Here is a 95,553-nt window from a genome sequence, read left to right as displayed (position 1 = left end):
TGGTGCCATCCGGCATCAGGCCTTTGCCTTGGGTCGAACGGATCGCCTGACACAGGTTGGTCTTCCCCGACCGGCAGAATTTGCACTGACGGCATTCCGGGGTGTACAGCGGAATGACGTGATCACCGACCGCCACAGAGGTCACGCCCTCGCCGATGGCTTCGACAATCGCGCCGCCTTCATGGCCGAGAATCGACGGGAAGATCCCCTCAGGGTCGGCGCCGGAAAGCGTGTACGCATCGGTATGGCAGACGCCGGATGCCACTACTTTGAGCAGCACTTCTCCCGCTTTGGGCATGGCGACATCGACTTCAACGATCTCCAGTGGCTTTTTGGCTTCAAAGGCGACAGCGGCGCGTGACTTGATCATCAATCTTCTCCGACGAGTAAAAACAAGGTTTGCAGTGTAGTACAGTGCCAATTGACGAGTAATACGACCAAAAGCAAAACATTAATGCTGTACAGGGATAATCGATGTACACCAATCGTTGGGAAGGTCTGGACGAGTTTGTCGCGGTCGCTGAATGCGGGCAGTTCACGGCCGCAGCGCTACGGCTGGGCGTTTCTTCGTCGCACGTCAGCCGCCAGATCGTGCGTCTTGAAGAACGCTTGCAGACTCGCCTGCTGTATCGCAGCACACGCAAGGTGGCACTGACCGAGGCGGGCCAGACCTTTCTGCATCACTGTCAGCGCCTGCAGGACGGTCGCGAAGAAGCCCTGCGCGCGGTCGGTGATCTGGCCAGCGAGCCGAAAGGCCTGTTACGCATGACCTGCGCAGTGGCGTATGGCGAGCGCTTTATCACGCCCTTGGTGACCCGCTTCATGGAGCTGTATCCGCAGCTGCGCGTGGATATCGAACTGAGCAATGACACGCTGGATCTGGTTCATGAGGGCATGGACCTGGCGATTCGTCTGGGCCGACTGCAGGATTCGCGTATGGTCGCGACGCGCCTTGCGCCACGGCAAATGTACCTGTGCGCATCGCCTTCCTATCTCGAACGCTATGGACGACCGCACAGCCTGTCGGAACTGAGCCGCCATAATTGCCTGATCGGGGGCAGCGATACCTGGCAGTTGCAACAGAACGGCCGCGAGTTTTCCCAACGAGTACAAGGCAACTGGCGCTGCAACAGCGGGCAGGCCGTGCTGGATGCCGCATTGCAAGGGGTCGGGCTGTGTCAACTGCCCGATTATTACGTGCAAAAGCACCTCAAAGAAGGAGCGTTGGTGTCATTGCTGGAAGCGCATCAACCACCCAACACGGCCGTGTGGGCGCTTTACCCGCAACAACGTCACCTGTCGCCCAAAGTGCGCAAGCTGGTGGATTATCTGAAAGAAGGGCTGGCGATGCAGGATGAATATCGCCAGTAGCGGTCGCTAACGGCCGAATTCGCTGCGACGCTGGCGCAGCCATTCCAGGTCTTCGGGGCGAGTGACCTTGATATTGTCCGAACGCCCTTCGATCAAACGTGGCGACTGCCCTGCCCACTCGATGGCCGACGCCTCGTCGGTGATGCTGACATTCGACACCAGGCTGTCAGCCAAGGCTCGGTGCAAGGCACCCAGACGAAACATCTGCGGCGTGAACGCCTGCCAGATCAGGCTTCGGTCAACGGTCTCAACCACCCGGCCATCGCTGTCGGCACGCTTGAGGGTGTCGCGCGCCGGCACGGCCAACAGCCCTCCGACCGGGTCGTCTGCCAACTGACCGAGCAGGTTGTCCAGGTCACTGCGCGCCAGATTCGGGCGCGCAGCGTCATGCACCAGCACCCAGTCGTCATCACTTGCCCCCTGCGCATGCAGGTGCAGCAGCGCGTTGAGCACCGAGCCGGAACGCTCGCGCCCGCCGTCTACCCGCTGGATACGCGAATCATGCGCGCAGGGCAATGCAGCCCAGTATGGATCGTCCACAGCCAGGCTGATCACCAGGCCCTTGAGCCTTGGATGATCGAGAAAGCAAAGCAGGCTGTGTTCAAGAATTGTCAGGCCGCCCAGTTGCAGGTATTGCTTGGGACGGTCAGCTGCCATGCGAGCACCGATGCCCGCCGCAGGTATCACTGCCCAGAAGGCAGGAAGAAAGTCAGTCATCGCACCCACTTGATCATTGCGCGAGCTGGTAAAGGGTTTCGCCCTCTTTAACCATGCCCAGTTCGTGCCGGGCGCGCTCTTCGACGGTTTCCAGGCCTTTTTTCAATTCCATGACCTCGGCATCGAGCACACGGTTGCGCTCCAGCAGCACCTGATTTTCAGCATGCTGGTCGGCAATCTGCTGAGTCAGGCTGGCCACTTGCGCAAGGCTTCCGTTACCAACCCAAAGGCGGTACTGCAAGCCAGCCAGCAACAAGAGCAGGATAAGGAACAACCAGTTAGGACTGCGCATTGAAATATCAGGTACCCAGTAAAAAAGACAGCAGAGCCAACGTGAAGAACAAATGACCGAGGGCATTGAGCCTGATATAAGCCAGGCTCAATCACTCCAGATTACCGCGGAGCGTCAGCATCGCAGCTGCAAGGGCGAACCATGAAGCCCGACCTGGTGCAGCACTCTGCGTCTTTTACCATCTATGGCTCAGCCGCGAAACTCGGCACGACCACGATACACAGCTTTGGAGCCCAATTGCTCCTCGATGCGCAGCAGTTGGTTGTACTTGGAAACACGGTCGGAACGGCACAGCGACCCGGTCTTGATCTGACCGGCAGAGGTGCCCACAGCCAGGTCGGCGATGGTCGAATCTTCGGTTTCACCGGAGCGGTGGGAGATGATGGCCGTGTAACCGGCAGCCTTGGCCATTTGAATGGCTTCCAGCGTTTCGGTCAAGGTGCCGATCTGGTTGAACTTGATCAGGATCGAGTTGGCAATGTTCTTGTCTATGCCCTCTTTCAGGATCTTGGTGTTGGTCACGAACAGGTCGTCGCCGACCAGCTGGATCTTCTCGCCGATCTTCTCGGTGAGGACTTTCCAGCCGTCCCAATCGGACTCGTCCAGACCGTCTTCGATGGAGATGATCGGGTGCTTGCGCGTCAGTTCGGCAAGGTATTCGGCAAACTCGGCAGAGCTGTACTCGCCTTCTTCGCTGAGTGTGTACTTGCCGTTCTTGTAGAACTCGCTCGCCGCGCAGTCCAGCGCCAGGGTCACGTCAGTGCCCAGCGTGTAACCTGCATTGGCAACGGCCTCGGCGATAGCGTCGAGTGCTTCTTTGTTGGATGCCAGGTTCGGGGCGAAACCACCTTCATCACCGACCGCGGTGTTCAGGCCACGCGCCTTGAGCACGGCCTTGAGGTGATGGAAAATCTCGGTGCCCCAACGCAGCGCTTCAGCGAAGCTTTCGGCGCCGACCGGCTGGATCATGAATTCCTGGATGTCGATGTTGTTATCGGCATGCTCGCCACCGTTGATGATGTTCATCATCGGAACCGGCATGGAATAAACGCCCGGGGTGCCATTGAGGTTGGCGATGTGCGCATACAGCGGCAGGTCCTGATCCTGTGCAGCCGCCTTGGCCGCCGCCAGGGAGACGGCGAGGATCGCGTTGGCGCCCAGGCTTGCCTTGTTCTCGGTAGCGTCCAGCGCGATCATCGCGTGATCCAGCGCTTTCTGGTCAACCGGGTCTTTGCCCAGCAGCAGATCACGGATAGGACCGTTGATATTCGCAACAGCCTTCAGAACACCCTTGCCCATGTAACGGCTCTTGTCGCCATCACGCAGCTCCAGCGCTTCGCGCGAGCCGGTTGAAGCACCGGACGGCGCGCAGGCGCTGCCGATGATGCCATTATCGAGGAGCACATCTGCTTCCACGGTGGGATTGCCACGGGAGTCGAGAACTTCACGACCTTTGATGTCGACGATTTTTGCCATTGTTGTAAACACTCCAAGATTGACGAAAACGACGCAGCTGGGGAAACAATACTCGCAGTCAGGCGCAGAAAAAGGCAGGCCCGAATGCGACAACCCCGTCACGGATGACGGGGAACGCACTTTACCGGAGAACCCTGATCAAGCGGTCTCTACGATCGGAAAACTTTTCACAAGTTCATCCAGTGACTTGAGTTGGGCCAGGAACGGCTCCAGCTTGTCCAGACGCAAGGCACATGGGCCATCGCACTTGGCGTTGTCAGGATCGGGATGCGCTTCAAGGAACAAACCGGCCAGGTTCTGGCTGATGCCGGCCTTGGCCAGATCCAGCACCTGGGCACGACGACCACCGGCAGAATCGGAGCGACCACCCGGCATCTGCAGGGCGTGGGTCACGTCGAACAGCACCGGGTACTCGAACTGCTTCATGATGCCGAAGCCGAGCATGTCCACCACCAGGTTGTTGTAACCAAAGCTGGAACCACGCTCGCAGAGAATCAACTGATCGTTACCCGCCTCTTCACACTTGGTCAGGATATGTTTCATTTCCTGCGGTGCGAGAAACTGGGCTTTCTTGATATTGATGATTGCGCCGGTCTTGGCCATCGCAACGACTAGGTCGGTCTGACGCGACAGAAACGCCGGCAGCTGGATGATGTCGCACACTTCGGCCACCACGGCGGCCTGATGAGGCTCGTGCACATCGGTGATCAGCGGCACGTTGAAGGTGCGCCTGATCTCTTCGAAAATACGCATGCCTTCTTCAAGGCCCGGCCCGCGGTAGGAATTAACCGAAGAGCGGTTGGCCTTGTCGAAGCTGGCCTTGAACACGTAAGGGATACCGAGCTTTTCGGTCACCCTTACGTACTCTTCACAGACCTGCATGGCCATATCCCGGGATTCGAGTACGTTCATGCCGCCGAACACCACCATCGGCTTGTCGTTGGCGATCTCGATCGAACCTGTGCGGATGATTTTCTGAGCCATGTGTGAAGTCCCTGTCAGGAATTTTTCTGATGTTGAGCCAGCGCCGCCTTGACGAAGCCGCTGAACAGCGGATGTCCGTCACGTGGCGTGGAGGTGAATTCCGGGTGGAACTGGCACGCGACGAACCACGGATGATCCGGCGCTTCGACCACTTCAACCAGCGCGCCGTCGCCGGAGCGACCGGAAATCTTCAGGCCAGCCTCGATCAGTTGCGGCAACAGGTTGTTGTTCACTTCGTAGCGATGACGATGACGCTCGACAATCACGTCCTTGCGGTAGCAATCGTGCACCAGCGAACCGGCTTCAAGCTGGCAATCCTGTGCACCCAGACGCATGGTGCCGCCCAGATCAGAGCTTTCGGTACGGGTTTCGACTGCGCCGGTGGCATCTTCCCACTCGGTGATCAGGCCAACCACGGCGTGCGCGCTGGTGCGGTCGAATTCAGTGGAGTTGGCGTCTTTCCAGCCCAGCACGTTACGGGCGAACTCGATGACCGCCACTTGCATGCCCAGGCAGATGCCCAGGTACGGAACCTTGTTTTCACGTGCAAACTGTACAGCGGTGATCTTGCCTTCAACGCCGCGCAGACCGAAGCCGCCTGGAACCAGAATCGCATCCACGCCTTCAAGCAGGCCGGTGCCCTGGTTTTCGATGTCTTCGGAGTCGATGTAACGCAGGTTCACCTTGGTGCGATTGGTGATACCGGCGTGGCTCATGGCTTCGATCAACGACTTGTAGGCGTCGAGCAGTTCCATGTACTTGCCGACCATCGCGATGGTGACTTCGTGTTCCGGGTTGAGCTTGGCGTCGACCACCTTGTCCCACTCGGACAGGTCGGCACCGCCGCACTGCAGGCCGAAGCGCTCGACGACAAAATCGTCCAGCCCCTGCGAATGCAGAATGCCCGGGATCTTGTAGATGGTGTCGGCGTCTTCAAGGGCAATGACTGCGCGCTCTTCGACGTTAGTGAACTGAGCGATCTTGCGGCGCGAGGAAATGTCGATCGGGTGATCGGAGCGGCAGACCAGTACATCCGGCTGCAGACCGATGGAACGCAATTCCTTGACCGAATGCTGAGTCGGCTTGGTCTTGGTCTCGCCGGCCGTAGCGATGTACGGCACCAGTGTCAGATGCATGAGCATCGCGCGGCGTGCGCCGACTTCAAAACGCAACTGGCGGATGGCTTCAAGAAACGGCTGCGACTCGATGTCACCGACCGTACCGCCGATTTCGACCAGGGCCACATCGGCATCGCCAGCACCCTTGATGATGCGGCGCTTGATTTCGTCGGTGATGTGCGGAATGACCTGAATGGTCGCGCCCAGATAATCACCGCGGCGCTCTTTGCGCAGGACGTGTTCGTACACACGGCCAGTGGTGAAATTGTTGTTCTGGGTCATGGTGGTGCGGATAAACCGCTCGTAGTGACCAAGGTCGAGGTCGGTTTCAGCGCCGTCGTGGGTGACAAACACCTCACCGTGCTGGAACGGACTCATGGTGCCTGGGTCCACGTTGATATAGGGGTCCAGTTTCAGCATGGTGACCTTGAGTCCCCGCGCCTCCAGGATGGCCGCCAGTGAAGCCGAGGCAATGCCTTTCCCCAATGAAGAAACAACACCGCCCGTGACGAAGATGTAGCGCGTCATGAAAAACCCTAGAAGTCTGCGTTAAAGCGGTCAGAGCCGCCGGGGAAAGCGAAGGAAGGCCGAAGCCCCCGATTACCGACAAAATTCACGGTGCACTCCCGAAACTGCTGCGTTGAAACCGACCGGCCGAAGCCAGCGAGGTGTGCGCTACATTTTAAGAATTACCCAGTAAACACTGGTTGGTAATCGGCAACTTGCGTTGTTTCAAAAGAACCAACAGAAGTTGTATCAAGAAGGGAGCGTAGTCTACCGGAAAGGGGCTTTCAGCTCAAACTTTGGTCGCCGGTCGGTGCAACCCAGCGCAAACGCCAGCGTTCATTGGGCGAACCGTCCAGTCCAGGCAGGTTGGCGACAGCCAGCAGCTCGTCATCGCGGTACAGCAGCGGCAATCTGCCGCGCAGAAATGCCGGCACCGCCTGCTCGTTGAGCAGCCGCTTGAGATCACGACGGCCACGCCCGCTGAGATGCATCACCTCAGCGCCCTGACGATAGCGAACACTCAGGTCGCCCAACGGCGCTTCACCTTCCAGGCTCACCTGACCGTTTTCGGGAAGGTCCAGCGGCGCACGCGGGTCGGCCCAGTTCACTGCCTCGCTGCACGTCCGCTCCCAGCCAGCGGGCAGCCACCAGATACACCCCTGCGCCCGGTGCAGCGCACCATCGGCCAGCCGCCACAATGGACGAGCATCCTGAGCAGCGTCGCGCAATGCCTCCCAGCCGGCCCAGTGATCGCTGTCCGGCAGGCGGGTCAGCGGCGCGAGCCAGTGACGCATGACGTTGCGTTGCCGCGCGCCAGACAACCAGGCAATCGGCCCCAGGTTCAGCACTGGCAAACCAAGCCAGGCAAACGGCGTCGTCGCCTGAGCATTGGCAACGTCCTGCGCCGCGAGTTCGTCCAGCAGTTGCTGTGCCTCTCCGAGATGGCCAGCGGTGCGCGCCAGACTGGCAGTCGCATGCGGCCATCTGGACGTCAGCAGTGGCAGCACCTGGCTGCGCAGAAAATTGCGCGAGAACTGCTGATCGTCATTGCTGGGGTCTTCAACCCATCTCAGGCCCTGCCGGCGGGCGTAGCTTTCCAGCTCGACTCGCGACACCCCCAGCAGCGGCCTTGCCAGATGCCCACGACCAAGCCTGCGCTGCTCGGGCATGGCCGCCAGACCGCGCACCCCGGCACCGCGCAGCAGGCGGAACAACAGGGTTTCAGCCTGATCGTCACGGTGCTGGCCGGTCAGCAATACATCGCCCTCGCCCAGCCTCTCGGTAAACGCGGCGTAACGCGCCTGTCGGGCGGCCTGCTCGACGCTTGCACCGGGCTCGACCTTCACCCGAACCGATTCAAACGCCACACCCAGCGCCTGACAAACCTGGCGACAATGCTCCGGCCACGCGTCGGCAATGGCCTGCAGGCCGTGATGAACGTGGATGGCGTGTAAGGCAGGGAGGTTTGCGCGCTTGGCGAGTTCAGCCAGAAGATGCAGCAGCACGGTGGAATCCAGGCCGCCAGAGAAACCGACGTACCAGGTTGACGCAGTGCGCCAAGGCGCCAAGGCTTGCAGAAGCCTGGCGGGAAGGTCATGACCGTTGGGTGTGGAGGTGGTCATTGGTGTTTTCACCGGGCTTCGCTGATTCACACACTGAATGCTCCAGTGCTCAAGCCGGCCCTTTCGCGAAAAAACGAAGCGTCGCGCGGTTCGCTCCCACGTCCTACGGGCAGAAGCCCGCAACGCGTGGGAACAATCGGAGCGATGCGGCTTAGAGCCCGTAGCTCATCAGGCGATCATAACGGCGGGCCAGCAGCGCGTCGTTATCAAATGCCTTGAGCATCGCCAGCTGACTGCTCAGCTCTTCACGAATCAACGCAGCGGCGGCAACCGGGTCGCGATGCGCGCCGCCCAGTGGCTCGGCGATGACCTTGTCGACAATGCCCAGGCCTTTCAGGCGGTCCGCCGTGATGCCCATGGCTTCAGCAGCATCGGGCGCCTTTTCGGCGGTTTTCCACAGAATCGACGCGCAGCCTTCAGGGGAGATCACGGCGTAAGTCGAGTACTGCAGCATGTTCAACTGGTCGCAGACGCCAATGGCCAATGCACCACCGGAACCGCCCTCACCGATAACGGTGGCGATGATCGGGGTTTTCAGTCGCGCCATGACGCGCAGGTTCCAGGCAATCGCCTCGCTCTGGTTGCGCTCTTCCGCGTCGATACCCGGATAAGCGCCCGGGGTGTCGATGAACGTCAGGATCGGCATCTTGAAGCGCTCTGCCATCTCCATCAGACGGCAGGCCTTGCGGTAGCCTTCAGGGCGCGGCATGCCGAAATTGCGGCGAACCTTTTCGCGTACTTCACGGCCTTTCTGGTGGCCGATGATCATCACCGGCTGGTTATCCAGACGGGCAATGCCGCCGACGATGGCAGCGTCATCGGAGAAGTGACGGTCGCCGTGCAACTCATCGAACTCGGTAAAGATGTTTTCGATGTAGTCCAGCGTGTACGGACGACGCGGATGACGCGCCATGCGCGCGATCTGCCAACTGGTCAGGTTGCCGAAAATGCTTTCGGTAAGCGTCTTGCTCTTGTCTTGCAGCCGGGAGATCTCGTCGCCGATGTTCAGCGAGTTGTCATTGCCCACCAAGCGCAGTTCTTCGATTTTGGCCTGCAAGTCAGCGATAGGCTGTTCGAAATCAAGAAAATTCGGGTTCATAGGCATCCGTCTTGGGTCGACGGCCAAGAGGCCGGCCGGTTGATCCGTCTGCGCCTTTCCTGTTCGGAACAGGCGCGGTCAGGTCGAAATTAAAATTCAGGGTTGAGCGCAGATCAAGCCTGCGGCGTTCAACGATACTGGAGAAAGACGTTCTCACGTCCGAACTGGTCACGCAGAGCTTGAATCAAGCTGTCTGCGGGATCAATACGCCAGGCTTCTCCCAATTGCAGCAATGCCCGGGCGTCCTGCCCGGTGTAATCCACGGTGATCGGACAGGCACCGCGATGGCGCTTGCACAGATCGCCGAGCCAGCGCAGTCGATCGCCCTTGAGCGCATCGGTATGCACCGTCACGCGCAGGCTCTCGGCCAGATTGGTGCGTGCATCTTCGATGCTCATCACCCGTTTGGCACGCAACCGCAGGCCACCGGAAAAGTCATCGTTACTGACTTCGCCCTCGACCACAACCATAGCATCGGTCTGCAACAGTGACTGAGCCGAGTGGAACGCTTCGGCAAACAAGGACGCTTCGATACGCGCCGAGCGGTCATCCAGGGTGATGAACCCCATCTTGTCGCCCTTCTTGTTTTTCATCACGCGCAGGGCAATGATCAGACCCGCAACCGTCTGGGTGTCCCTGGCGGGCTTGAGGTCGATGATTCGCTGCCGGGCAAAGCGGCGGATCTCGCCTTCGTATTCATCGATCGGGTGCCCGGTCAGGTAAAGCCCCAGGGTTTCCTTCTCGCCGCGCAGACGATCCTTGAGGCTCAGCTCGCGGGTCTTGCGATGATTGGCGTAAACGTCGGCATCCGCTTCGACGAACAGGCCGCCAAACAGGTCCGAATGGCCGCTGTCGTGGCTTCGGGCAGTCTGCTCGGCCGCTTGAATGGCCTCTTCCAGCGCGGCCAGCAATACCGAACGGTTACGGTCGATACTGGCCTGATAGGCCTTGGGCTCCAGTTCGAAGTACGGGCCGAGACGGTCCAGCGCGCCACTGCGAATCAGGCCGTCCAGCGTTCGTTTGTTGATTCTTTTGAGGTCGACACGCGCACAAAAATCGAACAGGTCCTTGAACGGCCCCTTTTGACGCGCATCGGTAATGGCTTCGACCGGCCCCTCACCCACCCCCTTGATTGCACCCAGCCCGTAGAGAATACGGCCGTCGTCGCTTACGGTGAACTTGAACTCCGAGGTGTTCACGTCCGGTGCGTCGAGGCGCAGCTTCATCGTGCGCACTTCTTCGATCAAGGTCACGACCTTGTCGGTGTTGTGCATGTCCGCCGACAACACGGCGGCCATGAACGGCGCCGGGTAGTGGGTTTTCAGCCAGGCCGTCTGGTACGACACCAGCCCGTAGGCTGCCGAGTGAGACTTGTTGAAACCGTAACCGGCGAATTTTTCCACCAGGTCGAAAATGTTACCGGCCAGATCAGGCTCGATGTTGTTCGACTTGCAGCCGTCAATGAAACCGCCACGCTGCTTGGCCATTTCCTCGGGCTTTTTCTTGCCCATCGCACGGCGCAGCATGTCCGCACCACCGAGGGTGTAACCGGCCATGACCTGAGCGATCTGCATCACCTGTTCCTGATACAGAATGATGCCGTAGGTCGGCGCCAGTACTGGCTTGAGGCCTTCGTACTGGTAGTCGACGTGCGGGTAGGACAACTCGGCGCGACCGTGTTTGCGGTTGATGAAGTCGTCTACCATGCCCGATTGCAGCGGGCCGGGGCGAAACAGCGCCACCAGTGCGATAAGGTCTTCCAGGCAGTCGGGCTTGAGCTTTTTGATCAGCTCTTTCATGCCGCGCGACTCAAGCTGGAACACCGCCGTGGTTTCGGCGCGCTGCAACAACTGGTAGGTCGGCAGGTCGTCGAGCGGGATAAACGCGATGTCCAGCGGCGCTTCGTCGACCTTGGCGCGATCGCGATTGATAGTCTTGAGTGCCCAGTCGATGATGGTCAGGGTGCGCAGACCGAGGAAGTCGAACTTCACCAGCCCCGCTGCCTCGACATCGTCCTTGTCGAACTGGGTTACCAGACCGTCACCGGCCTCGTCGCAATAGATCGGCGAGAAGTCGGTCAGCTTGGTCGGGGCGATTACCACGCCCCCGGCGTGCTTGCCCACGTTACGCACAATGCCTTCAAGCTTGCGCGCCATTTCCCAGATTTCGGCGGCCTCTTCATCGACCTTGAGAAAGTCGCGAAGAATCTCTTCCTGCTCGTACGCCTTTTCGAGGGTCATACCGACCTCGAACGGGATCATCTTCGACAGACGATCCGCCAGCCCATAGGACTTGCCCTGCACCCGCGCCACGTCGCGCACCACCGCCTTGGCCGCCATGGAACCGAACGTGATGATCTGGCTGACCGCATTGCGCCCGTACTTTTCGGCCACGTATTCGATGACCCGATCACGACCGTCCATGCAGAAGTCGACGTCGAAGTCGGGCATGGAAACCCGTTCCGGGTTCAGGAAACGTTCGAACAGCAGGTCGTATTCCAGTGGATCAAGGTCGGTGATCTTCTGCACATAAGCCACCAGCGACCCGGCACCCGATCCACGGCCTGGCCCCACCGGGACGCCGTTGCTCTTGGCCCACTGAATGAAGTCCATCACGATCAGGAAGTAACCGGGAAACCCCATCTGGATGATGATATCCAGCTCGAAATTCAGCCGATCGACATACACCTGACGTTTGGTTTCGTAATCTTCAGTGGTGTCCCTGGGCATCAGGACGGCAAGCCGCTCCTCCAGACCGTCGAAAGACACCTTGCGGAAATACTCATCGATGGTCATGCCATCGGGGATCGGAAAGTTGGGCAGGAAGTGAGTGCCCAGCTTGACGTCGATGTTGCAACGCTTGGCAATCTCGACGGAGTTTTCCAGCGCCTCGGGCAGATCGCTGAACAGTTCGGCCATTTCTTCCGGGCTTTTCAGGTACTGCTGGTCGCTGTAGTTGTGCGAGCGCCGAGGATCGTCCAGCGCCCGGCCTTCGCCGATGCACACGCGGGTCTCGTGCGCCTCGAAATCAGCCTGGTTGATAAAGCGCACATCGTTGGTCGCGACCAGCGGTGCACCGTGGCGCTCGGCCAGGGCAACCGCGGCGTGCAGATGCTCTTCATCATTGGCGCGATTGGTACGCTGCACTTCTATGTAGAAGCGGTCAGGAAACACGGCCAGCCATTCGCGCAGCAACTCGTCCGCTTCTCCTGGATTGCCACCGAGCAGCGCCATGCCGATCTCGCCTTCCTTGGCTGCGGACAGCGCAATCACGCCCTCGCTGGCTTGCGCGACCCACTGGCGCTGAATGACGATCTGGCCATTACGCTGACCCTCGATGAAACCACGGGAAATCAGCTCGGTGAGGTTGCGATAGCCTTGGGCGTTCATGGCCAGCAGGCTGATGCGACTGAGCGCGGCGTCTTCATCGCGGCCGGCCAGCCACAGATCGACGCCACAGATCGGCTTGATCCCGGAGCCCTGAGCGGCTTTGTAGAACTTGACCAGCGAACACATGTTGTTCTGATCGGTCACCGCCACGGCAGGCATGTTCATGCTGGTCAGCGACTTGATCAACGGTTTGACCCGGACCAGACCGTCAACCAGCGAGTACTCGGTGTGCAGGCGTAGATGAACGAAAGAAGCCGGCATGGTGATCCTATAAAACGCGAAAATACAAAAACGAAGGGCAGGATTGTAGCTGGCCCGGGATGAAACGTCAGTCTTGCAACAGACCGACCGGTAACGGGATCGAACCGCCGAGCATGATGGCCGCACGCGCTTCATGGGCCGTACGCACTGGCCCGAAAGAACGCCGATGAATAGGCGTAGGCCCGAGCCGGGCCAGTGCCTCAAGGTGCACCGGCGTAGGATACCCCTTGTGCCCAGCGATGCCATAACCCGGATAAATCAGCTCGAGCGCAGCCATTTCACGATCACGGCTCACTTTGGCGAGAATCGATGCGGCGGCAATCGCCGGCACTTTGGAGTCACCCTTGACCACCGGTGCAGAGGGCACCGACAGTTGCGGGCAGCGATTGCCGTCAATCAGGGCCAGTTTCGGGGTGATGCTCAACCCTTCTACGGCGCGCTTCATGGCCAGCATTGTGGCGTGCAAGATGTTCAACTGGTCGATTTCTTCAACTTCAGCCCGGGCGATGAACCAGCACAGGGCCTTTTCCTGAATTTCGACAAACAACTTTTCGCGTTTGGCTTCGGTCAGTTTCTTCGAGTCATTGAGCCCGAGAATGGGCTTGGCGGGGTCAAGAATGACTGCAGCGGTCACCACTGCGCCACACAACGGGCCGCGGCCGACTTCGTCAACGCCTGCGACCAGGTCCTCGACAAGGGTGAAATCCAGACCTGTTTGCATGTTTGGCGAACTCACAGTGAAAGTGGCAGGCCGAGCAGGCTCAATACTGCATCGGCGGCCTGATTGGAGGCATCACGGCGCAGGATGCGGTGAATGGCATCAAAACCTTCAGTCTGCGCGTGGCCGTCTTCGATCAGCGGCAACAGCGTCCGTGCAAGCGCTTCGGGGGTTGCATCATCCTGCAGCAGTTCAGGCACCAGCAAGCGTTGGGCCAGCAGATTGGGCAGAGACACGTAAGGGCTTTTGACCAGCCGCTTGAGCACCCAGAACGTCAACGGTGCCATGCGGTAGGCGACTACCATCGGACGCTTGTAAAGCAGGGCTTCCAGCGTGGCAGTGCCAGAGGCGATCAGCACCGCATCGCAGGCGGCCAGCGCCACATGCGAGCGCCCCTCGAGCAAAGTGATCGGCAGATCGCGACCTTGCAGCAGTTGCTCCACCTGAGCCCGGCGCTGCGGGCTGGCGCATGGCAGCACGAAGCGCAAGCCAGGACGCTCGACCAGAAGGCGCTCGGCGGCATCAAAAAACAATGCGCCCAGACGACCGACCTCGCCTCCCCGGCTGCCCGGCATCAACGCAACAACCGGACCGTCGACCGACAGGCCCAGCTCGGCGCGGGCGGCGCCACGATCGGATTCAAGGGGAATGGTATCTGCCAGCGGATGGCCGACAAAACGCACCGGCACGCCCTTCTCTTCGTAAAAACGCGCCTCGAAAGGTAGTAGCGTGAGCATCAGGTCGCAGCCTTCGCGGATCTTCAGCACGCGCTTTTGACGCCAGGCCCAGACCGACGGGCTGACGTAATGCACGGTCTTGATACCGGCGCGACGTAGCTGTAGCTCGATGTTGAGCGTGAAATCCGGTGCATCGATGCCGATGAACACATCGGGCTTTTCATCGATCAGGGTCTGAACCAGCAACTTGCGTCGGGCCAGCAGCTCGCGTAGCCGCCCCAGCACCTCCACCAACCCCATCACCGACAGACGCTCCATCGGGAAATAGGACTGCATGCCCTCGGCTTCCATCAGCGGGCCGCCCACACCGATGAAACGAACATCGGGATGACGTGCTTTCAGGGCACGCATCAGGCCGGATCCGAGGATATCGCCAGAGGCCTCGCCAGCGACCAGTGCGATACGTAAGGGACTGGTCATGGTTAGCGAATGATGCCGCGAGTCGACGTCTGAATGGACTGCAGAAACACTGCGACTTCAGGAAACTGCGCCGCAGGCTCAGCCAGATCAGACAGTGCCTGAGCGATGGTCAGCCCCTGACGATAGACGGTCTTGTAGGCCCGGCGCAGGGCATGAATGGCTTCTTCGGAGAAACCACGACGGCGCATGCCTTCGAAATTCATGCTGCGCGCCTCGGCCGGGTTACCGAACACCGTCACGAACGCCGGAACGTCCTTACCGATGGCCGTGCCCATGCCGGAGAAACTGTGCGCGCCGATGTGGCAGAACTGATGCACCAGGGTAAAACCGGACAGAATGGCCCAGTCATCCACGTGGACATGGCCTGCCAGCGCGGTGTTGTTGACCAATATCACGTGGTTGCCGATCACACTGTCGTGGCCGATGTGCGCATAGGCCATGATCAGGTTGTGATCGCCCAGCGTCGTCTCGGCACGGTCCTGAACGGTCCCGCGGTGAATGGTCACGCCTTCGCGAATCACATTGTGATCGCCGATGACAAGACGGGTTTCCTCACCCTTGTACTTGAGATCAGGCGTGTCCTCGCCCACCGATGAAAACTGGTAGATGCGATTATGCTTGCCGATCTTCGTTGGCCCCCTGAGGACAACATGAGGACCGACAACTGTACCCTCGCCAATTTCCACACCGGGTCCGATGATCGACCAAGGGCCGACCTCAACGTTGTCGGCCAGAATGGCCGTCGGATCGATGATTGCGCGAGGGTCAATCAAACTCATAGCTTGCGTTCCGCACAGATGATTTCGGCAGAGCATACCGCTTTACCATCAACGGTGGCCTTGCACTCAAACTTCCAGATCTGGCGTTTGCTGCTCAGAAACGTTGCTTCAAGAACCAGTTTGTCACCCGGAAAAACCGGTTGGCGGAAGCGCAGCTTGTCCGAACCTACGAAATAATAGAGCGTGCCGTCGGATGGCTTGGAGTCGAGCATCTTGAACGCAAGAATACCCGCAGCCTGAGCCATGGCCTCAATGATCAGAACGCCCGGCATGATTGGATGCTGGGGGAAGTGACCGTTGAAGAAAGGCTCGTTGACGCTGACATTCTTGTAGGCGCGAATGTTCTTGTTCTCGATATCCAGCTCGGTCACGCGGTCCACCAGCAGGAACGGGTAACGATGAGGCAGATATTCGCGAATTTCGTTGATGTCCATCATTTCGAGAGGAAGCCTGTAGTAAAGATTAGGAGTGCGTCGCGACTGCGCAACACCCCTCTACATCAAGGAGGCAGTTTATCGACTGTGCACGCTTGATATTAAAAAGGTATCAGCCATCAGATGAGCGATTATCGGCGCAGGTCACCGTCTCGACAGCCTTTTCGAGCTTTTGCAGACGTCGCGCCATGTCATCGATCTTGCGCAGACGAGCTGCACTCTTGCGCCATTCTGCAGATGGCTGCATTGCCGTACCCGACGAGTAGGAACCCGGCTCGGTGATGGAATGGGTCACCATGGTCATGCCGGTGATGTAAACGCCATCACAGATGTCGATATGCCCCACCAGCCCGACACCGCCGGCCAGCATACAGTGCTTGCCGATTTTGGCGCTTCCGGAGATGCCCACACACGCAGCCATTGCCGTGTGATCGCCGATCTGCACGTTGTGGGCAATGTGAATCTGGTTATCCAGTTTCACGCCATTGCCAATTCGCGTATCAGACAGCGCGCCACGATCAATCGCGGTATTGACGCCTATCTCGACGTCGTCACCCAGGGTGACGCCACCAATTTGTGCAAACTTCTGCCAGACACCCTTGTCGTTGACAAAGCCAAAGCCTTCGCCGCCCAGCACCGCACCCGACTGAATGACCACACGTTTGCCAATGCGCACGTCGTGGTAAAGCGTCACACGCGGAGCCAGCCAGCCACCTTCACCGATCTCGCTACGGGCGCCGATGAAGCAATGCGCACCGATGGTGACATTGGCCGCGATACGGGCACCGCTCTCGATCACAGCAAACGCGCCGATGCTGGCCGCAGGATCAACCTGCGCATCCTCGGCAATCACGGCTGTCGGATGAACACCTGCACTGCTTTTAGGCTTGGGGTCAAAAAAATGCGAAATGCGCGCGTAGGCCAGATAAGGATCCGGGACCAATAGCGCATCACCGGTGTAACCGTCGGCATCTGCAGGCTTGAGCAGCACAGCAGCGGCCTGGGTATCGACCAGGTATTTACGGTATTGAGGTTTTGCCAGGAAACTGATTTGACCAGGGCCGGCCTCTTCCAGAGTGGCCAGCCCGGTAATGTCCTTGTCCTTGTCGCCACGTAGCGTAGCGCCAAGGAACTCGGCCAACTGGCCGAGCTTGATGGTTATGCTCATGGTTACTTCAGCTGGTTCATGCGCTCGATGACCTGGCGAGTAACGTCATACTGAGGTTTGACGTCAATCACAGCACCGCGCTCGAAGACCAGATCGAAACCACCTTTCTTGATGACTTCTTCAACAGCCTGATCCAGTTTCGGCTTCAGCTGCTTGAGCATTTCACGGTCAGCAACGGCTTTAGCTTCGTTCAGTTCCTTGGACTGGAACTGGAAGTCACGAGCCTTTTGCTTGAATTCAAGCTCCAGACGCTCACGCTCAGGCTGAGCCATCTTGTCGCCACCACTGACCAGACGGTCCTGAATACCTTTGGCGCTGCTTTCCAGGCTTTTCAGCTTGGTCAGTTGCGGGCCGAATTTCTTTTCGGCATCCACAGCGTATTTTTTGGCAGCGTCAGATTCCAGCAAGGCCATCTGATAGTTCAGTACCGCAATTTTCATGTCGGCAAATGCAGGGCTTGCGACCAGAACGGTGGCCAGCAGTACCAATTGAGTCAACTTACGCACAATACAACTCCTACAAAATTCGTTGCGTTATCAAAGGTCAGACGCTTAGAAAGTCTGACCCAGGGAGAATTGGAAGACCTGGGTTTCTGCTTCGTCGTCCGGCTTCTTGATCGGCATCGCCAAGGCGAAGCTCAGAGGGCCGAGCGCAGTGATCCAGGTGACGCCGATACCCACAGAGCTGGCCATGCCGGACAGGTCGATGTTGTTGCACTCGACTTTCTTGCCGCTGGCCGTCGTCCGGGTGGAGTCACAGTTGGTATCAAATACGTTACCGACATCCCAGAACACGGAGGTGCGCAGGGAACGCTGGTCCTTGATGAACGGCAGCGGGAACATGACTTCTACGCCACCTTGTACCAGGGCGTTGCCGCCGAACGGCAGTGGATCCTGATCAGGGTCCGGATCAGTGCCTTGATTCCCCGTTACAGCCACACCACGGCTTGGCGTACTACGTGGACCAAGCGTGCTGTCCTTGAAACCACGAACCGAGTTGAAACCACCGGCATAGTAGTTCTCGTAGAACGGCAGACCCGAGGTCGAACCGTATCCGTCGCCATAACCCAGCTCGGTGTGCAGACGCAGGGTGTAGTTATCGGTGATCGGGTGGAAGTACTGAGCACGGTAATCCAGCTTGAAGAACGACAGGTCGCTGCCCGGCAAGGTGGATTCGAACACCAGGCTTTGCGAGTGACCACGGGTGGCCAATACGCCTTTGTTCAGAGTCGATTCAGACCAGCCAATCGAGCCTTTGAAGTTCAGGTACTTGTCGCCTTCTTTTTGTACGAAATCAAAGATTTCATCGACAGTGTAACGGCCGGTCTTGATCTCATCCTGCTGCACGGTCAGGCCGTAGGTCAGGCGAGAGGTTTCGCTGATCGGGTAGCCGAGGTTGATACCGGCACCCAGGCTGTCTACTGCGTAGCTTGCGACATCAACGTCGAGGTCATCGTAGTTGGTGGTGCGGTAGAACGCGCTATAACCAAGGCTGACACCGTCCGGCGTGTAGTACGGATCGACGTAGCTGAAGTTGTAACGGCTCTGGTATTCACTGCGGGTCAGGCCGATGCTGACCTTGTTACCGGTGCCGAGGAAGTTGTTCTGGCTGATCGAACCTCCCAGGATCAGACCGGCGCTTTGCGCGAAGCCGACGCTGGCAGTGATCGAGCCGGAAGCCTGCTCTTCTACTGCGTAATTCACGTCAACCTGGTCGTCGGTGCCTGGTACAGGTGGCGTTTCGACGTTGACTTCCTTGAAGAAGCCCAGACGGTCCAGACGGGTTTTCGACTGGTCGATCAGGTAGGTAGAGGCCCAGCCGCCTTCCATCTGACGCATTTCGCGGCGCAGCACTTCGTCTTCCGACTTGGTGTTGCCACGGTAGTTGATGCGGTTGACGTAAGCACGCTTGCCGGGATCGACCACGAAGGTGATATCGACAGTGTGATCTTCGTTGTTCGGGGTCGGCACGCCGTTGACGTTGGCGAAGGTATAGCCTTCGTTACCCAGACGACGGGTGATCAGCTCGGAAGTCGTGGTCATGACCTTGCGCGAGAACACCTGGCCCGGCTGCACCAGCAACAGGGATTTGACCTGATCTTCCGGCACCTTGAGGTCGCCGCTCAGCTTGACCGACTTGACGCTGTATTTTTCGCCTTCGTTGACGTTGACCGTGATGTACACGTTCTTCTTGTCAGGCGTGATCGACACCTGGGTCGAGGCGATATCCATGTTGATATAGCCGCGATCAAGGTAGTACGAACGCAGACGCTCAAGGTCACCCGAGAGTTTCTCGCGGGCGTACTTGTCGTCGTTCTTGAAGAACGACAGCCAGTTGCTGGTCTTCAGCTCGAACAGGTCGGTCAGGTCTTCATCGGAAAAGACCGTGTTGCCCACCACATTGATATGCTGGATGGAGGCAACGGTGCCTTCATTGATGTTGATCTTCAGGCCCACACGGTTGCGTGGCTGAGGAACAACCTCGGCGTCGACCTCGGCGGAGTAACGACCCTGGGCAACGTATTGACGTTGCAGCTCGTTACGCACGCCTTCGAGGGTCGCACGCTGGAAAATTTCACCCTCAGCCAGACCGGACTGTTTCAGCCCTTTCATCAGGTCTTCAGTGGAGATGGCCTTGTTGCCCTCGATTTCGATACTCGCAACCGACGGGCGTTCGACGACGTTGATGACGAGTACGTTGCCATCGCGACCCAGCTGGATATCTTGAAAGAAACCGGTTTTGAACAACGAACGGGTAGCATCGACCAGACGACCGTCATCCGCCTGCTCGCCTACGTTCAGCGGCAACGCACCAAAGACACTGCCGGCGGAAACCCGCTGCAGGCCGTTGACGCGGATATCGGAGATGGTGAAGGACTCGGCGTGAACTTCAGCGATCATCAGTGCGGAAAGAACCGCAGTTAGCAGCAGACGTTTCATGAAGTCCTTTCTTATTCCAACTGGCAATAAACAAACTGCCGCAAAATGCGGCAGATTCGCAACTCGGTAAGGCTTTTCGGCAAAGCGTTACAGTCGGCCCAGATCGTTGACCAGCGCGAGCAACATTACGCCCACCACCAGACTGATACCGATCTGTGCCCCCCAACCTTGAACCTTTTCCGAAAGGGGACGACCACGCGCCCACTCGATCAGATAAAACAACAAATGCCCCCCGTCCAGGACAGGAATGGGCAACAAATTCAGAACACCCAGGCTTATGCTCAGGTAGGCGAGGAAATTCAGAAAATCTCCAAGGCCTGACTGGGCCGAAGCGCCCGCCACTTTAGCAATGGTTATCGGTCCACTCAAGTTTTTTACCGAGAGCTCGCCGAACAACATTTTCTTGAGCGAGTCCAGGGTCAGCACGCTCATGGTCCAGGTGCGCTTTACACCCTCGACCATCGCGGCGAAAGGCCCGTAACTGACCTCGCGCAGCATTTCAGGTGGCCAATCGACAGCCTTGACACCGGCACCCAGGTAACCTGCGGCAGCCTTGCCTTCGCCTCGGGCTGCAAGGGTAACAGGTACGTCCATCTGCACGGCGTCACGCTCGATGCGTAGTGAAACTTTGGCTTCGGGACGCTCGCGCACCCGATCGACAACCTGCTGCCACTCGTTAAGGGGCTGACCGTCCATCGAAATCAGGCGATCACCTGTTTTAAGCCCCGCGCTCTGAGCCGGCCCCTTGGGGTCGATCTCTGCCAGCACCGGCAGCAAGGCCGGACGCCACGGACGGATGCCCAGGGATTTGATCGGATCAGGCTCTTCAGCGCCTTTGAGCCAGTCACTGAGCACCAGTTCGCGAGAAGTATCGACCGTCGAGCCCTGATCCCTGACCTTGAGCGCGATGGTGCCGCTTTCGCCAAGGCGGCGGACCAGTTGCAGATTGACCCCGGCCCAGCCCGATGTCGGCTCGCCATCGACAGCGACGATCTCCTGCCCGGCAGTCAGACCGGCCTGCTGAGCAATACTGCCGGACTCAACGGCACCGATGACCGGGCGAACCTGCTCGCTGCCCATCATCGCCAGCACCCAGAAGAATGCGATGGCCAGCAGGAAGTTGGCGGTAGGGCCTGCGATCACGATCGCAATGCGCTGCCCTACCGTCTTGCGGTTGAAAGACTGATCAGCCAGTTCCGGCGGAACATTGCCTTCGCGCTCGTCGAGCATCTTCACGTAACCGCCCAGAGGAATCGCAGCGACGACGTACTCAGTCCCCTGACGATCACTCCAGCGCAGCAACGGCGTGCCGAAGCCTACCGAAAAACGCAGCACCTTGACGCCACAGCGCCTGGCCACCCAAAAGTGGCCAAACTCGTGAAAGGTCACCAGCACGCCCAGCGCAACAAGGGTGCCGAGAATCATATATAAAGCGCTCATCAGCCTTCTCCGGGTACCGACTGCTCGGCCAGTGTGTTAATCATCGCAGGCCGCGAGGCCCACCCTTGACGCACCACATCAACCCTTTCATTCATATTCTGGCGTGTTGTCTGGCGCTTATCGCTCGTTTCTTTCGAGCCATTGGCCTGCCAGCAAACGCGCCTTCGCATCCGCTGCAAATACCGCATCGAGCCCTACGACCGCAGTCACAGGCTCACGATTCAGAACCTCCTCGATGATACCGGCGATTTCCAGGTAACGGATACGCCCATCGAGAAATGCCGCCACAGCCACTTCATTGGCGGCATTGAGCATGGCGGGCGCACTGCCACCAGCTTCGGCAGCCTGACGCGCCAGCCTCAGGCAAGGAAAACGCTCCTCGTCGGGCTCTTGGAAATCCAGCTGACCAATGCGAAACAGATCCAGTGGCGCGACGCCAGAGTCTACACGTGCAGGCCATGCCAGTGCATTGGCAATAGGCGTACGCATGTCGGGATTACCCAACTGGGCCAGTACCGAGCCATCAACGTAATCGACCAGCGAGTGGATCACGCTTTGAGGGTGAATCACCACCTCGACCTGATCAGGGCGTGCGTCGAACAGCCAGCAGGCTTCGATCAGCTCCAGCCCCTTGTTCATCATGGTCGCCGAATCAACCGAAATCTTGCGCCCCATTGACCAGACCGGATGAGCACAGGCCTGTTCCGGGGTCACATCCTGCAACTGCTCCAGCGGTGTTTCGCGAAACGGCCCGCCTGAGGCAGTCAACATGATGCGCCGCACACCGACAGCGCCCAGACCGCGAGCAAAATCGCCGGGCAGGCACTGGAAAATCGCATTGTGTTCGCTGTCGATCGGCAGCAGCACCGCACCGCTCTGGCGCACAGCCTGCATGAACAGGGCGCCGGACATGACCAGCGCTTCCTTGTTGGCCAGCAACACCTTCTTGCCCGCCTCGACCGCAGCCAGTGTCGGACGCAAGCCAGCCGCGCCGACGATGGCCGCCATAACCGCATCGACCATAGGATGCGCCGCCACTTCGCACAGACCGCCCTCGCCCACCAGCACTCGGGTATCGAGCCCGGCCGCCGCCAGGTCATCCTGCAGTTTTCGAGCGGCAACCTGCTCGGGCACTACCGCGTATTGCGGCGTGTGCTTGATGCACAGGGCCAGCAACTCGTCCAGACGACTGAAGCCGGTGAGCGCAAACACCTGATAAAGCGTCGGATGACGTGCAACGACATCCAGCGTGCTCAGACCAATCGAGCCGGTTGCACCCAGAATGGTAATGTGTTGCGGCCCACTCACATGACACCCCAGTCAGCGGCCCACAACAGCACGGCAAATACCGGAATGGCGGCCGTCAGGCTGTCGATGCGGTCCAGAACGCCGCCGTGCCCAGGCAGCAGATTACTGCTGTCCTTGACCCCGGACTGGCGCTTGAACATGCTTTCGGTGAGGTCACCGATCACGGAAATGAACACGATCACAGCGGCGCCCAACAGTGCGGCGATGAACTGAACGACAGTCCAGTCACGCGAAACACCGACTGCCGCGGTGATACCCAGACTGACCACCAGACCGCCGTATACGCCCTCCCAGCTTTTACCGGGACTGACCTTGGGAGCCAGCTTGCGCCTGCCGAAAGCCTTGCCGGAGAAATACGCGCCGATGTCAGCCGCCCACACCAGCACCATCACCGACAGGATCAGCCAGTTGCCCAGCGGCCATTGCTTGATGAGCACCAGCCCCTGCCACGCGGGCAGCAGGATCAGCAGACCGATCACCAGCTTGCAGGCAGCACTGGCCCAGTGACTGCTGGAATCGGGATAAGTCAGAACAAGGAAGGTCGCAACGCTCCACCAGATGACCGCCGCGACCAGTACCCAGGGTTCAAGACCCGGCAGCAGGTACATGAAAAACAGCAGCACAGCGACCAGGGCCGCGTACCCCACACGCATCGACTGGGCAGCAAAGCCCGCCAACCGCGCCCATTCCCAGGCACCCAGTACGACCACTACGCCGATAAAAAGAGCAAAGTACATGCCGGTCAGCAGGAAAAAGCCACACAGGGCGATCGGCAACAGAATGAGTGCCGTGATGATCCGTTGTTTCAGCATTAAGCCCGGGCTCCAGCTTCTACCTGTTCGCTGGTCTTACCGAAGCGACGTTGGCGAGAAGCGAAATCTGCCAGCGCGGCGCGCATGGCATCGTGTTTGAAGTCCGGCCAGAACAGGTCGGAGAAGTACAGCTCGGCGTAAGCCAGCTGCCAAAGCAGAAAATTGCTGATGCGGTGCTCGCCACCGGTGCGAATGCATAGGTCAGGCAACGGCAGATCGCCCGTTGCCAGACAGGTCTGCAGCAACTGGGGAGTGATGTCCTCCGGCTGCAGATGCCCTGCCTGAACCTCGCGCGCCAGCCGCTGGGCCGCTTGCGCGATGTCCCACTGCCCGCCGTAGTTGGCAGCGATCTGTAGCACAAAGCGGCTGTTGCCGGACGTCCGCACTTCCGCTTCACGCATCGCAGCCTGAAGCTCAGGGTGAAAGCGCGAACGGTCACCGATAATCCGCAGGCTGATGTCGTTCTCGTTCAGGCGCTTGGTTTCACGGCGCAATGCCGTGAAAAAAAGCTCCATCAACGCACCAACCTCTTCGGCCGGGCGCTGCCAGTTCTCGCTGGAGAACGCGAACAATGTCAGCACTTCAACCTTGGCTTCGGCGCAGACCTCGATAACAGCCCGCACAGCGTCGACACCCGCCTTGTGGCCAGCCACACCCGGTAACAGGCGTTTTCTGGCCCAGCGATTATTGCCATCCATGATAATCGCGACGTGGCGCGGTACCGAGGACGGTCCGGCCGATTTTATTTTTTCCATGAAAGCGTCCGAAACCTTAAACAGCCATCAGATCAGCTTCTTTCTGCTTGACCGCAACTTCGATATCCGCCACGAATTTGTCGGTCAGCTTCTGCACGTCGTCGGCAGCACGGCGCTCTTCGTCTTCGCTGATTTCCTTGTCCTTGACGAGGTCTTTCAACTGACTCAACGCGTCACGACGAATGTTACGTACGGCAACACGGGCGTCTTCGGCAGCATCACGCGCCTGCTTGGTGAAGCCCTTGCGGGTTTCCTCGGTCAGCGCAGGCATGGAGATCAACAGCAGCTCACCCAGGTTGGTGGGGTTGAAGCCCAGACCGGAGCTCTGGATAGCCTTGTCGACCGCCGCGAGCATATTGCGCTCGAAGGCCACAACCTGAAGGGTGCGCGAGTCCTTGACGGTCACGTTGGCAACCTGGCTCAGCGGGGTGTCGGCACCGTAGTAAGGGACCATGACGCCACCCAGAATGCTTGGGTGAGCCTTGCCGGTACGGATGCGGGTGAACGCGTGAGTCAGCGACTCGAGGCTCTTCTGCATGCGCGTCTGAGCGTCTTTCTTGATTTCGTTGATCATTGTTGGGCTTCCTCGATCAGGGTTCCTTCAGCGCCGCCATGGACGATATTCAGAAGGGCACCCGGCTTGTTCATGTTGAAGACGCGCAATGGCATCTTGTGATCGCGACACAGGCAGATTGCAGTCAGATCCATCACACCCAGCTTGCGATCCAGCACTTCATCGTACGTCAGATGATCGAACTTCTCGGCATTCGGGTCCTTGAACGGATCTGCGGTATACACACCATCTACCTTGGTGGCCTTGAGCACGACATCGGCGTCGATTTCAATCGCGCGCAGGCAGGCAGCCGAATCGGTGGTGAAAAACGGGTTGCCAGTACCGGCAGCAAAGATCACCACTTCTTTGGCACTGAGGTGGCGCATGGCCTTGCGACGATCATAATGATCCGTCACACCCAGCATCGAAATGGCCGACATCACGATAGCGGTGATATTAGCGCGCTCCAGCGCATCGCGCATTGCCAGGGCGTTCATCACAGTGGCCAGCATGCCCATGTGATCGCCCGTTACCCGATCCATGCCCGCAGCACTCAGTGCCGCACCACGGAACAGGTTACCGCCGCCGATGACCAGACCGACCTGAACACCGATACCGACCAGTTGGCCGACTTCCAGCGCCATGCGGTCCAGCACCTTGGGATCAATGCCGAACTCTTCCGAGCCCATCAGGGCCTCACCGCTGAGCTTGAGTAGAATGCGTTTATAGCGAGCCTGATAACCACTGCCCTGCTGAGCCATTGCGAATCTCTCCTGCGGCGTTTTCTGAAAAAAATCTGTGCTGGCTATCTCAAGCCTGCGCTTACTTTAGCTTGACGCTCGACGAGCGTCGGGAGAATGCAGCCTTGTGAGCCCAATCTCCAGGGAAAATTTCCCTTTCTCTTTCGACAAAGAGGCCGCACGCGTGAGCGGGCAGCCTCTTCGGGGCGACAGTTGAAAAACCGTCTTACTGCTTGGCAGCAGCCAGTTGAGCAGCAACTTCGTCAGCGAAGTTGTCAACTGGCTTCTCGATGCCTTCGCCTACTTTGAAGTAGGTGAAAGAAACGATTTCAGCGCCGGCTTTCTTGGCCAGATCACCGACCTTGATTTCCGGGTTCTTGACGAACGCTTGCTCGACAAGGCTGGCTTCAGCCAGGAACTTGGTGATACGGCCGCCAACCATCTTCTCGACGATTTCAGCTGGCTTGCCTTTGATCTTGTCTTCGTTCAGTTGCAGGAAGACACTCTTCTCGCGCTCGATCGCTTCGGCCGAAACTTCCGAAGGGAACAGGAACTCAGGGTTGCTTGCCGCGACGTGCATGGCGATATCTTTAGCCAGCTCGACGTTGCCGCCTTTGAGGGTAACAACCACACCGATCTTGTTGCCATGCAGGTAGCTGCCGACAACATCACCCTCGATGCGCTTCAGGCGACGAATGTTGACGTTTTCGCCAACCTTGCCGACCAGTACCAGACGTGCAGTTTCCTGAGCTTCGATCAACGGAGCCACATCAGTCAGCTTGTCAGCGAAAGCTTTTTCGACGCTTGCAGCAACGAAATTCTTGAAATCGTCCTGCAGGGCCAGGAAGTCGGTCTGCGAGTTGACTTCGATGATGACAGCAGCTTTGCCGTCGTCCTTGATGGCGATCGCGCCTTCAGCAGCAACGTTGCCTGCTTTTTTAGCGGCCTTGATCGCGCCGGAAGCACGCATGTCGTCGATTGCTTTTTCGATGTCGCCGCCAGCCTTGGTCAAGGCCTTTTTGCAATCCATCATGCCTTCGCCGGTACGCTCGCGCAGTTCTTTGACCAACGCTGCAGTAATCTCTGCCATTTCAAAATCCTCTTGGATAGGTCTTCAACCATTCCACCCGGCTCGCCGGGCGTGCAATTCTGGAAAAATCAGGGTGGCAGCAACACATGACAGCAAGGTCATGGCTACAGACCGACAAATCATTTCCTAGGTGGCAAAAAGGGGGCTAAGCCCCCTTTTCGCGTACTGAGTAAACGCCAGGCGTTTGTACTCAGCCTTCTACAGCAGCTGCAGCTGGAGCTTCTTCGACGAATACGTCGGTGCCGCCAGCAACATTGTTACGACCACGGATAACAGCGTCAGCCATCGAGCCCATGTACAGCTGGATGGCGCGGATTGCGTCATCGTTGCCCGGGATGATGTAGTCAACGCCTTCCGGGCTGCTGTTGGTATCGACAACGCCGATAACCGGGATGCCCAGCTTGTTGGCTTCGGTGATCGCGATGCGCTCGTGATCAACGTCAATAACGAACAGTGCGTCTGGCAGACCGCCCATGTCCTTGATACCACCCAGGCTGCGATCCAGTTTTTCCAGATCACGGGTGCGCATCAGGGCTTCTTTCTTGGTCAGCTTGGCGAAAGTACCGTCTTCAGCTTGTACTTCCAGCTCGCGCAGACGTTTGATCGACTGACGGATGGTCTTGAAGTTGGTCAGCATGCCGCCCAACCAGCGATGATCGACGTACGGCGAACCGCAACGTGCTGCTTCTTCAGCAACGATCTTGCCAGCGGAACGCTTGGTGCCGACGAACAGAATCTTGTTTTTGCCCGACGCCAAGCGCTCAACGAAAGTCAGAGCTTCGTTGAACATAGGCAGGGTTTTTTCAAGGTTGATGATGTGAATCTTGTTACGCGCGCCGAAAATGTATTTACCCATTTTCGGGTTCCAGTAACGGGTTTGGTGACCGAAGTGCACACCGGCCTTCAGCATATCGCGCATATTGACTTGGGACATGATAGTTCCTTGATAAGTCGGGTTAGGCCTCCACGTATCCCAATGACCAACCAGTGGCATCTGCCAAGGGCACCCAGGTCATCGTGTCGACACGTGTGTGGGTTTGTGCTTCAAGGACGGACCTTGGAAAGCGGCGCATTTTATATCACAAAAGGGAAGAGAACGGAACTCCCATCAAGTTCTTGTTTTGTCGCGCTTTTAGAGGGGCATCGATTGCCTATAGAAGGACGCGATGATCACCCGGCGCAGGCGGTCTGATAGAATCGCGCTTTTGCGCACCAGCCGCGTGCCGGACACGTCGAGAGATCCAGTATGACCATCACCCTCAAAACCCCGGAAGACATTGAAAAGATGCGCATCGCCGGCCGTCTGGCCGCCGAAGTTCTGGAAATGATCGCCCCCCATGTCAAGCCGGGCGTCACAACCGAAGAGCTGGACCGCATCTGCCACGACTACATCGTCAACGAGCAGCAGGCGATCCCGGCTCCGCTGAACTACAAAGGCTTTCCCAAGTCGATCTGCACCTCGATCAATCAGGTGGTCTGCCACGGCATCCCCGGCGACAGGAAGCTCAAGGACGGTGACTCGCTGAACATTGACGTCACAGTCATCAAGGACGGTTACCACGGCGACACCAGCAAAATGTTTCACGTCGGCACCGTCCCGGTGTGGGCCGAACGCCTGTCGAAAGTGACCCAGGAATGCCTGTACAAGGCCATCGAGATCGTCAAACCCGGCACCCATCTGGGCGACATCGGTGCGGTCATTCAGAAACACGCTGAAAAGAATGGTTTCTCTGTGGTTCGCGAGTTCTGCGGGCACGGCATCGGCAAAGTGTTTCACGAAGAGCCGCAAGTCATGCATTTCGGCGAGGCGGGCACCGGCCTTCAGCTCAAGGAAGGCATGACCTTCACCATCGAGCCGATGATCAACCAAGGCCGCGCGGAAACCAAGATCCTGGGTGACGGCTGGACCGCGATCACCAAGGACCGCAAGCTCTCGGCGCAGTGGGAACACACGCTGCTGGTGACGGCCGACGGTTACGAAATCTTCACTTTACGCAGCGACGATACCATTGCACAAAAGGCTCCCTGACCCCAGCCTGCGTGGCCGAACGCTCGATATCACTCTCGCACAGCTCGACACGAGGAATGCCGTTCCATGCCGCAAGTAGATCCAGACCTGTTCGATCGCGGCCAGTTTCAGGCCGAACTGGCCTTGAAGGCCAGCCCCATCGCTGCGTTCAAGAAAGCGATCCGCAGAGCAAGAGACGTCCTCGATAACCGGTTCAGGTCGGGCCGTGATATCCGCCGCCTGATCGAGGATCGTGCCTGGTTCGTGGACAACATCCTGCAACAGGCCTGGGATCAGTTCGAATGGAGCGAAGACGCCGACATCGCCCTGCTGGCAGTCGGCGGCTACGGTCGCGGCGAGCTGCACCCGTACTCGGACATCGACCTGCTGATTTTGCTGGAAAGCGATGATCACGAAGTTTTCCGCGAACCTATCGAGCGTTTTCTGACGCTGCTGTGGGATATAGGCCTGGAAGTGGGACAAAGCGTACGCTCCGTCGATGAGTGCGCGCAGGAAGGCCGAGCCGATCTGACGGTGATCACCAACCTGATGGAAAGCCGCACCATCGCCGGCCCCGAGCATCTGCGTCAGCGCATGCTGGAAGTCACCAGCACGCAGCACATGTGGCCGAGCAAGGAATTTTTCCTGGCCAAGCACGCAGAGCAGAAAAAGCGTCACCACAAGTACAACGACACCGAGTACAACCTCGAACCCAACGTCAAAGGCTCGCCCGGTGGCCTGCGCGATATTCAGACCATTCTCTGGGTGGCGCGGCGCCAGTACGGCACCCTCAACCTGCACGCGCTGGCAGGCGAAGGCTTTCTGCTGGGCAGCGAAAACGCACTGCTGGCCTCCTCTCAGGAGTTTCTCTGGAAAGTGCGCTACGCCCTGCACATGCTGGCCGGACGATCCGAAGACCGGTTGTTGTTCGATTATCAGGTTCGCATCGCCGGGCTGCTGGGCTATGAAGACAACGATGCCAAACTGGCCATCGAGCGCTTCATGCAGAAGTACTACCGCGTGGTCATGAGCATCGCGGAGCTGAGCGATCTGATCATTCAGCATTTTGAAGAAGTGATTCTCTCCGACGACGACGGCACCCCCCAGCCGATCAACTCGCGCTTCCAGTTGCACGACGGCTATATAGAAGCAACGAACCCGAACGTCTTCAGGCGCACGCCGTTCGCCATGCTCGAGATCTTCGTGCTGATGGCCCAGCACCCGGAGATAAAGGGCGTGCGTGCCGACACGATTCGGCTGCTGCGTGAGCACCGGCACCTGATCAACGATGACTTTCGCAACGATATTCGCAACACCAGCCTGTTCATCGAGCTGTTCAAGTGCGAAATCGGTATCCATCGCAACCTGCGCCGCATGAACCGCTATGGCATTCTCGGCCTGTACCTGCCGGAGTTCGGCCACATCGTCGGGCAGATGCAGCATGACCTGTTCCACATCTATACCGTCGATGCGCACACGCTGAATCTCATCAAGCACCTGCGCAAGCTGCAGTACACCGAGGTCTCCGAGAAATTCCCACTGGCCAGCAAAATCATGGCCCGCCTGCCGAAACCGGAATTAATCTATCTGGCCGGGCTGTACCACGACATCGGCAAGGGCCGTGGCGGCGACCACTCGGAGCTTGGTGCCGTCGACGCACAGGCCTTTGGCACGCGCCATCACCTGCCAGCCTGGGACAACCGGCTTATCGTCTGGCTGGTGAGCAACCACCTGGTGATGTCCACGACCGCGCAGCGCAAGGACCTTTCCGATCCGCAGGTCATCCACGATTTCGCCCAGTTCGTGGGCGATGAAGTACATCTGGACTACCTGTATGTGCTGACCGTCGCCGACATCAACGCGACCAACCCGACCCTCTGGAATTCATGGCGCGCCAGCCTGTTGCGCCAGTTGTACACCGAGACCAAGCGCGCCTTGCGTCGCGGCCTCGAAAACCCGGTTGACCGTGAAGAGCAGATTCGCCGTACCCAGACTGCCGCGCTGGACATTCTGGTGCGCAGCGGTACCGACCCTGATGACGTCGAGCAACTCTGGTCAGCGTTGGGCGATGACTACTTTCTGCGCCACACCGCCGGCGATGTGGCCTGGCACAGTGACGCGATCCTGCAGCAGCCTGCCGATGGCGGCCCGCTGGTGCTGATCAAGGAAACCACGCAGCGTGAATTCGAGGGCGGCACCCAGATATTCATCTATGCGCCGGACCAGCACGACTTCTTCGCCGTGACCGTGGCCGCGATGGACCAACTGAACCTGAACATTCATGACGCGCGCATCATCACGTCCAGCAGCCAGTTCACACTCGACACCTACATCGTACTGGATCACGAGGGCGGCTCGATCGGCAACAATCCGGAACGCATTCAGGACATCCGCGACGGCCTGACCGAAGCGCTGCGCAACCCGGACGATTACCCGACGATCATCAAGCGTCGCGTGCCCCGCCAGCTCAAGCACTTTGCCTTCGCTCCGCAGGTCACCATTCACAACGACGCCCAGCGCCCGGTAACGGTGCTCGAACTGCTGGCACCCGACCGGCCGGGCCTGCTGGCACGCATTGGCAAGATTTTCCTGGAGTTCGACCTGTCATTGCAGAACGCCAAGATTGCAACCCTGGGCGAACGTGTGGAAGACGTTTTCTTCATCACCGACGCCAACAATCAGCCGCTGTCCGATCCGCAATTGTGCAGCCAGCTGCAGGAGGCCATCGTCAAGCAACTGAGCGTCAACTCAGAGCCCGGCGGCGACCTGCGGATCAGCATATGAACACTGGGGTCTGCTCCCGTTTCATCGCGAGCCGCGATGAAACGGGAGCAGACCCCAGGCCAACCGAATCGACTCAACGCAGCTCATTGAGGAACACGTTCCATGAATAACGCCATGCAACTGCTTCAGCCCTACCCTTTCGAGAAGCTGCGCGCTTTGCTGGGAAGCGTAACGCCCAACCCCGAAAAACGCCCGGTGGCGCTGTCCATTGGCGAGCCGAAGCATCGCTCACCCGATTTCGTTGCCAAGGCTCTGGCAGACAACCTTGATCAGATGGCGGTTTACCCCACCACACTGGGCATACCCGCGCTGCGCGAGGCCATTGCCGGCTGGTGCAACCGTCGATTCGGCGTGCCGCAGGGCTGGATCGATCCGGCGCGCAACGTATTACCGGTCAACGGGACACGCGAAGCCCTGTTCGCCTTTACCCAGACAGTCGTCAATCGTAGCGATGACGGCCTAGTGGTCAGCCCGAACCCGTTCTATCAGATCTACGAAGGCGCGGCTTTTCTGGCAGGTGCTCAACCGCACTATCTGCCATGCCTGAGCGACAATGGCTTCAACCCTGATTTCGATGCAGTCGACGCGGACATCTGGAAGCGCTGCCAGATCCTGTTTCTGTGCTCGCCGGGCAACCCGACCGGCGCGCTGATCCCGGTTGAAACCCTGAAAAAACTCATCGCGCTGGCTGACGAACACGACTTCGTCATTGCCGCAGACGAGTGCTACAGCGAACTGTACTTCGACGAACAGACCCCGCCGCCGGGCCTGCTCAGCGCCTGCGTCGAACTGGGTCGCCAGGACTTCAAGCGCTGCGTGGTGTTCCACAGCCTGTCCAAGCGCTCCAACCTGCCGGGCCTGCGTTCGGGGTTTGTGGCGGGCGACGCAGAGATCCTCAAGGCCTTCCTGCTGTATCGCACTTACCACGGCTGCGCAATGCCGGTGCAAACCCAACTGGCCAGCATCGCCGCCTGGAATGACGAAGAGCATGTTCGCGCCAATCGTGACCTGTATCGCGAGAAATTCGATGCCGTGCTCGACATCCTCGCCCCGGTGCTGGATGTACAACGCCCGGACGGAGGCTTCTACCTGTGGCCGAATGTCGGCACCGATGACGCTGCATTCTGTCGCGACCTGTTCGTCGATCAGCATGTCACCGCAGTGCCGGGCTCGTACCTTTCGCGGGAAGTGGACGGCGTCAACCCGGGCGCTGGCCGAGTGCGTCTGGCGCTGGTAGCGCCGCTGGCCGAGTGTATCGAGGCTGCCGAACGCATCCGCGCATTCGTGCTCAAGTAAAACACTCGCCTCGCCGCATGCAATGTGCGGCGGGGTAACAATGTGCGGCGGAGTAATTAGTTACCACCTGCTACGCCCTGCCTGACAGTACCTTCAACCTTCATTTATCACGCTTCCTGACAGGAGGCGAACCACCATGAAGGTCAATCATATGTCCGCACAATCCGCCCTCCAGAGCATAAAGCTGCCTGCATCCTGCGCCATGCGCAGCGCAGAGAATCATCAGGCATCGTACGAAGCCGCCATTGGCGAAACGCTGGCCAATGCAGCAATCACCCCGACCTACGAATCAGAAACGGGCTACGACACCGACGACTCAAAGCATCTGGCCCGACTCCTGGTTTCGTTCACCAAATACTGGGCACGCGGGCGAACCCTGAAAATTCTCTTTCAGAAAAATCCGCCAGCCATCCTGACAGCCCCTATCGTCGAAGCTGCAAAAAAATGGCTGCCTCATATAAACCTGAAATTCGAGTTCGTCACAGACGGAACGAGCGATATCCGAATCGGCTTCAATGAACATCTGAACTGGAGCGCCATAGGGACAGACGCCCTGCTGGCCGGGCAAAACGAGCCCACCATGGAATTCAACGTCAAGGAGCTGTACACGGCAGAGCTAAGCCCCCTGCCAGAATTGACACGCATTGTGCTCCATGAATTCGGGCACGCTCTGGGCGCTGTCCACGAGCATCAGCATCCCCAGGCGAATATTCCCTGGAACGAGCCGCTTTTGCGCCCATTGCTTTTGCAAACCGGGTTGAGTGACGAAGAGATCAATACCAACTTTTTCGACAGGTACGAAGCCGCGGACTTTCACTATTCCGCTTACGACCGCGACTCCGTCATGCATTTCGATATCCCCAACGGCCTGACCCTGGGCGACTTCGAGATCATCAACGTCGGCAAGACGCTCAGCCCCAAAGACATCGAAGTGATGAGCGCTATCTACCCGGATCGCGCCAATTCGAAATTCGACACGCCATAAAAAAGCCTGCGAGGCTGGCATCCACAGCCGGCAAGCAATGGAGCGCCACGTACTTCCATCAGTGAAGTGTGGCGCGACAGCTTCTGTAACTCCAGGTTACTGGCGGGTTCGCATCCTTTCTGCCACCCACCCAACCGCCCAGCTCACAGGGTCGTGGGACTGCATGGGCATCAGCGGTTTGCCTTCGCGCGCCGCCAGCCTGCCCTCTGCCTCGGCCTGGGCGTGAATCCAGATGGTGCTCTGTTTGAAGCCCTCGGCACGCTGACGTTCCCTGTAATAGCGCTGCCGGACAAGTGCCTCCTGACGCTTCTTATCTTGTTCAGACATAACGCGACCCAGTATTAAAGTTGAACGTCATCATTATCCGGCGCGGCTTATCACTCAAGCTGATGACGGTGAAATTTTCTTAATGATAGTCATTGATGTTACCTATCCTCATTCAGTCGCCAGATCTACGCGGCGCAGCGTCGAGTTGAATGACGTGGCATAATGTGCGGCTAAATTGCAAGGAGAAGCAGTGGGGAGTATCGAGCAAGATCAGCCACCCCACCCTAAAACAATGACTTACACTCTGTTTGGCATCAAAGCCTGCGACACGATGAAAAAGGCCCGTACCTGGCTTGACGAGCATTCCGTGAGCTACGAATTTCATGATTACAAGACACAGGCCATTGATCGCGAACACCTGTCGCAATGGTGCGATGAACATGGATGGCAGGTCGTACTGAACCGCGCCGGCACCACGTTTCGCAAGCTCGATGACGGACAAAAGGCCGATCTCGACCAGGCGAAAGCCATCGAACTGATGCTCGCGCAGCCGTCCATGATCAAGCGCCCGGTGCTTGATCTGGGCAATAAAACCCTGATCGGCTTCAAACCTGACCTGTATGCAGCGGCTTTACAGTAAGCCCAAGCGCTACTGAAAGCCCCTTGATAAAGTTAAGAGGTATTTGCATGTCCACTACTCTGTTCAGCCTGGCCTTCGGCGTCGGCACTCAAAATCGTCAAGGCGCGTGGCTGGAAGTGTTCTACGCCCAGCCATTGATCAACCCGTCGGCAGCGCTGGTCGCGGCCATCGCACCTGTTCTGGGTTACACAGACGGCAACAAGGCGATCACCTTCAACGTCGATATGGCTTACAAGCTGGCCGAAGCGGTAAAACCGGTAGACGCGACCCAGGCTGCACTGCTGACTCGTCTGGCTGAAAGCCAGAAGCCACTGGTTGCAACGCTGCTGGCTGAAGACGCAACGCTGACGTCGACCCCCGAGGCATACCTCAAGCTGCACCTGCTGTCGCATCGCCTGGTCAAGCCGCACGGCCTGAATCTGGCGGGTATCTTCCCGCTGCTGCCTAACGTTGCCTGGACCAGTCAGGGCGCGGTCGATCTGGCCGAACTGGCCGAACGCCAACTTGAAGCACGCCTCAAGGGCGAGCTGCTGGAAGTGTTCTCGGTCGATAAATTCCCGAAAATGACCGACTACGTCGTGCCAAGTGGCGTGCGTATCGCCGACAGCGCTCGGGTGCGCCTGGGCGCCTACATCGGCGAAGGCACCACCGTGATGCACGAAGGCTTCGTCAACTTCAATGGCGGCACCGAAGGCCCGGGCATGATCGAAGGCCGCGTTTCCGCAGGCGTATTCGTCGGCAAGGGTTCGGACCTGGGCGGCGGTTGCTCGACCATGGGTACGTTGTCCGGTGGTGGCAACATCATCATCAAGGTCGGCGAAGGCTGCCTGATCGGTGCCAACGCCGGTATCGGCATCCCGTTGGGCGATCGCAACACCGTTGAATCGGGCCTGTACGTGACCGCAGGCACCAAGGTTGCGCTGCTCGATGAAAACAACGCGCTGGTCAAGATCGTCAAGGCCCGCGAGCTGGCGGGTCAAAACGATCTGCTGTTCCGTCGCAACTCGCAGACCGGCGCCGTGGAATGCAAAACCCACAAGTCGGCCATTGAGCTGAACGAAGCACTGCACGCTCATAACTGATGCTGTGCGCGGACTCAACGCTATCCAGCATTGAGTCCGCCCCCACAGTCTGGACGAACAATGCCCCTCCTCTCTCCTTGGCGCGCCGATTTTCCGGCCATCGCCGCACTGCAACGGCAAGGCCAGACGTATCTGGACAACGCCGCCACCACGCAAAAACCGCAGGCGCTGATTGATGCCCTGACTCATTACTACACCAACGGTGCCGCCAATGTGCATCGCGCCCAGCATTTGCCCGGCGCGCACGCTACCCAGGCGTTCGAGGCCAGCCGCCTCAAAGCCGCCCACTGGCTGAATGCCGGCGAAAGCGGGCAGATCATCTTCACCCACGGTGCCACTTCTGCGCTTAACCTGCTCGCCTACGGGCTGGAGCATGAATTTACTGCGGGCGACGAGATCGCCCTCAGTGCCCTGGAACACCACGCCAACCTGTTGCCATGGCAGCAACTGGCTCAGCGCCGCGACCTGAAACTGGTGATTCTGCCGCTTGATCGCGACGGCGTGATCGACCTGGACGCTGCGACCAGCCTGATCGGACCACGCACGCGCCTGCTGGCGGTCAGCCAGCTTTCCAACGTGCTCGGCACCTGGCAACCGCTGGCGCGCCTGATCGCCCTGGCTAAGGCACAAGGTGCACTGACGGTGGTCGACGGTTCGCAAGGCGTGGTGCACGGTCGCCACGACGTTCAGGCATTGGGCTGCGACTTCTATGTATTTTCCAGCCACAAGCTTTATGGCCCGGAAGGACTCGGCGTGCTGTACGGGCGCAACGACGCACTGCCAAGCCTGACGCACTGGCAGTTCGGCGGCGAAATGGTGCTGACTGCCGACTATCAGCACGCGAAATTTCGTCCTGCACCGCTGGGCTTCGAGGCGGGCACGCCGCCCATCGCCAGCGTGATCGGCCTCGGCGCCACGCTGGACTATCTGGACAGCCTCGACCATCAGGCGGTTGCTGAACACGAAGCCAGGCTGCACCGCCGCCTGCTGGAAGGCTTGCAACAGCGCGATGGCATACAAGTGCTGGGCGCACCAGACCTGGCATTGGTCAGCTTTGTCGTGGACGGCGTGCACAATGCCGATCTTGCGCATTTACTGACCGAACAGGGCGTCGCTGTGCGTGCCGGTCATCATTGCGCGATGCCGCTGCTCAAGACGCTTGGCTTGCCTGGCGCAATTCGGGTTTCGTTGGCGCTGTACAACGATTCGGATGACCTGCTGCGGTTCTTCAGCGCACTGGATCAGGCGCTGGAGCTGCTTCGATGAGTCTTCCTGCGCAGGCCCAAACCGCTCTGGAAACCTTCGTGCAAGCGCAGAGTTGGGAACAGCGCGCGCGCCTGCTCATGCAATGGGGTGATCGTCTGCCGCCCCTGGGCGACGCCGAGAAATCCGACGAGCATCTGGTTCACGGCTGCGAAAGCAAGGTCTGGCTGACTGGCGAGGTCGGCACCGATGGCTGGCGCTTTCGTGCCAGCAGCGACGCAAGGCTGATTCGCGGGCTGGTGGCGCTGCTGCTCGCGCGCGTCAACGGGCTGTCAGCCCAGGAGGTGCAAGCCGTGGACTTGCCTGACTGGTTCAATCAACTGGGCCTCGGACGCCAGCTTTCACCTTCGCGCAGCAACGGCCTGAATGCCGTGCTGCAGAAGATGCGTGAATTGACTCAAGCCTGATTGGCCGTCACAGCCGCCGGTTTTGCACGTTCGGACGGCCGCCGTGTGCCGGCAACCAGTTTGTCGACGGCGCGAGTGGCGGCGATCATGCCGAAGGTGGCGGTCACCATCATCACAGCACCAAAGCCACCGGCACAGTCCAGCTTGACGCCATCACCAATGAACTTCTTTTCCAGACAAATGCTGCCGTCAGGCTTGGGATAGCGCAGTTGCTCGGTGGAAAACACGCAAGGCACGCTGTAATGGCGGTTCGGGGTGCGTGAAAAGCCGTAATCGCGACGCAAGGTGGAACGCACCTTGGAAGCCAGCGGGTCATTGAACGTGCGGTTCAGGTCAGCGATCTGGATCAGCGTCGGGTCGATCTGCCCGCCCGCCCCGCCGGTAGTGACCATTTGAATCTTGCGTCGTTTGCACCAGGAGATCAGCGCAGCCTTGGCATTGACGCTGTCGATGCAGTCGATCACAAAGTCCATGTCCGGGGTAATGCACTCGGCCATCGTGTCGCGCGTCACGAAATCAGACACCGCATGCACGACGCAATCAGGGTTGATCGCCCGGATGCGCTCGGCCATCACCTCGACCTTGGGCCGCCCCACGGTCGTGTCCAGCGCGTGTAGCTGGCGGTTGCTGTTGCTGACACAGACGTCGTCCATGTCGAACAGCGAAATCTCGCCAACGCCACTGCGCGCCATGGCTTCCGCCGCCCACGAGCCCACGCCGCCGATGCCAACGATCGCTACATGAGCCGCGCGCAGGCGTGCCAGCCCCTCAATGCCGTATAAACGGGCGATGCCTGCGAAACGTGGATCGTCTGTGCTCATGATCAATACCCCGAAAACCGGCGCGCATTATAGGGGGTTGTCGAGGGTTAGGACACCCGGCTTGTTACCCGGTCGCGATCAGCGCTGAGGGTGCAAAAAACCTTTGTTTAGCAGCGAAAACGCAGAAAAGAGTCTAAGTGCCGACCACACCTGGTACCTCGATGCCGCTAGGGTTAATAGACGCGACAGGAAGTCGCGATGTCGATATACCGCATGGAGCACAGTTTAGACATGAATAAAAAAATATCAGACGCTCCAATCTGGCCGGTCAACTCATTCAAATCCGTCGTGACCAAAGTCCCGGACTGGCCTGACAGCATCTCGGGCCTTGCCTATAACCCCTTTCGTCCCGGACAAAGTCCCTACAAGCACATCTATCCGACCCGCGAGCAAATCAAAGAAGACTTGCTGCTGATCCGCCCGTTGACTCGACATGTAAGAACCTACTCGGTCGAGCAGACGCTGGCCTGTATTCCCGAAATAGCCGAAGAACTCGGCATGAGTGTCACACTCGGCATATGGATAGGCTGGGACGAAAAACGCAATGATCGGGAACTGATCGAGGGCGTGAAGCTTGCCAATCAGTATCCCAGCGTCCGGCGTCTGATCATCGGAAATGAAACATTACTGCGCAATGACGTCACCGTCAGCCAACTGATCGATTACATGCAAACGGCACGACAAAGTGTCAACGTTCCGATTTCAACCTCAGAGGGATGGCAACAGTGGCACGATACGCCGGAACTGGCTGATCACGCAGACTTCATCGCGGCGCATGTCTTGCCATTCAGGGAGTTCGTTCCAGTCACCCAGGCAGGCTCTGCAGTTCTCGCACGGGCGAACGAATTGAGGCTGATGTTTCCCGAAAAACCGCTGATACTTTCCGAGATTGGCTGGCCAGACAAAGGCAACTTCAGAAGACGCACCACCGCCTACGTCGCCGAACAGTCAATTTACCTGCGCAGCCAGCTCGCGCTGTTGAACCAGAGTGGCCTCGACTACTTTGTCAGAGAGGCATTTGATCAACAATGGAAAACTGAGGAAGGGTTGCCGGGGCCTCACTGGGGCCTGTTCGATGCCCAGCGAAAGATAAAGTTACCACTGCAAGGCCCAGTGAAAATACGGGCCAGCTGGCGATCAGAAGTTCCGAGATTGGTCGCCGATTGGCAGCCCGACAACTGGCGAACAACCGTATTGATTTTTGCTGCGTTGTACACATTATTGGTAGGCGTTGGCATAAGTTACGCACAGCCCTTATCGATGTGGGTGGCTTTGCCCATCGCCTTGGTGTGGGTGACCAGCTTACTGATCGGCACGGGGATACAGGGTTACGAGTTCCTCGAATCATGCTGGGGACCGGAGAAACCGCGATCTTTTCCTCCGTTAAGAGCTTACCCGGGGCCGTTACCCAAAGTGTCCATACACGTACCGTGCTACAACGAACCTCCCGACATGGTGAAGCTGACGCTCGACGCATTACAACGCCTGGACTATCCGAACTTTGAGGTTCTGATCATCGACAACAACACTCAAGACCCGGAAGTCTGGGAGCCCATTGAGCAGTACTGCAGGCAACTGGGACCTCGCTTCCGGTTCTTTCATGTCAATCCACTTAGCGGGTTCAAGTCGGGCGCACTGAACTACCTGCTGGACTACACCGCCAAGGATGCCGAAATAGTAGCGGCGATCGATGCTGATTATTGCGTGCACCGGCATTGGCTCAAGCATATGGCCCCCTATTTTGCGTGCCCGGATATAGCGGTTATCCAAGTACCGCAAGACTACCGTGATGGCGACGACAGCCTGTTCAAACGTTGCTGCCAGGCCGAGTATCGCGTTTTTTTCAATATTGGCATGGTCATCCGCAACGACCACGACGCAATCATTCAGCACGGCACCATGACCCTGATTCGCAATTCGGTGTTGCAGCGACTGCGCTGGGCAGAATGGAGCATCTGCGAAGATGCCGAGCTCGGACTGCGGATACTGGAGAACGGTTTTTCCACCGGCTATGTCGCCATCAGCTATGGCAAGGGACTGATCCCGGATACATTCATGGACTTCAAGAAACAACGGTATCGCTGGGCTTACGGTGTCATCCAGATACTCAAACGACATACTGGAAGCCTGATCGCAGGTACGTGCGAGGCCTTGACGCCAATACAGCGCTATCACTTCATTGCCGGCTGGATGCCTTGGATTGCAGGGGGAATAAATTACTTTCTGGCTATCGCTGTGCTTCTCTGGTCAATGGCAATGATCATTCAACCCGACACACTCGAACCTGTGCCGTGGATATTTTCATCCTCATTACTGTTGATGTTTGTTCTGGGCGTTTGCAAAGCGATCAGCCTTTATCAACGATTGGCCAGCACCGACATCAAAGACGCCTTCGCAGCCATAATTGCGAGCATGGCGCTGTACTCGGTTGTAGGCAAGGCCGTGCTTTCATCGGCATTCACCTCAGGATTGCCGTTCTTTCGCACTCCCAAGCAGACCTCTGGCAGCGGGCTCGGCAAGGCCCTGCTGGACGTCCGGGAAGATCTGTACATGGCCGTGGTCTGGTGGGTCATGACGGTATCGCTGTGCTTCCGAAAAGAGGCTATCGGTCCGGACCTTGGATTCTGGGTGGCGATAATGTTCGCCCAGTCATTGCCTTACGTAGCCGCCATGATCATGGCAATACTGTCGGCTCTCGCAAACCGCCCTTCACGCTCCACAACCTGACATATCCACAGGGCACGATAAACGACGGCCCCAGGTCATCGTTTTGCTTTAAGATATCCGCCTTTTCGCGCCCAAAGTCTTGCTACCGGAGTTCTGTACATGACGGCCCCCGCCGACCTCTCGCCTACCCTCCAACTTGCCTGCGACCTGATCCGCCGACCATCGGTCACGCCGGTCGATGCCGATTGCCAGACGGTGATGATGCAGCGCCTGGGCGATGCCGGCTTCAAGCTTGAGCCGATGCGCATCGAAGACGTCGATAATTTCTGGGCCACTCACGGCACCCGCGAAGGGCCGGTACTGTGTTTCGCCGGTCACACCGATGTGGTGCCGACCGGACCGGTGCAGGACTGGCAGAATGATCCGTTCGATGCCCTGATCGACGAGCACGGCATGCTCTGCGGACGTGGCGCTGCAGATATGAAAGGCAGCCTGGCGGCAATGCTGGTCGCAGCCGAGCGCTTCGTGGCAGACCACCCGGACCACAAGGGTTCGGTGGCATTTCTGATCACCAGCGACGAAGAAGGTCCGGCGCATCACGGCACCAAGGCCGTTGTTGAGCGCCTGGCCGCGCGCAATGAACGTCTGGACTGGTGCATCGTCGGCGAGCCTTCCAGCACCACGCTGGTGGGCGATGTGGTCAAAAACGGCCGTCGCGGCTCGCTGGGTGCCAAGCTGACAGTGCGCGGCAAGCAGGGCCATGTGGCTTACCCGCATCTGGCGAAGAACCCGATTCACCTCGCCACGCCTGCGCTGGCCGAACTGGCCGCCGAGCATTGGGACAACGGCAATGATTTCTTCCCGCCGACCAGCTTCCAGGTCTCCAACCTGAACTCCGGCACTGGCGCGACCAACGTTATCCCCGGCGATCTGGTGGCGGTCTTCAACTTCCGTTTTTCGACCGAATCGACAGTCGAAGGCTTGCAGCAACGCGTCGCCGCCATCCTCGACAAGCACGAACTGGACTGGCATGTGGACTGGGCATTGTCCGGCCTGCCGTTTCTGACCGAGCCGGGCGCGCTGCTGGACGCGGTGTCGTCCAGCATCAAGAGTGTTACCGGTCGCGACACTAAAGCCTCGACCAGCGGCGGGACGTCCGATGGCCGCTTCATCGCCACCCTGGGCACTCAGGTGGTTGAGCTGGGCCCGGTCAACGCGACGATTCACCAGGTCAACGAACGCATTCTGGCCAGCGACCTCGACGTGCTGACCGAGATCTACTACCAGACCCTGGTCAAGTTGCTCGCCTGATGCTGACTTGCCCGATCTGCTCTGCGCCGCTCAGTGCGGCTGACAACGGCGTGGTGTGCCCTGCCGGTCACCGTTTCGACCGTGCGCGCCAGGGTTATCTGAACCTGTTGCCGGTGCAGCACAAGAACAGCCGTGACCCCGGCGACAACCAGGCGATGGTCGAAGCGCGCCGCGACTTTCTCAACGCCGGCCACTACGCCCCGGTGGCCCGACGGCTGGCGGAGCTGGCAGCCGAGCGCGCCCCGGCACGCTGGCTGGACATCGGCTGCGGCGAAGGTTATTACACCGCGCAGCTTGCCCAAGCGCTGCCCCGTGCCGATGGCTACGCGCTGGACATCTCCCGCGAGGCGGTCAAACGCGCCTGCCGGCGTGACCCGAACCTGACCTGGATGGTTGCCAGCATGGCTCGCATCCCGTTGCCGGATGCCAGCTGTCAGTTTCTCGCCAGTGTGTTCAGCCCGCTGGACTGGCAGGAAGCCAAACGGCTGCTGACGCCCGGTGGCGGGTTGATGCGGGTCGGCCCGACCAGCGAGCACTTGATGGAGCTGCGTCAGCGTCTTTACGATGAAGTTCGCGATTATGCCGACGACAAGCATCTGTCGCTGGTGCCGGAAGGCATGCAGTTGCAACACAGCGAAACCCTGCGCTATACGCTCAAGCTGATCGACGGTCAGTCGCGTGCCGACCTGCTGGCCATGACGCCGCACGGCTGGCGTGCCAGTGCCGAACGCCGCACTGCGGTCATCGAACAACCAGGACCTTTCAAGGTCACCGTTTCCATGCGCTACGATTACTTCGTGCTGCAATAAGCATTCAACAGAGGCACCCATGCGCCAACCCGATATCGAGATTTACCTCAAAGACGCAGACGTCGACCACAAGGCAATCGCCCAGTGGCTGGGCGCCGCGCTGGGCACGTGCAGCGACTGGACCCAGAAGGGCCAGACCTGGAAGTGCCAGGCTGGCAACGTGTCCGTGACCTGGCTGCCCAAAGCAGTCGGCAAGTGGAACAGCTTGCACCTGGACAGCGACCAGACCCCGTGGGACGACGACATCGCCTGCGCCCGCGCAGCTTTCGCGGCGCTCAACGTCGAAGTGCGCTGCGCACCGGGCACTTGGGTCGAAGAAGAAAGCGACGAAACTGCTGACCGCTGGATGCGCATCAGTGCCGACGGAGAAGAAGAGATCACCTGGCACACCGCGTAAGGTTTTTCGCTCAAGCGGTGCGAATGCGTACCGCCGCGGCAATGAAGGCGCTCGTGGCGGGGGGCCTGCGGACTTCCTCTCCTCAACAGGCGTTCGAGCAGGCCTGTCAGGGCTTTTGCCGATCGTCTCGGGATACGTCACACTGACGCCCATCTCGGGCAACCGCTCGTTCCTCACTCAGCAGAAGCCGTATGACCCGTTCTCCGTTCCGTCGTCTTGTGTTCGGCACCCTGCGCCGATTGTTGTACCTCTGGGTTCGCTCGGAAACCATCAATCAATCGTCTTTCACGCTCAACCTCGACCGCAGCCGGCCGGTTTTTTATGCCCTGCAGTCGCCGTCGATCAGCGATCTGGCCGTGATCGATACCGAGTGCCGCAAAGCCGGCCTGCCCAGGCCTGTGCTTTCAGTGGCGGTCGGCAACCTGATCGAGCCGTCTGCGTACTTTTACCTCACGCCTGCACCTGACTGGCTGGGGCGTCAGGACAAGCGCGGCGCGCCGCCGACACTCGAACGTCTGGTGGCTGCGGTCAGCCAGAACCCCGGTGAAGACGCGCAGATCATTCCGGTCAGTGTGTTCTGGGGCCAATCGCCCGATCACGAGTCCAGCGCCTGGAAGCTGCTCTTCGCCGACAGTTGGGCGGTGACCGGTCGCTTGCGCCGCCTGGTGAGTATTCTGATTCTGGGCCGCAAGACCCGTGTACAGTTTTCTGCACCGATTCACATGCGCGAGCTGGTTGACCAGAACAAGGGCCATGAGCTGACGCTGCGCATGAGCCAGCGCCTTCTGCGTACGCATTTTCGCAACCTGAAAAGCGCCGTGATCGGCCCGGACGTGTCGCACCGCCGCACGGTGGTCAAAGGTCTGCTGGACGAGCCGCTGGTCAAGCAGGCGATCATCGAAGAAGCCGAGCGGGAAAACATCACTCAGGAAAAGGCGCGGGAACGCGCACTGAGTTACGGCAACGAGATCGCCTCGGACTACACCTACTCCGTCATCCGCTTCATGGAAGTGGTGCTCAGCTGGTTCTGGAACAAGATCTACGACGGCATCAAGGTCAGCCATATCGAAGGCGTGCAGGAAATCGCGCCGGGGCATGAAGTGATTTATGTTCCGTGCCATCGCAGCCACATCGACTACCTGCTGCTGTCATATCTGCTGTTTCGCAACGGCCTCACGCCGCCGCACATTGCTGCGGGCATCAACCTGAACATGCCGGTAGTCGGCAGCCTGTTGCGGCGCGGTGGCGCGTTTTTCATGCGTCGGACCTTCAAGGGCAGCCCGCTGTACACCGCTGTTTTTACTGAATACCTGCACACGCTGTTCACCAAAGGGTTTCCGGTCGAGTACTTTGTCGAAGGCGGTCGCTCGCGCACCGGGCGCATGCTGCAACCGAAGACCGGCATGCTCGCCATTACCTTGCGCAGTTTTTTGCGCAACTCGCGAATGCCGATTGTGTTCATCCCCGTGTACATCGGTTACGAGCGCGTGCTGGAGGGCCGTACGTACCTGGGCGAGCTGCGCGGCGCGACCAAGAAGAAAGAGTCGATCTTCGATATTTTCAAAGTCATAGGCGCGCTGAAACAGCGCTTTGGCCAGGTCTCGGTAAACTTCGGTAAACCCATCAGGCTGGCCGAGTTTCTGGATGGCGAACAACCGGACTGGCGCGAGCAGGAGCTGGCACCGCAATTTCGCCCCGACTGGCTGAGTGAAACCACGCACCGGCTTGGCGAGCGTGTGGCCCAGCATTTGAATGAAGCTGCAGCGGTCAACCCGATGAATCTGGTGGCCATCACCTTGCTGTCGACGCAAAAACTGGCGCTGGATGATCAGGCCATGGAGCGTGTGCTTGACCTGTACCTCACCCTGCTGCGCGCCGTGCCGTACTCGCCGCACACCACATTGCCGGAAGGCAACGGCCGCTCGCTGATCGAACACGTCAAAGGCATGGACCTGCTCGCCGAGCAAAAGGATGCGCTGGGCAAGATTCTGTACCTGAACGAACAGAATGCGGTCCTGATGACGTACTACCGCAACAACGTTCTGCACATCTTTGCCCTGCCCTCGCTGCTGGCCAGCTTTTTCCAGAGCTCGTCACGCATGAGCCGCGAGCAGATCCTGCGTTACACGCATGCGTTGTACCCGTACCTGCAATCGGAACTGTTCATCCGCTGGCCGCTGAGCGAGCTGGACGAGGTCGTCGACCAATGGCTGGCGGCGTTCGTCGAACAGGGCCTGCTGCGTTTCAGAAACGATGCCTATGTGCGCCCGGAGCCCAGCTCCCGCGAATTTGTGTTGCTGACGCTGTTGTCGCGGGCCATCGCGCAGACCCTGCAGCGCTTCTACATGGCTATTGCCTTGTTGCTCAACAGCGGCCCCAACACCCTGAACCCCGAAGAGCTGGAAGACCTGTGCACGGTCATGGCCCAGCGCCTGTCCATTCTGCATGGCCTCAATGCGCCGGAATTCTTCGACAAGAGCCTGTTCCGCCACTTCATCCAGACCTTGCTGGACCTGCGCGTGCTGCGCAAGGACCGTGCTGGCAAACTGAGCTATCACCCGATGCTGGGCGAATTGGCAGAAGGCGCAGCCAAGCGCGTATTGCCTGCCGAGATACGCCTGTCCATTCGCCAGGTCGCCCTGCACAGCAATGAAGAAGAGCAAAATGCAGGAAACGAATCGGGGGCCGCGTAGGGCTTTTCGGCAATTTGACCAGGATATTTAGACGGGGGTTTTCTGCGCGCGGGTATGGGCTAGGGTGTGGTGTGTACCAACGAATGGTGCCTATCAAATAAGGAAATTGAGATGTCCAGCGAACCCCTAGTACGCCTTCAGGGTGAAGTTTATTACCTGCCACGCATCGCGCTGCCGACAGGCTGCGAGTTGACCGTCACCTTGAGCGACATCAGCCTGGCTGATGCACTGGCGATTGAAATTGACACCTGCAAAAAAACGATCACCCACCAGGTGCCGTTGCCGTTTGAACTGGGCTATGCCTTTGACCGCTATCCTGTACCGGGTCACAGCTATGCCTTGTCGGCGCGAATCGAGCATGAGGGTCGGTTGATCTGGATCAACGACACCGTGCACCCGATTGAACTGACCAACGAAAATCAAAGCGGTCTGAAGATCAAGGTCATTCAGGTCGCCGGCTGAATGGTTTCACCTTACAAAGCTCTCTTCGACGGCGCGTTTTCAACGCGCCGTCGTCGTTTCGCGTGGCTTCATCCTCTTCGGCATCGATCGACGCTTTTCGCTCCCGGGTTTCGAGTGCCTGTCACCACTTCCTGATACGCTTGTTCGCGTACCGCACCATTATCAACTCGGGTCCGGATTGAAACCCACTTTTACAAGGACGCTCTCATGCCTCGTTTTTCGTTTACCTTCGCTGCCCTGTGCGCCGGCCTTTTGCTGTCGGCCAACGTTTTCGCGCTGTCGCTGAGCGACCTTTCGCAATCAGACGCTACCGGCGGGCTCAAGGATGCCCTGACCCAGGGCGCGCAGGTTGCAGTCAAGCAACTGGGCGTTCCCGGCGGTTTCAGCAAAAATGACGAGGTGCGCATCGAGCTGCCAGGGAAGCTTGGCCAGGTGGCGAAAAAAATGAAAATGCTGGGCATGGGCACCCAGGTCGATCAACTCGAAACCAGCATGAACCAGGCGGCAGAAGCGGCCGTTCCGCAAGCGCAGGCGCTGCTGGTAGATGCAGTGAAAAAGATGAGCGTGACTGACGCCAAAGCCATTCTGGGCGGCGGCAAGGATTCGGCCACCCAATACCTGAACAGCACCAGCCGCGAGCAGATTCGCGCCAAATTCCTGCCGATCGTCAAGAAGTCTACGGATCAGGTCGGTCTGGCGCAGAAGTACAACGCATTTGCGGGCAAGGCAGCGGCACTTGGCGCGCTGGACAGCAAAAGCGCCAATCTCGAAAGCTACGTGACCGAGCAAGCGCTCAACGGGCTGTTTGAAATGATCGCCAAACAGGAAGAAAGCATCCGCGCCAACCCGGCAGCTGCCGCCACCGGCCTGGCGAAGAAGGTCTTCGGGGCACTTTGAGCGAACCTGCCGCAGCGGGTGGGGTACGCTCTATTCATCCACCCGTTTCACCCTGAACCACGCGGCAGCAACCGGTTGCGGTGCCAGATAACGCCCTCTTCAAAACCGTAATCGAGGGTTGCCACCTGCGAAATCGCCACGCTGGTGCCGTTTTGCGTCGGGATCGCCAGACTGGACAGCGCATCCAGTTGATCACGCTCGTTGCGGGTACCACGCAGCAGAATGTCAATCAGCTCGTCATCATCGCGGCAGCCTGCGCATCGAACACCCGACACGCGCCGCCGAGCACTTTCTGAACATTATCAAGGGTGTGCACAACTTCCGTCTGCTGGTCGGCTGTGCAGCACCGGCCGATCAGGACACGGTCGAGGAGCATGTCCGGGAAGTTGTGATGTTGTTCATGCGCGCCTACCGCCCGGACGCTTGAGCTAGAGGCCCGGCGCTGGCTCGACAGCCTTGGGCTTCAGGGCTTTTCTGGGATAGATGTCATAACGGCTGGACTTGCCGTCTAGCGCGTAACCCGGCTTGGGGCCGTCGATACACGGCGCCTTGCGCGGTCGTTTGACCACCACGCGATGGGTGGCAAGCGCCAGCGCTGCCGCAAGCAACGCTGGCGCGTCCATGTCATCGCCCACCAACGGCCGGAACAGGCGCATTTCCTTCTTCACCAGTGCGGTCTTTTCCCGATGCGGAAACATCGGGTCAAGGTAGATGACCTGCGGCGGTTCTTCTGCCCAGCTTCGAATGATCTCGATGGAGTTGCCGGTCAACAGGCGCATCCGGGCGATGATAGGGCCGATATCACGGTCGCCGCGCCCACGCGCCAGGCCATCCTCAAGCAGCGCGGCGATGATCGGCTGGCGCTCGATCAGGCTCATCTCGCAGCCAAGGCTCGCCAGCACGAAGGCATCCTTGCCCAGACCTGCCGTGGCATCCAGCACGCTGGGGCGAATACCTGGCTGAATGCCGACCGCCTTGGCAATCATCTGCCCGGTGCCGCCGCCAAACAACCGCCGATGGGCGACCGCGCCTTCGACAAAGTCGACCCGCACCGCGCCCGGCACGTCGTCGCCCAATTGCTGCAATTGCAGGCCATCGTCGGTCAATTGCAGCGCAAAATCCGCGTCGGCATCATGCAACGGCAAGCCCAGACGCTGTGCCCATTGCGCGGCGTGTTCCTGCCCGTCGATTGCCAGCGCTTCAACCCGGATACGACTGCCTGCTTGCTGCTCGATCATTACGTCTACACACTCAAAAATTGTTAATGATCGGCAAAATCTGCCGATAACCAAGTATCCGGCATTTTGCCAGACCCAAGGCCAGTACTGATCGCTATGTCAGACATTGTTCAATCATCCATCGGCTATTTGTCGCACTCAGGCGACTTTAGCGTTCGCAACAGCCGCACACTCGGTGGTGTGACGCAGCTGTGGTCGGATGCATTTGCCCGGGCGATGGCGGATCAGGTCAGCGAAAGCACTACCGTACCCGTGCACCCAACGGCTGTGGAAGTGGATGTTGAAACAGGCGAACCGGTCGCTGGCGCAAAAACCCTGAGCAAGATTGTCGAGCAACGTACCTGCCCGGTGACTGATACCGAGGTCAAACCACCTGAGCCTCTGTTTCTGCCAATCGCCGAATTTGACCTCGACCTGCTGCCGCCGCCTGCCGAGCCTTTCAGCATGGCAGAAATGATCGAACAGCAACGTAGCCTGGAATTCGAGAACCACTGGGTGCGCCCGACCGTTCTGAGCCCTTACGACGACAGCGTCAAACCAGGCCCCGGCCCGCAACCACGCCCATTGCACATGCCGATTGCCGAACTTGAATGGAACCTGGCCGACAAGCCCGCCCTGCCACTGGACGAGCAGACCATTGCTGCCCAACAACGCCAGTTTGACTACGAAAACGGCTGGGCCCGCCCACTGATCCTGCAAAACCTGCGGATGGCGGCTTGAAGCTGCAAGTCTCAAGCCTCAAGCCTCAAGCTGTTAGCTGCAAGCTAGAAGCGACTTGGATCAAAGCTTGAGACTTGCAGCTTGCAGCTAAAGCCGCCCTACCTACATACCCGCCACTTCCCCATGTCCATATGAAAATGATCGCGATGCGCGGCGTTGTACTGTGGTCCGAGCACGGTGCTGAAGTTCTTGCACGCGCCGTCGCGGACCAGCGTCAGAAAACGCCCTTTGTCGCCGCTGTCGCCCCAGTCCCTGAGCAGGTTGATCCGCTGGCCGTCAGCAAGGCGGAAAACCGCGATATCCAGCGCATTGGCGGTCGCGTGCTGACTGAGGCGGCTGTTGGCGCGGTTGTAGATGTTGCGGCAGGCGAAGCTGCCCAGATGATCGATTCGCACGACCCGCTGGCCGAAAACTGCCTGCGCGGCGGGCTGCAAGGTATGAATATCGAACAGCGCATAGGCCACTGCCAGCGGGCAACTGGCCAGAAAGCTGCTGCTCAGCGCCACGTCACCCCCCTGGATACGCAACGTGTTCTCCAGCGGGCACTGTACAGACGGGGCGCTGTCGGCCTGGCGACTGAAACGCAGCTCCGAAGTGCTCAGCACCTGATCGCACAGCGCCGGGTCGTCGCGCAATCGTGACAATTTGTAAGAGGTCAGGAAGTTGGGCTCGGCTCGCACATCCAGCGGTGCCCAAGGGTTCCAGCGCGCCGGCACATCGACCCAGCCGCGCCAGACAGCCAACACCCCGCCCGCACAGAGCAGCAGTAAGATCAGCAGCACGCGCATGCTTGCTCCCTGACCTGATCATCAGAGGCAAATTGCAAGGCATGCTTGAAAGTGCCGGTGTAACCCTCAAAACGGCGCAATTGTGAGTCCATCTGCACGCTCTCCACAGAGTCAGGCGCTATCAGCCTGTATCTGCAGACCTCAGAGCAAGCCCAACTGTTCCACCTGCGGCCCGCGATCCAGTTCGGGCAATGCCGGCAACCCAGGCAAGCGCAGCATCAATTGCTCGTGAAAACGTCTGGCCTGCTCGGGCGCCTTGAGGTTATCGGGGGTGTGCAGAAACACATAGGGCGTACGGCCCTCTTCAATCCACACGGCGACCTTCTCCACCCATTGCACAAGAAACTCGTTATTGGCCTCCAGGTCCGGGCCGCCGATGAAGCGAACCTGAGGGAATGAGGTCAGCGCCGCTGGGCGTGGCGGCACCTTGGGTTTCTTGGACTGGGCGTGAAGCACGGCGGGGTCGCTGGACACGCAGTTGAACAGTGCGCGCGAATCGAGACAGATGCGCTCGACACCTCGATCCAGCAACAGGCGATTGAGCATGCGCTCCTCGTCACCCTTCATGAAAAACGCCATGTTGCGCACTTCTACTGCCAGCGGGACGTTCAGCTCGTCGATAAAACCGACCAGTTCGGCAAGCCGCTGCGGGGTGAAGCTGGCGGGCAATTGCAGCCAGAACGGCGCGATCCGGCCACCCAATGGTGCGAGCAGGCGAATGAATGCTTCTGCCGCGCCGACCTGTTGACGAAGGTCGCCGTTGTGGCTGATGTCTTTATGGAATTTGGCCGTGAAGCGAAAGTCTTCGGGCATTGTTTCTGCCCAACGCTGAACAGTAGTCGCAGCGGGCCGTGCATAGAAGGTGGTGTTGCCTTCAACGACGTTGAACACTTGCGTGTAGAGGCTCAGAAAATCAGTGGGACGGGCATCTTCGGGGTACAACGAGTCGCGCCAGGCGTTTTCACTCCATGACGGACAACCGAGGTAGTAAGGCAGGCGAGTCACAATCAAACGTGAAGGTCGAGCCCGGATACTTCAAGGTCCCAATCTACAAAGCTGGCAGTGGTCAGGTAGCTGGCCAGCGCATGGGCGACACGAGAGCTCATGGAGCGCGGGAAGATGATGTCTTGCGGACGCGCAGGCACGTTGGCGGTGCTGCCAACAGGCGAATCACCCGATTCACGGCGAGCTTGCGCCGCAGGTGGCGGCAACTCGGCATCAACCACGACTTCCTCAAAAGTACCCTCAACGGTAGAAGGCGTTTTCTGCGGCTTTCGCTTGATCGGGTAAGAGCGTTGTGAGGGTCCGTCTATGCGCATCGATTATATACTCGGTGTCGATAGTGGCAATTTAGCGTCACTGCACGGCAGTTCGCAAATTACTTAACGATAACTAGACCACATATATTGCAAATTGTTTTCTCGAAATGAGATTTAAGAGCATTCAGACGACAAGCGGTAGATGGCTAATTGATAGTTTTCTGTTGAGGGCACTCATTGCGCAAGTTGCGTCAGCCACTGGACAGTAGCGTGCCTGCACTTATTAACGCGCCTTCGGCGTGGCGACCTTGTCGCGCAGGTAAACCGGCTGTGCATCGTCTGCCGACAAGGCTTCGCCACGGTTCCAGGCAAAGGTGGCGAGGGTCAGCAGATCCTGTGCATGGGGCAGCATGCTTGCATCATGACCTGCCAGGCTGACCGGAATACGCTCGGCGTAGCCCCAGCCGGTACCCGAACCGAACCATTGCCCGCTGGCGTCCACCGGCAGCGTCGCCAGTTCGGGAGCCATGACGGCTTCGTTGCCGAGCAGACGCATTTCGCCGGCAGTCTCGCAGTAACAACCCCAGTAAACTTCATCCATGCGCGCATCAATGGCCGATGCAACCTGGGAAACGCCATGCTCGCGAAACGCGCGCTGGGCCAGTACGGCAAGATTGGAGACGGGCAATACCGGACGTTCCAGCGCGAAGGCCAGGCCTTGCACGACGCCGATGGCAATGCGCACGCCAGTAAAAGCACCCGGGCCGCGCCCGAAGGCGATGGCGTCCAGCGCTGACATCGCAATGCCAGCCTCGCCCAGCAGGTCCTTGATCATGGGCAATAGCCGCTGTGCGTGCAGGCGCGGGATCACCTCGTAGTGGCTCAGCACCTTGCCGTCATGCAGCAAAGCGACCGAGCAGGCTTCAGTGGCGGTGTCCAGGGCCAGCAAGGTGGTCATCGGTGTTTCCGTCTTGGTGAAAAAGTGGCGAAGTATAAATGACAAATGGCCCGCAAGCGGGCCATTTTATCAAGCAGGCTTTACACCTCAGCTCAGCGCTACCAGCACCTTGGCCGTAATCTCTTCAACCGAACCAACGCCTGGAATGTGGCTGCACTTGGGCTTGCCATTCTGCGCTTCAAGCTTGCTGTAGAACTCAACCAGCGGCTTGGTCTGGTCGTGATAGACCTTCAGGCGCAGGCGCACGGTTTCTTCGACATCGTCCTTGCGCTGCACCAGCGGTTCGCCAGTCACGTCATCGACACCTTCGACCTTCGGCGGGTTGAAGATCGTGTGATAGATGCGGCCGGAACCTTCGTGAACGCGACGGCCCGACATGCGCTTGACGATTTCTTCGTCATCCACGGCGATTTCGAGCACGTGGTCGATTTCCAGACCGGCCTTCAACAGGGCTTCTGCCTGAGGAATGGTGCGCGGGAAGCCGTCGAACAGTACGCCGTTCGCGCAATCGGGCTCGGCCAGGCGGTCCTTGATCAGGCCGATGATCAGGTCATCGGAAACCAGATTACCTGCGTCCATGACGCTTTTGGCTTTCAGGCCCAGCTCAGTGCCGGCCTTGACCGCAGCGCGCAGCATGTCGCCAGTCGAAATCTGCGGAATGCCGAACTTTTCAGTGATGAATTTTGCCTGAGTACCTTTACCGGCCCCGGGAGCTCCTAGCAGAATCACGCGCATCGTCATGCTCCTCAAAATTTTTATAGTGAAATCAACGGATTCGCCTCGGGGGCCAATCTAAAAATAATCAGGCCAACAGGCCGAAAGGCTGATCAAGATACACAGCCGACAGGGGCCGCACAAGCCGCCAAAAGTCGCATTAACCGCCTGCGCACCGGCTTGCGTGCCTTGATTGTCGAGCTGGGTGATCTGTATCAACGTTTCCGGCAGGCTGGCCTGCAAACCCGGTCTTGCCACCGCCGGACCGAAACGACCCGACGACAGCAGCGGTGCGGTTGCTTAACCGGTGTTGCGCAGGCCGGCAGCAATACCTGCCACAGACACCAGCAGCGCCAGTTCCAGAGGGCTGTCCAGACTCGCTTCGCGATTGCGCGAGCGCGAAAGCAACTCGGCCTGAAGCAAATGCAGCGGGTCGAGGTAGGCGTTGCGCAGGCTGATGAACTCAAGCGTTTCAGGGCTGTGGGCCAGCAGTTGCGTCTGGCCGGTCAACCCCAGCACAACATTGCAGGCCTGCGACAATAGGTCGCGTAAATGTGCGCCCAAATGTTGCAGCTCAGCGGTCACCAGACGTTCGTCGTAGAGCCGGGCGATGTCTGCGTCGGCTTTGGCGAGGACCATTTCCAGCATGTCGATACGGGTTCTGAAGAACGGCCACTGCTCACGCATCTGCGCCAGCACCTCGCCTTCGCCGCGCTCCAGCGCCTTGCTCAACGAAGCCTCCCAGCCCAGCCATGCGGGCAGCATCAGGCGCGTCTGGGTCCAGGCGAAGATCCACGGAATGGCGCGCAGGCTTTCTACGCCCCCCTCGCGACGCTTGGCCGGCCGACTGCCCAACGGCAAGCGGCCCAGTTCCTGCTCGGGTGTCGCCTGGCGGAAGTATTCGACGAACTCGGGGTTCTCGCGCACCACCGCCCGGTAGGCACTGACCCCGTCGCTGGCCATCTGGTCCATCATCGTGCGCCAGGCTGGCTGCGGGGGTGGCGGCGGCAATAGCGTGGCTTCCAGCACGGCAGCCAGATAGAGATTGAGGTTCTGCTCGGCGATGTCTGGCAGGCCGAATTTGAAACGAATCATTTCGCCCTGCTCGGTGGTCCGGAATCGCCCGGCAACCGACCCCGGTGGCTGCGACAGGATTGCCGCATGCGCCGGACCGCCGCCACGCCCGACGGTACCGCCGCGACCATGGAACAGCAGCAATTCGACCTGTTGCTCGCGACAGATCTCCACCAGTTTTTCCTGCGCCCGGTATTGCGCCCAGGCGGCCGCAGTGGTGCCAGCGTCCTTGGCCGAGTCCGAGTAGCCAATCATGACTTCCTGCGGCCCCTGCAAACGTGAGCGATAACCAGGCAGCCCCAGCAGCGTCTCGATCACCGGCCCGGCGTTATCCAGGTCGGCGAGGGTCTCGAACAGCGGGACCACACGCATCGGCCGTTGCAGCCCGGACTCCTTGAGCAGCAATTGCACGGCCAACACGTCGGAGGCGGAACCGGCCATCGAGATCACGTAGGAACCCAAGGACGCTGCCGGCGCTGCCGCCACCTCTCTACAAGTGGCCAGCACTTCGGCGGTATCGGCTGCCGGTTTGAAGTAGCGCGGCAGCAACGGCCTGCGGTTATTCAATTCGCGCAGCAGGAAATCGATCCGGGTCTGCTCATCCCACTCTTCGTAGCGACCCAGCCCCAGATAGTCGGTGATTTCGGTCATGGCCGCGCAATGCCGCGTGGAGTCCTGACGCACATCCAGACGCACCAGAAACAGGCCGAATGTGACCGCACGACGCAGGCAGTCGAGCAGCGGCCCGTCGGCGATCACGCCCATGCCGCACTCGTGCAGTGACTGGAAGCACAGCAGCAGCGGGTCCAGCAGTTCGCGGTTGTCGCGCAGCACCTCTTCCGGCGCAGGCAAGGTCTCGGTCAGCGAAGCGTTGGCCCAATTACGTGTTGCACGTAGACGTTCGCGCAGGCGTTTGAGCTCGGCACGATAAGGCTCGGCGCTGTCGCCGACACTGGCGCGCAGTGCGTCACTGGCCTGCTGCATCGACAGCTCGGCGGCAAGGTTGTCCACGTCGCGCAAATACAGGTCAGCGGCCATCCAGCGGGCCAGCAGCAGAACTTCACGGGTCACGGCGGCGGTGACGTTCGGGTTGCCGTCGCGGTCGCCGCCCATCCAGGAGGCGAAACGGATCGGCGCAGCTTCCAGCGGCAAATGCAGGCCGGTGGCGGCGTGCAGCACGTGGTCAGCCTTGCGCAGGTAATTCGGGATGGCGTGCCAGAGGGAATGCTCGATGACCGCAAAGCCCCATTTGGCCTCGTCGACCGGTGTCGGCCGGATACGCCGAATCTCTTCGGTGTGCCAGGCCTCGGCGATCAGACGCTGCAAGCGTGAGGTAATCTGCGCGCGCTCGGCGCTGTTGAGGTCACGATGGTCCAGCGCCGCCAGTTGCGTGGCAATGGCGTCGTACTTCTGGATCAGCGTGCGACGAGCAACTTCGGTGGGGTGCGCGGTCAGCACCAGCTCGATTTCCAGTTTGCTCAACTGGCGCGCCAAGGTTTCAGGCTGGTGTCCTTCTGCTTTCAGACGATCAAGCAATTCGGACAGCACACGCGACTCGAACGGCAGCGGCTGCGCATCGTCACGCCGATGCATGAGCTGATATTGCTCGGCAATGTTGGCCAGGTTGAGGAACTGGTTGAAGGCCCGGGCTACCGGCAGCAGTTCGTCATCCTCAAGCCCGTCGACGCTTGAACTGAGCTGCTCTGCACCTTCTGCAGAGCCACGCCTGCCCGCCTTGGCGCCCTTGCGAATGCGTTCGATCTTGTCGAGAAATTCAGCCCCGCGCTGCTCACGGATGGTATTGCCCAGCAGTTCACCCAGCAGGTGAACGTCTTCGCGCAGACGCGCATCGATATCGGCCATCGTTCCCTCTCCCGGTTATTGTTTGGGCTCAGTTGCGTATCCGTTCAACAAAACGAGCTACGTGAATTCAAATCCGCGTTGCCAACAGTGCACCAAAAGGCGGTAGTTCGCCAAATGCTTAGCGCAAAAAGCTGTGTTGGCGTGCACCGCCTGTTCGCCAACAGAACCTTTTGAGATGTCGCCCGACTACAGGCAGTTGGTCGAGCGCCGTTGAAAATTCCTGACCACTCGAAAAATATTAATATGAACTATTCAAAAACCCCGCAGGTCGGAGCCATTAACCATTACAGGAAAGCCCGAAAGGTAGCAGGCGTTGTACGACCTCATGCCCGGACTTGATGCACAACTGTCATGGATAACCACGTTCGGAGTCATACAATGGAGTTGATCACCATGAACACCCTTACTGCCAAAACCAAGTTCCAAGGCCTGCGCGGGCTCAAGCTGGCTGCGCTGGCAATCGGTAGCACGTTCATCCTGGCCGGTTGCGCAGGGAACCCGCCATCCGAGCAGTACGCGGTTTCTCAATCTGCCGTAAACAGCGCCGTCAGCGCCGGTGGCACCGAGTTCGCAGCCGTAGAGATGAAATCGGCTCAAGACAAACTCAAAGCTGCTGACCTGGCCATGCAGGATCACAAGTACGACGAAGCCCGCAAGCTGGCTGAACAAGCAGAGTGGGACGCTCGTGTAGCGGAACGCAAATCTCAGGCTGCCAAAGCCAACAAGGCTGTGCAGGATGCCCGTCAGGGCGTGAACGAACTCCGTGATGAAGGCCTGCGTCAGGTGCAGTAAGCACCTCGCCACCCTTCTGCTTTCATGAATTCGTAACTGATTAAAGGACGACCTTATTATGCGTAAACAATTGATGATCCCTGCTCTGCTGGCCATGAGCGTTGCGTTGGCAGCCTGTGCAACCAAGCCTAACCCTAACCTGGAACAGGCACGCAGCAACTTCACCGCGCTGCAGACCAACCCTGAGTCCACCAAAGTCGCCGCCCTGGAAACCAAGGACGCGAGCGAATGGCTGGCCAAGGCAGAGCAGGCGTTCCGTAATGATGACGACGTCAAGAAAGTCGATCAGCTTTCTTACCTGACCAACCAGCGCGTCGAGCTGGCCAAGCAGACCATCGCCCTGCGCACCTCCGAAGCCGCTCTGCAGAACGCTTCTGCCGACCGTGCCAAGGCTCGCCTGGAAGCGCGTGATGCTCAAATCGCTGCGCTGAAAAACAGCCTGAACGCCAAGCAGACCGAACGCGGTACGCTGGTGACTTTTGGTGACGTGCTGTTCGACTACAACAAGGCCGAGCTGAAGCCAACCGCCCAGGGCGACATCGGCAAGCTGGCTGCGTTCCTGCAGGAAAACACTGACCGCAAAGTGATTGTCGAAGGCTACACCGACAGCACCGGTTCGGCTGCCTACAACCAGTCGCTGTCCGAGCGTCGCGCCAATTCGGTTCGTATGGCACTGGTCCGCATGGGTGTAGACCCGGCGCGCGTTGTGACCATGGGTTATGGCAAGGAATATCCGGTTGCTGACAATTCCAGCAACTCGGGCCGCGCCATGAATCGTCGTGTGGAAGTGACCATTTCCAACGACAACCAGCCTGTTGCCCCACGCTCGTCGATGAAATAAGCGACCGAGCGGCTGTACCCAAGCCCCGTCTGCGCATGCAGGCGGGGCTTTTTAATGGGTGGGCACTTATGCGGGTTTATTGCTGTGGTGTCTGCTGGCCGATACAGCGCACCGCCTGCCTGCGGTCGTCGATCAGCACGCCGGACAAGCCCTTGCGTGACGTATCGAACAGCACCAGCACGCCGTCGATGCACTGCGCAACTTCAGCGGCGGGCGTCGCAGCAATCTTGTAGTCCTCGCCCGGCACAGTCTTGAGCAGGGTGAATTGACTGAGCAACAAGGCGTCTTCAGGTTTGGCGAAGTGCAGGTAGCCGTAGAACCACAGGCAGCCGACCGTACCGATGACTGCGCCAACGCCGGCCAGGATCATGCCGTTCACATTACGATCATCACTCATTGCGCAGGATGTTTGTCAGAAGCGGGAAAATTGGGCACTTCGGCCAGACGACGCAGGCCATTGAAGTGCTCGGGGTCTTCGAGGTAGCGCAGCATGACCTGACGCCACAGAGGGTCGCCAAAGGTTTGCGCGTGCTCGCCGCGGGTCAGTTGCAGCACGCGCGGGGGCGGCGCAGCCTTGTACAGCTCGATGCCATTGGCGAGCGGCACCAGTGTATCGTCCATGCTGTGGAAGATCAGCATCGGGGTACCCGCCAGTTGCGGCAGGCCGTTCACCGCACTGTCGGCGTCCGGGATCAGCCATGACAATGGCGTTTTCAACGGCCAGGTCAGCCAGGATTTGCTCAGCGAGTTTTGCGCAACACTGCGGTAGCTGGCCGGCACGCTGTCCAGCACCAGTGCTTTGACTCTGGAGCGTTCTTGCGGGTGCTGCGACAGGTAGTGCACTGCCAGCGCGCCGCCAATGCTCTGTCCCAGCACCACGAGCGGCCTGCCTTGTACCTGCGGCGTGGTGTTCAGCCAGTCGAAAGCCGCCTGAACATCCTGATAGATCGCCGGCAGGCTGGGCTCGCCCTGCGACTGGCCGTAACCGCGATAGTCGACCATCAACACCTGATAACCCTGCTCGGGCAGCCACCAGCTGCCCCCCAGGTGCCACGAAAGATTGCCGCCGTTGCCATGCAGGTGCAACACCGTGCCTTTGACCGGCACACCTTCTTTGACCGGCAACCACCAGCCATGCAACTGCGTGCCATCGGCAGCGGTGAGGTTCACGTCCTGATACTGCAGACGCGCCTTGTCGGGCGTGAACGGCAGGCCATGTTCCGGATAGAACAGCATTGAGCTGCAACCGGTGAGGCTCAGGATCAGGACGATGATGCCGATCAGTTTCAAATGGGGGGTTCCTTGAAGTCTCAGTGCTATCCAGCCCCAGAGTGTAGGAGCTTCAGAAGGTTACGACGGCTGCGATGGGCTGCGAAGCGGCCCTGAAACCGGTGACCTTGGTTGTGACTGATACACATTGTGCACAGGTTTTGCTGCCGGTTCCCGGCAGATCGCGGACAAGTCCGCTCCTACAAAAAATGGAGTTCCCGGCAGGCAGCCAAGCGTCGCCCGGTCCGCTCCTGCAAACAATGATCAACGGCTACAAAATATTCGAATAATCCGCTTCGATACGGTCCAGGCTCAGGTGGTTGAGGAAGTTGGAGAAGCACATCCAGGCCGATAATGCGTTCATGTCACGAAACTGCTCTGGCAGGTACTTGGGTGCAACCACCAGCCCTTCATCCACCAGTTGGCGCAGGGTGCGCATGTCTTCCAGCGTGGTCTTGCCGCAGAACAGCAGCGGCACCTGCTCAAGTTTGCCTTTGCGCACCGCCAGCTGAATGTAGTTATAGACCATGATGAAACCCTTCAAGTACGAAAGGTCTTTGGTGAACGGCAAGCCGTCAGGCACCGAGCCGCGGAACACCCGGCTGGCGTTGCCGTAGCTCTCCGACATGCCGAAACCCTGCTCGCGATAGAACTCGAACACCTGCAGAAAATCAGCGCCCTGCTCGGCCATGTGAATGGCGCGCGTGCGGTTGGTCAGCTTGCGTAGGCGGCTGGGGTAGGAGGCAAAGGCAATGACTTCCATGAGAATCGCCAGCCCTTCCTGCGTCACCGTCGAGGACGGCGGGCCTTTGGACAGGAAGGTGCAGATCGGCTGGTTTTGCCCGTTCAGTGTGGTGCCGACGTGCACCAGACCTTCGTGAACCTCCAGCGCTCGTACATCCCGCTCGTTGAACATTGCGTCGGTACGGATCTTGATGTAGTCAGCACCGGCCGCCGCATCGGCGACGATACCGTCAGACTCGAACACCCGTATGGTTTCTTCAGCCTCGCCAAAAACCCGATTCAGGCGCGATTGCAGCAGCGAAACAGCGTCTTTGGCCGTAAGGATTTTCGGCTCGTCTTTCAGGTCACCGCGCCCGGCAATGTTATTCAGGTAATCCGAAAGCATCAGCCCCAGATCGGCCAGGGTCGGGTCACCGGCGTGAAAGGCATCGGACGCCGCGCCGTAAAGCTCCTGAGAGATCAGCCCGAAATCGGGAGTGCCACGCGCTTCAAGCATGCGCACCACCATGCGGTACTCGCGGCACATGCGCCGCATGATCTGCCCGACCGGGTTGAACTGTCCCAGTTGACGTGTGACGTCCCGCTCGATGTTCTGAAACTCTTGTTTCAGGGCCACCGAATCGAACCCCAACGGACGGTTTTCGTAATAGGCACGATCTACAGCAGGGAGCGCCTTGCCCTTGGCGGCGAGAAAGTTCTTGCGAACCGTGTCATCCCATTTCACTGCATCCAGAATGCGAATCGGCGTCTGTGCAACGACGATCCGATCCGATAAAGCACGAATAGTCTGTTGATACTCGTCCACCGGTACTCCTTGGCTGGCGGGCTTTTTGCCCTGCTGCGGGGTGGCGCATGAATAACGTGCCACCTGTAGAAAAATATCGGATCTGGCAAGATCGTCAAGCCGCGGGAACACTTGATCCAGAGCACGCCAGAAAAGGTGCCGCTACCCTCGAAGCGGTTGCGGCGTACCCAGTACCAGACGCAACTGGCGAGTGAGGATATCAAGCATTTCGTCCCCCGCTTGACGCTGCGGACCATGAAGCAGGCCTTGATACTCCATGCGACGGATCAATCCCGTCAACACCTGAGCGTCCTGATAAGGCTGCAGCGAGCCGATCACCTGAAAGAACTGACAGCTGCCCTGCAACAAAATTTCCTGATGGGCCATGACCAGCGGGGTCAGACGCGGGTTGATCAGTGCTTCATGGTAGAACGCCTGCTCGGCAATCAAGTATTCGCGGCGGGTCAGCAACTGATGGCGAATATGCTCCATCGCCATGCGTGCGATGTCGTCGGCCAGCCGAAAACGGTCGGTCGGGCTGCCGGAGCTGCGGCTCATCATCTCGCGCAGGATGATTTCGGTGGTCTGCCACAGCCGCGCAAGGTAGTCGGCACTGCGTTGCACGTATTGGGCGAAGGCATCGGTCAGCAGATCATCGATGTCCTTGAAATAATAGGTGGTCGCAGACAGCGGCACACCGGCCTCGGCGGCCACGGCACGATGACGCACGGCACGTACACCGTCACGCACCACAATGCGCATGGCGGCATCGAGAATCACCTGCCTGCGTTGTTCACTGCCCTCCCGAGCAGCCTTGCGGCCTTGATACTTGACACTTTTGGCCACCGCACTCGCTACTCCGGCAGCCCCTTCTCTTGCAATTGTCACGACAGCTTCCTTTTTGAGAACGTCCTGAAAACGCTTAAAAAAAAGCCGCCCATTGAAGGCGGCTTTTTTTCCACTGCTTACGCCTGGGGGCGCATGTGCGGGAACAGGATCACGTCCCGGATCGACGGCGAGTCGGTGAGCAGCATCACCAACCGGTCGATACCGATCCCCTCACCCGCCGTGGGCGGCATGCCGTATTCCAGCGCACGAACAAAGTCGGCGTCGTAGTGCATGGCTTCGTCGTCACCGGCGTCCTTGTCGGCCACCTGGGCCTGGAAGCGTTCGGCCTGATCTTCAGCGTCATTGAGCTCGGAGTAGGCGTTGGCAATCTCGCGGCCGCCGATGAACAGCTCGAAACGGTCAGTGACGTTCGGGTTGTCATCGTTGCGACGGGCCAGCGGCGACACTTCGAACGGGTACTGGGTGATGAAGTGGGGCTGTTCCAGCTTGTGCTCGACCAGTTCTTCGAAAATCATCACCTGCAGTTTGCCCAATCCTTCGAAGCCGAGCACTTTCGCACCCGCCTTCTTGGCGATGGCGCGCGCCTTGTCCACATCCTGCAGATCGGCAGCGGTCAGCTCAGGGTTGTACTTGAGGATCGAATCGAACACCGACAGGCGCACGAAAGGTTCGCCGAAGTGAAACACCTTGTCGCCGTAAGGCACGTCGGTGCTGCCCAGCACCAGCTGCGCCAGCTCGCGGAACAGTTCTTCGGTGAGGTCCATGTTGTCTTCGTAGTCAGCGTAGGCCTGGTAGAACTCGAGCATGGTGAACTCGGGGTTATGCCGGGTCGAAACACCTTCGTTACGGAAGTTGCGGTTGATCTCGAAGACTTTCTCGAAACCGCCGACCACCAGCCGCTTGAGGTACAGCTCCGGTGCAATACGCAGGAACATTTCCAGGTCCAGTGCATTGTGGTGGGTTTCAAACGGCTTGGCTGCCGCACCGCCAGGAATGGTCTGCAACATCGGCGTTTCAACTTCAAGGAAGTCACGCTGCATCAGGAAGCTGCGGATGTGAGCGATGACCTGCGAGCGCACACGGAAGGTTTCGCGCACGTCTTCGTTGACGATCAGGTCAACGTAACGCTGGCGGTAGCGCTGCTCGGTATCGGTCAGGCCGTGGTGCTTGTCGGGCAGCGGGCGCAGCGACTTGGTCAGCAGGCGCACGCTGGTCATTTCGACGTACAGGTCGCCCTTGCCGGAGCGTGCCAGCGTACCTTCGGCCGCGATGATGTCGCCCAGGTCCCAGGTTTTCACCTCGGCCAGGGTTTCTTCAGGCAGGGTTTTGCGATTGACATAGACCTGGATGCGCCCGGTCATGTCCTGGATGACCATGAACGAACCACGGTTAAGCATGATGCGACCGGCAACCTTGACCGGGATCGCTGCCTCTGCCAGTTCTTCCTTGGTCTTGTCGACGTACTGTTTCTGCAGGTCATTGCAGTAGCTGTCGCGGCGGAAGTCGTTGGGGAAGGCCTGACCCTTGGCACGGCCGGCAGCAAGCTTTTCCTTGCGCAGGGCGATCAGGGTGTTTTCTTCCTGTTGCAGGGCTTGCGGGTCGAGTTGTTGGTCGCTCATGTCTTTAGATATTCCATCACAGGTTCGCCCTCGCCTTGCAGCGAGGGGCTTGAGGTGTCGGCTGACGGTTTACAGCCCTTGCTTGAGGCTCGCGATCAGGTATTCGTCGATATCGCCATCAAGCACCTTGTCGCAGTCGCTGCGTTCGATGTTGGTTCGCAGATCCTTGATACGCGAGGCGTCCAGAACATAAGAGCGAATCTGATGACCCCAGCCGATATCCGACTTGGTGTCTTCGAGCGCCTGGGACGCTGCGTTGCGCTTCTGCACTTCCTGCTCATACAAACGGGCCCGCAGCATTTTCATGGCGGTGTCCTTGTTCGCATGCTGGGAACGTTCGTTCTGGCAACTGACCACAGTGTTGGTCGGAACGTGGGTAATACGTACCGCCGAGTCGGTGGTGTTTACGTGCTGACCACCGGCACCCGAGGAGCGGTAGGTGTCGATACGCAGATCCGACGGGTTGATGTCGATTTCGATGTTGTCATCGATTTCCGGCGACACGAACACGGCCGAGAACGAGGTGTGACGGCGGTTGCCGGAGTCGAACGGGCTCTTGCGCACCAGACGGTGCACGCCGATTTCGGTGCGCAACCAGCCAAAGGCATATTCACCCTTGATGTGCACGGTAGCGCCCTTGATACCGGCGACTTCACCGGCGGACAGCTCCATGATGGTGGCGTCGAAGCCGCGCTTGTCGGCCCAGCGCAGGTACATACGCAGCAGGATGTTGGCCCAGTCCTGGGCTTCGGTGCCGCCGGAACCGGCCTGGATGTCCAGATAGGCGTTGTTGGGGTCCATCTCGCCACTGAACATGCGGCGGAATTCGAGCTTTTCCAGCGAGGCACGCAGGCGCTCGACTTCGGCAGCCACGTCGTCGACGGCAGCCTGGTCTTCTTCTTCGGCGGACATCAGCAGCAGGTCTTTGGCGTCGACCAGCCCGGAGGACATTTCGTCCAGGGTTTCGACGATCTGCGCCAGCAAAGAGCGCTCGCGCCCCAGCTCCTGAGCGTAGGCCGGGTTGTTCCAGACATTGGGATCTTCGAGCTCGCGGTTTACTTCGGTCAGACGATCATGTTTGTGATCGTAGTCAAAGATACCCCCGAATGGTTTCGGAGCGCTCGGACAAATCCTTGATGCTGTTTAGGATCGGGTTGATTTCCATGGTAGGCAGCACTCGCAGGCGAAATTTTCAAAGCCGACGAGTATACCCCAAGGCGCGCCGCGAAAGCAGCCCGCGCGGGCTGCCTATTTTATCTGCCGCGGGTGATATCAGCCGGCAGCCACCTGATTGCGCCCATTGTTCTTGGCCAGATACAGCCCTTTGTCGGCGTCGAGGATCAGTTGCCTGCTGTGCTGGCCCACCTGCGGCGTCACGGTGGCGACGCCGATACTCACGGTCAGGCTGGAACCCGGCACCGGGGCGATGTGCGGGATGTTCATGCCGGCCACGCTCTGGCGCAGTTTTTCAGCAAGCAGACGCGCACCACCCGGCGACGTGTTGGGCAGGACCATGGCGAATTCCTCGCCGCCGTAGCGCGCCGGCAAGTCCGACGGGCGACTGCAACTGTTGCGGATTGCCTTGGCCACCTGACGCAGGGCTTCGTCGCCCTCCAGATGCCCGAAGTTATCGTTGTAGGCCTTGAAGTAGTCCACATCGATCATCAGCAGCGACAACTGCGCCTGATCGCGGGTCGCTCGACGCCACTCCAGCTCCAGGTATTCGTCGAAGTGGCGACGGTTCGACAGCCCGGTCAGGCCATCGGAGTTCATCAGGCGCTGCAGCACCAGATTGGTGTCGAGCAACTGTTGCTGGCTGACGCGCAGGGCGCGATAGGCTTCATCACGCTGCAACAGGGTCATGTAGGAGCGCGAGTGATAGCGAATGCGCGCCACCAGCTCGATGTTGTCCGGCAGTTTGACCAGATAGTCGTTGGCCCCGGCCGCGAACGCTGCGCTTTTGATCAGCGGGTCTTCCTTGGTGGAGAGCACGATGATCGGAATGTCACGGGTCAGCGGGTTGCTGCGGTATTCGCGAACCAGCGTCAGGCCGTCAAGGCCGGGCATGACCAGATCCTGCAGAATCACCGTCGGCTTGATCTGCACAGCCTGGGCAATCGCCTGGTGCGGGTCGGCGCAAAAATGGAAGTCGATCGATTCATGGCCGGCCAGACCACGCCGTACCGCTTCGCCAATCATGGCCTGATCATCGACCAGCAGCACCATTGCGCTGTTTTCATCCGAGGTTTTGATGTCGTCCGCCTGCAGGTCATCCATGAATCGTCTCCTGTTCGCCGACAGCCGGTGGTTTCACCTGAGCAATCATTGAGTAAATACCTCCATCAAGCGCGGCGCAATCGTGTGCAGCGGGCGGATTTCGACGGCCGCATCAATGGCGGCGGCAGCCTTGGGCATGCCATACACCGCAGAACTGGCCTGATCCTGAGCGATGGTCAGAAAGCCCCGCTCACGCATGGCCTTGAGCCCCTGCGCGCCATCGCGCCCCATGCCAGTCAATAAAACGCCCACAGCCTCACCAGTCCAATAACGAGTCACGCTCTCGAAAAACACATCGATTGAGGGCCTGTAAACTTCGTTGACCGGCTCTGCGGTGTACGCCAGCGTGCCGTCCTTCAACAAGCGAATATGATGGTTGGTCCCGGCCAGCAGTACAACACCGACTTGCGGCGTTTCGCCCTCTTTTGCCAAGCGTACCGGCATGCCCGACGCTGAGCACAGCCACTCGGCCATGCCTGCAGCAAACACCTGATCCACATGCTGCACCAGCACAATGGCTGCCGGGAAATTTTCCGGAAGCCCCTTGAGCAGGATCTCCAGCGCCGCCGGGCCACCCGCCGATGAACCAATGGCGACCAGCCTGTCGCGTCTTGAGACCTCTGACCTGGACGTGGTCACCACGCGCTCACGGCCGACACGCTGGCCCATGAGCCAATCGATATTGAGTATCTTGCGCAGCAACGGCGCTGCGGCTTCTCTGGGGTTGGGGCCGCCGATGGCCGGCGTGTCTACCACATCCAGCGCGCCGTGCCCCATGGCTTCGAACACGCGGCGCATGTTCTGCTCGCGGTCGACGGTCACAATGACAATAGCGCATGGCGTCTCGGCCATGATGCGCCGTGTCGCCTCTACACCGTCCATCACGGGCATGATCAAGTCCATCAGGATCAGATCCGGCGTCTGCTCGATGCTGCGCTGCACAGCGTCGGCACCATTGGCCGCCACCCAGATGACCTGGTGTGCAGGCTCGAAAGCCAGCGCACGACGTAACGCCTCGATGGCCATAGGCATGTCGTTGACAATGGCAATCTTCATCCTTGCGCGTCTCCTATCAGTTCGACAACAGCGTCGAGCAAGGCATCATCATGGAAACTGGCCTTGGCCAGATAATAATCAGCACCGGCGTCCAGGCCACGGCGTCGGTCTTCTTCACGGTCCTTGTAGGACACGACCATCACCGGCAGCGATTGCAGGCGGGTGTCACGCCGCAGCAGCGTCACCAGTTCGATACCGTCCATGCGCGGCATGTCGATGTCGGTGATAAGCAGGTCGAAGTCTTCGGCGCGCAACGCATTCCAGCCATCCATGCCGTCAACGGCAACCGACACGTCATAACCACGCCCCACCAGCAGCTTGCGTTCAAGTTCGCGCACTGTCAAAGAGTCATCGACCACCAGCACCCGTTTACGCGTGGCCTGATCGACCTGACGATTGCGCCGGTCGATACGCTCCAGCCTGCCGGTGTTCAGAAGCTTTTCCACCGAGCGCAGCATGTCTTCGACGTCAACGATCAACACCACCGAACCGTCATCGAGCAAAGCGCCTGCCGAGACGTCCTGAACCTTGCCCAGGCGTGCATCCAGCGGCATCACCACCAGCGTTCGCTCGCCGATAAAACGCTCGACGGCCACGCCGTAAACGGCATCACGCTCACGAATGACCACAACCTTGAGGGTCGTCTCGCCGGCATTTTGCGCGGGAGGGCGGTTCAACAGCTGACTGGCCGAGACCAGCCCCACATGGCGCTCTTCGTCCCAAAAGTGCTGACGCCCTTCCAGTTGCAGAATGTCATCAGGCTGCAAGTCACGCATGCGCTCGATGTGGGCCAGCGGGAAGGCATAGGCTTCGCCGCCGACTTCAACCACCAGGCTGCGCACCACCGAAAGGGTCAGTGGCATTTCGATCCTGAAACGACTGCCCTCGCCCGCCCATTGCTGCAACTGGACGCTGCCGTGCATCTGGCGAACCATGTGTTGCACGGCATCAAGCCCGACACCGCGCCCGGAAATCTGCGTGACCTTGTCGCGCATGCTGAAACCCGGCAGGAACAGAAAGCTCAGCAGTTCTTCTTCGCTCATCTGTTCGGCGGTTTCGGCCGGTGAAAGCTTGCGGTCCACGATACTCTGGCGCAAACGCGCCAGGTCCACGCCGCCACCGTCATCGCTCAACTCCACCACCAACAGGCCTGCCTGATGCGAGGCCTGCAGACGGATCAGCCCTTCAGGCTCCTTGCCGGCGGCAGCGCGCTTTTCGGGCAATTCGATGCCGTGATCAACAGCGTTGCGCAACAGGTGGGTCAAGGGCGCTTCGAGCTTTTCCAGGACATCGCGATCAACCTGAGTCTTCTCGCCTTCGATCTGCAAGCGGACCTGTTTGCCAAGCTCACGCCCCAGATCGCGGACCATGCGCGCCTGACCGTTCAACACATCGGCGAACGGCCGCATGCGGCAAGCCAGCGCGGTGTCGTACAACAGCTGCGCACGCTGGGCCGACTGCCAGCCGAATTCGTCGAGCTCGGCGGTCTGCTGGGCCAGCATGTGCTGCGCCTGAGATAACAGACTGCGCGCATCTTCCAGCGCTTTTTGCACATCGGCGCCTGGGCCGTCCTCGCCAAAGCTGGCGCCGAGCACTTCAAGCGCCCGGTCGCTGCTGCTCTGCAGACGTTTGAGGCGCTGCATGCCAGCCAGCAAGGGCTTGAGTCGCTGGGTCTCGACCAGCGACTTGCTCGACATGTCCAACAGCCCGTTGAGGCGCTCGGCGGTAACGCGCAACACCCGCTCGCCGCCCTCGGCTACCCGACGCTCACGCAATGGCGTAAAGGGCGGTTCGGGTTCAGCGGCTGGCTCGGCCGGGGCCGGCACGGGGCCGGGAGGCGAATCGGCAGCCAGCGAATCAGTGGCCTGGCCGGTCAATGCCGCGGCCGCTGCGGAAGAAAGCTCCAGTTGTTGCATCGCGCTCGCCAGCAAGGGGTCGAGCAACGGATCAGTCAGCGCCTTTGTGACCGTACGTGCGGCACCGGCCCCCGAGGCCAGCAGGGTGTTGAGCCTTTCGACATAACTGTCGATATCGGCCTGACCGACGCTGGTGCCACCTGGCGTGGCAACACGCATCAACAGGTCAGTCCCGGCCAGCAACGCGTCGATGTGCTCGGCCTGCAGCAACAGCCGGCCCTCCTGAGCGCTGACCAGGCAATCTTCCATCACGTGCGCGACGCTGACGCCGAAATCCACGCCGACAATCCGCGCGGCCCCCTTGAGCGAGTGCGCCGCACGCATGCAGGCTTCCAGCTGATCGGCCTGGGTCGGGTTGCGTTCGAGCGCCAGCAACCCGGCACTGAGTACCTGGGTCTGCGCATCGGCTTCCAGCGTGAACAGTTCAAACAGTGAGGCGTCACGCATTTGATCTGGCGTCATGTAAGGCTCCGATGCACCGCCGACAACAACTGTTCTTCATCCAGCCAACGCAGGCTGCGGTCTTTCCATTGCAGCACGCCACGGGTAAAGCGGGCATTGGCATGCGTGCCGGACGCAGAAGCGGCTTCCAGCTCACGCTCGTCAATGGCATGAATGCCGTCGACCTCGTCCACGGGCACCACGACCGGCCCGCCTCCGACCGCGATAATCAACATGCGCGGCACCACACGTGTCGACTGGGCAATCACCGGGTTGCTGTCCAGCCCGAGCAGCTCGACCAGCGAAATGCACGCGACCAGAGCGCCGCGCACGTTGGCCACGCCCAGCATCGCACGTGATCGCTGATGCGGCAGCGAATGAATCGTCTGGTACGGAGCGACCTCTGACAGGCAACTGGAAACCAGCCCCAGCCACTCTTCACCGAGGCGAAACACCAGAATCGAGCGGGTCTTGATGTCGCGCTGCAACACCGAACCCTGAAACTGCTCGTGATGCTCCTGAGCCAGTGAATAGCGGTCCAGCAAACGTGTGGCCGCCGCGGAATAAACCGCACAATTGCGGCAATGGATATGCTCTTCCAGCAACGGGCATGAGCGGTCACCGTGAACGCCGATGCGGTTCCAGCAATCATCGATGTCCAAGGCTTGATCATGGGTAATGCTGGAAAAACCGGACAGGCCCGTCATCAGTGGTTTCCTTGTTTATTCGCGCCACGTGCGGCACGGTCCTGCAAGCGCCGGGCACCGGCACTGTCACCCTGAGCGGCCAGCAGCGCTGCCAGCTGGGCCAGCGATTCGCGGTGCTGCGGTTGCAGGTACAACGCCTTGCGATAGAACCCTTGAGCCTGAACCACAGCGCCTTCAACTTCGCTGAGCAGGCCCAGCCAGTAGAACACTTGCGCAACCGGCTCATGCTGCTGCAGGTAGCGCTCGCAGGCGGCTCGCGCTTCGGCGCTTTTGCCTTCGTTGGCCAGGCCGGCAATGGTGTCGAGCAGCGCCGAGACCTCGCTATTGCCAGCCGCGGCGGCCGGTTTGGCGAGGGGCGCAAAAGCTGCTGACGTTCGTGCGGCAGGTCGTGGCGTGGGTGCTGGCGATCTGGCGGGTGCTTCAACGACTGGACGCGGGGCAATCGGCGCTGCGGCCTGCACCTGCGCCGGGGCGGCTGTTTCGGCGGGTGCGTGACGGAAGGCGAATGACTGCGCAATACCAATCGAGCGCATGCCAATGCCCGCCAGCAGGTTGCCCTCGGCCGGACCGATGAACAGCAGGCCGTCTTCACGGGTCAGTTGCTTGAGGACCTGAAACACGCGTTGCTGGGTCGGCCGATCGAAATAGATGACCAGGTTGCGACAGAACACGATGTCATACGGCACCTGCGAGGCCAGCTTCGGATCAAGCAGGTTGCCAGGCTGAAAATTCACGCAGGCACGAATTTCATCGGCAACTTCAAAGCCGTCGGCGATGGCGCTGAAAAAACGCTCGCGGTAACTGAGGTCGCTGCCGCGAAACGAGTTTTTGCCGTAAATGCCATGCACGGCCTTGGCAATGGAAACAGGGCTGATATCGACCGCATCGACCTTGAACTGCCGGGCATCGACCCCCGCATCGAACAACGCCATGGCGATGGAGTAAGGCTCCTCGCCGGTCGAGCACGGCAGACTGAGAATGCGCAGCGGGCGCACGCCGGCAAGGCTTGCGATGCGCTCACGGGCGAGCATGCCCAATGTCACGAAAGATTCAGGGTAACGAAAAAACCAGGTCTCGGGCACGATCACTGCTTCGATCAGCGCCTGCTGCTCTTGCGGCGACGAGATCAGCAGGTGCCAATAGTCGTCACTGTCAGCGCAGTTGGCCGCCTTCGCGCGCTGGCGCAAGGCGCGCTCGATGATCGCCTCGCCGACCGAGGTCACGTCCAGGCCGATGCGGTCCTTGAGGAAGCTGAAAAAGCGCGAGTCATCGGCTTTCATGACGCGTCCTCAAGCAGGTCGAGGTCGATTGGTGGCACCGGGTACAGCAACTCGCGAACCGGCTCGCTCAACAACTCCTGAACGTTAATCCATTGCAGCAGGCCCTGTTCGTCCTCGCGAACCGGCCCCAGATAAGGCGACAGTCGATTGTCCAGCCCGTATGCCTTGAACTGCGCGACCGGGCAGCGCAGGGTTTCGGTCGCCTGTTCGAGGATCAGCCCGAGCAACTGCGCCGGATGCGCATCATCATACCGATAGTGCACCAGCACCATACGTGTGCTGGTGCGCAAGCGCGCGGGCTGACCGGAGTTAAGCGCGCTGATGTCAATGACCGGCACGATCTCGCCGCGATGGGCGAAGATCCCCGCCACCCAGTGCGGAGCCCGGGCAATCGCCTTGAGCTTCACACGCGGCAGGATTTCAGCGATCTCGGTCGCGTCCAGTGCATAGCGGTCTTCGCCGATACAGAACAGCAGGAAGAGTTTGCTTGCAGTCAGTGGCGTGCCGTTGCGCCTCGGCGATTGTTCCGTCATGGGTGTGTCAGACCTTGAAACGCGACACGCCACCGCGCAGCCCGACCGCTACCTGACTCAACTCGTCAATGGCGAAGCTGGCTTGACGCAGTGAGTCGACGGTCTGGCTGCTGGCATCGGCCAGTTGCACCAGCGCCTGATTGATCTGCTCGGCGCCCGTGGCCTGCGCCTGCATCCCTTCATTGACCATCAGCACGCGCGGTGCCAGGGCCTGAACCTGATGAATGATCTGCGACAACTGTTCGCCGACCTGAGTGACCTCGAACATGCCGCGGCGCACTTCTTCGGAGAACTTGTCCATGCCCATCACGCCTGCGGACACCGCTGACTGGATCTCACGCACCATCTGCTCGATGTCGTAGGTGGCGACAGCGGTCTGGTCGGCCAGACGGCGCACCTCGGTGGCCACCACGGCAAAACCGCGACCGTATTCACCGGCTTTCTCGGCCTCGATGGCCGCGTTCAACGACAGCAGATTGGTCTGGTCGGCCACCTTGACGATGGTGACGACCACCTGATTGATGTTACCGGCCTTCTCGTTGAGGATCGCCAGTTTGGCGTTGACCAGATTGGCCGCGCCCATCACCTGATGCATGGTGTCTTCCATACGCGCCAGGCCCTGCTGGCCGGAACCGGCGAGCACCGAGGCCTGATCGGCCGCCGAGGTAACTTCGGTCATGGTGCGTACCAGGTCCCGCGAAGTGGCGGCAATTTCCCGCGAAGTTGCGCCGATCTCGGTGGTGGTTGCGGCGGTCTCGGTGGCCGTGGCCTGTTGTTGACGGGACGTCGCGGCGATTTCGGTAACTGACGTGGTGACCTGTACCGACGAACGCTGCGCCTGGGCGACCAGCGTGGTGAGGTCGGTCATCATGTCGTTGAAGCCGGTTTCGACCGCATTGAACTCGTCCTTGCGGGACAGGTTCAAGCGCGTGCTCAGGTCGCCGGTACGCATGATGTCGAGGATCCGCACGATCAGTTGCATCGGTGCCATGATCGAACGCATCAGCAGCAGACCGCAGGCCGCAGCCGCCAGCACGGCGACCAGCAGCGACAGGATCATGCTGATCTTGGCAGCCAGTACGGCGTTGACAATGTTGGCGGTAGCCTGATCAGCCAGCTGTTTATTGGCCACGATGAGCTCATTGAGCTGTTTGCGGCCGGCGAGCCAGACCGGGTTTACATCGCTATAGAACTCGGCGCGTGCGCCAGCGTAGTCGCCTCGATCATACTTGGAGTGAACCTCGGCAAGCATGCGCGAATAAGCCTCGCGGCGCTTCTCGAAAATTGCGAAGCCGTCTCGGTCTTCATCAGTGAAGATAGACTTCTTGTAGCCATCCATCTGTGCCTGCAGGTTTTCGTCAAAGCTCTGAAACTGGTCTTTTTCCTGCTTGGTCATCGGCCGCGCCTGCCCTTCGGCAATCAGCTCCAGCGTGCGGATGTAACTTTCGCCCCACGCGCTGCGCACCAGCGTGCTGTAGTAAACACCGGGCAACGCATCGAGACGGACATCTTCCTCGCTGGACTCGATGGACAACAGTCGTGAATACGACACAACCACCATCAGCAGCATGATTGCGATGATGACGGCAAAACTCGCCAGAATCCGTTGGCGCAAGGTCCAGTTCTTCACAGTCAGCCCTCAAGAGTTCAACGACGGCGTCGGGCCGTGTTCAAGAAGCGGACCGACGAACGGTCCAAGCGGCGTGAGTATAGCCCAGCCATTGGCAGGCAAGCGGTCCATACACAGATGAACATCATGCGCCTGCCGATAACCGAGCCTCACTGCCCTTTTTGTCGGCCAGCGCCAACACTACTTGAGCGCCCATACATAGTTACCACTTGCAGGCCGGATCACAAACGTAAGCTTTGTCGACTATTCATTCATGACAAGGCAGTCCAATGCTAGATCCATCCCTGGCGGGCATTGCTCCAGCAAACCCGCACGTGCAACTTATAGAAGACCACTCGCCTGACTGGCTGCTTGAGGCAGAACCCGCCACTCATGCGGCCTTGCGCAAGGCGTCCGCTGTCGCGCCGCAATGGCTGGCCAACGCACGCGAGTCCAGCCCCGAACAGGTCGCGGCATTGCAACGCCTGTACGCCGAACACCGCGAGAACGAACAAAAGGTCCGCCCGACGCTCGATCGTCTGTCCACGCTTGAAGACTTTGCCAGGCCCTTGCTGACGGCAGCCATCAACGAGCGCTTCGGCGTAGACGTGGATGTTGACAAGACCTGGCTGTTCCATGCGGGCCGGGCAACGGTCGACCAGTCGTTCATTTCGGCCTCCAAAGACCCGCTGGCCCAAGCCAGCATCGCCCTGAGGGCCGCCACCCAGAGCCTGCTCAAGGCGGCGTTGCAAAATTTCGAGGCCTGGGAAACAGCAAACGGCGCGATGGACTCGGACTCCGGCATCAAGGCCGCGGTGTTTTCCGCATATGAAATCATCGGTACGCAGATGACCGGCAAGTCGGTACCGATCTCCCCCACCGGGTTTGCAGCGCTGTGCCGTGAACTGGACCTGGGCGGCAAGTATCAGACGCACCTCGAATCCGCATTCAGTACGCCTGCGACACCAGGAGAAACGGCCGACAGGATCCGCGACAACTTCATACATCTGGAGTCGTCATCCATCAGGCTTCAGTTACAAATAGCCACGTTGAAGGGGCTGATCAGCCAGCCGCTACATGACGCGGTACTGGACATTGTTGCGGGCAAGCGCAACGTTCAACTTGATAACCTGCCCGTGAAGTGCAGCGTGCTGCGCTTATGGGATGTCGAACTGACCGGCATTGTGGTGTTTGGCAAAGACCGCGAAGTGGCCACTCAGGTGGAAAAAATCGTCGTTTATATACCCGACGATCCCATTGCGCCGCTGAAAGAATATGACTCGGCTGAAGCATTCCTGAGTTCATTGCGCGACCGGATGTTCGTTGACGGGTACCTGAACTTCTTGCAGCGTTTCATTCCGGCGCGACACCGAAGTAAGCTATATGGAAAATTGCTTGAACGCCTGCACCCCAAGGTCAAGAAAGGCGGTTTCTTCGAAGGCCAGTGGTTAGAACAGGAAGCAGACCGAAACGCCCGGCTGGACCTGAGAGAAACCCCGCTCGGCGGCGTGTTGCTCGACAACCTGCACGATCGCAAGCGTGCCGCCCTGCGCGACGACGCATTGTTCCACGGCGTGCCCACTGCGGCAGAGGACCAAAAGACCTTCGACGAGCGTGTGCAGTATTTCAAGGACACTGCATTCAATGTGCTGAATATCGCAGCCTTCGTCGTCCCCGGGCTGGGCGAAGTCATGCTGGCCGTGACAGCTGCGCAACTGATCCACGAAGTGTATGACGGCGCACAAAGCTGGGCGCATGGCGAACGACAGCAGGCCTTTGCCTACCTGTTCGATGTAGTAGAGAACATCGCATTGATGTCAGCCCTGGGCGCAGCCGTGGCCAGTGGTTCGGGCATTCCAGCCGTGCAGGTGCCTGAGTTCGTCAGCAGTCTGCAGGCGGTGGAGCTGCCGGACGGCGCGACGCGGCTTTGGAAACCGGACCTGTCACCGTTCGCCCATGACATCGTGCTGCCGAAGGGTTTGCAGCCCGATGAACTGGGCCTCTACCACTGGCAAGGCAAACAGTGGCTGCCTGTCGACGGGCAGACCTATTCGGTCAAACCGGCGGCAACCGACGGCGATTATCTGATCGAGCACCCTACCCGGACCAACAGCTATCAGCCGGCCTTGCGGCATAACGGCGCGGGAGCCTGGCTGCATGAACTTGATCGGCCACTGGAGATGGAGGGCCTGACCCTGTTTCGGCGGCTTGGGTACTCCAGCGAAGCGTTTTCCGATGTCACGGCGCGACGCATCCTGCGCGTCAGTGACACAACCGAATCAGTCATGCGCCGCGCACTCCATGAGCAACAACCCGCGCCTGCACTGCTGGAAGACACTGCACGCCGGTTCAGGCTGGATCAGCAAATCGATCGCGTCATCGAACAGATGGAAGCCGGTGACATCCACGCGGACGCCTCCCTCCAGCTGGATTTGCTGAGTCAGGAACCCGCCTGGCCCGGCAATCGTGCGCTGGTGCTGGTGGATGGCGACGGCAACACCCTCGGTACATTTCCACCGGCACGCCAGGCTACTCCCGATAACGTTCTGCGCATTCGTGCCGACCAGCCGGACGCGCTGCGCCAGGCGCTTGAAGGCTTAAGCAATAACGAGATCAGAACCCTGCTCGATGAAGAGTTCGGCGCAGGCCAGCTCGGCATGTCGCCCAGGTTGACCACGCTGCGGACCCGCCTGGTTGCCAGCGCCCGAAGGAGCAGAGCCTGGCTGTTTGAATCCCGTTACCGCACACTGAAAATCGGCGATGTGGACGGCACTCCAACCCTCCAGAAAGCCTTTGGCGGGCTGCCTCCCATGGTTGCGCAAGAGCTTGCCAGCCACGCATTGCCTGCGGAACGGGTTCAGCTTGTAAAAGATCACCGCGTACCGTTGCGAATGGCCGAGGAAGCCACTGCTTATCTGCGAAAGACACGTTTGGCACGTGCCTACGAAGGGCTTTACCTGACGTCGGTTTCCAGCGCCGATAGCGAGTGTCTTGCCCTTCACAGCCTTGAGGCCCTGCCGCAATGGCCAGCACAGGTCCGACTGGAAGTCCGCAATCGTTATTTCAGCGGTGCATTGATCGACAGCATCGGCCCGCAGGACGCTCCGATTCGCAAAGTGCTGATCAGCGATGGCAGCCGTTATGAAGTCCGTGACGCTGACGATCAGCACCTGCATGGCCTGGACGACCTCTATGCGTCCGTACTCCACGCCTTGCCGGATGCCCAGCGCAGCCAGTTGGGTTTTCCCCATGCAGGTCAGGGGCAGGACCTGAAGAGGCTGGTTCAGGAAAATCCTTTATCCCGTCAGAAACTCGCACCCTTGCTGAAAATGCAGGCTATCAAGCCTGGCTCCAGATCGCCCATGCGCTTGGCCGACGGCCGCCTGGGTTACCCGTTGAGCGGACGCGGCAGGATCGACTGGTACACGACCGACGAAAGCCTGCTGGACAAGATCCGCACGCTGGAGCTGGAAGATGCCTTCCCGGAAGACATTCTCAACCGCCTGCGCCACACCGGCTGGGACAACAGGGCCATCGATGATCGACTCAACACGCTGCTGGGCGAACAGCTGGATCTGCGTGCAAGCCTTATCGTCTGGACCGATGAAGTCACTACATTTCTACAGATGAGCCAGGCACATGTGGACAGTCGAGAGCGCATCAGTGAGGCCATCTGGAGCCACTGGCGCCTCAACAATCTGCCCGAGATCGGGCGTACGTTCGAGCCGCTGCGGTTGCAGTACGTGTCTCTGACGGATTTCCCCCGACACTTGCCGGACTTCGTCTATAACCGCGTCACCGGGTTGCACCTGGAAAACATCTCGATTGAAACCCGAGTACGTCCCGGCGTTGAGAGCACAACGCCTGCCGAGCCGAATCTGCCCCGGCAATTGACCAACACGTTCGAGCTGGGGCATTTCCTGCGACGCTTCCCGCAGGTGCAATCACTGAACCTGGTCAGTGAGCCCAGCGCAGGGCTCGACCCTGAAACCTCGACATTCATCAACCTGCCCCAGCAAATATCCAGCGTGCTGCCGCAGCTCACCGAGCTGGGGCTGATCAATCAGGGTATCTTTCTCGATCAGCCGCAGATGAGTCACTTTCGCGATATGCCTGCTCTTAGAACGCTGGACCTCAGCGGCAATCGTCTGGTCAGCCTGTTGCCTATGGACCTTGGCTGGCTGCGTCTCGATCGACTGGTGCTTGAGCGGGTCGGTATGTACCGTTGGCCTTCATGGCTGACTGACATGATCCCGAGCAATATTCGTGAGCTTTCGGTGGCTCACAATAACCTGACCGAACTGCCTGGCTGGATTCTCGACAACCCGCCCAGCCTGGAACATCAGACGCTGATCGACTTGCGCGGTAACAGTCTGTCCCGGCACACCGCAATACAGGCGCGCATCAACGAGGCAGTTTCCGGCCGCGCCTTCAGGTTTGTCATGGACACCCCGCTCGCGGTGCAGGCCGCGGTGAACATGCAACTGCAGCAGGGCGCCGAGTTGGTAGTGGCGCTTGATCAGTGGACAAATGCGTCAAGCTCACTGGCGATACCGAGCGAGCAGACCATAGCGGCGCGACGCCAGATCGGTTTGCTGCTGATTGATCACTGGCGCACGTTCAGCCTGGGGCATATCCATACGCCGCTGCGCCTGGTCGATATTGCCCTGGCGGATTTTCCCCGACAGTTGCCGGACTTCTTCTGTCGTCAGGTGCGCTACCTGCACCTGAGCAGAGTCACCGGAACAGCGTCTGACCTCGACCAGTTGCTGCGGCGCATGACTGATCTGAATTCGCTGGAAATGAGCGGCCATGTGATACCGCTGACCCGGCTGCCGGAAGCGCTGCTGGAACTTCGCGCACTGCGTTCGTTGTGCCTCAACGATCAGGGCCTGCTTCTCGAGCAACAACACATCGATTTTTTCAGCCGTATTCCGACGCTTGAACGGCTGGAACTCGATGGCAATCGGATAGGTGCCATTACCGACCTCTCCAGCCTCAACTACACCGCCCTCAACTGGCTGTCGCTGAACAATGTCGGGCTGAGCGAATGGCCAACCTGGATCGATGAAATGATTCCGTCGCCCCTGAAAACGCTTCTGCTGGAGGGCAATCTGATCACTGACTTGCCGGAAAACATTCTCGCCAATCCCGCTAGCCAGCATTCGCACACGGAAATAAGCCTGCTGAACAACCCGCTTTCCGAAGCAACCATGCGCAGTGCGCAGATGTCGGAGCGTTACGGACGTGCCTTCACCTTCGACATGGACCTACCGCCCGAACTCAGCGGCATGGACTGGACAGAAAGCCGTGACTCCGACGGGTCAATATCGGATTACATGCCTTCCGACGAGAGCCGCTCTTCCACCCCGGAGCCCGTTACTGTCGAGCCTTGGCTGGAAGAATCGCACCCCATGAGCGCAGAGCGCCGCCAGATCTGGGAGCAACTGGAAGCCGGTGAACACACACGCAATCTTCTGGAGCTGATCGATTCACTGCGTCTCAGCGCCGATTACCGCAACATGGCCAGTCGATCAGCATTACGAGAGCGTGTCTGGACAGTGCTCGCCACCGCGAATCAGGACCCACAGCTGTGCATGACCCTCAACGCTATTGCCGAAGAGCCGCTCAGGCTGTTTCACGATAACGCTACCTGCTCGGACGGCATCGTTCTGGAGTTCAATCAGATGGAGGTGCTGATCTTCACTCGCCAGTCCTTGCAAAACGTCGTTACGGAGCAGCGCGGTGCAACGCTTTATCAGTTGGCTGTCCGTCTTTATAGGTTATCCGAGCTGGACGCGGCTGCTCGCGAACAGGCTGGAGACAGAGACGAGGCGGAAGTCCGCCTGGCGTATCGCGTGCACTGGGCAAGTGCACTGAACCTGCCCGTGCCGCCGGAGCACATGCTGTTCGAGGTCCACGCGCGTATTCGACCGGGGGAACTCGACACTGCCCTGCTTCGCGTGCGGACCGGCGAACAGGGCGAGCCGTTCCTGAGTTTTGCGGCGCAACAGGATTTCTGGGTCAGTTATTTGCGGGAAATTCATGCAGGCCGTTTTGAGGCACTTGAACGCGTCTATCGAACCGACCTGACCCGACTTACCGACGAATTCGAGCGACGTAATATCAGCCTCGACAACCCGGAATACGAAAATCGAATTCAAGAGTTCGAAGCCCGGTTCAAGCAGCAACAGGCCACGCTCATCCGTGAGCTGACCAATGCCGAGGGGCTGGAACACCCTTGACCTGGCATTGTCTCGATGACACGAGAACTGTCCGCAAGCCGATCAGGTACCTGCAGATCACTCGGTGTCTCTGACCTGCCCCTCCAGTTCGGCTTTGAGGCCCGGGTCCAGTTTCAATTGGCGCGCCAGCTCGTCGAGGTAGGCGCGCTCCATGAAATGCTCGTCATCGACCAGCATCACGCTGGCGATGTACATTTCCGCTGCCATTTCAGGCGTGGTCGCAGCGCGGGCCACTTCTGCAGGGTCCAGCGGTTTGTTCAGTTCGGCCTGAAGCCAGTGCTGAAGCGCCTGGTCGTTATTGAGCTTGCTGAACTCGCCCTCGATCAACGCACGCTCGCGCTCATCGACGTGACCGTCAGCTTTGGCTGCAGCAACAAGCGCTCGTAGAATGGCCTGGCTATGCTGCTCGGCTTCAGCCTCGGGCAAGCGGTCGATGGTCTGCGGTTCGCGCTGACCGGTCAGCCCCTGACTGGCCTGCCAGTTGTTGTACGCTTTGTAGGCCAGTACACCCAACGCTGCCAGGCCACCATACGTCAGCACTTTGCCGCCCATGCCACGCGAGCGTTTGCCGCGCAGCAGGCCCATGGCGCCTGCGGCCAGCGCACCACCTCCTGCGCCAGACAACAAGCCACCCAGCCCGCCCGAAGAAGACCCTTTGCCTTTATTGCCGCCGAGCAAGCTGCCCAGACCATTGATCAATGAATCGCTGCCCGACGATTGCTTGCCGGATTTGCCGTTGCTCTTGTCCTGCAGCATGCTTTGGCCAGACTTGAGCAACTGATCGAGTAAACCACGCGTATTCACAGAGAGCCTCCTACAAGGTTAGTCAGATAAGTCATTGACCCGCAGGTTAAAGAGAAGTGACCTGTCGTCCCCTAACAGTATGCTTCCGAATGTTACAGACCCACGTAACGCCCGCTCATCTCCTTGTCCGTCATATCGATAAAACGTGTGCAACCGGCGCCAGTGAAACAGGGTCAATACAAGTATTCGCAGAGTTACCAACAGAACTCACCCGCATAGATGGTTTGGCCAGGTAAGCACAGTCATATGAATGCTTTTGCATCCAGAAGCAGTCCGTCAGGAGCTTGCCTCACGTGATATCCCCAATTGATTTTCCGGCAGGTGCAAGCAAGGCGGCCGGGATTATTCGATCAAAAGACTGGAGCCCGACGTCACTCGGGCCAATCGAACACTGGCCAGCAGCGCTGAAAAGCACCCTGAATCTGCTCCTCAACTCGCCGGAATCGATGTACCTGCTTTGGGGACCAGAGCTGGTGTTTTTCCATAACGACGCTTACGCACCCATTCTTGGCCCGCGCCAACGTGGGGCAATCGGCTCGCCGGTTGCCGAGCTGTGGGCTGACGTCTGGGATCAGGTCGCACCGCTGGCCGCCAATGCGCTGGCTGGTACGCCGTGTCGCTACGTGGACATGCCCCTGAGCATGGCGCGTTTTGGCGAAGTCGAGCAGACGTGGTGGTCATTTTCCTTCTCGCCGGTGATCGACGAGAACGGTGTTATCACTGGGGTTTTCTGTATCACCAACGAGACCACTCAGCATGTTCTCGACCACCACGCGCTGCGCGACAGCGAACGCAAGCGTCAGGAGTTGATCGACAAGCTGGTCAGGCAGGAACGGCAACAGACTGCAAGGCTTAAACAACGCACGCTGGAGCTGAACACATTCTGGGAGATGTCGCCCGACCCACTGGCAATACTCGATTTCAACGGCATGTTTCTGCGGGTCAATCCAGCCTGGACGGCGATCCTCGGGCGCACGGAACAGGAACTGGCGGGCAGCTCGATCATGACCCTGCTGCACCCGGACGACGTCGGCAATACCCGGAGCGCGCTGAAACGCACGGTGAATCAGGTGCTCCCGCTGTTTGAGAACCGCTATCAACATGTGGACGGGACGTATCACTGGTTCGGCTGGACTGCTGCACCCGGCAATGGAATCATTTTCGCACTGGGCAAACACCTGACCCACGAGAAGCAACGCATCGAGGCCCTGCACATTGCCGAAGAAGCGCTGCGTCAGTCGCAGAAAATGGAAGCCGTCGGCCAGCTCACCGGCGGCCTGGCACACGACTTCAATAATCTGCTGATGGGCGTGACCGGCAACATGGAGCTGCTGCTGTCGAGGATTCGCCAGGAACGCTTTACCGGGCTGGACCGCTACATCAATGCAGCACTGGAGGGCTCCAGGCGCGCGGCGTCTTTGACCCATCGACTGCTGGCCTTCTCGCGCCGCCAGACCCTGGCCCCCAAAGCTACTGATGTCGATGTGCTGATTGCCGGCATGGATGAGCTGATCAGGCGCACCGTAGGCCCGGCCATCGACATGCAGGTGGTTGCGTCACGCGGCCTGTGGTCGACGCTGGTTGACCCGCATCAACTGGAAAACTCGCTGCTCAATCTGTGCCTGAATGCCAGGGATGCGATGCCTGATGGCGGCCGATTGCTGATCCAGACTGCCAATCGCCATCTGAATGCATCTGCGGCGACTCAATACGAGCTGCCCCCCGGCCGGTACGTGGAGTTGTCTGTCACCGATACTGGCACCGGCATGGCGAAAGAGGTTATCGACCGCGCCTTCGATCCGTTTTTCACGACCAAGCCGACGGGCATGGGCACCGGCCTGGGGTTGTCGATGATTTACGGATTTGCGCGACAATCCGGCGGTGGCGTGCGCATCGGCTCGACCCTCGGGGAAGGGTCACGCATATGCATCCTGCTGCCGATGCACGAAGGCGATGCAGAATCGGTCGCACTGGATGACGGTCTGTTGACGATTGCGCCGCAAAGCGCGGGTGACGAGACCATTCTGGTCGTCGATGACGAACCGGCGGTACGCCTGCTGATCGCCGAACTGCTTGAGGACCTGGGTTACGCCGTGTTGCAGGCCGAACGGGGCGCCGACGCCCTGGTCGTCCTGCAATCTAAGGCGGCCATCGATCTGTTGATTACCGACGTCGGCCTGCCGGGCGGCATGAATGGTCGTCAGGTTGCCGATGCGGCCAGAGAGGTACGACCCGACCTGAAAGTCCTGTTCGTGACCGGTTACGCTGAAAACGCCGCGTTAGCCCACGACACCCTGGAACCGGGCATGCACGTGCTGCCCAAACCGTTTGCCATCGCCGAACTGATCGGGCGTGTGACCGAGTTACTGGAAAGCGAGTGACAAAAAACCGAGCGCTTTGCGGCGCTCGGTTTACGGTTGTCACGACATCATTCAGTTTGATGATCAGTCGCGCAAATCAGACTCATGAATCGGCTGATCGCGATGGGTCGCGCGCTGGTACTGCGCAGGCCACGTCGCCAGGCGTCCACCCAGATCCTCATCGGCACGCAGCGGCCAGTACGGGTCACGCAACAGCTCTCGTGCCAACAGAATGATGTCGGCCTGGCCCGTACGCAGAATATGCTCTGCCTGGGCAGGATTAGTAATCATGCCCACCGTGCCTGTGGCAATGTCGGACTCCTTGCGCACGCGCTCGGCAAACCGCGTCTGATAGCCCGGGCCTACCGGGATTTCCGCGTTGGCCGACGTTCCGCCCGACGACACATCGATCAGGTCGGTGCCCAGCGCTTTCAAGCGACGCGCCAGCTCGACGGTTTCATCAGCGTTCCAGCCGTCTTCCACCCAATCGGTGGCAGACACACGGACGAACAAGGGCAGCTCTTCAGGCCACACCGCGCGCACCGCTTCGGTCACTTGCAGGGTCAGGCGAATCCGGTTCTCGAACGAGCCGCCGTACTGGTCGGTGCGCTGATTGCTCAAGGGCGACAGGAACTGGTGCAGCAGGTAGCCGTGCGCAGCGTGAATTTCCACCACTTTGAAGCCCGCGGTCAGGGCACGGCGGGCGGACTCGACGAATGCCTCGATCAGTTCCTTGATCTGCGTTTCGCTGAGTTGCACAGGTGCGGTGTGCTGCGGATCGAAGGCAATAGCCGATGGCCCGACCGGCGTCCAGCCACCTTCATTGAGCGGCACACTACCGTGTTTGCCCAGCCACGGGCGCCAAGTGCTGGCCTTGCGCCCGGCGTGAGCCAGTTGAATACCTGCAACCGCGCCTTGGGCATTGATGAAGCGCGTAATGCGTTGCAGCGGCTCGATCTGTTCATCGTTCCACAGGCCGAGGTCTTCGGGGGTGATCCGACCGTCCGGCGTCACGGCCATCGCTTCGCTCATGACCAGCCCGGCACCGCCCACCGCGCGACTTCCCAGGTGAACCAGGTGCCAGTCATTGGCCAGGCCGTCGACACTGGAATATTGGCACATGGGTGAAACGGCAATGCGGTTGCGCAGGGTCAATTGACGCAGCGTGTAGGGTTCTAACAGCAGGCTCATGGCAACCTCTCGTAATGAAAATTCAGGTGTCCAGGCTCTGTTCACGCTCTGAACAGGTTTTAACAGCCAGTCTGTTGTCGACAACCCGATAACGAGAGGGGTTCCTGCTGATTGTCAGCGTGGCGCGATGTGCACCACCATCAATTGCACGGTTTCGTTGCCGCGAAACTCGTTGAGGTCGAGTTTATAAGCCAGCTCGACCCAGCGAATATTGGGGTTGGGCCAGATGTCGCGGTCGACGCTGAACGCGATACCGTCCAGCCTCACGCTGCCACATTCGGTCTTGAGCACCATCTTCAAATGTCGTTCGCCCACGACGCGTTGCTCGACCAGCTGAAATACACCATGAAACAGCGGCTCAGGGAAATGCTGACCCCAAGGGCCTGCATTGCGCAGGGCGCGGGCCAGCTCCAGGTGAAACTCTTCGACCGCCAGCGAGCCGTCAGACAGCAGGCGCCCGGTAAGGTCCTGTTCATCCAGCTGGCGGCGCACTTCCAGGTCGAACGCCTCGGCAAACGCCGGAAAGTTATCTTCGGGCAGCGAGAGGCCTGCCGCCATGGCGTGCCCGCCAAACTTGCTGATCAAGTGAGGGTGACCCGCGGCCACGGCGTCCAGCGCGTCACGGATGTGAAAACCCGGCACCGAGCGTGCCGAGCCCTTGAGCACGCCCTCCCCGGCACTGGCAAACGCGATGGTGGGCCGGTGGTAACGCTCCTTGAGCCGCGAGGCGAGAATACCGATGACGCCCTGATGCCACTCCGCATCGAACAGGCACAGCCCGAACGGCATGGACTCCAGCGGCAGGTCCTTGAGCTGCGCAAGTGCTTCGCGCTGCATGCCCTGCTCGATGGACTTGCGGTCCTGATTCAGTTCGTCCAGTTGCACGGCCATTTCCCGCGCCCGTGTCGGGTCGTCGCAGAGCAGGCATTCGATGCCCAGGCTCATGTCATCCAGACGCCCTGCCGCGTTCAGGCGCGGGCCCAGAATGAACCCCAGGTCCGTTGAAGTGATGCGCGCAGGCTCACGCCGTGCGACTTCCAGAATCGCGCGCAGCCCGGGGCGGGCGCGGCCCGCACGGATACGCATCAGCCCCTGGTGCACCAGAATGCGGTTATTGGCGTCCAGCGGCACGACGTCAGCGACGCTGCCCAGCGCCACCAGATCGAGCAGTTCGCCCAGATTGGGCTGGGCACGCTGATCGAACCAGCCGGTGTCACGCAAGCGTGCTCGCAGGGCCATCAACACGTAAAAGATCACCCCCACGCCCGCCAGCGATTTACTGGGAAAGGTGCACCCTGGCTGATTTGGGTTGACGATGGCGTCTGCCGCCGGAAGCTCGTGACCGGGCAAGTGGTGGTCGGTGACCAGCACTTGCAAGCCTGCCGCCTTGGCCGCCGCCACGCCCTCGACACTTGAAATGCCGTTATCCACGGTGATCAGCAGCTGCGGCTCGCGCTGCAGAGCTACTTCGACGATTTCCGGGGTCAGGCCGTAGCCGTATTCAAAGCGGTTGGGCACCAGATAATCAACGTGCGCCGCACCCAGCAAACGCAGGCCCAGCACTCCGACCGTACTGGCGGTCGCGCCGTCGGCATCGAAGTCGCCGACGATCAGCATGAGCTGACCTTCACGCAGGGAGGTCACCAGCAGGTCTACAGCTGCATCTATACCTTTGAGCTGCTGATAGGGGATCAGTCGCGCCAGGCTTTTGTCCAGCTCGGCCTCGCATGCCACACCTCTGGCCGCGTACAGACGTGTGAGCAAGGGCGGCAGGTCGCCAAGAAACGGCAAAGTGTCGGGCAACGGACGAGGTTCAATGCGCATGCGGGTCAGCTGATTCTCTTGAGGGTGTCGATTAACGTTTTGTCGCCAGGCAGGCGGTCAGCGCGGGCCTTTATCAGCCGCGCTCGCCTGTCAGCCATTGCAATTGCACTTCATGCTGACCACGGTCGTCAGTCACGAACACCGTGCCTTCGCTGATCATCACATCCCATTTGATGACCCGCGGCATGTCTTTGGCGAGCACTTCCAGCACATCCTGCGGCACTGCCGCGATGTTGACGTTTTTCAGGTTCTTGATCGCCGGGATGACCTTGCCTTCCCAGACGCGCAAGCTTCCGTAGGCAAGCAGGCTGGTGCGCTCGGTGCGACGCGAACACCAGGTCAGGCGATCGGCATCCGGCTGCCCGACTTCGATCCAGTGCAGGACGCGATCATCCAGGCTTTTTTCCCACAGTGCGGGCTCGTCTACATCAGACAGACCGCGACCGAACGCCAGTTGTTCGTTGTACCAGAAGGCGTAGGCCAGCAAACGCACGGTCATGCGCTCTTCGGTTTCCGAAGGATGCCGGGCAATGGTCTGCTTGACGCTCTCATAAACCCCACGATCAAGGTCGGTAAGGTTGAGTTCGAATTTGTAGGTCGTGGACGGCTGGGCCATGAACGGGCTTCTAGAGTCTGGAGGGAAGACGGCAAGTCTAACCGATGCCGGGCCTGTGAACGAACTTGCTCACGCAGACGCCGTGATTGCACTGATGTGCGGGAACAGAAAAATCGATAGTCTGAAACAAAATCCTGATACAAATTAGCCCATGCAGCCATCTGCAGCGAGCAACCGGACTCCCGGCAAGGGGTTGACGGGGCATTTGAATGTGACGCCACTGGCGCAGCGCCACTCAAAGACCTGCCTCCCCACTTCAGATTGTTGACCCCTTTTCGAGGATGACACCCGCGAATGCCCCCTCCTGCCTCGCACTGCACAACGGCTCGATTGATGCTCGCCCTGTCGCTGGTGGCCCTGTCGTGTGCCAGCCAGGCAAAGGAGACGCTGACCTGGCTGATGCGCGACATACCGCCTTCGACGATTTTCTCCGGGACGATGCGCGGGCAAGGTGCCATTGATCAGCTCATGCCTCTGCTGACCGCACGAATGCCCGAATACGACCATGTGTTGATGCGGGTCAACCGTGCCAGAGGCCTGCAAATGCTCAACGACGCCTCGTCACTGAACTGCGATCCCACGATGTTATGGACCGCCGAAAGGGCCAAAACCCTGCTTTTCTCGATCCCTATCGTCGCCATAATCAGCAGTGGCCTGATTGTGCGCAAAGAAGAAATGTCGACGTTCGAGCCCTATATAGCGGATGGCAAAATCAACTTTGCGGCGCTGATGGCCAGCAATGCCATCAAATTGGGCGTGGTTGCCGAACGCAGTTATGGGGAGCTGATCGACCACACGCTGCAAGGCGTCAACGAAAACGCTCTGATAGCGCACTACGGTAACGATGCCACCGGCAGCCTTTTGCAAATGGAGCGCCTGGGCCGTTTGCAGGCCTTTATCAGTTTCTGGCCGGAAGCGCGCTACCAGGCCATGCAGCAAGGCATATCGCCGGATGAGTTGAGTTTTTTACCGATTCAGGGCAATCCGGCCTATCAATTCATTTACATCAGTTGCAGCCATACGCCCGAAGGCGAGCAGGCCATCGCAAAGATCAATCAGCAAATGCGCGAGCTGCGTGAAAGCAGCCTGATGGACTTTTATGCTCAATGGCTGGATCCCTCCCAGCGGGAGAGCTATCTGGAAGACGTCAAGGCGCTGTTCCAGCAACACTGAGCTGGCAAAAAGAAACCCCGAACAGAGGGGTGGCTGTCCGGGGTCAATATGACCATGACGGTCAGTACGCCAGCTACTGATCACCGGAGCGCAATGATCAAACCTGACGTAATCAATATGAGTACAACTGTCTCCCCTGGTTCAAATACCGTTGACGGCGGTTAAGCAACTGTTAAGCAAAAGACGGAACACCGACAAACGGGCGACTGATCGCAGCGTTGCGCATTGCAGCGATGACACACGGCTCGATCCGCCCTTCTGCGACCATCAGGTCCCGGCGCAGACCGTCTACCACGTCGGTCAGCTGACGTTTGTCGTTCAGTTGATCAGCGCCAAATTCACGCTCGATCACACGGGCACCCGCTTTATCTTTCAGAGTCACCAAACGTTCACCCCGAGAACCCGCCGGACCAATACTGGCCTGATAGGGCGCCAGCGCTTCGCTTAGCAGTAAGCTGATATTTTCCATCCGGATCACCACTCAACAGTTTGAATGCAAAGGTGCTAATCAATGACCGTTGGCGATAAGAGAAAGTTCTATCTATCGCCTGATCGCAGCACCCGTGTGTTATTTCGAGCATGCCTGCTGAATGTGACAAGGAAAAAACCTGAGGCCGGCGACCATAAAAAGCGGGTTTGTAGGAAAAACCGACATAAATTAGCCACGCGTCCTACAGATGCCTATGATCATGATCGCTGCGTTAAACGCTCCCATCCTCTGCAATACCCGACAGCCCTTTCTGATGGAGCCCGGTCTTGAGCGATTCCACTGATCGACCGTTGCGCGTCATCGTGGCTGACGACCACCCTATTTTCCTGATTGGCCTGCGCGTGGTACTGGAACAGGACGACCTGGCGCACGTGGTTGCCGAAGCCGGCAATCCGGACGCACTGCTGCAGGCACTCGCAAGCCTCGCCTGCGATGTGCTGGTGACTGACTTCATGATGCCCGTCGAGCGTCAGAATGACGGCCTGCGCCTGCTGCAGCGTGTGCGCCGGGATTTTCCGGTACTGCCGGTGATTGTCGTGACGACGTTGAGCAATGCCGGGCTTTTTCAGTCCATGCTCGACCTCGGTGTGCGTGGCCTGTTGAGCAAGGCCAGCCTGGCCGGAGAACTGCCTGCTGCGGTCAGGGGCGCGTTGCGCGGAGAGGTTTTTGTCGCCGATTCCGTGCGTCGGGTTTTGCGCGAGGCACAGCAATACGGGCCTGATGCGCTGCTGGCGGCCGAACGCTTGTCCCCAAGAGAGCTGGAAGTGTTACGCCTGTTCTCGGCAGGCCATACGGTTGGCCAGATCGCGGCGCAACTCAATCGCAGCAAACAGACTGTCAGCGCGCAGAAAGTCGGTGCCATGCGCAAGCTCGGCCTGGCCAACGACGCCGCGCTGTTTATCTATTTGCAGGAAAGCGGCATGTCCTGAACCCCGGAGGCCGTTGACCCGTCTTGCAGACGGGAATCACCACGTTCGGCGGCCCAGCGCAGGAACGCTGACGCGGCCATCGGACGTGCAATGAAATACCCCTGAACCGCAGGGTTGCCCAGCGCCAGCAGGCTGTGGAAGTCATCAATCGTCTCGACGCCTTCAACCACCACCGACATCGACAGGCGCTGCGCCATGAGCATGGCCCCGGCCACCACCGCAGATTTGCGCGCATCGTCGGCCATGCCGCGCACGAACTCGGTGGGTATTTTCAGTTCACTGAACGGCAACTGCAAAAGCCGCTCGATGTTCGAAGCGCCCATGCCAAAGTCGTCGATGGACAATTTGCAGCCCAGCATGCACAACCTCAACAGTGCTTCGAGTTGCCAGGTTTCAGGTCGGGCGGCATCCTGCTCGAGAATTTCCAGCGTCAGGGCACTTGCCGGTACGTCATGACGGTCCAGCGCCTGCATGATCTGCTCGGCGAAATCCGCGTGTTGCAGGACTTGCGGATCGATGTTGACGGCGACTGATAACGCCGTTCCCTGCGCTTGCAAGACCTGTGCAGACAACCGCAGCGCCTGATCCAGCACACGCCAGGTCAGCGCGACGGTCAGGCCTTCGGCTTCGATGGTGTCCATGAACCGCCCGGGTGCCAGCAGGCCATGCACGGGGTGCTGCCAGCGAACCAGCGCCTCGACGCCGAGTACTTCGCCTTGCAGGCTGACCTTGGGTTGAAAATAGGCAATCCACTGCTCGGCGACAGAGCGGGCGCCCGCTGCGTCCTGAGGTCCGCCGCCTGTCACGGCAAACAACTCCCGTGCAGACAGCGCGCCCGGAGCGTTCTTTACCGGCGTTGGCGACGCAAGCTCGGCCCGACTCGGGCCGTAGGCCTTGAGCAGTTCGCAAAGGGCGGTGGCCGAAGCGGGCTTTTGCAGGTAACCCAGCACGGTCAGCCCTTGATTGAGCGCCAGTTGCGCGACGCCCTCCAGCACACATGCAGCGGAAGCACTGAGGATGATCAGCGCCCTCGCCTGCCCGCTTTCAGCCAGAAAGCGAATCAGCTCCAGACCATCAGGTCCGTCCATCTGCAGGTCGCAGATAGCGATATCGACAGGACCGCGGCTGTGCAAGGACTGCTTCGCAGCCTCGACGCTGTCAGCAGCCAGCACATCGAAGACCTGATTCGCGTTGAGCATCTGATGCAGCGCCATCAACTGGAACGGGTGATCTTCGAGAATCAGAACCTTGAGTGAGTGCACAGTCGCGCCTACGGAATTGGAGCCATCGGGACAGCAATACATTTACTTTAGTCCCTTGTGCAGACATGCCCCATAAGACGTGTCTTAAAAAGCGTTGGCGATCACGATGCTTTTCTGCAGGACTCAATCGCGAGGGGGCGCAGTTTCAGGCACTGCCACCAATTGCATTTCGATATCAGCGCGCAATCCGGTCATCGCGTTCTCCAGTGCCAGCCAGCGCTCGTGCACATCGCTCATACGCTGCTGCCGAACACTGTCGTCCAGCGCCGCGCACGCTCTGGCCAGAGGCACCGCATCAACCAGGCTGGCCGCACCCTTGAGCCGATGCAGGCTGGCGCTCATGGTCTTCCAGTCATTTGCGGTCACGGCGGGCTCCAGCAAGGCGTGCTCATGGCGCAGGTTTTTCCACAGTTCGCTCAACAAGCGCTGCATCTGCTCCGGATTGGCGCGCGTCATGTTTTGCAGCGTGCGTATGTCGAAGGTTGGCTCACGCACCCTATCCGCCAGCTCCCGGGCCAGACGTGCCAGTGAAAGCGGTTTGATCAGCAGCCCGTCCATGCCGGCCTGCTCACATCGCGCGGCCTCGTCAGTCATCGCATTGGCGGTACAGCCAATCACCGGGCAGCGCTGTCGTTGCTCCGTCTCTTCTATCTGGCGAATGGCTTCGGTCAATGCATACCCGCTGATGCCTGGCATGTTGCAATCGGTGATGAGCGCATCGAAAGGCTCTTTGCGCCAGATCGACAGTGCCGCCTCACCGCCTTCGACAGGCACGACCCGATGCCCCAGAAACTCGAGCTGCCGGGTCAACACCAGTCGATTCGCCGACATGTCATCGACCACCAGCAGGTTCAGAATGCGCGTATCAGGGAGCGCATCAAGGGTTGCATCCAGGGCCTCGGCAGAAGGCAAAACCGGTTCGGTCACCCTGGCCAGCGGCACGTCGACGGTGACCCGCGTCCCCTTGCCGGGTTCGCTGTGCAGGCTGATATCGCCCTTCATCAGCTCCACCAGTTGCCGGGTGATGCTCAGCCCCAGGCCACTGCCTCCGTAGCGTGCAGCCGTGTCATCGGCAGCTTGTGTGAACGGCTGGAATATCTGCTGCTGACGTGCCGGTTCAATGCCCACTCCGCTGTCCATGATGCCGATGGCACCCGTGAAGCGTCCGGCGGGTCATCTGATACCTCAACCTTCACGACCACCGCCCCTTGCCGGGTGAATTTCAAGGCATTGCCCAACACGTTATGCACGACCTGACGCAACCTCAGCGGGTCGAGCCAATAGTCGCCACGCGCCTGTTCGGCAAGTTCTAGCCGCAACTCCAGGCCTTTCTCCCTGGCCTGGGCTGAAAAAAGCGCGAGAACGCCCTCGAAAAAAGTCTGCAGAGGCGTGACAACCAATGACAACTGCATGCCACCGGCTTCGATTCTGGCAAGGTCAAGGCTTTCGCCAATCAGCGCCACCAGCTCCGTCGCGGAACGATGAGCCACCTGCAGGCCTTGCGTCGGTGCTTCACCCCGACGCAAGGCCTGCTCACATTCCAGCTCCAGCAAACCGATGATCGCCCCCATCGGTGTCCGGATTTCGTGGCTCATGCTGGCCAGAAAGACACTTTTGGCCTCGTTGGCCTGAGCCGCCAGGCGTACTGCTTGCTCGAGCTGCTGTTCCAGCAGCTTGCGCTCGGTGATGTCGATCCAGCCCCCCAACAAACCCTGCAACTGCCCATCTGCGGCAAAGAAAGGCACCGTCCATTGCCAGACGTTCATGCGCTTGCCGGACAGTTCGATTGTGCGGTCGGAAAAGACCGGCTGATGGTTTTCCAGCAGTGCGAGGTAATCGGCATGCATCTGTTCGGCCAGCGGCCGCGGGATCACTTCGACATCAAGAAGGCGCCGGCCATTCATCTGCTCGAAACTGACGCCCAGGCTCTGCTCGTAGCTGCGGTTGCAGGAAATCAGGCGTCCCTTGAGGTCGCGCACGTAAATCGGATTGGGAATACCGTCGAGCAGGGCATGCTTGAAAGCCAGTTGATCATTGAGCTGGCGTTCAGCCTTGAGGCGTTGGCGAATCTGCACCTTGAGGCGACTGCTCCAGGCCAGCGACACCAGCCCGGTCAACAACGCGAGGGCCACGACCCAGAACACCCACCGCGGAATGCGCCCCCACAACGAGGGCTGAGGCAACGACGACCCCAGCCACTTCAGACGAATCGAACGCAACTCAGCAACCGGAAACTCTTCCAGCGCCTTGTTCAGAATGCCCAGCAGCTCGGGCTGGGTCTTGATCACCGAAAACCTGTCGGGCGACCATTTGCCATCGACGCTGCGGGCCACCTTCAGTTGCCCCGACGGAAACAGGTACGCACCGGCCTCATTTTGAATGGTCGCATCGGCCGCACCGCTTTCAACCAACGCGCGGGCCTGATCGTAGGTCTCGACCAGCCGTAGCTTGATCAACGGGTACTCTCGCTTGATCATGTCCTCGAGCGCATGCCGGGCAGGCAGGGCGAGTACCTGGCCTGACAGGCTGTCGAGCGATACCTGAGAAGATCGATCGGAGTGCACCACGAACATCCAGCTGTTGCCGCCGAACGAATAGGTAAAGTCCAAAAACTTTCGGCGCTCTGCGTTTTCCGCCAGTGTGGTGTTCATGTCGGCCCGGCCGGCGCGCAACACCTCAATGCTCTGCTGCGTGGAGGCTGCTTCCTTGTGTACGAACTGCAAGCCGGTCATGCGCGAGATACGCGCCAGTAAATCCGCGTTCAACCCCACCCAGTGACCATTTTTGTCTTTGTAGATGTAGGGTGGATGTTGCGTGGTGGAGATCGTCACACTCGGATGCTTGAGCAGCCAGCGTCGTTCTGCGCCACTAAGGCGAATACGCTGGCCTTCCACATCCGCGCCAAGGCCGATGGTCCAGCGGACGAGCACCTCACGACCGACCGCAGGATCAATACTGTTCAACGCAAGATCAATCAACGCCAGCAAGCGCTGTTCATCCTGGCGAGCCGCAAAGGCAAAACCCACCGGGGGCAACTGGCTTTCGAACTTGATCTGCAACCCGAGGTACGGGCGCAGCGCGATGTAGGCCCGGACAATCACTTCGTTACCGATAAAGATGTCGACTTCACCCTGACTCAAAGCCTCCAGCGCGCTGTAGAGGTTAGGCGCGATAATGATCTCGCTGTTCGGGTAAACCCGGTGCACCACATCTGAATCAGCATAACCATCAAGCAGCACCACCTTTTTATCGGCCAGGCTCGATGGTGGGCTCACGTCGTTGCCACGGCCGACCACCACAGATCGATCAGGCATGTACTCGCTGGAAAACGACAGCCCCCTCACACCTCGCTCAAACCCGTTGGCGCTGGTCAGCAGGTCGATTCTGCCTTCGCGCAGCGCCTCGATGGCCTCATCGCGTTTGGCAAACCCCGTTACCTGCGTCGAAATGTTCAGTTGGTCACTGACCAGCCCAAGGTAGTCGGCGCTGATGCCCTGATAGCGATTTCGATCACTGGTGATATCAATGGGTTCGTAATCGGCAATCGCAATGCCGACCCGAAGCACCTTGCGCTGGTCGAGCCATGCCCGGTCACTGGCATCAAGATCAAGGTCTTGCGACACCACGAAAGGCGCTGTCAGGGTGAACGGCAAGCTTTGCGCGGCATCGATTGACCGGGCGAAAACCAGCGCCAACAGCACCCATACCATGCGCCATGCGCGGCCTCTCATTGTGCTGCCTGTCTCCCTGACTCTGCTTTGCATGCTTGCCTGCTTCACCACAAATGACTCAACGCTCTGGTTTGAAAAACCAGCGAAGTTTGCCACGTAGAAACAGAAAGGCCCGCCAAGTGGCGGGCCCAAAGTTGTTACACGACGCTTCTGTCAGAGCGGTTTGCCGCGATTGCCATGCTGGCTGACAAACGCCTGTATGGCTTTCAGGTCATTTGGCAACACGGTGCAACGTTCGTCACGCTCGAACAAATCAGACAAATGTGCAGGTAGCTCCAGCGCTTTTCCTACACCGGCCTTCTCCACTGCCTCAGCGAACTTGACCGGATGTGCCGTCCCCAGAATCACCATCGGGGTGTCAAGGCTGCGACGGCATTCGCGGGCAGCCTTCACACCGATAGCAGTGTGCGGGTCGAGCAGCTCGCCGGTGCTGGCGAACACCTCGGCGATGGTCTTGCAGGTGTCTTCGTCGCTGACCGCCAGCGAGTCGAACAGTTTGCGGGTTTCGGTCCAGCGCTCTTCTTCGACACTGAAACCGCCGCCCTGCCTGAAATTGCTCATCAGATCGGCAATCGCCGAGCCGTTGCGACCGTGCATGTCGAACAGCAGGCGCTCGAAATTCGACGAGACCATGATGTCCATCGACGGCGACAACGTTGCGTGCAGGGTTTCCTTGACGTACTGATTGCCGCTCATGAAGCGGTGCAGAATGTCATTGCGGTTGGTGGCAACGATCAGTTGATTGACCGGCAGCCCCATGTTGCGCGCCAGATAACCGGCGAAGATGTCGCCGAAGTTGCCGGTCGGCACCGAGAACGATACCGAACGCGCCGGGCCGCCCAACTGCAGCGATGCATGGAAGTAGTAGACGATCTGGGCCATGATCCGCGCCCAGTTGATCGAGTTGACCGCCACCAGACGCGTGCCTTTGAGGAAGCTCTGATCGGCGAAGCTGTCCTTGACCATTTCCTGGCAGTCGTCGAAGTTGCCTTCCACTGCGATGTTATGAATGTTATCGCCAAAGATGGTGGTCATCTGCCGACGCTGAACATCCGATACACGGTTGTTCGGGTGGAGGATGAAGATATCGACGTTATCGCAGCGACGGCAGCCTTCGATGGCTGCAGAACCGGTATCGCCCGAAGTGGCACCGATGATCACCACACGCTCGCCGCGCTTGGCCAGCACGTAGTCCAGCAAACGACCGAGCAATTGCAGGGCAAAGTCCTTGAACGCCAGGGTCGGGCCGTGGAACAGCTCAAGCACCCACTCGTTGCCGTTCAACTGGCGCAACGGCGCGACCGAGCTGTGGGCGAAGACACCATAGGTTTCTTTCAGGATCTTCTTGAAATCGGCGTCCGGAATGCTTCCGGCCACGAACGGGCGCATCACCTTGAAGGCCAGCTCGTGATACGGCAGGCCGGCCCAGGAAGCGATCTCTTCCTGTGTGAAACGTGGCAGGTTTTCCGGCACATACAGACCGCCATCGCTGGCCAGACCAGTCAACAGCACGTCTTCGAAATTCAATGCAGGCGCTTGCCCGCGAGTACTGATATAGCGCATGGGATCAAACCTTCGGTTTGAGCTGCAAGCTGGAAGCTGCAAGCTGCAAGTCCAAAACGATCGGCGTCTGACTTGTAGCGTGTAGCTGACCGCTTGCGGCTGCCTTAATTAAGATGTTCGACGCGAATACGGACTACCGGGCCCACCACATCCTGCAACGCTTCGAGCGCCTGAATGGCGTCGTTGATGCGTTGTTCAACGACACGGTGGGTCAGCAGAATCATCGGCACCAGGCCGTCGTGTTCTTCGACTTCCTTTTGCATGATCGATTCGATGTTTATGCCGCGCTCGGACAGGATGCTTGCCACCTGAGCCAGCACGCCCGGATGATCCTTGGCCTGGATGCGCAGGTAATAGGCGCTTTCGCACGCCTCGATCGGCAAGATCGGATGCGCGGACAGCGAATCAGGCTGGAAGGCCAGATGAGGCACGCGGTTTTCCGGGTCAGAGGTCATGGCACGCACCACGTCCACCAGATCGGCCACGACGGAAGACGCGGTAGGCTCCATACCGGCA

Annotated in this window: 77 protein-coding genes and 3 pseudogenes (1 of these 80 running past the window's edge); 24 read left to right on the top strand and 56 right to left on the bottom strand. The window is 59.4% G+C overall.

All coding sequences use genetic code 11. The annotated features are described in order from the left end of the window. Positions 1–370 (bottom strand): alcohol dehydrogenase catalytic domain-containing protein (locus QRN38_RS08525; RefSeq protein ID WP_285362394.1); only part of this gene is annotated, 370 nt, incomplete at its 3' end. Between the two features lie 104 nt (positions 371–474). Between QRN38_RS08525 and QRN38_RS08520 the strand changes: the two genes are divergently transcribed. Next, positions 475–1,371 carry a LysR family transcriptional regulator gene (locus QRN38_RS08520; protein ID WP_003377838.1) on the top strand — a complete coding sequence of 299 codons (897 nt, stop codon included), beginning with the start codon at positions 475–477 and terminating at the stop codon, positions 1,369–1,371. A 6-nt stretch (positions 1,372–1,377) separates the two neighbouring features. Here the strand turns inward: QRN38_RS08520 and ispD are convergent, their stop codons facing one another. The 23 genes from ispD to rpsB form a co-directional block, all read right to left on the bottom strand. Beyond that, positions 1,378–2,088, bottom strand: coding sequence for a 2-C-methyl-D-erythritol 4-phosphate cytidylyltransferase (ispD, locus tag QRN38_RS08515; protein WP_005736197.1), 711 nt, complete (start codon positions 2,086–2,088; stop codon positions 1,378–1,380). A gap of 13 nt (positions 2,089–2,101) precedes the next feature. Next, on the bottom strand, positions 2,102–2,380 hold the full coding sequence (ftsB, locus tag QRN38_RS08510) for a cell division protein FtsB (RefSeq protein ID WP_003377835.1): 279 nt from the start codon (positions 2,378–2,380) through the stop codon (positions 2,102–2,104). A gap of 189 nt (positions 2,381–2,569) precedes the next feature. Beyond that, positions 2,570–3,856: a phosphopyruvate hydratase gene (gene eno, locus QRN38_RS08505; protein ID WP_057418367.1), complete on the bottom strand. Its 1,287-nt coding sequence runs from the start codon at positions 3,854–3,856 to the stop codon at positions 2,570–2,572. 138 nt (positions 3,857–3,994) lie between these two features. Beyond that, complete coding sequence (gene kdsA / locus QRN38_RS08500; RefSeq protein ID WP_024666847.1) at positions 3,995–4,840, bottom strand: 3-deoxy-8-phosphooctulonate synthase; 846 nt, start codon at positions 4,838–4,840, stop codon at positions 3,995–3,997. Positions 4,841–4,854: 14 nt separating this feature from the next. Continuing rightward, positions 4,855–6,486, bottom strand: a complete 1,632-nt coding sequence (pyrG, locus tag QRN38_RS08495) for a CTP synthase (RefSeq protein WP_003377829.1) — start codon at positions 6,484–6,486, stop codon at positions 4,855–4,857. Positions 6,487–6,749: 263 nt separating this feature from the next. Continuing rightward, complete coding sequence (gene tilS / locus QRN38_RS08490; protein WP_057418368.1) at positions 6,750–8,087, bottom strand: tRNA lysidine(34) synthetase TilS; 1,338 nt, start codon at positions 8,085–8,087, stop codon at positions 6,750–6,752. Positions 8,088–8,238: 151 nt separating this feature from the next. Then, positions 8,239–9,186, bottom strand: a complete 948-nt coding sequence (gene accA / locus QRN38_RS08485) for an acetyl-CoA carboxylase carboxyl transferase subunit alpha (RefSeq protein ID WP_003377825.1) — start codon at positions 9,184–9,186, stop codon at positions 8,239–8,241. 128 nt (positions 9,187–9,314) lie between these two features. Then, positions 9,315–12,836: a DNA polymerase III subunit alpha gene (dnaE, locus tag QRN38_RS08480; protein ID WP_007245416.1), complete on the bottom strand. Its 3,522-nt coding sequence runs from the start codon at positions 12,834–12,836 to the stop codon at positions 9,315–9,317. Positions 12,837–12,903: 67 nt separating this feature from the next. Beyond that, positions 12,904–13,557 carry a ribonuclease HII gene (gene rnhB / locus QRN38_RS08475; protein ID WP_005765997.1) on the bottom strand — a complete coding sequence of 218 codons (654 nt, stop codon included), beginning with the start codon at positions 13,555–13,557 and terminating at the stop codon, positions 12,904–12,906. Positions 13,558–13,568: 11 nt separating this feature from the next. Continuing rightward, complete coding sequence (gene lpxB / locus QRN38_RS08470) at positions 13,569–14,711, bottom strand: lipid-A-disaccharide synthase (protein WP_057418369.1); 1,143 nt, start codon at positions 14,709–14,711, stop codon at positions 13,569–13,571. A gap of 2 nt (positions 14,712–14,713) precedes the next feature. Continuing rightward, positions 14,714–15,490, bottom strand: a complete 777-nt coding sequence (lpxA, locus tag QRN38_RS08465) for an acyl-ACP--UDP-N-acetylglucosamine O-acyltransferase (protein WP_005765995.1) — start codon at positions 15,488–15,490, stop codon at positions 14,714–14,716. Continuing rightward, positions 15,487–15,927 (bottom strand): 3-hydroxyacyl-ACP dehydratase FabZ, encoded by a 441-nt coding sequence (fabZ, locus tag QRN38_RS08460; RefSeq protein WP_003377815.1) that lies wholly within the window; start codon positions 15,925–15,927, stop codon positions 15,487–15,489. The genes lpxA and fabZ overlap by 4 nt, the downstream gene beginning before the upstream one ends. 109 nt (positions 15,928–16,036) lie before the next feature. Continuing rightward, positions 16,037–17,092, bottom strand: coding sequence for a UDP-3-O-(3-hydroxymyristoyl)glucosamine N-acyltransferase (gene lpxD / locus QRN38_RS08455; RefSeq protein WP_005765994.1), 1,056 nt, complete (start codon positions 17,090–17,092; stop codon positions 16,037–16,039). Positions 17,093–17,094: 2 nt separating this feature from the next. Continuing rightward, positions 17,095–17,598 carry an OmpH/Skp family outer membrane protein gene (locus QRN38_RS08450; RefSeq protein ID WP_002554721.1) on the bottom strand — a complete coding sequence of 168 codons (504 nt, stop codon included), beginning with the start codon at positions 17,596–17,598 and terminating at the stop codon, positions 17,095–17,097. A gap of 45 nt (positions 17,599–17,643) precedes the next feature. Further along, positions 17,644–20,031, bottom strand: a complete 2,388-nt coding sequence (bamA, locus tag QRN38_RS08445; RefSeq protein WP_007245414.1) for an outer membrane protein assembly factor BamA — start codon at positions 20,029–20,031, stop codon at positions 17,644–17,646. A gap of 87 nt (positions 20,032–20,118) precedes the next feature. After that, positions 20,119–21,471 (bottom strand): sigma E protease regulator RseP, encoded by a 1,353-nt coding sequence (rseP, locus tag QRN38_RS08440; protein WP_024668427.1) that lies wholly within the window; start codon positions 21,469–21,471, stop codon positions 20,119–20,121. Between the two features lie 117 nt (positions 21,472–21,588). Further along, the gene (gene ispC / locus QRN38_RS08435) at positions 21,589–22,779 is read right to left on the bottom strand and encodes a 1-deoxy-D-xylulose-5-phosphate reductoisomerase (protein WP_005765988.1); all 1,191 of its coding nucleotides are present in this window, start codon (positions 22,777–22,779) and stop codon (positions 21,589–21,591) included. Continuing rightward, a complete protein-coding gene (locus QRN38_RS08430; protein WP_057418370.1) occupies positions 22,776–23,591 on the bottom strand; it encodes a phosphatidate cytidylyltransferase in 816 nt (271 codons plus the stop codon). The genes ispC and QRN38_RS08430 overlap by 4 nt, the downstream gene beginning before the upstream one ends. Next, positions 23,591–24,346: a polyprenyl diphosphate synthase gene (uppS, locus tag QRN38_RS08425; protein WP_005765985.1), complete on the bottom strand. Its 756-nt coding sequence runs from the start codon at positions 24,344–24,346 to the stop codon at positions 23,591–23,593. The genes QRN38_RS08430 and uppS overlap by 1 nt, the downstream gene beginning before the upstream one ends. Before the next feature lie 16 nt (positions 24,347–24,362). Next, positions 24,363–24,920: a ribosome recycling factor gene (gene frr, locus QRN38_RS08420; RefSeq protein WP_005765982.1), complete on the bottom strand. Its 558-nt coding sequence runs from the start codon at positions 24,918–24,920 to the stop codon at positions 24,363–24,365. Beyond that, positions 24,917–25,660 carry a UMP kinase gene (pyrH, locus tag QRN38_RS08415; protein ID WP_002554728.1) on the bottom strand — a complete coding sequence of 248 codons (744 nt, stop codon included), beginning with the start codon at positions 25,658–25,660 and terminating at the stop codon, positions 24,917–24,919. Before pyrH ends, frr begins: the two co-directional genes overlap by 4 nt. Before the next feature lie 205 nt (positions 25,661–25,865). Next, on the bottom strand, positions 25,866–26,729 hold the full coding sequence (gene tsf / locus QRN38_RS08410; RefSeq protein WP_005765978.1) for a translation elongation factor Ts: 864 nt from the start codon (positions 26,727–26,729) through the stop codon (positions 25,866–25,868). Between the two features lie 190 nt (positions 26,730–26,919). Beyond that, complete coding sequence (gene rpsB / locus QRN38_RS08405) at positions 26,920–27,663, bottom strand: 30S ribosomal protein S2 (protein ID WP_005615972.1); 744 nt, start codon at positions 27,661–27,663, stop codon at positions 26,920–26,922. Between the two features lie 312 nt (positions 27,664–27,975). On the opposite strand from rpsB, the gene map reads away from it, so the two are divergent. From map to QRN38_RS08385, 4 genes are all read left to right on the top strand, one after another. Continuing rightward, complete coding sequence (gene map / locus QRN38_RS08400) at positions 27,976–28,758, top strand: type I methionyl aminopeptidase (RefSeq protein WP_005765976.1); 783 nt, start codon at positions 27,976–27,978, stop codon at positions 28,756–28,758. A gap of 66 nt (positions 28,759–28,824) precedes the next feature. Beyond that, positions 28,825–31,521 (top strand): [protein-PII] uridylyltransferase, encoded by a 2,697-nt coding sequence (locus tag QRN38_RS08395; protein WP_007245412.1) that lies wholly within the window; start codon positions 28,825–28,827, stop codon positions 31,519–31,521. Positions 31,522–31,623: 102 nt separating this feature from the next. Next, positions 31,624–32,817 carry a succinyldiaminopimelate transaminase gene (gene dapC / locus QRN38_RS08390; RefSeq protein WP_007245411.1) on the top strand — a complete coding sequence of 398 codons (1,194 nt, stop codon included), beginning with the start codon at positions 31,624–31,626 and terminating at the stop codon, positions 32,815–32,817. Positions 32,818–32,953: 136 nt separating this feature from the next. Next, entirely contained in the window at positions 32,954–33,802 is an 849-nt protein-coding gene (locus QRN38_RS08385) for a matrixin family metalloprotease (protein WP_057417998.1), read from the top strand. A gap of 96 nt (positions 33,803–33,898) precedes the next feature. On the opposite strand, the gene QRN38_RS08380 is transcribed toward QRN38_RS08385, so the two are convergent. Beyond that, a complete protein-coding gene (locus QRN38_RS08380) occupies positions 33,899–34,129 on the bottom strand; it encodes a hypothetical protein (RefSeq protein ID WP_003377787.1) in 231 nt (76 codons plus the stop codon). Positions 34,130–34,361: 232 nt separating this feature from the next. Here QRN38_RS08380 and QRN38_RS08375 point away from each other — a divergent pair, with 232 nt between their 5' ends. Genes QRN38_RS08375 through QRN38_RS08360 form a run of 4 tightly spaced genes read left to right on the top strand, consistent with a single transcriptional unit; the run spans position 34,362 to position 37,461 of the window. Continuing rightward, positions 34,362–34,709, top strand: a complete 348-nt coding sequence (locus tag QRN38_RS08375) for an ArsC family reductase (RefSeq protein WP_007245408.1) — start codon at positions 34,362–34,364, stop codon at positions 34,707–34,709. A 47-nt stretch (positions 34,710–34,756) separates the two neighbouring features. Then, complete coding sequence (gene dapD / locus QRN38_RS08370; RefSeq protein WP_003377783.1) at positions 34,757–35,791, top strand: 2,3,4,5-tetrahydropyridine-2,6-dicarboxylate N-succinyltransferase; 1,035 nt, start codon at positions 34,757–34,759, stop codon at positions 35,789–35,791. A 60-nt stretch (positions 35,792–35,851) separates the two neighbouring features. After that, positions 35,852–37,057 carry an aminotransferase class V-fold PLP-dependent enzyme gene (locus QRN38_RS08365; protein ID WP_011103589.1) on the top strand — a complete coding sequence of 402 codons (1,206 nt, stop codon included), beginning with the start codon at positions 35,852–35,854 and terminating at the stop codon, positions 37,055–37,057. Then, a complete protein-coding gene (locus QRN38_RS08360) occupies positions 37,054–37,461 on the top strand; it encodes a SufE family protein (RefSeq protein ID WP_011103588.1) in 408 nt (135 codons plus the stop codon). The genes QRN38_RS08365 and QRN38_RS08360 overlap by 4 nt, the downstream gene beginning before the upstream one ends. Here QRN38_RS08360 and tcdA read toward each other — a convergent pair. Further along, complete coding sequence (tcdA, locus tag QRN38_RS08355; RefSeq protein ID WP_005765965.1) at positions 37,452–38,282, bottom strand: tRNA cyclic N6-threonylcarbamoyladenosine(37) synthase TcdA; 831 nt, start codon at positions 38,280–38,282, stop codon at positions 37,452–37,454. The two genes, QRN38_RS08360 and tcdA, sit on opposite strands and share 10 nt — an antisense overlap. A 198-nt stretch (positions 38,283–38,480) precedes the next feature. Between tcdA and QRN38_RS08350 the strand changes: the two genes are divergently transcribed. The 7 genes from QRN38_RS08350 to QRN38_RS08320 all read left to right on the top strand — a co-directional run bounded on the left by QRN38_RS08350 (position 38,481) and on the right by QRN38_RS08320 (position 47,518). Then, positions 38,481–41,009 carry a glycosyltransferase family 2 protein gene (locus QRN38_RS08350; protein ID WP_081025357.1) on the top strand — a complete coding sequence of 843 codons (2,529 nt, stop codon included), beginning with the start codon at positions 38,481–38,483 and terminating at the stop codon, positions 41,007–41,009. Between the two features lie 99 nt (positions 41,010–41,108). After that, positions 41,109–42,260 carry a succinyl-diaminopimelate desuccinylase gene (dapE, locus tag QRN38_RS08345; protein ID WP_024668419.1) on the top strand — a complete coding sequence of 384 codons (1,152 nt, stop codon included), beginning with the start codon at positions 41,109–41,111 and terminating at the stop codon, positions 42,258–42,260. Then, complete coding sequence (locus QRN38_RS08340) at positions 42,260–43,069, top strand: putative RNA methyltransferase (RefSeq protein WP_005615949.1); 810 nt, start codon at positions 42,260–42,262, stop codon at positions 43,067–43,069. The genes dapE and QRN38_RS08340 overlap by 1 nt, the downstream gene beginning before the upstream one ends. 19 nt (positions 43,070–43,088) lie before the next feature. Beyond that, positions 43,089–43,466 (top strand): hypothetical protein, encoded by a 378-nt coding sequence (locus QRN38_RS08335; RefSeq protein WP_005765957.1) that lies wholly within the window; start codon positions 43,089–43,091, stop codon positions 43,464–43,466. Positions 43,467–43,657: 191 nt separating this feature from the next. Next, positions 43,658–46,159 (top strand): glycerol-3-phosphate 1-O-acyltransferase PlsB, encoded by a 2,502-nt coding sequence (gene plsB, locus QRN38_RS08330; protein ID WP_057417997.1) that lies wholly within the window; start codon positions 43,658–43,660, stop codon positions 46,157–46,159. Positions 46,160–46,270: 111 nt separating this feature from the next. Beyond that, the gene (locus tag QRN38_RS08325; protein WP_057417996.1) at positions 46,271–46,621 is read left to right on the top strand and encodes a YbaY family lipoprotein; all 351 of its coding nucleotides are present in this window, start codon (positions 46,271–46,273) and stop codon (positions 46,619–46,621) included. Between the two features lie 207 nt (positions 46,622–46,828). Next, a complete protein-coding gene (locus QRN38_RS08320; RefSeq protein ID WP_005765949.1) occupies positions 46,829–47,518 on the top strand; it encodes a DUF4197 domain-containing protein in 690 nt (229 codons plus the stop codon). 68 nt (positions 47,519–47,586) lie between these two features. Here the strand turns inward: QRN38_RS08320 and QRN38_RS08315 are convergent. Next, positions 47,587–47,769 (bottom strand): annotated as a pseudogene (locus QRN38_RS08315) (AcrB/AcrD/AcrF family protein); the annotation flags it as partial. Here QRN38_RS08315 and QRN38_RS08310 point away from each other — a divergent pair. Beyond that, positions 47,766–47,945: pseudogene (locus QRN38_RS08310) on the top strand (TetR/AcrR family transcriptional regulator C-terminal domain-containing protein); the annotation flags it as partial. The pseudogenes QRN38_RS08315 and QRN38_RS08310 overlap by 4 nt on opposite strands. A 1-nt stretch (position 47,946) precedes the next feature. On the opposite strand, the gene QRN38_RS08305 reads toward QRN38_RS08310, so the two are convergent. Next, positions 47,947–48,756, bottom strand: a complete 810-nt coding sequence (locus QRN38_RS08305) for a class I SAM-dependent methyltransferase (protein ID WP_057417994.1) — start codon at positions 48,754–48,756, stop codon at positions 47,947–47,949. 96 nt (positions 48,757–48,852) lie between these two features. Between QRN38_RS08305 and QRN38_RS08300 the strand changes: the two genes are divergently transcribed. Then, positions 48,853–49,476 (top strand): hypothetical protein, encoded by a 624-nt coding sequence (locus QRN38_RS08300; protein ID WP_005765940.1) that lies wholly within the window; start codon positions 48,853–48,855, stop codon positions 49,474–49,476. A 98-nt stretch (positions 49,477–49,574) separates the two neighbouring features. On the opposite strand, the gene QRN38_RS08295 is transcribed toward QRN38_RS08300, so the two are convergent. From QRN38_RS08295 to ppc, 6 genes are all read right to left on the bottom strand, one after another. Next, a complete protein-coding gene (locus QRN38_RS08295) occupies positions 49,575–50,264 on the bottom strand; it encodes an extensin-like domain-containing protein (RefSeq protein WP_057417993.1) in 690 nt (229 codons plus the stop codon). Between the two features lie 141 nt (positions 50,265–50,405). After that, positions 50,406–51,269: a DUF72 domain-containing protein gene (locus QRN38_RS08290; RefSeq protein ID WP_010201379.1), complete on the bottom strand. Its 864-nt coding sequence runs from the start codon at positions 51,267–51,269 to the stop codon at positions 50,406–50,408. A 2-nt stretch (positions 51,270–51,271) separates the two neighbouring features. After that, positions 51,272–51,583, bottom strand: a complete 312-nt coding sequence (locus tag QRN38_RS08285; RefSeq protein ID WP_007245395.1) for a hypothetical protein — start codon at positions 51,581–51,583, stop codon at positions 51,272–51,274. A 223-nt stretch (positions 51,584–51,806) separates the two neighbouring features. Continuing rightward, a complete protein-coding gene (tsaB, locus tag QRN38_RS08280; protein WP_057417992.1) occupies positions 51,807–52,481 on the bottom strand; it encodes a tRNA (adenosine(37)-N6)-threonylcarbamoyltransferase complex dimerization subunit type 1 TsaB in 675 nt (224 codons plus the stop codon). Positions 52,482–52,568: 87 nt separating this feature from the next. Then, a complete protein-coding gene (gene adk, locus QRN38_RS08275; RefSeq protein ID WP_003377743.1) occupies positions 52,569–53,216 on the bottom strand; it encodes an adenylate kinase in 648 nt (215 codons plus the stop codon). A 279-nt stretch (positions 53,217–53,495) separates the two neighbouring features. Continuing rightward, positions 53,496–56,132 carry a phosphoenolpyruvate carboxylase gene (gene ppc, locus QRN38_RS08270; RefSeq protein ID WP_057417991.1) on the bottom strand — a complete coding sequence of 879 codons (2,637 nt, stop codon included), beginning with the start codon at positions 56,130–56,132 and terminating at the stop codon, positions 53,496–53,498. A gap of 378 nt (positions 56,133–56,510) precedes the next feature. On the opposite strand from ppc, the gene QRN38_RS08265 reads away from it, so the two are divergent. Beyond that, entirely contained in the window at positions 56,511–56,924 is a 414-nt protein-coding gene (locus tag QRN38_RS08265; protein WP_005765928.1) for a DUF4398 domain-containing protein, read from the top strand. Between the two features lie 58 nt (positions 56,925–56,982). After that, positions 56,983–57,765, top strand: coding sequence for a lipotoxin F family OmpA-related lipoprotein LptF (gene lptF, locus QRN38_RS08260; protein ID WP_057417990.1), 783 nt, complete (start codon positions 56,983–56,985; stop codon positions 57,763–57,765). A gap of 76 nt (positions 57,766–57,841) precedes the next feature. Here the strand turns inward: lptF and QRN38_RS08255 are convergent, their stop codons facing one another. From QRN38_RS08255 to QRN38_RS08195, 13 genes are all read right to left on the bottom strand, one after another. Further along, the gene (locus QRN38_RS08255; protein WP_005765924.1) at positions 57,842–58,162 is read right to left on the bottom strand and encodes a PA3694 family proteiin; all 321 of its coding nucleotides are present in this window, start codon (positions 58,160–58,162) and stop codon (positions 57,842–57,844) included. Beyond that, positions 58,159–59,055 carry an alpha/beta hydrolase gene (locus QRN38_RS08250; protein WP_007245391.1) on the bottom strand — a complete coding sequence of 299 codons (897 nt, stop codon included), beginning with the start codon at positions 59,053–59,055 and terminating at the stop codon, positions 58,159–58,161. The genes QRN38_RS08255 and QRN38_RS08250 overlap by 4 nt, the downstream gene beginning before the upstream one ends. Positions 59,056–59,305: 250 nt before the next feature. Continuing rightward, a complete protein-coding gene (locus QRN38_RS08245) occupies positions 59,306–60,583 on the bottom strand; it encodes a flavohemoglobin expression-modulating QEGLA motif protein (protein ID WP_005765921.1) in 1,278 nt (425 codons plus the stop codon). 141 nt (positions 60,584–60,724) lie between these two features. Next, entirely contained in the window at positions 60,725–61,450 is a 726-nt protein-coding gene (locus tag QRN38_RS08240) for a TetR/AcrR family transcriptional regulator (RefSeq protein ID WP_007245388.1), read from the bottom strand. A 77-nt stretch (positions 61,451–61,527) separates the two neighbouring features. Further along, positions 61,528–63,030, bottom strand: coding sequence for a lysine--tRNA ligase (gene lysS / locus QRN38_RS08235; protein WP_005765916.1), 1,503 nt, complete (start codon positions 63,028–63,030; stop codon positions 61,528–61,530). Between the two features lie 69 nt (positions 63,031–63,099). Beyond that, positions 63,100–64,195, bottom strand: a protein-coding gene (gene prfB, locus QRN38_RS08230; RefSeq protein ID WP_096059895.1) for a peptide chain release factor 2 whose coding sequence is annotated in 2 segments (ribosomal slippage) — positions 63,100–64,122 and positions 64,124–64,195 — 1,095 coding nt in all. Because the reading frame shifts where the segments join, the coding sequence is not laid out codon by codon here. A 107-nt stretch (positions 64,196–64,302) separates the two neighbouring features. Next, entirely contained in the window at positions 64,303–65,307 is a 1,005-nt protein-coding gene (locus QRN38_RS08225) for a response regulator (RefSeq protein WP_005765914.1), read from the bottom strand. Between the two features lie 45 nt (positions 65,308–65,352). Continuing rightward, complete coding sequence (locus tag QRN38_RS08220) at positions 65,353–66,363, bottom strand: chemotaxis response regulator protein-glutamate methylesterase (RefSeq protein WP_005765912.1); 1,011 nt, start codon at positions 66,361–66,363, stop codon at positions 65,353–65,355. Beyond that, positions 66,360–68,741 (bottom strand): hybrid sensor histidine kinase/response regulator, encoded by a 2,382-nt coding sequence (locus tag QRN38_RS08215; protein WP_057417989.1) that lies wholly within the window; start codon positions 68,739–68,741, stop codon positions 66,360–66,362. The genes QRN38_RS08220 and QRN38_RS08215 overlap by 4 nt, the downstream gene beginning before the upstream one ends. Further along, positions 68,738–69,427 (bottom strand): chemotaxis protein CheW, encoded by a 690-nt coding sequence (locus QRN38_RS08210; protein WP_057417988.1) that lies wholly within the window; start codon positions 69,425–69,427, stop codon positions 68,738–68,740. Before QRN38_RS08210 ends, QRN38_RS08215 begins: the two co-directional genes overlap by 4 nt. Next, positions 69,427–70,707, bottom strand: a complete 1,281-nt coding sequence (locus tag QRN38_RS08205; RefSeq protein ID WP_024668410.1) for a CheR family methyltransferase — start codon at positions 70,705–70,707, stop codon at positions 69,427–69,429. The genes QRN38_RS08210 and QRN38_RS08205 overlap by 1 nt, the downstream gene beginning before the upstream one ends. Further along, entirely contained in the window at positions 70,704–71,240 is a 537-nt protein-coding gene (locus tag QRN38_RS08200; RefSeq protein WP_057417987.1) for a chemotaxis protein CheW, read from the bottom strand. The genes QRN38_RS08205 and QRN38_RS08200 overlap by 4 nt, the downstream gene beginning before the upstream one ends. A 7-nt stretch (positions 71,241–71,247) precedes the next feature. After that, positions 71,248–72,870 carry a methyl-accepting chemotaxis protein gene (locus tag QRN38_RS08195; protein ID WP_007245383.1) on the bottom strand — a complete coding sequence of 541 codons (1,623 nt, stop codon included), beginning with the start codon at positions 72,868–72,870 and terminating at the stop codon, positions 71,248–71,250. Between the two features lie 269 nt (positions 72,871–73,139). Here QRN38_RS08195 and QRN38_RS08190 point away from each other — a divergent pair, with 269 nt between their 5' ends. Further along, positions 73,140–79,094 carry an NEL-type E3 ubiquitin ligase domain-containing protein gene (locus QRN38_RS08190; RefSeq protein WP_057417986.1) on the top strand — a complete coding sequence of 1,985 codons (5,955 nt, stop codon included), beginning with the start codon at positions 73,140–73,142 and terminating at the stop codon, positions 79,092–79,094. A gap of 57 nt (positions 79,095–79,151) precedes the next feature. Here the strand turns inward: QRN38_RS08190 and QRN38_RS08185 are convergent, their stop codons facing one another. Then, positions 79,152–79,898, bottom strand: a complete 747-nt coding sequence (locus QRN38_RS08185) for a tellurite resistance TerB family protein (RefSeq protein WP_005765900.1) — start codon at positions 79,896–79,898, stop codon at positions 79,152–79,154. 293 nt (positions 79,899–80,191) lie between these two features. Here QRN38_RS08185 and QRN38_RS08180 point away from each other — a divergent pair, with 293 nt between their 5' ends. Further along, positions 80,192–82,279, top strand: coding sequence for a hybrid sensor histidine kinase/response regulator (locus QRN38_RS08180; RefSeq protein WP_057417985.1), 2,088 nt, complete (start codon positions 80,192–80,194; stop codon positions 82,277–82,279). A 63-nt stretch (positions 82,280–82,342) separates the two neighbouring features. Here the strand turns inward: QRN38_RS08180 and QRN38_RS08175 are convergent, their stop codons facing one another. The 3 genes from QRN38_RS08175 to QRN38_RS08165 all read right to left on the bottom strand — a co-directional run bounded on the left by QRN38_RS08175 (position 82,343) and on the right by QRN38_RS08165 (position 85,889). Then, positions 82,343–83,449: an NADH:flavin oxidoreductase/NADH oxidase gene (locus QRN38_RS08175; RefSeq protein WP_054091152.1), complete on the bottom strand. Its 1,107-nt coding sequence runs from the start codon at positions 83,447–83,449 to the stop codon at positions 82,343–82,345. A 114-nt stretch (positions 83,450–83,563) separates the two neighbouring features. Beyond that, positions 83,564–85,273 (bottom strand): single-stranded-DNA-specific exonuclease RecJ, encoded by a 1,710-nt coding sequence (recJ, locus tag QRN38_RS08170; protein WP_057417984.1) that lies wholly within the window; start codon positions 85,271–85,273, stop codon positions 83,564–83,566. Positions 85,274–85,346: 73 nt separating this feature from the next. Further along, positions 85,347–85,889: a YaeQ family protein gene (locus tag QRN38_RS08165; protein ID WP_003377703.1), complete on the bottom strand. Its 543-nt coding sequence runs from the start codon at positions 85,887–85,889 to the stop codon at positions 85,347–85,349. 333 nt (positions 85,890–86,222) lie between these two features. Between QRN38_RS08165 and QRN38_RS08160 the strand changes: the two genes are divergently transcribed. After that, the gene (locus tag QRN38_RS08160) at positions 86,223–87,062 is read left to right on the top strand and encodes a TIGR02285 family protein (protein WP_057417983.1); all 840 of its coding nucleotides are present in this window, start codon (positions 86,223–86,225) and stop codon (positions 87,060–87,062) included. Between the two features lie 172 nt (positions 87,063–87,234). Here the strand turns inward: QRN38_RS08160 and QRN38_RS08155 are convergent, their stop codons facing one another. Continuing rightward, the gene (locus QRN38_RS08155) at positions 87,235–87,531 is read right to left on the bottom strand and encodes a DUF3509 domain-containing protein (protein WP_007245377.1); all 297 of its coding nucleotides are present in this window, start codon (positions 87,529–87,531) and stop codon (positions 87,235–87,237) included. A gap of 287 nt (positions 87,532–87,818) precedes the next feature. Between QRN38_RS08155 and QRN38_RS08150 the strand changes: the two genes are divergently transcribed. Next, the gene (locus QRN38_RS08150; RefSeq protein WP_010201407.1) at positions 87,819–88,481 is read left to right on the top strand and encodes a response regulator; all 663 of its coding nucleotides are present in this window, start codon (positions 87,819–87,821) and stop codon (positions 88,479–88,481) included. Here the strand turns inward: QRN38_RS08150 and QRN38_RS08145 are convergent. The 4 genes and pseudogenes from QRN38_RS08145 to QRN38_RS08130 form a co-directional block, all read right to left on the bottom strand. Next, positions 88,454–89,743, bottom strand: coding sequence for an EAL domain-containing response regulator (locus tag QRN38_RS08145; protein ID WP_057417982.1), 1,290 nt, complete (start codon positions 89,741–89,743; stop codon positions 88,454–88,456). The genes QRN38_RS08150 and QRN38_RS08145 overlap by 28 nt on opposite strands. Before the next feature lie 123 nt (positions 89,744–89,866). Next, positions 89,867–93,453 (bottom strand): annotated as a pseudogene (locus QRN38_RS08140) (ATP-binding protein). Positions 93,454–93,627: 174 nt separating this feature from the next. Then, positions 93,628–95,037, bottom strand: a complete 1,410-nt coding sequence (gene thrC / locus QRN38_RS08135; protein WP_057418892.1) for a threonine synthase — start codon at positions 95,035–95,037, stop codon at positions 93,628–93,630. Between the two features lie 104 nt (positions 95,038–95,141). Beyond that, a protein-coding gene (locus QRN38_RS08130; RefSeq protein WP_005765880.1) for a homoserine dehydrogenase crosses the window boundary here: on the bottom strand, positions 95,142–95,553 show its 3' portion. Its footprint extends 893 nt past the window's final position; 412 of the gene's 1,305 nt are visible here — the last part of the coding sequence; the start codon falls outside the window, past its right edge; its stop codon occupies positions 95,142–95,144.

It is taken from the genome of Pseudomonas sp. CFBP2511 (assembly GCF_030209255.1).
In the GTDB taxonomy this organism is placed as follows: domain Bacteria; phylum Pseudomonadota; class Gammaproteobacteria; order Pseudomonadales; family Pseudomonadaceae; genus Aquipseudomonas; species Aquipseudomonas avellanae.
This window is presented reverse-complemented; position numbering and strand designations above follow the sequence as displayed.

Excerpts from the sequence above, each read along its gene's own strand:
- QRN38_RS08295 (WP_057417993.1), bottom strand. The coding sequence starts at position 50,264 with ATGCGCGTGCTGCTGATCTTACTGCTGCTCTGTGCGGGCGGGGTGTTG.
- ppc (WP_057417991.1), bottom strand. The coding sequence starts at position 56,132 with ATGGCCGATATCGATGCGCGTCTGCGCGAAGACGTTCACCTGCTGGGT.
- kdsA (WP_024666847.1), bottom strand. The coding sequence starts at position 4,840 with ATGGCTCAGAAAATCATCCGCACAGGTTCGATCGAGATCGCCAACGAC.
- tsaB (WP_057417992.1), bottom strand. The coding sequence starts at position 52,481 with ATGACCACCTTGCTGGCCCTGGACACCGCCACTGAAGCCTGCTCGGTC.
- QRN38_RS08380 (WP_003377787.1), bottom strand. The coding sequence starts at position 34,129 with ATGTCTGAACAAGATAAGAAGCGTCAGGAGGCACTTGTCCGGCAGCGC.
- ftsB (WP_003377835.1), bottom strand. The coding sequence starts at position 2,380 with ATGCGCAGTCCTAACTGGTTGTTCCTTATCCTGCTCTTGTTGCTGGCT.
- QRN38_RS08165 (WP_003377703.1), bottom strand. The coding sequence starts at position 85,889 with ATGGCCCAGCCGTCCACGACCTACAAATTCGAACTCAACCTTACCGAC.
- map (WP_005765976.1), top strand. The coding sequence starts at position 27,976 with ATGACCATCACCCTCAAAACCCCGGAAGACATTGAAAAGATGCGCATC.
- lpxD (WP_005765994.1), bottom strand. The coding sequence starts at position 17,092 with ATGAGCATAACCATCAAGCTCGGCCAGTTGGCCGAGTTCCTTGGCGCT.
- uppS (WP_005765985.1), bottom strand. The coding sequence starts at position 24,346 with ATGGAAAAAATAAAATCGGCCGGACCGTCCTCGGTACCGCGCCACGTC.
- rseP (WP_024668427.1), bottom strand. The coding sequence starts at position 21,471 with ATGAGCGCTTTATATATGATTCTCGGCACCCTTGTTGCGCTGGGCGTG.
- QRN38_RS08210 (WP_057417988.1), bottom strand. The coding sequence starts at position 69,427 with ATGACGGGCCTGTCCGGTTTTTCCAGCATTACCCATGATCAAGCCTTG.
- dapC (WP_007245411.1), top strand. The coding sequence starts at position 31,624 with ATGAATAACGCCATGCAACTGCTTCAGCCCTACCCTTTCGAGAAGCTG.
- QRN38_RS08205 (WP_024668410.1), bottom strand. The coding sequence starts at position 70,707 with ATGAAAGCCGATGACTCGCGCTTTTTCAGCTTCCTCAAGGACCGCATC.
- QRN38_RS08375 (WP_007245408.1), top strand. The coding sequence starts at position 34,362 with ATGACTTACACTCTGTTTGGCATCAAAGCCTGCGACACGATGAAAAAG.
- dapD (WP_003377783.1), top strand. The coding sequence starts at position 34,757 with ATGTCCACTACTCTGTTCAGCCTGGCCTTCGGCGTCGGCACTCAAAAT.
- QRN38_RS08285 (WP_007245395.1), bottom strand. The coding sequence starts at position 51,583 with ATGCGCATAGACGGACCCTCACAACGCTCTTACCCGATCAAGCGAAAG.
- frr (WP_005765982.1), bottom strand. The coding sequence starts at position 24,920 with ATGATCAACGAAATCAAGAAAGACGCTCAGACGCGCATGCAGAAGAGC.
- QRN38_RS08395 (WP_007245412.1), top strand. The coding sequence starts at position 28,825 with ATGCCGCAAGTAGATCCAGACCTGTTCGATCGCGGCCAGTTTCAGGCC.
- lpxB (WP_057418369.1), bottom strand. The coding sequence starts at position 14,711 with ATGACCAGTCCCTTACGTATCGCACTGGTCGCTGGCGAGGCCTCTGGC.
- QRN38_RS08300 (WP_005765940.1), top strand. The coding sequence starts at position 48,853 with ATGTCAGACATTGTTCAATCATCCATCGGCTATTTGTCGCACTCAGGC.
- pyrG (WP_003377829.1), bottom strand. The coding sequence starts at position 6,486 with ATGACGCGCTACATCTTCGTCACGGGCGGTGTTGTTTCTTCATTGGGG.
- QRN38_RS08155 (WP_007245377.1), bottom strand. The coding sequence starts at position 87,531 with ATGGAAAATATCAGCTTACTGCTAAGCGAAGCGCTGGCGCCCTATCAG.
- QRN38_RS08190 (WP_057417986.1), top strand. The coding sequence starts at position 73,140 with ATGCTAGATCCATCCCTGGCGGGCATTGCTCCAGCAAACCCGCACGTG.
- lptF (WP_057417990.1), top strand. The coding sequence starts at position 56,983 with ATGCGTAAACAATTGATGATCCCTGCTCTGCTGGCCATGAGCGTTGCG.
- accA (WP_003377825.1), bottom strand. The coding sequence starts at position 9,186 with ATGAACCCGAATTTTCTTGATTTCGAACAGCCTATCGCTGACTTGCAG.
- rpsB (WP_005615972.1), bottom strand. The coding sequence starts at position 27,663 with ATGTCCCAAGTCAATATGCGCGATATGCTGAAGGCCGGTGTGCACTTC.
- QRN38_RS08360 (WP_011103588.1), top strand. The coding sequence starts at position 37,054 with ATGAGTCTTCCTGCGCAGGCCCAAACCGCTCTGGAAACCTTCGTGCAA.
- tsf (WP_005765978.1), bottom strand. The coding sequence starts at position 26,729 with ATGGCAGAGATTACTGCAGCGTTGGTCAAAGAACTGCGCGAGCGTACC.
- tilS (WP_057418368.1), bottom strand. The coding sequence starts at position 8,087 with ATGACCACCTCCACACCCAACGGTCATGACCTTCCCGCCAGGCTTCTG.
- rnhB (WP_005765997.1), bottom strand. The coding sequence starts at position 13,557 with ATGCAAACAGGTCTGGATTTCACCCTTGTCGAGGACCTGGTCGCAGGC.
- QRN38_RS08430 (WP_057418370.1), bottom strand. The coding sequence starts at position 23,591 with ATGCTGAAACAACGGATCATCACGGCACTCATTCTGTTGCCGATCGCC.
- fabZ (WP_003377815.1), bottom strand. The coding sequence starts at position 15,927 with ATGATGGACATCAACGAAATTCGCGAATATCTGCCTCATCGTTACCCG.
- QRN38_RS08335 (WP_005765957.1), top strand. The coding sequence starts at position 43,089 with ATGCGCCAACCCGATATCGAGATTTACCTCAAAGACGCAGACGTCGAC.
- QRN38_RS08160 (WP_057417983.1), top strand. The coding sequence starts at position 86,223 with ATGCTCGCCCTGTCGCTGGTGGCCCTGTCGTGTGCCAGCCAGGCAAAG.
- QRN38_RS08520 (WP_003377838.1), top strand. The coding sequence starts at position 475 with ATGTACACCAATCGTTGGGAAGGTCTGGACGAGTTTGTCGCGGTCGCT.
- ispD (WP_005736197.1), bottom strand. The coding sequence starts at position 2,088 with ATGACTGACTTTCTTCCTGCCTTCTGGGCAGTGATACCTGCGGCGGGC.
- tcdA (WP_005765965.1), bottom strand. The coding sequence starts at position 38,282 with ATGAGCACAGACGATCCACGTTTCGCAGGCATCGCCCGTTTATACGGC.
- QRN38_RS08305 (WP_057417994.1), bottom strand. The coding sequence starts at position 48,756 with ATGATCGAGCAGCAAGCAGGCAGTCGTATCCGGGTTGAAGCGCTGGCA.
- QRN38_RS08320 (WP_005765949.1), top strand. The coding sequence starts at position 46,829 with ATGCCTCGTTTTTCGTTTACCTTCGCTGCCCTGTGCGCCGGCCTTTTG.
- recJ (WP_057417984.1), bottom strand. The coding sequence starts at position 85,273 with ATGCGCATTGAACCTCGTCCGTTGCCCGACACTTTGCCGTTTCTTGGC.
- QRN38_RS08215 (WP_057417989.1), bottom strand. The coding sequence starts at position 68,741 with ATGACGCCAGATCAAATGCGTGACGCCTCACTGTTTGAACTGTTCACG.
- QRN38_RS08340 (WP_005615949.1), top strand. The coding sequence starts at position 42,260 with ATGCTGACTTGCCCGATCTGCTCTGCGCCGCTCAGTGCGGCTGACAAC.
- QRN38_RS08200 (WP_057417987.1), bottom strand. The coding sequence starts at position 71,240 with ATGACGGAACAATCGCCGAGGCGCAACGGCACGCCACTGACTGCAAGC.
- lpxA (WP_005765995.1), bottom strand. The coding sequence starts at position 15,490 with ATGAGTTTGATTGACCCTCGCGCAATCATCGATCCGACGGCCATTCTG.
- QRN38_RS08175 (WP_054091152.1), bottom strand. The coding sequence starts at position 83,449 with ATGAGCCTGCTGTTAGAACCCTACACGCTGCGTCAATTGACCCTGCGC.
- pyrH (WP_002554728.1), bottom strand. The coding sequence starts at position 25,660 with ATGGCTCAGCAGGGCAGTGGTTATCAGGCTCGCTATAAACGCATTCTA.
- adk (WP_003377743.1), bottom strand. The coding sequence starts at position 53,216 with ATGCGCGTGATTCTGCTAGGAGCTCCCGGGGCCGGTAAAGGTACTCAG.
- QRN38_RS08325 (WP_057417996.1), top strand. The coding sequence starts at position 46,271 with ATGTCCAGCGAACCCCTAGTACGCCTTCAGGGTGAAGTTTATTACCTG.
- dnaE (WP_007245416.1), bottom strand. The coding sequence starts at position 12,836 with ATGCCGGCTTCTTTCGTTCATCTACGCCTGCACACCGAGTACTCGCTG.
- QRN38_RS08265 (WP_005765928.1), top strand. The coding sequence starts at position 56,511 with ATGGAGTTGATCACCATGAACACCCTTACTGCCAAAACCAAGTTCCAA.
- bamA (WP_007245414.1), bottom strand. The coding sequence starts at position 20,031 with ATGAAACGTCTGCTGCTAACTGCGGTTCTTTCCGCACTGATGATCGCT.
- QRN38_RS08350 (WP_081025357.1), top strand. The coding sequence starts at position 38,481 with ATGTCGATATACCGCATGGAGCACAGTTTAGACATGAATAAAAAAATA.
- QRN38_RS08385 (WP_057417998.1), top strand. The coding sequence starts at position 32,954 with ATGAAGGTCAATCATATGTCCGCACAATCCGCCCTCCAGAGCATAAAG.
- dapE (WP_024668419.1), top strand. The coding sequence starts at position 41,109 with ATGACGGCCCCCGCCGACCTCTCGCCTACCCTCCAACTTGCCTGCGAC.
- QRN38_RS08225 (WP_005765914.1), bottom strand. The coding sequence starts at position 65,307 with ATGGATGACCTGCAGGCGGACGACATCAAAACCTCGGATGAAAACAGC.
- plsB (WP_057417997.1), top strand. The coding sequence starts at position 43,658 with ATGACCCGTTCTCCGTTCCGTCGTCTTGTGTTCGGCACCCTGCGCCGA.
- thrC (WP_057418892.1), bottom strand. The coding sequence starts at position 95,037 with ATGCGCTATATCAGTACTCGCGGGCAAGCGCCTGCATTGAATTTCGAA.
- lysS (WP_005765916.1), bottom strand. The coding sequence starts at position 63,030 with ATGAGCGACCAACAACTCGACCCGCAAGCCCTGCAACAGGAAGAAAAC.
- QRN38_RS08365 (WP_011103589.1), top strand. The coding sequence starts at position 35,852 with ATGCCCCTCCTCTCTCCTTGGCGCGCCGATTTTCCGGCCATCGCCGCA.
- eno (WP_057418367.1), bottom strand. The coding sequence starts at position 3,856 with ATGGCAAAAATCGTCGACATCAAAGGTCGTGAAGTTCTCGACTCCCGT.
- QRN38_RS08220 (WP_005765912.1), bottom strand. The coding sequence starts at position 66,363 with ATGAAGATTGCCATTGTCAACGACATGCCTATGGCCATCGAGGCGTTA.
- QRN38_RS08255 (WP_005765924.1), bottom strand. The coding sequence starts at position 58,162 with ATGAGTGATGATCGTAATGTGAACGGCATGATCCTGGCCGGCGTTGGC.